Origin of the sequence: Oceanobacillus salinisoli (genome assembly GCF_009733865.1) — a bacterium.
GTDB classification, from domain to species: domain Bacteria; phylum Bacillota; class Bacilli; order Bacillales; family Amphibacillaceae; genus Oceanobacillus; species Oceanobacillus salinisoli.
Genome location: NZ_WOFB01000018.1, coordinates 57672 through 147966, shown reverse-complemented (window position 1 = coordinate 147966; position 90295 = coordinate 57672). Strand labels below are relative to the sequence as shown.

The 90295-nt window shown below is 35.5% G+C and carries 84 protein-coding genes and 3 pseudogenes (1 of these 87 running past the window's edge); 17 read left to right on the top strand and 70 right to left on the bottom strand.

Translation table 11 applies throughout. The annotated features are described in order from the left end of the window. Nucleotides 1-37 precede the first annotated feature (37 nt). Both GMJ66_RS14245 and GMJ66_RS14240 read right to left on the bottom strand, forming a co-directional pair. Nucleotides 38-367, bottom strand: a complete 330-nt coding sequence (locus GMJ66_RS14245) for a hypothetical protein (protein WP_156290981.1) — start codon at nucleotides 365-367, stop codon at nucleotides 38-40. A gap of 123 nt (nucleotides 368-490) precedes the next feature. Then, nucleotides 491-676: a hypothetical protein gene (locus GMJ66_RS14240; RefSeq protein ID WP_231514940.1), complete on the bottom strand. Its 186-nt coding sequence runs from the start codon at nucleotides 674-676 to the stop codon at nucleotides 491-493. A 594-nt stretch (nucleotides 677-1270) separates the two neighbouring features. Between GMJ66_RS14240 and GMJ66_RS14235 the strand changes: the two genes are divergently transcribed. Continuing rightward, a complete protein-coding gene (locus GMJ66_RS14235) occupies nucleotides 1271-1735 on the top strand; it encodes a hypothetical protein (RefSeq protein WP_156290979.1) in 465 nt (154 codons plus the stop codon). A gap of 437 nt (nucleotides 1736-2172) precedes the next feature. Here the strand turns inward: GMJ66_RS14235 and GMJ66_RS14230 are convergent, their stop codons facing one another. The 5 genes and pseudogenes from GMJ66_RS14230 to GMJ66_RS21235 all read right to left on the bottom strand — a co-directional run bounded on the left by GMJ66_RS14230 (nucleotide 2173) and on the right by GMJ66_RS21235 (nucleotide 3936). Continuing rightward, entirely contained in the window at nucleotides 2173-2445 is a 273-nt protein-coding gene (locus GMJ66_RS14230; RefSeq protein ID WP_156290978.1) for an HU family DNA-binding protein, read from the bottom strand. A 475-nt stretch (nucleotides 2446-2920) separates the two neighbouring features. Beyond that, complete coding sequence (locus GMJ66_RS14225; RefSeq protein WP_156290977.1) at nucleotides 2921-3283, bottom strand: DUF779 domain-containing protein; 363 nt, start codon at nucleotides 3281-3283, stop codon at nucleotides 2921-2923. An 18-nt stretch (nucleotides 3284-3301) separates the two neighbouring features. Further along, nucleotides 3302-3451: pseudogene (locus GMJ66_RS14220) on the bottom strand (aldehyde dehydrogenase family protein); the annotation flags it as partial. A 70-nt stretch (nucleotides 3452-3521) separates the two neighbouring features. After that, nucleotides 3522-3734: a sigma factor-like helix-turn-helix DNA-binding protein gene (locus GMJ66_RS14215; RefSeq protein ID WP_156290976.1), complete on the bottom strand. Its 213-nt coding sequence runs from the start codon at nucleotides 3732-3734 to the stop codon at nucleotides 3522-3524. A gap of 34 nt (nucleotides 3735-3768) precedes the next feature. After that, nucleotides 3769-3936 (bottom strand): sigma factor, encoded by a 168-nt coding sequence (locus GMJ66_RS21235; RefSeq protein ID WP_407939235.1) that lies wholly within the window; start codon nucleotides 3934-3936, stop codon nucleotides 3769-3771. A gap of 682 nt (nucleotides 3937-4618) precedes the next feature. Between GMJ66_RS21235 and GMJ66_RS14205 the strand changes: the two genes are divergently transcribed. Together GMJ66_RS14205 and GMJ66_RS21230 are read left to right on the top strand one after the other, a co-directional pair. Continuing rightward, nucleotides 4619-4768 carry a helix-turn-helix domain-containing protein gene (locus GMJ66_RS14205; RefSeq protein WP_156290975.1) on the top strand — a complete coding sequence of 50 codons (150 nt, stop codon included), beginning with the start codon at nucleotides 4619-4621 and terminating at the stop codon, nucleotides 4766-4768. 189 nt (nucleotides 4769-4957) lie between these two features. Further along, nucleotides 4958-5536 (top strand): competence protein ComK, encoded by a 579-nt coding sequence (locus GMJ66_RS21230; RefSeq protein WP_156290974.1) that lies wholly within the window; start codon nucleotides 4958-4960, stop codon nucleotides 5534-5536. Between the two features lie 440 nt (nucleotides 5537-5976). Here the strand turns inward: GMJ66_RS21230 and GMJ66_RS14195 are convergent, their stop codons facing one another. The 9 genes from GMJ66_RS14195 to GMJ66_RS20765 all read right to left on the bottom strand — a co-directional run bounded on the left by GMJ66_RS14195 (nucleotide 5977) and on the right by GMJ66_RS20765 (nucleotide 14087). Beyond that, complete coding sequence (locus GMJ66_RS14195; RefSeq protein ID WP_156290973.1) at nucleotides 5977-6711, bottom strand: NAD(P)H-dependent oxidoreductase; 735 nt, start codon at nucleotides 6709-6711, stop codon at nucleotides 5977-5979. A 28-nt stretch (nucleotides 6712-6739) separates the two neighbouring features. After that, nucleotides 6740-8017 (bottom strand): TRAP transporter large permease, encoded by a 1278-nt coding sequence (locus GMJ66_RS14190; RefSeq protein ID WP_231514939.1) that lies wholly within the window; start codon nucleotides 8015-8017, stop codon nucleotides 6740-6742. Beyond that, complete coding sequence (locus GMJ66_RS14185; protein WP_197046715.1) at nucleotides 8014-8502, bottom strand: TRAP transporter small permease; 489 nt, start codon at nucleotides 8500-8502, stop codon at nucleotides 8014-8016. The genes GMJ66_RS14190 and GMJ66_RS14185 overlap by 4 nt, the downstream gene beginning before the upstream one ends. 67 nt (nucleotides 8503-8569) lie before the next feature. Beyond that, nucleotides 8570-9601, bottom strand: a complete 1032-nt coding sequence (locus tag GMJ66_RS14180; protein WP_156290971.1) for a TRAP transporter substrate-binding protein — start codon at nucleotides 9599-9601, stop codon at nucleotides 8570-8572. Nucleotides 9602-9616: 15 nt separating this feature from the next. Then, the gene (locus GMJ66_RS14175; RefSeq protein WP_156290970.1) at nucleotides 9617-10507 is read right to left on the bottom strand and encodes a DUF6282 family protein; all 891 of its coding nucleotides are present in this window, start codon (nucleotides 10505-10507) and stop codon (nucleotides 9617-9619) included. 39 nt (nucleotides 10508-10546) lie between these two features. Next, nucleotides 10547-11446 (bottom strand): cupin domain-containing protein, encoded by a 900-nt coding sequence (locus GMJ66_RS14170; protein WP_156290969.1) that lies wholly within the window; start codon nucleotides 11444-11446, stop codon nucleotides 10547-10549. 14 nt (nucleotides 11447-11460) lie between these two features. Next, nucleotides 11461-12219, bottom strand: coding sequence for an HpcH/HpaI aldolase family protein (locus GMJ66_RS14165; RefSeq protein WP_156290968.1), 759 nt, complete (start codon nucleotides 12217-12219; stop codon nucleotides 11461-11463). A gap of 143 nt (nucleotides 12220-12362) precedes the next feature. Beyond that, nucleotides 12363-13118, bottom strand: coding sequence for an IclR family transcriptional regulator (locus GMJ66_RS14160; RefSeq protein WP_156290967.1), 756 nt, complete (start codon nucleotides 13116-13118; stop codon nucleotides 12363-12365). 813 nt (nucleotides 13119-13931) lie between these two features. Then, nucleotides 13932-14087 carry a hypothetical protein gene (locus GMJ66_RS20765; RefSeq protein ID WP_231514938.1) on the bottom strand — a complete coding sequence of 52 codons (156 nt, stop codon included), beginning with the start codon at nucleotides 14085-14087 and terminating at the stop codon, nucleotides 13932-13934. 5 nt (nucleotides 14088-14092) lie between these two features. On the opposite strand from GMJ66_RS20765, the gene GMJ66_RS21225 reads away from it, so the two are divergent. The 9 genes from GMJ66_RS21225 (at nucleotide 14093) to GMJ66_RS14115 (ending at nucleotide 21429) form a co-directional block, all read left to right on the top strand. Next, the gene (locus GMJ66_RS21225; protein WP_407939236.1) at nucleotides 14093-14386 is read left to right on the top strand and encodes a competence protein ComK; all 294 of its coding nucleotides are present in this window, start codon (nucleotides 14093-14095) and stop codon (nucleotides 14384-14386) included. Beyond that, nucleotides 14347-14478 (top strand): hypothetical protein, encoded by a 132-nt coding sequence (locus GMJ66_RS21220; RefSeq protein ID WP_156290987.1) that lies wholly within the window; start codon nucleotides 14347-14349, stop codon nucleotides 14476-14478. The genes GMJ66_RS21225 and GMJ66_RS21220 overlap by 40 nt, the downstream gene beginning before the upstream one ends. Nucleotides 14479-14850: 372 nt before the next feature. Beyond that, nucleotides 14851-15840, top strand: a complete 990-nt coding sequence (locus GMJ66_RS14145) for a LacI family DNA-binding transcriptional regulator (RefSeq protein ID WP_197046714.1) — start codon at nucleotides 14851-14853, stop codon at nucleotides 15838-15840. Nucleotides 15841-15850: 10 nt separating this feature from the next. Continuing rightward, nucleotides 15851-16774 (top strand): ribokinase, encoded by a 924-nt coding sequence (rbsK, locus tag GMJ66_RS14140; protein WP_156290964.1) that lies wholly within the window; start codon nucleotides 15851-15853, stop codon nucleotides 16772-16774. 58 nt (nucleotides 16775-16832) lie between these two features. Beyond that, nucleotides 16833-17570 (top strand): glutamine amidotransferase, encoded by a 738-nt coding sequence (locus tag GMJ66_RS14135; protein WP_197046713.1) that lies wholly within the window; start codon nucleotides 16833-16835, stop codon nucleotides 17568-17570. A gap of 38 nt (nucleotides 17571-17608) precedes the next feature. Continuing rightward, entirely contained in the window at nucleotides 17609-18571 is a 963-nt protein-coding gene (locus GMJ66_RS14130; protein ID WP_156290963.1) for a substrate-binding domain-containing protein, read from the top strand. Nucleotides 18572-18621: 50 nt separating this feature from the next. Then, nucleotides 18622-19380: an ATP-binding cassette domain-containing protein gene (locus GMJ66_RS14125; RefSeq protein ID WP_197046712.1), complete on the top strand. Its 759-nt coding sequence runs from the start codon at nucleotides 18622-18624 to the stop codon at nucleotides 19378-19380. Further along, on the top strand, nucleotides 19377-20375 hold the full coding sequence (locus GMJ66_RS14120) for an ABC transporter permease (RefSeq protein ID WP_156290962.1): 999 nt from the start codon (nucleotides 19377-19379) through the stop codon (nucleotides 20373-20375). Before GMJ66_RS14125 ends, GMJ66_RS14120 begins: the two co-directional genes overlap by 4 nt. A 22-nt stretch (nucleotides 20376-20397) precedes the next feature. Beyond that, entirely contained in the window at nucleotides 20398-21429 is a 1032-nt protein-coding gene (locus GMJ66_RS14115) for a phosphotriesterase family protein (RefSeq protein ID WP_156290961.1), read from the top strand. A gap of 158 nt (nucleotides 21430-21587) precedes the next feature. On the opposite strand, the gene GMJ66_RS14110 is transcribed toward GMJ66_RS14115, so the two are convergent. From GMJ66_RS14110 to GMJ66_RS21290, 5 genes and pseudogenes are all read right to left on the bottom strand, one after another. Further along, entirely contained in the window at nucleotides 21588-21905 is a 318-nt protein-coding gene (locus GMJ66_RS14110) for a DUF2442 domain-containing protein (RefSeq protein ID WP_197046711.1), read from the bottom strand. Nucleotides 21906-22018: 113 nt separating this feature from the next. Further along, complete coding sequence (locus tag GMJ66_RS14105; RefSeq protein WP_231514937.1) at nucleotides 22019-22621, bottom strand: transposase; 603 nt, start codon at nucleotides 22619-22621, stop codon at nucleotides 22019-22021. Between the two features lie 192 nt (nucleotides 22622-22813). Then, on the bottom strand, nucleotides 22814-23182 hold the full coding sequence (locus GMJ66_RS21300) for a magnesium chelatase subunit ChlI family protein (protein WP_231514936.1): 369 nt from the start codon (nucleotides 23180-23182) through the stop codon (nucleotides 22814-22816). A 5-nt stretch (nucleotides 23183-23187) separates the two neighbouring features. Next, nucleotides 23188-23513, bottom strand: a pseudogene (locus tag GMJ66_RS21295) (ATP-binding protein). A gap of 94 nt (nucleotides 23514-23607) precedes the next feature. Then, nucleotides 23608-24360 carry a magnesium chelatase domain-containing protein gene (locus tag GMJ66_RS21290; protein WP_331279686.1) on the bottom strand — a complete coding sequence of 251 codons (753 nt, stop codon included), beginning with the start codon at nucleotides 24358-24360 and terminating at the stop codon, nucleotides 23608-23610. Between the two features lie 769 nt (nucleotides 24361-25129). Here GMJ66_RS21290 and GMJ66_RS14095 point away from each other — a divergent pair. After that, a complete protein-coding gene (locus GMJ66_RS14095; protein WP_156290959.1) occupies nucleotides 25130-26059 on the top strand; it encodes a cold shock domain-containing protein in 930 nt (309 codons plus the stop codon). Nucleotides 26060-26421: 362 nt separating this feature from the next. Here GMJ66_RS14095 and GMJ66_RS14090 read toward each other — a convergent pair whose 3' ends face one another. The 3 genes from GMJ66_RS14090 to GMJ66_RS14080 form a co-directional block, all read right to left on the bottom strand. Beyond that, entirely contained in the window at nucleotides 26422-27711 is a 1290-nt protein-coding gene (locus GMJ66_RS14090) for a GntP family permease (RefSeq protein ID WP_156290958.1), read from the bottom strand. 113 nt (nucleotides 27712-27824) lie between these two features. After that, the gene (locus GMJ66_RS14085; protein WP_156290957.1) at nucleotides 27825-29333 is read right to left on the bottom strand and encodes a CoA-acylating methylmalonate-semialdehyde dehydrogenase; all 1509 of its coding nucleotides are present in this window, start codon (nucleotides 29331-29333) and stop codon (nucleotides 27825-27827) included. Nucleotides 29334-29443: 110 nt separating this feature from the next. Next, a complete protein-coding gene (locus GMJ66_RS14080; RefSeq protein ID WP_156290956.1) occupies nucleotides 29444-30340 on the bottom strand; it encodes an NAD(P)-dependent oxidoreductase in 897 nt (298 codons plus the stop codon). Nucleotides 30341-30671: 331 nt separating this feature from the next. Here GMJ66_RS14080 and GMJ66_RS14075 point away from each other — a divergent pair, with 331 nt between their 5' ends. Continuing rightward, nucleotides 30672-31277: a TetR/AcrR family transcriptional regulator gene (locus GMJ66_RS14075; protein WP_156290955.1), complete on the top strand. Its 606-nt coding sequence runs from the start codon at nucleotides 30672-30674 to the stop codon at nucleotides 31275-31277. Here the strand turns inward: GMJ66_RS14075 and GMJ66_RS20755 are convergent. The 33 genes and pseudogenes from GMJ66_RS20755 to wecB all read right to left on the bottom strand — a co-directional run bounded on the left by GMJ66_RS20755 (nucleotide 31266) and on the right by wecB (nucleotide 68554). Next, the gene (locus tag GMJ66_RS20755) at nucleotides 31266-32093 is read right to left on the bottom strand and encodes an ATP-binding protein (RefSeq protein WP_231514935.1); all 828 of its coding nucleotides are present in this window, start codon (nucleotides 32091-32093) and stop codon (nucleotides 31266-31268) included. The two genes, GMJ66_RS14075 and GMJ66_RS20755, sit on opposite strands and share 12 nt — an antisense overlap. Nucleotides 32094-32225: 132 nt before the next feature. Beyond that, nucleotides 32226-32648, bottom strand: coding sequence for a magnesium chelatase domain-containing protein (locus GMJ66_RS20750; protein ID WP_231514934.1), 423 nt, complete (start codon nucleotides 32646-32648; stop codon nucleotides 32226-32228). 218 nt (nucleotides 32649-32866) lie between these two features. Then, complete coding sequence (gene cysQ / locus GMJ66_RS14065; RefSeq protein ID WP_156290954.1) at nucleotides 32867-33670, bottom strand: 3'(2'),5'-bisphosphate nucleotidase CysQ; 804 nt, start codon at nucleotides 33668-33670, stop codon at nucleotides 32867-32869. A 27-nt stretch (nucleotides 33671-33697) separates the two neighbouring features. Then, a complete protein-coding gene (locus GMJ66_RS14060) occupies nucleotides 33698-35476 on the bottom strand; it encodes an SLC13 family permease (protein ID WP_156290953.1) in 1779 nt (592 codons plus the stop codon). A gap of 70 nt (nucleotides 35477-35546) precedes the next feature. Next, nucleotides 35547-37370, bottom strand: a complete 1824-nt coding sequence (gene cysC / locus GMJ66_RS14055; protein ID WP_156290952.1) for an adenylyl-sulfate kinase — start codon at nucleotides 37368-37370, stop codon at nucleotides 35547-35549. A 1-nt stretch (nucleotide 37371) separates the two neighbouring features. Continuing rightward, the gene (gene cysD, locus GMJ66_RS14050) at nucleotides 37372-38271 is read right to left on the bottom strand and encodes a sulfate adenylyltransferase subunit CysD (RefSeq protein WP_156290951.1); all 900 of its coding nucleotides are present in this window, start codon (nucleotides 38269-38271) and stop codon (nucleotides 37372-37374) included. A 615-nt stretch (nucleotides 38272-38886) separates the two neighbouring features. After that, nucleotides 38887-39588, bottom strand: a complete 702-nt coding sequence (locus GMJ66_RS14045) for a hypothetical protein (protein ID WP_156290950.1) — start codon at nucleotides 39586-39588, stop codon at nucleotides 38887-38889. A 121-nt stretch (nucleotides 39589-39709) separates the two neighbouring features. Next, on the bottom strand, nucleotides 39710-40669 hold the full coding sequence (locus tag GMJ66_RS14040; protein ID WP_197046710.1) for a sulfotransferase family protein: 960 nt from the start codon (nucleotides 40667-40669) through the stop codon (nucleotides 39710-39712). Nucleotides 40670-40681: 12 nt separating this feature from the next. Continuing rightward, nucleotides 40682-42169 carry a flippase gene (locus tag GMJ66_RS14035; RefSeq protein WP_156290948.1) on the bottom strand — a complete coding sequence of 496 codons (1488 nt, stop codon included), beginning with the start codon at nucleotides 42167-42169 and terminating at the stop codon, nucleotides 40682-40684. A 329-nt stretch (nucleotides 42170-42498) separates the two neighbouring features. Then, nucleotides 42499-43596: an EpsG family protein gene (locus GMJ66_RS14030; protein ID WP_156290947.1), complete on the bottom strand. Its 1098-nt coding sequence runs from the start codon at nucleotides 43594-43596 to the stop codon at nucleotides 42499-42501. A gap of 39 nt (nucleotides 43597-43635) precedes the next feature. After that, complete coding sequence (locus GMJ66_RS14025; RefSeq protein WP_156290946.1) at nucleotides 43636-44748, bottom strand: glycosyltransferase family 1 protein; 1113 nt, start codon at nucleotides 44746-44748, stop codon at nucleotides 43636-43638. Nucleotides 44749-44799: 51 nt separating this feature from the next. Next, the gene (locus tag GMJ66_RS14020; protein ID WP_156290945.1) at nucleotides 44800-45618 is read right to left on the bottom strand and encodes a glycosyltransferase family 2 protein; all 819 of its coding nucleotides are present in this window, start codon (nucleotides 45616-45618) and stop codon (nucleotides 44800-44802) included. 239 nt (nucleotides 45619-45857) lie between these two features. Beyond that, on the bottom strand, nucleotides 45858-47738 hold the full coding sequence (gene asnB, locus GMJ66_RS14015; RefSeq protein ID WP_156290944.1) for an asparagine synthase (glutamine-hydrolyzing): 1881 nt from the start codon (nucleotides 47736-47738) through the stop codon (nucleotides 45858-45860). Nucleotides 47739-47741: 3 nt separating this feature from the next. Beyond that, nucleotides 47742-48725, bottom strand: coding sequence for an SDR family oxidoreductase (locus GMJ66_RS14010; RefSeq protein WP_156290943.1), 984 nt, complete (start codon nucleotides 48723-48725; stop codon nucleotides 47742-47744). 1 nt (nucleotide 48726) lies between these two features. Next, a complete protein-coding gene (locus GMJ66_RS14005; RefSeq protein ID WP_156290942.1) occupies nucleotides 48727-50109 on the bottom strand; it encodes a nucleotide sugar dehydrogenase in 1383 nt (460 codons plus the stop codon). Between the two features lies 1 nt (nucleotide 50110). Then, the gene (locus tag GMJ66_RS14000; protein WP_156290941.1) at nucleotides 50111-51211 is read right to left on the bottom strand and encodes a glycosyltransferase family 4 protein; all 1101 of its coding nucleotides are present in this window, start codon (nucleotides 51209-51211) and stop codon (nucleotides 50111-50113) included. A 79-nt stretch (nucleotides 51212-51290) separates the two neighbouring features. Further along, a complete protein-coding gene (locus tag GMJ66_RS13995) occupies nucleotides 51291-52055 on the bottom strand; it encodes a methionyl-tRNA formyltransferase (RefSeq protein WP_197046709.1) in 765 nt (254 codons plus the stop codon). Next, nucleotides 52056-52691, bottom strand: a complete 636-nt coding sequence (locus tag GMJ66_RS13990) for a sugar transferase (RefSeq protein WP_269321883.1) — start codon at nucleotides 52689-52691, stop codon at nucleotides 52056-52058. After that, nucleotides 52691-53806, bottom strand: coding sequence for a DegT/DnrJ/EryC1/StrS family aminotransferase (locus GMJ66_RS13985; protein WP_156290983.1), 1116 nt, complete (start codon nucleotides 53804-53806; stop codon nucleotides 52691-52693). The genes GMJ66_RS13990 and GMJ66_RS13985 overlap by 1 nt, the downstream gene beginning before the upstream one ends. An 861-nt stretch (nucleotides 53807-54667) precedes the next feature. After that, nucleotides 54668-55549 carry a UTP--glucose-1-phosphate uridylyltransferase GalU gene (gene galU / locus GMJ66_RS13980; protein WP_156290940.1) on the bottom strand — a complete coding sequence of 294 codons (882 nt, stop codon included), beginning with the start codon at nucleotides 55547-55549 and terminating at the stop codon, nucleotides 54668-54670. Nucleotides 55550-55587: 38 nt separating this feature from the next. Further along, a complete protein-coding gene (locus tag GMJ66_RS13975; protein WP_156290939.1) occupies nucleotides 55588-57414 on the bottom strand; it encodes a polysaccharide biosynthesis protein in 1827 nt (608 codons plus the stop codon). A 139-nt stretch (nucleotides 57415-57553) separates the two neighbouring features. Further along, the gene (locus GMJ66_RS13970) at nucleotides 57554-58243 is read right to left on the bottom strand and encodes a response regulator transcription factor (RefSeq protein WP_156290938.1); all 690 of its coding nucleotides are present in this window, start codon (nucleotides 58241-58243) and stop codon (nucleotides 57554-57556) included. 229 nt (nucleotides 58244-58472) lie between these two features. After that, nucleotides 58473-58976, bottom strand: a complete 504-nt coding sequence (locus GMJ66_RS13965; RefSeq protein WP_156290937.1) for a response regulator transcription factor — start codon at nucleotides 58974-58976, stop codon at nucleotides 58473-58475. A gap of 60 nt (nucleotides 58977-59036) precedes the next feature. After that, on the bottom strand, nucleotides 59037-59804 hold the full coding sequence (locus GMJ66_RS13960; RefSeq protein ID WP_156290936.1) for a tyrosine-protein phosphatase: 768 nt from the start codon (nucleotides 59802-59804) through the stop codon (nucleotides 59037-59039). 71 nt (nucleotides 59805-59875) lie between these two features. Further along, a complete protein-coding gene (locus GMJ66_RS13955) occupies nucleotides 59876-60574 on the bottom strand; it encodes a CpsD/CapB family tyrosine-protein kinase (protein WP_197046708.1) in 699 nt (232 codons plus the stop codon). Continuing rightward, on the bottom strand, nucleotides 60549-61316 hold the full coding sequence (locus tag GMJ66_RS13950; protein WP_156290935.1) for a YveK family protein: 768 nt from the start codon (nucleotides 61314-61316) through the stop codon (nucleotides 60549-60551). Before GMJ66_RS13950 ends, GMJ66_RS13955 begins: the two co-directional genes overlap by 26 nt. A 304-nt stretch (nucleotides 61317-61620) precedes the next feature. Further along, nucleotides 61621-61761 carry a hypothetical protein gene (locus GMJ66_RS20470; protein WP_197046707.1) on the bottom strand — a complete coding sequence of 47 codons (141 nt, stop codon included), beginning with the start codon at nucleotides 61759-61761 and terminating at the stop codon, nucleotides 61621-61623. A gap of 50 nt (nucleotides 61762-61811) precedes the next feature. Beyond that, nucleotides 61812-61964, bottom strand: coding sequence for a hypothetical protein (locus GMJ66_RS20465; RefSeq protein WP_197046706.1), 153 nt, complete (start codon nucleotides 61962-61964; stop codon nucleotides 61812-61814). Between the two features lie 146 nt (nucleotides 61965-62110). Beyond that, nucleotides 62111-62530 (bottom strand): annotated as a pseudogene (locus tag GMJ66_RS13945) (UDP-N-acetylglucosamine 2-epimerase); the annotation flags it as partial. 45 nt (nucleotides 62531-62575) lie between these two features. After that, on the bottom strand, nucleotides 62576-64495 hold the full coding sequence (locus tag GMJ66_RS13940; RefSeq protein ID WP_156290934.1) for a S8 family peptidase: 1920 nt from the start codon (nucleotides 64493-64495) through the stop codon (nucleotides 62576-62578). Continuing rightward, the gene (locus GMJ66_RS13935; protein ID WP_156290933.1) at nucleotides 64470-66104 is read right to left on the bottom strand and encodes a glycosyl hydrolase family 18 protein; all 1635 of its coding nucleotides are present in this window, start codon (nucleotides 66102-66104) and stop codon (nucleotides 64470-64472) included. The genes GMJ66_RS13940 and GMJ66_RS13935 overlap by 26 nt, the downstream gene beginning before the upstream one ends. A gap of 72 nt (nucleotides 66105-66176) precedes the next feature. Continuing rightward, on the bottom strand, nucleotides 66177-67022 hold the full coding sequence (locus tag GMJ66_RS13930) for a hypothetical protein (protein ID WP_156290932.1): 846 nt from the start codon (nucleotides 67020-67022) through the stop codon (nucleotides 66177-66179). Between the two features lie 416 nt (nucleotides 67023-67438). Further along, the gene (wecB, locus tag GMJ66_RS13925; RefSeq protein ID WP_156290931.1) at nucleotides 67439-68554 is read right to left on the bottom strand and encodes a non-hydrolyzing UDP-N-acetylglucosamine 2-epimerase; all 1116 of its coding nucleotides are present in this window, start codon (nucleotides 68552-68554) and stop codon (nucleotides 67439-67441) included. Nucleotides 68555-68809: 255 nt separating this feature from the next. Here wecB and GMJ66_RS13920 point away from each other — a divergent pair, with 255 nt between their 5' ends. The 3 genes from GMJ66_RS13920 (at nucleotide 68810) to GMJ66_RS13910 (ending at nucleotide 71644) form a co-directional block, all read left to right on the top strand. Beyond that, nucleotides 68810-69871: an LCP family protein gene (locus GMJ66_RS13920; protein ID WP_156290930.1), complete on the top strand. Its 1062-nt coding sequence runs from the start codon at nucleotides 68810-68812 to the stop codon at nucleotides 69869-69871. Nucleotides 69872-69978: 107 nt separating this feature from the next. Next, nucleotides 69979-70377, top strand: a complete 399-nt coding sequence (tagD, locus tag GMJ66_RS13915) for a glycerol-3-phosphate cytidylyltransferase (protein WP_156290929.1) — start codon at nucleotides 69979-69981, stop codon at nucleotides 70375-70377. A 280-nt stretch (nucleotides 70378-70657) separates the two neighbouring features. Beyond that, nucleotides 70658-71644 (top strand): LCP family protein, encoded by a 987-nt coding sequence (locus GMJ66_RS13910; RefSeq protein WP_197046704.1) that lies wholly within the window; start codon nucleotides 70658-70660, stop codon nucleotides 71642-71644. A gap of 47 nt (nucleotides 71645-71691) precedes the next feature. Here GMJ66_RS13910 and GMJ66_RS13905 read toward each other — a convergent pair whose 3' ends face one another. The 13 genes from GMJ66_RS13905 to GMJ66_RS13845 all read right to left on the bottom strand — a co-directional run. After that, entirely contained in the window at nucleotides 71692-72771 is a 1080-nt protein-coding gene (locus GMJ66_RS13905) for a glycosyltransferase family 4 protein (protein ID WP_156290927.1), read from the bottom strand. 162 nt (nucleotides 72772-72933) lie between these two features. Further along, nucleotides 72934-75156 carry an SH3 domain-containing protein gene (locus GMJ66_RS13900; protein WP_156290926.1) on the bottom strand — a complete coding sequence of 741 codons (2223 nt, stop codon included), beginning with the start codon at nucleotides 75154-75156 and terminating at the stop codon, nucleotides 72934-72936. A 175-nt stretch (nucleotides 75157-75331) separates the two neighbouring features. Continuing rightward, nucleotides 75332-78319 (bottom strand): polysaccharide pyruvyl transferase family protein, encoded by a 2988-nt coding sequence (locus GMJ66_RS13895; RefSeq protein ID WP_197046703.1) that lies wholly within the window; start codon nucleotides 78317-78319, stop codon nucleotides 75332-75334. 89 nt (nucleotides 78320-78408) lie between these two features. Then, complete coding sequence (locus GMJ66_RS13890) at nucleotides 78409-81117, bottom strand: glycosyltransferase (protein ID WP_156290924.1); 2709 nt, start codon at nucleotides 81115-81117, stop codon at nucleotides 78409-78411. Nucleotides 81118-81122: 5 nt separating this feature from the next. After that, nucleotides 81123-82058, bottom strand: a complete 936-nt coding sequence (locus tag GMJ66_RS13885; RefSeq protein ID WP_197046702.1) for a class I SAM-dependent methyltransferase — start codon at nucleotides 82056-82058, stop codon at nucleotides 81123-81125. Between the two features lie 19 nt (nucleotides 82059-82077). Next, the gene (locus tag GMJ66_RS13880) at nucleotides 82078-82998 is read right to left on the bottom strand and encodes an ABC transporter ATP-binding protein (RefSeq protein ID WP_156290922.1); all 921 of its coding nucleotides are present in this window, start codon (nucleotides 82996-82998) and stop codon (nucleotides 82078-82080) included. Nucleotides 82999-83016: 18 nt separating this feature from the next. Continuing rightward, a complete protein-coding gene (locus GMJ66_RS13875) occupies nucleotides 83017-83829 on the bottom strand; it encodes an ABC transporter permease (protein ID WP_156290921.1) in 813 nt (270 codons plus the stop codon). 20 nt (nucleotides 83830-83849) lie between these two features. Continuing rightward, nucleotides 83850-85106, bottom strand: coding sequence for a nucleotide sugar dehydrogenase (locus GMJ66_RS13870; protein ID WP_156290920.1), 1257 nt, complete (start codon nucleotides 85104-85106; stop codon nucleotides 83850-83852). A 29-nt stretch (nucleotides 85107-85135) separates the two neighbouring features. After that, nucleotides 85136-86416 carry a glycosyltransferase gene (locus tag GMJ66_RS13865; protein ID WP_156290919.1) on the bottom strand — a complete coding sequence of 427 codons (1281 nt, stop codon included), beginning with the start codon at nucleotides 86414-86416 and terminating at the stop codon, nucleotides 85136-85138. Between the two features lie 18 nt (nucleotides 86417-86434). Next, complete coding sequence (locus GMJ66_RS13860; protein ID WP_156290918.1) at nucleotides 86435-87628, bottom strand: glycosyltransferase family 4 protein; 1194 nt, start codon at nucleotides 87626-87628, stop codon at nucleotides 86435-86437. Nucleotides 87629-87799: 171 nt separating this feature from the next. Then, nucleotides 87800-88534, bottom strand: coding sequence for a glycerophosphodiester phosphodiesterase (locus GMJ66_RS13855; RefSeq protein ID WP_156290917.1), 735 nt, complete (start codon nucleotides 88532-88534; stop codon nucleotides 87800-87802). 253 nt (nucleotides 88535-88787) lie between these two features. Further along, the gene (locus tag GMJ66_RS13850; RefSeq protein WP_156290916.1) at nucleotides 88788-88949 is read right to left on the bottom strand and encodes a hypothetical protein; all 162 of its coding nucleotides are present in this window, start codon (nucleotides 88947-88949) and stop codon (nucleotides 88788-88790) included. A 23-nt stretch (nucleotides 88950-88972) separates the two neighbouring features. Then, nucleotides 88973-90295 carry the 3' portion of a choice-of-anchor I family protein gene (locus tag GMJ66_RS13845; protein WP_156290915.1) on the bottom strand. It continues 216 nt past the right edge of the window, so the window shows 1323 of its 1539 coding nt (coding positions 217-1539); its start codon lies off the right edge, out of view; the stop codon is at nucleotides 88973-88975.

Here is a 90295-nt window from a genome sequence, read left to right as displayed (position 1 = left end):
GTGTTTTGGGACTTACACACTTTATTTGACAACCCCTTTAAAGTGCACACTTACTTCGTAGGGCTCTTTCCAATTTATTTATTTCGTCTTTTAAATATTCTATAATATCACCTTGGTTACAACTGTTTAATTCTAATAATTTCTCAAAAACGAATTTTTTCCTCTTTGAGTTGTTGTACATCCATTTATAATTACTATCAATAATAATAGAGGTTGCTTCTCCTGGTGGTACTCCATCTACTTCAACAAGTTCAGACCACTCATCATCTATCCACACTTCAATCTCTTTAAAATCTAACTTTTTAAGTTCTTCATCGGGATCATATTTATTGATATAAGAGAGTAAAGATTCACTCGAATTTTCCATAACAGCGTAACCTCCTTTTTGTCAATGATAATCAAATCGTAACAACTTCACCCTTTGTATCAGATTCAAACATATCTGCTAACTATACCTTTAACAATTTCCATAGCGCCACTAAGACCACACCTAATCCTCACACTTAAAAAACTCATACCTCTTCACCATCTCTTCAAATGTCCCATAATCCTTTAAAGCAAACTCTAGATTAAAACAGGTTTTATGTGTGATTGTATTGATTGTATCCAGGACAACCTTGTCATTCCCTTCTACTTGTTGCTGGCATATTGGACAATATAATTCGATAAGATTCATGCACATCCTCCTGAAAATAGTCGATTATTCTACTTCTTTCGATAAAAGTCAGATTGATTCCTGCAAATGCAAATAAAATTACCGAAATATTTTAATATTCCAGACTTTATTAAAAACCCAAAAATGTTCCAGGTCGAACTTGATTACCCCATATGCAAAATGTATGATTTAAAACGATTCCATCCTTCCATCTTTTTATAAACGATAGAACACGCAACTAGACCCTTCCATCTCCTTAGTGCTTTACCTCAATCACCCGCACGCTGTTTCATTTCTATATTGTTTTAAGGATTTCGTTACAATCAGGTTCCTAAAGTCACAGGAAGAAATAGAATATATGGCTCGTCTAGGAGAAAGACATTTGGGGAAAATTGAGCTGGAGAAAATGCACCAAATTATAATACCTTTCACATCTATAATCGCTTTCATAAACGGTAAATTACTTACATTGGATATTCTAAAATAGGTAAATTTTACCTATTGAGGTATCACTGTTATTGTTTTTAACCAAATAATTCCGACAAAAGCTATGGTATTTTTTGACATAAATGTGTATAATTGGCTATATAATTTATAGGAAGGAGGTATTTAGTCATGGGTATAGTTCTAGGGAACGACGAATCAGTAGTTAAAGAGGATAATTTTACCACGAATTTAGTATTATCTTGGTTGAAAACAAATTTTAGTTTAACTTCAAAAAGAGTAATAGGTTATCAGCCTAATACACTATTAGGGGTATTTCCATTAGGTAAAAAGGAGATTACATATCCTCTAAAAAACTTGGCAAGCGTAAGTGTATCGACGAAATTTCATTTTAAACGCTTAATAATTGGTCTAATTTTATGTTTAATAGGCTTAGGTATGTTTGGGGACTCTTTCTTAGGTGGTCTTATTTTATTAATATTAGGAGCATTACCATTATTAAATTGCTATACAAGTGCAATGGCAATTACAAATAATGCTGGACAATCACATTATATAGAAATGTCGATTTTAGAAAAAGATAAAGTGCAATCATTTGTAAACGATGTAAATATTTCTGTCGCTGACTTAGCTTAAGCTAAGAACATATGATAGAAAAAGGAAAGAACGTCCATTCAGGGCGTTCTTCTTTTTATAACTATTTTATAAATCCATAGTAATTCTCCTCTCATCTACTATTCCAAAGATTTATATAAGTGATCGCTCGATAAACTTTTTGGAAAATCAGCCTCCTTATTAATGAGTTGCCATTTATAATAGTCCAGTTTAAAGTTAAAAAGGCTTTTCAGTTTATTTTATCTATTCTAGACTATAGTACAAGGAGCCGACCTAATGTCCCCAAAATTGGTCGAAACAAAAAAGTGCAGTAGCTATAATTCAACTACTGCACCCCCTATGTTCCATAAAAAACTTTTGGGACCATATTGCCTTCAAAGATTTTGTGTGCAGTTTTAAAATAATAAAACTGCTTAACAACCAAATGACTGAAAGCATTGATATGTATGGATTCCCTGCTATTTCACTGCCTCTTTCAACGCTTTCCCTGGCTTAAAAGCCGGAACTTTAGTAGCAGGAATATCAATTTCTTTACCTGTTTGCGGATTACGCCCTTTACGCGCAGAGCGTTCTCTTGTTTCAAATGTCCCAAATCCAATAAGTTGCACATTGTCTCCAGAAGCTAATGCACCATTTATAGTATCCATTAAAGCATCTACAGCTTTTTGGGCATCCTTCTTAGAAATTTCAGATGTTTCCGCTACTTTTGCAATCAATTCTGTCTTGTTCATTTTTTCACCTCATAAAATTTAAGTAGTATGTATAAACTTCACTATATTATATCGGTATTCTCATTAGGATATTAACATCATTAATAAAATTTCCGACAAATTTTTATGTTTTTCTTTCCATTTCGACATTTTAATACTTTTTCATGTTAAAATATTCTATATAGGAAGGATTTTTCCACTAAACTCCCTTTGAACTTTAAAATTCTTAAATCCTTCCTTTTTCTAACTATATTTTAATATCTTTCATCTCTTAACAATTCATTTTACTCCACATTCATTATGATGGTTGGTGTTGTTTTGCAGGCAGTGTTTGGATAAATTAAATTCTTCCGTTAAAAGCGCGATAGTGGAACAAGAAGTAAAATGGTGACGCATATTCGACATGTTTATTATGTGTCACCATTTATTTTTATAAGGTTTAGTGGTCAGTTGTTACATACTATTACTATATTGAGCAAAGTGATGAACACCAACCCTACATCCCTTTCTCCAATTCCCCATACTCCTCCTCCGTGAACACATGGGAGCGAATGATAAAATGTTGGTCCTCGATACTATCCAATGAAAAGGTTGGTCCTGAGCCTTTCGCAACATCAATGATTAACTGTGTATGCTTCCAGTACTCGTACTGGCTTTCATGCATATAAAATGGCACATCGCCAATCGTACCAAGAAGGAAGTCCGAGTCTCCCAACAGGAAGTCTCCTTCGCGGTAGCACATTGGTACAGATCCATCACAGCAGCCGTCGGATTGATAGAATATAATAGCTCCATGCCTGTTTTTCATTGTTTCTATGAAATGTAGTGCTTCGTCCGTCGCAATGACACGATTCACCATAACGCTCACCCTCTCGATTTAGAAGAATCCTTGAGGCTTTTGATCATAGCTTACTAGTAAGTTTTTGGTTTGTTGATAGTGTTCAAGCATCATCGCATGGTTTTCACGTCCGATACCAGACATCTTGTAACCGCCGAATGCTGCACCGGCTGGATATTGATGATAACACCGCTGCTGAGTGTGTAGACTATCAATCCTATCATATAAAGCATTCAATTCTTTTCAAACTCCCCACACTTCACTCATCAAAATAAACCCGCAACTTCCTCTTCGCCTGCTTCCCCCAGTCCTTCACGGCTTCCACAGATGTATTTTCCAATTTGGCAATTTCCTTTAGCGACATATCACGTATGATATGATAATACACCCATTTCCGCTGTTTCTCTGTTAACAGGGAAAATACCCGCTCCCACGAATTCTGATCCAGCACTTGAATTCCGCTTGTATCCATAATCGGAAATTTGGAGTCCCCATACTTATTTCCGTCATAGGAAGTTGAAATTTCTTTTTCTATGTAGGTTCCTCGTTTTGTTCGTCATTGATTTTCTTACGATCAGGTCGATGAGGCGATTGCGAATCGTATAGTTGAAGTACGTTGTAAGGGTGCCTTTATCAGGCTCATATTTTTGATAGGCTGTCCACATCGCATACAAACCTCCCGAATAAAAATCACCGAATGGATCCCGATGCCGAGCTTTTGCATATGAAAATAAATACGTTTCTCGTTTTGTTTGAATATCTCTTCAAATGTCTCTTTTTCCTTCACTTCAAACCCTCCCTTTTTTCATCGATTTCCATTTAGGAAACATTGATGTTGTATTTAGCATAATCAACCTAATACAAACCGTACAGGAGGCTAACTTCGCAAAAATGCCAAACTCCGAAACATTTCTACTGAATTCCATTCGGATTTTTTGCCAAAATGACGTTTGGGGAGATGTTTTCTAAGTTAATTCCTTTTTCACTCTTCTTTTATTTTGGCATTATCTCATTTTGTCAAAGGAGAAAAAAACCAAACGTTTTCTAAAATTCTCTGCAACATCATCTACAGTGGAATCATTCGTTGTTTTATTTTATATTTATATAATTTGGATCTGGTATGGGTCAGTCCATAAATTGTGTTGGACCACAATCCAGACATCAAAAATCTCTAGAACCCTAAAAGGAGAGCCGATAATAAAAATCGACTCTCCTTTTTAATTTATGTACTTTATCACGCCTCTTCCTTAAAAAGAACCGAATTATACCACCACCTCAAACAAAAATCAACGTGTTATACCACGTTCTATGTTTGTCTGAATCCTTTGATAATGGATTTAAAAAGGTGGTTACTTATTGAAAACGTTTGATCAAATAGTTGGAGAACAATTAAAAAAGAAAAGAAACCAACTAAAAAAGTCACAAGAGCAAATTGAAGAAGCAGCCTCTTTATCTGAAAGGTACTTAGGGAAAATAGAGCGAGGTAAGGTATCCCCTGAATTCTAAACCATTATTAGAATATGTGATGCATTAGACATGGATGTTGGAGAATTAGTGAAAGAAGTGAAACAGGAAATGAAGGATAAAAATTAAAAATAGTTTTCCACTCTTACCTCCTATATTCAACCCGTGTTTAGGCCGACTCTTTCTATATTTCAAGAGTAAATTCTCTAAAAAAAATGGATTTAAATTCCTATGGTACAAAAACGTATTTCCCACGCGAAAGACAGGATGGAAGCACATTCCCTCCCCTGTCCTCCATTCTACTCTAAATCACAAAAAGGAGTGTTTCCCTACATGAAGGAAATCCTATCCCACTATTCCATCCATAAAAACACCATATCACTATTACCCGCAAAACATATTGATTACTATACTATCGTTCTCGAACAAAACCGATACATCTACGTAAAACAAACCCCAATCGAAATCATAAAAAATTCCTGCCTGAACCGATACACCACATATGAAGGTGTCAGAGAAGCTGTCTATCACTATACGGGTTTCAAACGAAAAGTCCCCATCCCGATTAATCCCCACCAAAATATTTACTTCTTTCCCACCCACGCGACCAACGATTATGAATGCTGTTGGATTTCCTGTGATCATGTACTACAAATAAACCAAACGACAAAATCATCTTCTAGCCTTACCTTCAATAACGGTAAAACCATTCAGTTCGATGTATCTACCTATAGTCTAAAAAAACAAATGCAACGAACGTTAGAATGTATGTATTCGTATATGGATTCTCAATTGTACAGTACTGTATGATTTTCATGCAAAGTGCTGCCATTGCCTTAACAAACTTTTTGGCGGATGGCTGACTTGCTATTAATTTTAAATGGTTAGTTTAATCCCTTTATATCCGCTTTTAAAGCTGTAGAAATCTGGTTCCAAACAAAAAAGGACTAAATTTTGGGGAAATGCGCTTAGCCCTTTTTGTAACTACTAGCCGTAAACTGGTACGGCTGACCAAGAATTTTTTCCGTTTCTATTATTGGTCAATGGCTGTATGATGGAAATCTGGGTTATTTAGCGCAATCCCACGCTAATTCTATACTACCTTTCATCATTGATTGAAAGATAGCCAACATCCATCCACTTTCTTGAGTTACTACTTTCTATTATAGCAATGTTTTCTATGTTTTGCGATTTCGTGTAAACAGTCGGTATGCTTTCAACTAAGAAGAAGGGAAAGTCCTCAACATTCTCTACTTTCTTTCCCATCCACGCGGTACATTATTTATTTTCACTTCTTTCTCTTTCCACTCTTTTAGGTTCCGCTCCCACTCTTTATCTCTCGTTATCTCTATCAGTCTCTCTTCCCATTTTTCTAATAGACCTTTTCTTTCTTTTTCCTGTAAACGTGGCGCCGCATAGGCTATATAAGGATTTAATTGTTCCATACCAAAGTATTTAATTATACAATGATTTAGCGGATAAAGAACTCTGTCAATCTCTCCATATGTCCCCCCTTCTGAAATCTCGGAAAAGCGTTGTTTGGTCCCTCCTGTAGAAATACATAATATTCCTCGTCTTCCACGGAATAGCCCGGTATTATAACGATGACCATCGACATAAGCAAATCCATAAGCCAAAACTCTATCAACCCAACCTTTTAAAATGGCCGGCATCCCACCCCACCAAAGTGGAAAACACATAATTAAAAGATCTGCCTTTTGTAGACGTTTTTGTTGATGTTTTATCTCATTGATGAATCCATCCTGTTCACAAGCGTATTCTTGCTCGGCTTGATAATGAAAACGATCCTGATTAAAGACGGTGTGAAAATCATCTCTACCCGCAGTAGGTTTAAAATTATCCTTATATAAATCAGATACTTCTACATGATGCCCTTCCTTCTCTAACACCTCTACGGACTTATCTTTTAAAGCACCAGTAAAAGAATTAGGCTCTGGATGCGCGTAGACAATTAGAATATTCATGAATGCTCCTCCATTTCATTTTTACAAACTAAAAACCAAGTAAACTAGGAAGCCATAGTGACACGGCAGGAACAAAGGTTACAATTAACAATACAATCATCAGACCTACTAAAAATGGTAAAGACGACCGGACAATTGACGGAACACTAACCTTCGTAATATTAGATGTAACATATAAAACGATACCAACTGGTGGAGTAATGAGACCGATTGTCAGATTCAATGAAACTATTAACCCAAAATGAACCGGATCTACTCCCAAAGCTGTGACAACTGGCAAGAATACAGGTACCAAAATAAGAAGTGCAGCAGTTACTTCCATAAACATTCCAATAACCAGTAATATAACATTAATAATCAGTAATATAATGTATTGATTTTCGGTTAAGGATAATAACATCTCAGCCACTGTTTGCGGTATCTTTTCAATCGTAAGCGTCCATCCGAAGATATTAGCCGTTGCAATAATGACAGTAATAGATGAAGTCACTAAACCAGTTTTAAAAAATATTTGAGGAAAGTGCTTGATTTTTAATGTCTTATAATAAAACATGCCTACTAATATAGCTACTAAACACGCCACAGACCCAGCTTCTGTCGGAGTAAATATACCAGAATAAATACCACCCAATATAATCATTGGGATGGATAATGATGGCACCGCTTCCAAGAAGGATTTTAGAATATTTCTTATAGGAGGAACTGGTTTCTTTTCAATGTTATGTTTTTTAGCATAGAAATAAATGATTACTAAGTGGGTAAGAGCTATTAGTAGAGCAGGCACAATCCCCGCAATAAATAATGCTCCAACCGATGAACTAGCAATAACTCCATATAAGATAAGCGTAATGCTTGGCGGAAAAATTGGCCCCATCGTTGAGGAAGTTGCTGTTAAAGCAGTAGCAAAACTTTTGCTATACCCATCTTTTTCCATTTCCGGAACGACCACCGAACTTCTAATTGCAGCATCTGCATTAGATGAACCTAGAATAGATCCTAAAAACAACCCTATGAATACATTAACGTTAGCCAATCCACCACGTAAACTCCCAACTAAATTCCTTGAAAAATTTAAAAGCTTTGTTGTAATTCCTGATGCATTCATTAATTCACCAGCAAGAACAAAAAATGGAATTGCCAGTAGAGTAAAATTATTTATTCCTGAGAACATTCGTTGAGTTACTATATCTGTTAAATTAGAATTAGGAATCGTAAATAAATGAACGACACCTGTTAACCCTAATACAAATGCAATTGGTAACCCTATAAGTAACAAGACAACAAAGGTTATTCCGACTAAAATCATAATCTAACCCCTTTTTTATTCGCTTTCTCCCCTATTAAAAAAGCAGTAGCATGAATCAATATAATTGTCATTCCGATTGGAATAGCCAAGTAAGGGTAAGTCATGGAAATGTTTAAACTAGGAGTAGACTGCATTCTAACAGTCTTCGAAAAACTTTCCAAAAAACCTGAATATGCAATAATAACACTAAACACAATAATAAGGAGGTTAGTGATTTTAAAAATAATGGAACCATTTTTCTTCTCAGATAGTTTAGCTGTTAATAAATCAAAAGCTGGCATTTCTAAACGTTTATAAACTGCACTTGCACCGAAAAATGTAATCCAGATTAACAAAAAGCGTGATAGTTCACCACTCCATGAAAAGGAAAAACCTAATACATTACGTGCAAATACCTCTAACAATGTGACAACTAGCATGGTTCCTAGCATAATAGAAATCACATAAACAGATAGCTTATATAATGTGTTACTTAGCCATTGCATCATTTATCCCCCCTAAGAATCTAATATACTATCAATGGAGAAGGTACTCTCCATTGATAGTATGATCCTATTTAAGACTTTGAACTTCATTAACAAACTCTTCAATTAGAGGATCCTTCGCCATATAGTCATCATAAACTGGTTGAACCTCTTCAAGAAAAATATCGATGTCATCCATTTCTACGACATTGATTCCCTCTGCTTTGATCGTTTCTAATGCCTCATCATCCATTTGCTTAATCTCTTCAAATAAATATTTGCTCGCCTCCACCCCAGCTTCTTTTAAAATCATTTGATCTTCTTCATTTAATGTTTCATAGATTTCTTGATTGATTAGTATGATAGCTGGAAATGGATTTTGCCCAGATAAAGTAACATGCTCAAGTACTTCATAATGCTTCTCAGCAACAATGGTCGATAAATTTACTTCCTCTCCATCTAGCACTCCTGTTTCCAATGAAGTATAAACTTCACCATAAGCCATTGGTGTAGGAGAGGCACCCAACTGATTGAAGACATCCAGTAATAATGGTGTTTCTACTGTTCTTAGTTTCAAACCATTCAAATCAGATGGAACTCTAACTTCATTTTTATTATTAGCTATATGTCTCATCCCACCTTCCATGACGGCGATACCTTGCAAACCAATCGAGTCATTTAGACTTTCTAGCATTTTATCTAACGCTTCCGTTTCAAATGCCGCTTCTTCTATTTCATATGAATTAAGTAAGAATGGCAGCTGAAGAGCATCAAATACAGATGTATAAGAACTAAAAATTGGTGTGGATACAAGTGCCATTTCTGTAGTTCCATTTATAACATTTTCTAGCACTTCCCTTTCATCCCCAAGTTGACGAGACGGATATACATCTATTTCAATTCTTCCTTCTGACTTCTCTTCCACTAGTTCCACAAATTTTAATATACCGATATGAAAAGGGTGAGATTCTGCAGCTGCATGAGGAAGTGTAAAGGTATACGTATTGTCACCATTGTCAGATGAATCACCGCTCACTTCAGTACTAGTATTGCCACCTCCACAGGCAGCAACAACGCTTAGTAATGACATTATTAAAAGTATTTTGATAATTTTATCCATTTCAAGTATCCTCCTTTAGCTTTCCACTAAAAATGTTGTATTTTCTGTCGTCATTGTTTTAATTTCATCTTCTGAAAATCCATTATTTGAAAACCTTTTTACAGCTTCTAGTAACCCTTCATCCGGAAATGGATTTGTAACCTGCCCCATATCCGAAGAGACAATAAAGTTCTTTGGCCCAATATATTTTACTTGATCGTATATTTCATCCCATGTCGCTCCATATTTTGGAGTTATGGTTCCACAGCATATTTCTAAGTATGCTCCCATTTCGGTAAGTTCCTTCTGTTCTTCTTTAGAAAGCGCAATAGAGGAAAACGTTGGGTGTGTGACTACAAATTTTTTAATCCCCTGTTCTTTTGTTGCTCGTGCAAGCGTAAATATTTCTTTTTTCCCTAGGTGTCCCGATGCTAGGACTAGATTATGTTGTGCCACTAACTCAAGGATTTCATAAACAGAAGATTTTATCTTTCCATCCTCTAAAATGGAAATACTAGATTGCTCTTTTCCTTCCTTTTTTCGATCCACTTGTACTTTAGCCCAAGGTGGCAACTCCTCATATCCCATTTGATTATTCATGTATTCGATTTCATTTTCTGAATCAAATGTTGGCATCCAAACAATTTTCGCGCCTTCTTTAGCTGCCATCTCCACCGCTAGAGGATTGAGTCCACCAACAGTGTTATTAAGCACCAATGTACCTATCGCATTTAACCCCGGAACAACTTTGTTTACAACCCTTGCTCTACTAGCAGAAGAAAAGTAATGGGATTTAATACCAAACCCCTTCATCCCTAAATTTATTAATCGCTTACCATAATCTATATCATCTAACTTCCTCTCACTTACATCTGGACCTGTATGGACATGTAAGTCATATCCTCCTTCAAGCAGTTTTTCATACATTGTTTCTAAGCTCCTCTCCGAAATTTAATAAATTTCTTCTTAATCTATCGGATAATCATTTTCATTTAAAACCCATCCAGCCTGTTTAGAAAAATCCATCCTAGGCGGACAAAAGATATCAACCAATATGTTCGTCCCTGTCCCTACCGCTTGAGAAGTATGAATTACTCCAGGCGGGATTACTGTAACAGACGGGCTCCCATATACTTCATGGCTATCTTCCCGCCACTTTCTTTTATCCGATGTCCATGGCCATCTAAAATGATGAATAAACTCTCCTTGTAGGATAAGTGAACATTGTTCAAAATCAGCATGAGAATGTGGAGATAGTTTACTCGGATCACGTGGCCCTTCAAAAGGATCAAGGAAATTCACCATAAAGGTCGAGCAACGGAAAATTCTACCAAACCTTCCTTCTTCTTTCGGAACATCTAAACTGTAAACACGTACTTTTGATCCTTCTGGCGACTCCGGCCAAGGCGTAAAAGACGCAACATTCAAATCTGATTCTTGATAATCTTTTTTATTAATTGGTAGATCTTCTAAATCTATATTTTGGGAGGAGAATAATCGAATCAATCTACCACCCGACGTTATCTTTAAATCACTACTCCCTTTTGGAACCACCGCAAGACTATAACCTTCCACTTCTACTTTCTCATTTCCCCATTGAATAATTGCTGATGAATTATGATCTGGCAGGAAAATAACATATTCATCAACTTGTTCTCTTCTCTCAAATACTTCTCCATCTACTGTTTCTGAATACTCCAGATAAAAGTTTTGTCCACGGGACCACCAAATCCTCGAACCTTTAGGGGTCATAATTGGTGCATCTTCGTAACATTTCACAACCTTTGCTGGAGCGATATCATGAGATACCTCTGTTTTGCTTTTTTCTTTGGCTAAATTAGCTCGCGGATCCGTTTTATCATACATTCTTTACATCCTCCTTAAACATTTAATAATTCTTTGACATTTTTAACTGTAGACTTTGCTGCGCTCATCAAAATTCCAGCATCGCCACCTACCGCTAAGTACCTGTAGCCTCTATCAATATATCTTTTCGCAGCATCAACATTAGGGGCAAATGCTCCAAGTACAGTATCTGTTTGTTTCGCCATATCTTCAATGAGTTGCAACCTTGCCTGCACTTCTGGATGATCAAGATTTCCAGGAACTCCAAAATCCACACACAAATCCGTTGGTCCAATAAAAGCTACATCCAGTTCCTCAAATAAATTCTCGTATGGCTGCTCCATTTCTTTCGTTTCAAATTGTCCGATTGTTATTACACGTTCATTTTCACTATTTAAATAGTCCACTAAATTAATAGAACCATAACCAGCTTGTAAATTTGCATTTCCTACAGAACGAGTTCCTTTAGGAGGATATTTCATTACACTGTACAAGTGCTGTATATCTGCCGATCTTTTTAGTCTAGGGATCTGTATACCTGATGCACCAGCTTCTAACAATCGATTTACTAATCCTTGCGATGCATCTGGTAACCTTACTGTCACATCCATATTCATTGATACTGCAGCTCTTATAACTTCTCTTGCTTCCGATTCACTGATTTGTGCATGCTCCATATCACAAATCACAAAATCAAATCCTGCTAATGCTAACATTTCTACAATTTCTGTCCGAGGGATTTTTAAAAATGTTCCAACACAAGCTTGCAACTCCATTTTTTCCTTTAACCCCATCCAATTACCTCCTAAATTTTAAGATTATGGCACCGCTTACAATTGGGTTATTCTAATTATAGATTATTATAATAATTATTTCAATAATGAAAATTAAAATTTCAGTATGTGAAAAAATGATAAAAAAATATATCCTATAATTTTTAGGATAGCAACTCTTTATTGTTTCTTATATCAACTGTGACCTTTTCTGCTGTCTCTTTTAATTTTAAAATATATTCATCAATCAAATGAGGATCATAGCGTACAGTTGGCATTCCAATCCCTATAGAGGCTACCGCCTTCCCCTCATATAAAATTGGTACTGCAAGCCCAATCACACCAGGATCTACTTCCTCGATACTAATATCGTACCCACGTTCTCGAATCATGCTTAGCCGCCCAGAATACTGCTCATAACTAGTTATCGTATTTTTGGTCAGTTTTTCCCACTTAATATTATTCTGAATTACTTTAAACTCATGTTCTGGAAGATAAGCAGCAATAGTACGAGCAAAAGCCCCAGCATGAATAGACATTTTCTGTCCTACCATAAAAGAGGATCGCAATGATAATGAACTTTCTAGACGATAGATACAAATGATATTATTTAATTCCAATTTACACAGAGCTATTGTTTCATTTATTTCTCCCTGTACTGCTGTTATATGATCTTTTGCAATAGATACAAGGTGCTCATGCTCCCAAAACAAATGTAAATACTTCAATATTTTGGCTGAGATTCTTACCTCACCATTTTTGTAAATCAAAAAATTAGAATCACACAATGTATGAACATATCGATAGGCTGTGATATTAGAAACCCCTATTTTATCAGCGATTTCATCAATATTTAGTACTGGCCTATCGCTAGAAAACAAATCAAGTATTTTTAAACCACGAGCAAATGATTGAGACATACGTTCCCCTCCACTTTTAGAATTTAATGACTACAATATACCAATTATTATCTCTATTTACAATTTTATATAAAATATAATTATAAATCACCTTAACTCTGTAAGATGGTTCAAATTTAAATGTATGATATCTAAATATGTTTAATGTAGAACCCTCTGAGCCTTTGTGCACATTAATGTATTAGAGCTGACCACTAACGATTAATTACTACACCTAAAAAGCACCTCATAACTGGGATGAGGGACTGAGGTGACCCCACTGTTAGGATCCGCGTAACGTCTGGCTCTGTGTTTTAGACGCACCTGTCACCAACAGAAAAAGAAGTAATTACCCTCTGCTTGACCAATGTGTAGAGTAATTACTTCCTTTTTTACAACAACATTTAATTTGGGTCAGCCGTTCTTCAGTGACATGTATGTTGCTTAGACAGGGGAGTGTCGATAACCGCGAAACTTTAATTCATACTGTTGCTAGAAAAATACCAATTAGAAACAACTAATACCTTGTGCACTTTACCACATTAACTTGGTGGGGTTAGTGGGGGCTGACACAATCTCCCTAATAAATTTTGCACAATTCTTGCAAAATTTATTAGGGAGTAGGTGGTGGATCTGTCCAGGTCATAGATGAATCTAGATTATGTCAGAGGTGGGATTATAGTATGTCTTTAATCAAAAACCGCCTAAAACAAGTAGCTGTCAGTAAAAATGGAATGTAAGCCTATTTCCATCTCTTTTTTTTAAGTACAATCATAAGCTTACTCCTGTTATTCTGCTGATCATTACTTCTACTTACTAGTCCATGTGTCCCCATTACCTTGCTCTTAGTCCTTCAATCATCACGTCAAACAAATCCACCTGCTTATCTATTAAAGAAAAATCTGCGTGATGAAGAGCCCAGTCATACAAGATACCTCGCATTACTTTTAGACATATATCCATTATTTTGTCTGGACTATAATGAACCAAATCGAATGCTTCCCATAAAACAACCACCTATCCAACTGATCAAACAAGCCTGCCTGGAGAGGTACACGACATACGAAGGTACAAGGGAAGCAATTAGACTTCAAACTGGATTCCAACGCAAAGTCCCCATCCCGATTAATCCGCACCTAAATATTTACCTCTTCCCCACTCATGCAACCAACCATATCGACTGCTGCTGGATCTCCTATCATCACGTTCTCCGGATTGAAAAAAACCAACCAATCATCTTTCTTCAACTATTCTCTTTAAGAATGGAGAAAGCCTCCATCTTGATATAACTCCTTATATATTAAAAAAGCAGATGGAACGAACATTGGTGTGTGTTGAAGGGTATTTGGATTTGCCAAATAAAATCGCATTACCTTGCTGATGTTATGCAAATACTACACCTTACGGAAGCGTCAAATAATCCCCACCTAAAACTTTTAGATGGGGATTATTTTGACGCTTACCTTTGTGCACTTTAACACATTAACCCAGTGGGTGTCTAACCCATTGGACAATTTTGGGTGTTTTTTATTCGGGAAATTTTTAGAACGACTTTTCAATGGTCTCTACCTGCCTTTATTGTCCTTCCCATCCCTTTTTTTACGAAATTTAGATAATTCCCAATAATCGTATTGACTCAAAAATCAAAATTGTGATATTATACTTGTAACCGATTACATATAATGTTCTAGAAATTACATAAGTTATGTATTATTATAACAATGTAACCGATTACGATAGGGGTTGCCAAGGCATGGTAAATATTAGAGATGTATCTAAAAAAGCGGGGGTATCTGTAGCAACGGTCTCTCGAGTTTTAAATAACAAAGATGTAAAAAAAGAAACCTTTGAGCATGTGATGAGTGTTATGGAAGAGATGAAATATAAGCCTAATTCGGTGGCAAGAAGTTTATCTAAAAAGCAAACGAATACAATAGCTTTAATTTTCCCGGTTGTCAGTAACCCCTTTTTCCCGAAATTGGCTAGTTCTATTGAAAATGAAGCCCATGAAAAAGGGTATAAAGTAATTCTTTGTAATACGGATGATAATCCGGAGAAACTGAGAAATTTCATCGATTCTATAAATGATGGGTTTGCGGATGGGGTCATCTTTAGTTCCCATCTATTAGACGAAGCTGGATTAAACACTTTAAAGAATAGTGGAATTCCAGTTGTGAGTATCGATAGAAATAATTTTAATAACGAATTTAGCTCTATTTCGGTTAATAATAAAATGGGTGGAGGTTTGGCTACAGAACATCTTATAGAGATAGGATGTAAGAAGATTGGTCATCTGAGGGGACCTGAGGATGAAATAACTGCAACTAATAGATATTGGGGTTATCGTTCTGTTCTAAAGGAAAATGGTGGGATGGACCCAAGTTTAGTTGCTCTTGGTTACTATACAGTTGAAGGTGGATATCAGGGAATGAAGGAACTCTTTATAAGACATCCCGATATTGATGGAGTATTTGCAGCTAATGACCTAACAGCTATAGGTGCAATGAAGGCCGCTTATGAATGGAACCGTAAAATTCCAGATGATTTATCAATAGTAGGATTTGATGGGATTGACATGGTACGTTATATGATTCCTTCGATAACAACGATTCAACAACCTATTAATGAGATGGGCAAATTAGCGGTAAACGAATTAATTAGAAAGATAGAGGAAGAGGATGAAGAGATTAATAACTATGAATTAGATGTAAGACTTATTCAAAATGATTCTACTTTAAGATAGGGGGATACATATGTCCATACCAAAGGTTGCGATAATTGGAAGTATAAACATGGACCTTGTTACGGGGGTTTCAAGAATTCCAAGCTTAGGTGAAACCATTATTGGTGATTCATTTACAACAAACCCTGGTGGAAAGGGTGCTAATCAAGCAGTAGCATGCTCAAGACTAGGAGCAGAGGTGACGATATACGGCTGTGTTGGCAATGACGACTATGGAAAGCGTTTGATGCAGAACCTTGAGCGAGAAAATGTTTCCACTTCTTCCATACAAGTTATAGATAATGTTCCTACAGGCATTGCATCCATTACTATAAAGGTAGGTGACAACTCAATTATTGTTGTTCCTGGGGCTAACAGTTATTTGACTCCGGAATTTATTAGGTCTCAAGAATCAAGTTTGAAAAAAGCTGATGTTATTCTAGCATCTTTAGAAATTCCTATAAGTGCTGTTACCATGGCTGCAGAAATCGCACATAACTATGAAATTCCATTTATTCTCAATCCTGCACCAGCAATTAAACTACCTCAAGATTTACAGAAAAAAACAACTCTGATAACACCTAATGAACATGAACTCCCTATTTTGTTAGGGAAAGAAAATTACAAAAATAGTGAAGAACTTATATTTGATTACGAAGGTCCAATTGTTATGACCAAGGGAAGCCATGGTGCTTTTTATAAAGGGAAAGATAGTAAAATAACACATGTTCCTAGTCATAATGTAACTACAGTAGACTCTACTGGAGCTGGTGATGCTTTTAATGCGGGTATTGCATTTATGTTAGGCAAAAGGGAAAGTTTGAAATCAACGGTTGAGTTTGCGGTAGTAGTTGGTGCACTTGCAGTAACTAAATTAGGTGCACAAGAGGGGATGCCTACGATAGAAGAAGTAGAAGCACAGGTTCCGTGTAAGTTTTCGGAGGATGGGGTTTAGCTATTTATTCCTTATCATAATGAGGTTAATAGATAAAAATATAAAGGAGATGTGAAAATTGAAAGTATTGTTTATTGGGGAATCATGGACGATTCATATGATCCATCATAAAGGGTTTGACAGTTTTACAAGTACGAAATATGAAGAAGGTGCCACTTATTTACTAGAGTGCTTACGTAATGGGGGCGTAGATTTAGATTATCTTCCTTCACATGAAGTGCAAATTCGTTTTCCTAAGACTTTAGAAGAATTAAATAAATACGACTCTATTGTTATTAGTGATATTGGTAGCAATACATTCCTACTACAAAATAAAACCTTTTATGAAATGGGGACAGTTCCTAACGCTCTAAGCTTAATTAAAGAGTATGTAGCAAATGGCGGAGGGTTACTGATGATAGGTGGTTATCTGTCTTTCACCGGTATTGAAGCCAAGGCCAACTATAAAAATACAGAAATCGCCGATGTTCTTCCAGTTGTGATGAAGGATATAGACGATCGTGTTGAGAAGCCAGAAGGTGTTTATCCTGAAACAACAGAAACGAAGCATTCCATTACGGAAGGTATTTCAAAATGGCCAAAATTCTTAGGGTATAACCAATTTAGCGTCAAACCTGATGCAGAAGTTTTAGTTACAGTTGACAATGATCCATTCTTAGTTACTGGCAAATACGGTAAGGGGAAAGCAGTCTGTTTTGCAAGTGATTGTGCACCACACTGGGGATCGAATGAATTTATGAATTGGGAAAACTACCAGAAGATATGGGTGAACATACTACAATATTTAGCTGAATAACAGCTGAAATATAAATGAATAACAGGGGGAAAAATATTATGAAAAAGCTTGGATGGGTTTTGATGATTGCGTTTGCTTTAGTATTAAGTGCTTGTAGTTCTGAGTCATCAGGAGATGCTAGTGGTACTGGTGATGATCCGGATAAACCGACAATTGCGATGACCGTTATTAATCAGGAAGCATTATTCTTTACCGAAATGGTTAAGGGTGCAGAGGAAATGGCAGACGAGTTGGGAGTCAATCTTCATGTTTATAATGCAAATAATAAACAGGTAGACCAATATAATGCCATTGAGAATTTTATAAGTGAAGGTGCGGATGCACTCATTATTAATGCAATTGATGCTGGTTCCTTACTTCCCGTAGTTGAAAAAGCAGAGAGTGAAGGCATTCCTGTTATTTCAGTAGACTCGGTTATTCAGCATGATTCTGTTGATGTTCAGATAGGTGTTGATAATAGTGAGGAAAGTATTAAACTTGGTGAATACTTTAATGAATATGCTAATGAAAACTTCTCAGATGGGGCTAAGCTTGGGGTAGTCGGTGCACTAAATGCATTTGTTCAAGTAAATAGACAAGATAGCTTTTTAGAAACAGTGGAAAGTAATGGGATAAATGTTGTAGATATTGTTGATAGTGAAAATGTCCAAGAGAAAGCATTAACTGCGTCTGAAGATCTTCTTATTTCTAATTCTGACATGGATGCTGTATTTGTAACGGGTGAACCAGCATTTATTGGAGCTGTGTCAGCTGTACGTACGCAAAATATGCAAGATAAGGTGAAATTATTTGGCTGGGATTTATCACCGCAAGTAGTTCAAGGAATTGATGAAGGCTTTGTTGAAGCGGTTATTCAACAACATCCAGATCAATATGGTGCAGAATCAGTATCTGCTGCAATAAACATTATTAATGGTGAGGAAGTAGAAAGTCTTATTGATGTACCTGCAACAATCGTCACAAAAGACAATGTTGATGAATTTAGATCACTATTTGAATAACAGAAGAGCTAGCTACTCTTCTGTTATTCAAAATAAGGGAGGAATCATAAGTGGAAGAGCATTTTCAAATTGAGATGAGAAATATTCAAAAATCCTATGGAAATATCCGTTCCTTAAGGGGTGTTGATTTACAGTTAAAACCAGGTGAGGTTTTAGGACTGGTCGGTGATAATGGGGCTGGTAAATCTACTTTAATGAAAGTATTAAGTGGTGTTGTGATTCCTGATGAAGGGGAATTTTATTTCGAAGGGAAAAAAGTTAGTATTGATAGCCCACGTGCAGCAAAGGATTTAAGTATTGAAACCGTTTTCCAAGACTTATCTTTATGTGATACATTAAGTGTTGCTAATAATATGTTTCTTGGTCGTGAGCCGGTGAAATTTTTAGGAAGATTAATAGATCAAAAAACGCTTCACGCCAAGTCAAGAGAACATCTTGATAAGTTGGGAATTGATATTTCTTCTACAAAATTACCAGTACAAAATATGTCTGGAGGACAGAGGCAGGCTGTTGCGATTGCTCGGGCGATGGTTTTTGACCCTAAGGTATTGATTTTAGATGAACCTACTGCAGCACTAGGGGTAAAGGAAGTAAATATGGTTCTAGAATTAATTAATAATGTTAAAAAGAAAGGCGTTAGCGTTGTCCTAATTACTCATAGATTACAGGATTTATTTGAAGTTTGTGACAGAATAATGGTTCTTAATGAAGGAAAATGTATCGATGATAGATTGATTGAGCAATTTACATTGGACTCCCTAATTAAATCGATTATGGGATCACCAGATAAAGGGGTGGGTGTGTCATGAAAATGGAAGAAGATGTCTATGTAAGTGAACGTATAATAAAGGAAAGTCAGTTAAAGAAATTTTTACGAGAAAATCTTTCTACTTTAAGTATATTTGGGGTTTTGCTAGCTGTATCCTTGTTTTTCGGTATTGCAACAGGATCTTTTCTATCAGCCTCTAATGTAACCAATTTAATCATCCAAGTAGCACCTAATGTCATTGTTGCAGTTGCCATGACGTTTGTAATTACTACTGGTGGAATAGACTTATCCGTGGGATCTATACTGGCATTAGCAAGTGCTTTGCTTGCTACGTTATTAGCTTCCGGAACAAGTTTAATAGTAGCCTTTTTAGCAGTAATAGCTGCCGGCTTAGCTATTGGCTTTGTTAACGGTTACGTTGTTGCATATCATAATATTCCTCCTCTTATTTCTACTTTGGCATCATTAATGTATGTTCGTGGCTTAGCATTATTAATTACCGGAGGGTATTCCGTTGCGATTGTAGGTGAGAACTGGATTATCGGAATGGGGCAAGGGAGAGTTTTGGGCGTACCTTTTCCTGTTATTCTAGCTGGTTTTATAGCAATCATAGGAGTTATCGCCTTAAGGTACACGCGTTTTGGTAATTATGTCACAGGTATTGGTGCAAATGAAGAATCTGTGCGACGAACAGGTGTACATACGAAGAAAGTAAAGATTATGACTTACATGTTAAGTGGTGGTGCAGCAGCTTTAGCTGGCCTTATCATTGCAGCAAGATTAGGATCTGGATCGTCTAATATAGGTAATATGTTTGAAATGGACGTTATTGCAGCTGTTGTTCTGGGAGGAACTTCTTTATTTGGTGGAGCTGGTACCATTATAGGATCTATTTTTGGTGTAGCTCTAATCGGCGTTATTAAAAACGGCCTTACACTCATGCATGTTTCACCATATATCATTCAAATAACAGAAGGTCTAGTACTGTTACTTGCAGTTCTAATTAATGTTAAAATTTTTAGTAACAAAAAATAACGGTTATAAGGGGATTTTAAATATGACATACGTAGAAACCGTTCAAGGAAAATTATCAGTGGAAGATCTAGGGATTACACTTATGCATGAACACCTTTTTGTGGATCGTTCAAGATTATGGGAAGATCCGATTGGTCCAAAAAGGCGATTTGCCCAAAGTCCGGTCCAAATGAATATGTTAGGGCAATTAAGACTAGATCCATACGGCAATTATGATAATGCACTAATGGACGATATTGATCTAGCTACCGAAGAAGCAAGTTACTTCTATAATAGAGGTGGAGCAACAATTGTTGATGTAACTAATATTGGGATTGGTAGAGATCCTTGGGCGTTATATAAAGTGTCCCGCAGAACTAATTTAAATATCATTATGGGATCTGGATTTTATCTTGAGCCGACAATGCCTGAAAGAATAAAATCAATGACAGTAGATGAAGTGAGAGAGGAAATTGTACAGGATTTAACAGTAGGTGTAAATGGAACAGGAATCAAAGCAGGTATTATAGGCGAAATCGGTGTTGGGCCAGATATGACTGACCTAGAGATGAAGGTATTAAAAGGTGCTGCTAGGGCGCAGAAGGATACCGGGAAAATATTAACTATTCATACACCAGGCTGGGAAAAACACTGCCATAAGATTCTTGATGTTGTGGAAAAGGAAGGAGCAAACCTGGAAAAGACAATTCTTGATCATATGAATCCTAGCATGGAAGATATGGAATATCAATTAGCACTAGCTAAAAGAGGATGTTATCTAGAATATGACATGATAGGAATTGAGGTTATGTTTCCTGAGGGACAATCTCCTTCCGATGAAGATAATGCAAATGCTATTGTACATCTTTTAGAAAAAGGAATCGGAAATCAGCTTCTGCTTTCTCAGGATATCTTTTTGAAGATGTTTCTTAAAAAATATGGTGGATATGGTTATTCCCATATTCTAGAAAACTTTGTACCACGGTTAAAAAGTAAGGGTGTTAGTGATAGCGAGATTAATCAGATTTTAGTGGAGAATCCGAAGCGTTGTTTTAGCTGGAACTGTGGGACATAGGGTTGGTTCGTTATCCCGGCGTAATCGATAAACTAGAATTAGCAGGAAAGAATTCCTAATTGAGTAGATGTGTTTGAGAGTGATTATGCTCTAATTCCTTTTATGAGTTAGGGCATTCTTTATTATCTATCTGTATCAATACTACATCTATGTGTTTCTTAAAAAATTAAGTTAGTATAAATTACCAAATTACCAATTAGCCATCTGTAAAATGGACCTCGGTGCCTGTCCCTCTGGTCCTCAAACCCTTTTTGGTACAGGTTATCTGGGTCGAGGTCTAGTTCACCTGGCCAGGATACAGTTTTTAACTCTTTATCAACGAATACTTTATCAAAAAAAGTTTGATCTTTTAGTTTTTCTAAAGCACCGTTGATAATAGGATTAATATTTGCCAATTTAATTGCTTTATCGTCAAATTCAATCAACAACCATCCTTTTAAACCAGGTACTACTTTGACTTTATTGATTAACGCCATACATACACCTCCTAGGACTTTTGTGGTACAGAAAAGTAACCTAATCATAGTGACAGGCACTGCGGTCCACTACTATTTTTGGACCGCAGTGCCTGTCCCCGCGGTTCCCCAGTTCACTTAACCCTCCCTGCTCGCTGGATCACTGTCTTAGATATTCCCGTTATACGCGACAATTGCCTTTGGGACACCCCATTTAATGCCTTTAATTCCGCCAATATTGCGTCCCGATTTTCTTTATCCATTTGCTGGAGGGTGTTTTTATTTAGAATTCCTAATTGATATAAGAATTCTCTCACTTCCTCATCAGTTCTCTTTATTTTCACCGTAATCTCTAAGCACTGATCATTATTTGGTTGTTTCATATACTCGATATATAATCTAACCGCTTTGTTTCTATCAGGGTTGAACAAATCCAGACCAAAATCGATATCCACCATTTGTACTTGGTAAATATATTCATTGGCACTTGTCCATCGGCTTTCAAAAACATCCTTTACTAATCCTGCTTTTACCGGGTTTTGATGAATGTAACGGAGAACAGTCAAAAAGTAACGAGTAGTCTCGACATTTTCCGCTTTAAATCTGTCTTGAAATAAATGTCCACTCCGTCCGCATTTCATGTTGTACCAATACACATAGCTTGAACTAATCCGTTGTATGGCAACCGAAAGACTTTCCTCAGTTTCCTTTAGTAATAAATGGATATGATTGTCCATTAGTCAGAAACTGTAGATTCGGTATTTACTAATCGCTTGATACTTTTCCAATGTCTTTAAAAACCTTATCTTATCCTCCTCATCCTCAAAGATTGTTTGTCTATTGACTCCTCTTAGTATAATATGACAGATACCGCTACGGCTTTTCTTTCTTGGTCCTCTTGGCATACCATTCACCTCATAGTGAAAAAATTAGGTGTATCTACTTTTTTCTATCCCCTTTTTGCTATGGGTATTCTGATTACGTCTCATCGTCACCGCTTCCCAAATCGCTTCGTTCGTAATATGATCCTCTCCGGTCAAATCAGATTTCGTCCTCGCAAGTCTTCTTATTTTCATTTGCACCCGTGTGCTCCAGTTATATTTACTTGCCCAGCTGCGCATCATCTTTTCCTGCTCTTCAGTTAAGCCCGTACATTCCAGCAATTTCTCATTTTCTATCGTGGCATTGCAGGTTTCTTTTCCATACCTCTGAAATTGTCTTTTCCTTGCTCGTGTCACTCGTTCACGAATAGCTTCAGAAGTTTCGTTATTTGCCGAAGATTCATTCTCTAAGGACACGTTATCTAGCGGAGCAAAATATCCATCCGATCCTGAATTGGGCCGGAAATCCGGTTGGTATAGGAAGTAATCTGTTTAGGAGTACATGTACAGTAGCGATACTTGGATCCTAAATACCCACAAGGACAGGGGTTCATCGCCCCAATGAGTACAAATCGGCGGGGTATGTCACCATAGATGCAGACCGACTAATCGTCACCATCCCTGTTTCCATGGGCTGCCGTAGCATATCTAAGGTGCGTTTAGGGAATTCAGCCATCTCATCTAGAAAAAGCACCCCATGATGAGCGAGGGACACTTCCCCAGGCTTTGGATTGGTTCCACCACCAATAAGTGATACTGCAGAGGCAGAATGATGTGGTGAACGATAGGGGGGGGAGTAAAAGCATTAGGAGGTCGTAAACCAGCCAATTGATAAATACTCATCACATGAAAGCGACTTTCTTGATTAAGTGGTGGTAAAATGATGGAAAGGTTTCAGAAAGTAAGCTTTTTCCACATCCTGGAGGGCCAACCATTAACACATTATGTCCACCAGCTGCTGCTATTTCTAACGCACGTTTTGTCTGTTTGTGACCTAGCACGTGTTGGAAGTCTTTATCGTAAGTAGGATTAATTATGGAATCTGAAGTGTCTTTCGAGGAACTCGGGGCTATGTTAAAGACAGATAATTGCCCGGAGAAGGATTCAATCACTTCCTGAAGGGTTTGAACAAATCGTAATTCGATTCCTTCTATGGTATCCAGCGGCATATCATCCATTCTCGGCAAATATAAAATCTCAAAACCTTCCTTTCTAGCAGCAATAATAGCAGGTAGCATTCCCGCTACCGACTTAATGGTCCCCTCAAGTGACAGCACACTAAAAGCTGCTTTTTCAGGAATCTCATCCGTTATATCTATCGCCTCCTTCATCACCCCAATCGCCATTGCCAGATCAAAAATGGGGCTATTTTTCTTCTGTTCAGCAGGTGATAGATTAATCACTACCTTTCTATCCCGAATCTCACAATCATTAGCATACAGCGCAGCCATCACCCTGTCTTTGGATTCCTTTACAGATGCATCAGGAAGTCCAACAATACTTACCCCTTCCACCCCCGGAACAAGCTGCACCTCCACTTGCACACGATAACCCTCCATCCCTTTTAAGCCAATACTAGAAATTACAGTCGCCATATTTTCAACCCCTCTCTTTTCTTAGAGTAACTTAGATAGGTATAAGTTAGTTGAAAACTTGTTGATTGTCAAAACTCTAAAATATGAAAATTGGGTGATATGGGTTGAGGAAATTTTAATTTTGTTAAGGGCAAAATGGGGATTTGGGGACTGTTATTGGTCTAAAATGTAATTTTGGTATAAATTTAAACAGAATTAAAGGAAAAATAGGACGAGGTGTCTGTCCTTGATGTCCAAAAAAGACAAACAAAAGTTTAGGTGATTATATACGTCCTAACCCTGACTTGAAAAGGAAAATTCAATCATTAAGACTATCTTATCGAGAGGCGAATAATAATGGAATTCCTTGGTAATTTAGACCTCCCTCTGGTCCTGACACAAATTTCTTGGAGGGATTAAATATTCCCGCACCCCTCTTCTTCTTTTAAATCTTCTAGTATGTGTAGGTCTTACCACAAAGTTTAGGTAAGTTATGGAAACACCAATGAAGCAAGATTTCGCAAATAATTAGACCATACTATTTATACAGTAGGATACAGACCGGGGGAACAGGTTCACCCCTCCCGTATCCCTACTGTAAAATGGACCTCGGTGCCTGTCCCTCTGGTCCACAACTAACGTACAACTTAAGGGGCCATTAAATCCACCCCCTCACTACCTTTAGAGTAGCTCTATCATTTCGAAAAAAGTGCTCACTCTTTCCATTAAGGTGGTTCTCGTTGAAAGAAGAAGATATTATATAATTATATGTTTGATATGGAGGGATTGAATGAAAGGCAGAGTTAAAATGTATAATTCTAAAAAGGGATTTGGATTTATAATCGGAGAAGATTTTAAGGAAAGATTTTTCCATATTTCGAATGTGGAAGTTGTTGACAAGTTATCTAGAGATGCTGCTGTGGAGTTTAAACCTAGTAAAAATTCAAAGGGATTAGAAGCAACAGAAATAAAAGATATGTCAATGTATGAATCATATTATTACCATAACATTTGGAGAAAAATATCTAAGGTAGATGAAAACACAATATATTTTTCTTATTTAGATGAAGAGTTAGATAAAGGCTACATCAATGGGATACCTGAGGTTGGAGATTACGTATTTATTACAGTCCTAAAATATATACCTAAAGAAAAGTGGGGATTCTATCAGGAGAAATATACGAATGTTCGACTAATTAAGCCTAATGAAGTTGGCAATACGATTTATAAGGATATAACAGATCATATTCAACAATATGATGAAAAGACTAACCGAGAAGAGTTTTTAACCATACAAGTGAAAGAGAGTATAAAAGAATTTTCTTATGAGTTAATTGAAAATCCTCGTGAATGGAATTCCTTAGACAAATATAGTGATTTATATGTTATAAAAAAAATAAAGAATAAAAAACATATTCCAAATACTCACCATAGAGATGAGTATATTCACAATTTTTGTTCTAACCATATATTGTATGGGATTCAAGAAACAATATACAGTACATATGGAAAATCGTTACTACCAACCTTTTATGTAAGATGTCTTGCAAATACTATAGTTGAAGTTTCCGGATTTGGAAGTGGTATTATACCTCTTAAAGAAATAAAACCTCCCAGCCGTGGATTTAATTCTATTTATCAACACCATAGAATGAGTAATATTGTTAATAGAGCAAATCAAAAGGGAATTCAGAAGTTACCTGGTTCATATGTATTTTAATGTTTACCAAGGTGGACCGAGGGACAGGTTCACCGATCCAATTGGCCATCCGTAAAATGGACCGCAGTTCCTGTCCCCACGGTTCCATAGCCCATAAGACTCATCTTGTGTACTTTAGCACACTAACGTATGGAGGACCGTGGTGGGGGACTGACACCAAAATACTCTTCTTCTTCTTTTAGATCTTCTAGTATGTACAGGTTTTATCACAAGTTTTAGGTTATGGACACACCAATATAGCAAGTATTTCGCAAATAATTAGGCCATACTATTTATACAGTAGGATACAGACCGGGGGAACAGGTTCACCGGTCCGTACCCCTACTGTAAAATGGACCGCGGTGCCTGTCCCTCTGGTCCCCTTAATAAATACCGATACTAGCAAGTAAAATAGCTGGTACTAGTGACAACATCGGAAAGACTATTGCTACTACTGCTATATCTCTGTATGACTCTTTATGTGTTAAACCTGTTACAATTAGTATCGTTATAACCGCTCCATTATGTGGTAGCGCGTCTAAGCCACCAGAGGAGATAGATGCGATACGGTGAAACGCCTCTGGGGCTATGCCTGATGATGCAGCGATTTCATTATATTTATCACCTAAAGCTTCCATTGTAATACCTAACCCTCCGGATGCTGAACCGGTTGCTCCGGACAATACATTTGATGCAACAGCCATCGAAATAAGCGGATTTGCATCAATACCTAAAACATAGTCACTTAATTTCTGAAATCCTGGAACAACGCGTACTACTGTTCCAAATCCAACCGCTGCAGAAGTATTAATCATAGCCATTACTGAATCGGAAGCACCTTGATTTAGTGCTGGAACCATTCCTCTAAATTTGTTCAAGGAGAATACAATAATCATTAAGATACCTACTAACAAACAAACAACAATATCCCACTCTAGAACATTAAGTGTAATAATTACAGATGCAAGAGGTAGTAAAGATATAAGGATATGTGGTGGCTTTTCAACTAACTTTCCTTTGGCTTCCACATCTTTGTCTAACTCTTTAAAACCTTCCCCGGCTTCTTTTAATTTCATTTCTCTCTTCTTCAGATATAAAATTGCTCCCCCACCCATAACTAATGAAGCAGCCAACCCCATAATTGGTGCTGCTGTAGCTGATGTATTGAAATAATCAGTCGGAATTAAATTCTGAATTTGCGGCGTCCCAGGAATTGCTGTCATTGCGAACGTCATCATCCCCGCTACGATTGTCGCAGGCATAAGTTTTCGTGGAATGTTCGCTTGTCTAAACATCCCTACTGCAAGTGGATAGACAGCAAATACAACTACAAATACACTAATCCCACCATAGGCCAAAACAGCTGAAGCCATAATTACCCCAATAATTGCTTGTTTTTCACCAAATAATTTAATGATACCTTGTGCTACGGTTTGAGCCATACCACTGTACTCCATTAACTTACCGAAAATAGCCCCTAACATAAATACAGGGAACCAGCTTTTCGTAAAGTCAACAAATCCTTGCATATAAGTATTTGTATATGCGTCAAGTAAGTCAAGTCCACCAAACATAGCCACAACCCCGGCACAAATTGGTGCTATCCAAATGATTGACCATCCACGGTATGCTAGAACAATTAGCAAGACTAGACCTAATAGTATCCCTAACATTTGATCACCTCTTATCCCTAACATGTAAAGGCTTACATTTCATCCTTGTGTACTTAATCTATCAATTATAATGCCTATTATTTATAGGGCCACCTAAATGGCCCTATTCTTAATTAGCTACTAGGAAAATCAAAGTTAGTTTCATCGGAATCGGATTTTTCAAACCATCTTTCAGAAACAGTTTTTGTTTTTGTAAAGAATCGAGCGGTATCCGGACCAAACATTTGTCCTTCACCAAATCGGGAATCTTTCCAACCTCCGAAATTATGATAGCCTACAGGAATTGGAATTGGTACATTTACTCCAACCATACCTACTTCAATTTCTTGCGTGAATTTACGAGCATCACGTCCACTGTTGGTGAATACGGTCACACCGTTACCATATTGATGATCATTGATTAACTGTATTGCTTCCTCAATGGAATCTACCGCAGTGATTGTACGTACTGGACCAAATACTTCTTCTTTGTATACATTCATGTCAGTGGTTACATTATCTAATAACGTAGCACCAAGATAAAATCCTTCCTTATTCTCAACATCAGGATTTCTACCGTCTACAACAATATTAGCTCCTTCTTTTACCGCTTCATCAATCGCATGTAAAACGCTTTGTTTTGCTTCCGCACTTATTAAAGCTCCAAAGTCTGCTGTTTCATCATCATAAGAACCAGCTCTTAGGTTTTCCACTTTTTCTTTTAATTTGTCCGTAAATACCTCTGCTGTCCTTTGTCCTACTGGCATTGCTACGGAAATAGCCATACAACGTTGTGATGCTGAACCGTAAGCAGCACCTAGGAAGGAATCAACTGCTTTATCAATATCTGCATCTGGCATAATTACCATGTGGTTTTTTCCACCACCAAAGGCATTAACTCGTTTATGATGCTTTGTTCCTGTTTCATAGATAATTTCTGCTACTTTTGTAGAACCTACAAAGCTTATCGCTTGTATATCTTTATGTGTAATGATGGCATTAACCGTATCTTTATCACCATTCACAACGTTCCAAATGCCAGCAGGTAAACCGGCCTTCTCCCAAAGCTCTGAGATTAATAGAGCAGAATATGGAACTTTTTCAGATGGTTTTAAGATCATTGCATTGCCCACAGCTACCGCCATTGTACTCATCGCAAGCGGTACCATTACTGGGAAATTAAATGGTGATATACATGTCACAACACCAAGTGGTTGTTTCATCGAATAAGCATTTATTTCTCCACCTACATTTATAGAATGTTCCCCTTTAAGTATTTGTGGTGCCCCAATCGCTAAATCAACCGACTCTATCCCCCTACTTATCTCCCCTTTTGCATCAGATATTGTTTTCCCGCTTTCCTTACCAATTAATTCTGCTAATTCTTCTGTATTCTCTACCAATAATTGGCGAAACTTAAAGAGAACTTCAACCCTTTTTCCTACAGAAGTTTTAGCCCATTTGGCAGAAGCTATTTTCGCTAATTGAACGGTTTCTTCGACCTCTTCAGCTGAAGCATAAGGTACTGTCGCTATTTTCTGGCCTGATGATGGACTATATACATAACCAAACTTATCATTCTTTCCTTTTACTTTTTCACCATTAATATAATGTGTTACTGTATCTAACGTTACTGTCGCCATCTGACTCATTCCTCCCATACTTTGGTTATCATAAGATATATAATATACCTAATAATATTTATTATCTGATAATTAATCATAAAAAATCACATGATTTTTTATGTAAACAACTATTCACCTAATTCTACCTTTTGTTCCGTTAACATGAGATATGCTGATGACATATCTTTATCCGCATAACCGTCAATATTAGATTCAATGTAGTTTACTAACGCCTCACCTAATGGTAATTTACCCTTAAATGAATTCGAAACATGTTTTGCTAGTTTTAAGTCTTTTAATAGAAGTGCCGCAGTAAAAGCTCCTTTATAATACTCATCTTGAGCGATAAAGTTTTTGTAGTTTCGTGTAAATACACCACTTTGTCCTGAACTTACATTTACAATTTCATAAACAATATCATGATCCAAACCTGCAGCATCTGCGATAGATAGAGCTTCTGCAACAGCCTGTGTATGAATACCAGCCATTAAATTATTTATCAATTTAACAATGGTTCCTAATTCTTGGTCTTCACCCACATGGAAGATATTTTTCCCGATTGATTTTAGGTATGGTAATGCGAAGTCATATGTTTTTTTGTCCCCACCAACCATCACACTCAAAGTTGCTGCCTCTGCTCCAGATACACTCCCACTTACTGGAGCACCTAAATATTGAATACCCTTTTCCAATGCAGCTTTCGCCACTTTTTTATTTAATTCAGGAGAAATAGTACTTAAGTCAATTAATGTTAATAATCCTTCCCCATTCTCCACAAGGCCCTCGTTTCCTAAATAAACGCTTTCAACAACTGCTGGTGTTGGTAAACTAGTAAAAATGATATTTACTTCATTTGGAAGTGTTGCAGATGTGAACCCAACCTTTCCACCAATTTCGGCAAATCTTATTTCACTCTCTCTGTTTACATCTACTCCATAAACAGTATAGCCTGCTTTTAGTAAATTGCTTGCCATCGGAAACCCCATGTTTCCTAATCCAATAAAACCAACTTTTTTAGTGTCCATCAAAACCCTCCTTTAAATGGTATCCAAATGAATGGAAACGCTGCCATTTCTTGCGATTCAATAGTTACTATCTTGGTAAAAATATTATTCACTCAAGCCTAGAAAAAACTATTATTCCATTATCATATATAACCCCCTTAAAAAAGTGCGTATTGTTAAAATAATTAATCTACTACATTATATTTTTTCGGATACCAAAGTCAAATACCATGGTCACCGAAATTCGTTAACTACATAATAAACGTAAAATTTATAATAGTCAAGTATTTTTGAAAATTGATTCCATACTTCAAAAATAATATGCTATTCTTATAAAAAGGGGGAGTATGTTATGACACGTATGACTACAAGAAAATTAAAAGCGTTAGAGACCAAGAAAGCACTTTTAGAAACTGGCCTAAACCTTTTTCACAAAAAAGGGTTTGATAATGTAACAGTGGATGAAATTGTAAAACAATGTAATGTTTCTAAAGGGGCATTTTATGTACATTTCAACAGTAAATATGATATTTTTAATGAAAAATTTAAGGATATTGATAATTTCTATTCCACATTTGAACAGAGAATCCCCAAAAATATCAAAGCGATTGACAAAATTCTTATGTTTTATGAAGCTCAGATGATCTATTTACGTGATGAATTAGGAAAAGATTTAATAAGAACTGTATATATGAATGCTATGTCACTAACAATTAACAAAAATCATTTTTTAGCTAATCCAGATAGAAAACTTTATCAAGTAATTAGATCTTTTGTTCAAGAAGGCATTGAGAATAAGGAATTTAAGGAAGGATTAACAACGGAAGAAGCATCAGTATTAATTACTAGATGTATGAGAGGCACTATCTATGATTGGATGATTATGGGGGAAAAATTTGATGTTGTACAGGAAATGATAAATTTCACATCTACTGTTTTGAACGGTTTAAAAAAATAAATGGACAGTGAAAAATTGGGGGAATTTTCTTGAATATATTTCAGAAGGGCTAAGAATGCAAGGAGGGGTTATGGGGTCTGACCCATTGGCCCGTAACCCTACCGTAAAATGGACCTCGGTGCCTGTCCCTCTGGTCCCTCGTATACTCTCAGATGTTTCATTTTCTGCAGAAGGCTCGTTCTCCAAGGTTACGGTTTCCAGTTTTAACAAAATATCCATTCGAACCTGAATCGGACCGGAAATACGATTGTTATAAGCCGTTACTTGTTTTGGCGTACATGTACAATAATAATTCCAAGACCCCATATATCCACATGGACAAGGATTCATAGCTCCTATTAGAATAAATTGTGCTGGATACGTGACCGTGGAAGCCGCACGACTAATGGTAACCTTTCCAGTTTCCATTGGTTGACGCAGCATATCTAAAGTTCTTTTTGGAAATTCTGCCATTTCATCTAGAAAAAGAACACCTCGATGTGCAAGGGATACTTCACCTGGCTTCGGATTCGTACCACCCCCAATTAATGAGACGGCAGATGCAGAATGATATGGCGACCTATAAGGGGGATCAGATGCGTTCTCATGGCTTATCCCAGCTAGTTGATAAATACTCATCACTTCAAAATGACTTTCTTGTTTCAATGGTAGCAAGATTGATGAGAAGGTTTCTGACAGTAGACTCTTTCCACAACCAGGTGGACCAACCATCAGCACATTATGTCCACCTGTAGCAGCTATTTCTAATGCTCTTTTCGCTTGTTTGTGGCCTAATACATGTTTAAAATCCTTATTATAAGTAGGTATAAGTGGCAATTGTGTAGGTTGTTGTGAGGATTTAGTAGATAATGAAAAAGCGGATAGTTGACCAGAAAATGAATCGATGGCTTCTTGAAGCGTTTCTACAAATCGTAATTCTATACCATCGATTGTTTCTACCGAAAAGTCTTATAATCTAGGTAAATACAATATCTTAAACCCTTCTTTTCTAGCAGCCATAATCGCTGGTAACATTCCTTCTACGGATTTAATGGTCCCATCAAGAGATAATACTCCTAAAAATGCAGCATGCTCTGGTATCTCATCCTTTATTTCATCCGCTTCCTTCATCACTGCAATTGCCATGGCAAGGTCAAAAATAGGGCTATTTTTCTTTTGTTCAGCAGGAGATAAATTAATAATAATCTTCCTATCTGAAATCTCACAATCATTCGCATAAAGTGCACCCATCACCCTGTCCTTCGACTCCTTCACCGACGCATCTGGCAGCCCAACGATACTTACCCCATCTCCAGGAAGCAGCTGCACTTCCACCTGAACGCGGTAGCCTTCAATACCTTTCAACCCAATACTTGAAACAACCATTGCCATTTACCTTTCTCCTGGCTATAGTGTCTGACCCCAAAACCCACTTTATTTAATTTCAAGTGTGCCTTCACTTTATTCTTGGTACTATTAAACTATAAGATTTTATTCGTATTTCCTCACATCAATAAAGAGAATGTTCACCTTGTTGCCCCATCCTCTATAGAAATTAATATGGAATACAAAGAATAGAGAATTATTTTCTTATCACCATAAAACCAAATCTATTCAAACTGCTTCTCCACCAAAAACCACCCATTCAACAACTCTTCTCGATTATAATAAAACCGTTCTCCATCAACATATCGTGTAACCTTCCCACCAGACGCTTCTACAATTGCTTGTCCAGCACCAGTATCCCATTCCATAGTAGGCGCATATCTCGGATAATAATCTGCCTTCCCTTCTGCAACGAGACAAAACTTCAATGAACTACCAGATGAAACCACTTCTACTTCACCATGTTTCTCTTTTAACTCATTGATGAATGATTCTGTTTCCGGTGACATATGAGAACGGCTTGCTACCGCACGTACTGTATCATCTCCTGTAAATGGTAGCTTAATGCTCTTTTCCTCTAGTTCCTGATCACTTCCAACAACTGCTTCAGAGGCCTTTTCTAATTTATAAGCACCTCTTTCACTTCCGTAATAAAGCACATCCAATGCTGGTGCATAAATGATTCCCAATGATGGATACTTTCCTTCTATCAAAGCAATATTAACGGTAAATTCTCCGTTTTTCTTAATAAATTCCTTCGTCCCATCTAATGGATCAATCAACCAGAATTGACTCCAGTTTTTCCGTTCCTCGAATGGAATGCTCTTTCCTTCTTCACTCAATACAGGAATGGAAGAATCCAGCTCTTTTAACCCTTGTACAATCGTATTATGTGCACGTTGATCTGCCTGTGTTAACGGGGAATCATCTTCCTTATATTCCACATCAAAATCCTGGGCATATACATCTAGAATTTCCTTTCCTGCATCAAGTGCAATCTTCATTAAGCTGCTCATTCTATTTTCCATAACGATACCACCTTCCTTGTTTAAAACTTAAAACCAAATCCATGAAACAATCGTAACTGTTGTTATCATAACAAGAAGACTGAGTGGAATACCAATTTTCATATAATCTTTAAATTTATATCCACCGGGACCATATACAATCAAATTAGTTTGATAACCAATCGGCGTGATAAAGCTTGCTGAGGCAGCGATTGCGATAACAACAGCAAATCCTACATAGGATATTCCTAAAGAGTCTGCCATCTCTATACCTATAGGCAGCATTAGTACGGCAGCTGCACTATTGGTAATTAATTCGGTAAAGATATTCGTTAAGACGTATAAAAACATTAAAATGACAACAACACCTAATGGCTTTCCGATTGATAACAAAGCTTCTGCAATTAATTGTGCTAATCCTGATTTTGTCATTACTGTACCAATTCCAAAGGCACTGGCGATGAGGAGCAAAATATTGAACTGAACGTATTTTTTTGCCTCTTCTACACGTATCACCTTAAACAGAAGCATTAAAAGTACGGATAAAGCCATTGCCTTAAACATACTTAATACTCCGAATGTTACCAGTCCAATCATCAAAATCAGTATGCCTACCGAAAACCAGCCTTTTCGAGGATTCTCTTGTAGCCTACTTGGTGCGTTTAAAGAGGAGACAACGTAAAAATCACTCGATTCCTGGTATTTCTCAATAAAATCTGAGCCGGCCAATAGTAAAAGAGTATCACCTGGTTTTAATACAATATCTCCAATTTTACTCTTAACCCGTTCATTATTTCGGTGTACAGCAAGTACTCCAGCGTCAAACCTCGACCTAAATTTGGATTCTTTAATCGACTTTGCCAACAAAGAGGATTGATGGGAAACAACGGCTTCCACTAGAAGCGTACTCCCATTTTTCAAATCATCCAATTCTAAATCAGAGCCTGTTTCCAATGTTAATCCCTTCATCTTCTGTAAATCAGCAATGGTTGATATAAGTCCCGTAAATATTAGCCGATCTCCTTCTTGAATAATGGTCGTTGATTTAACAGGAGAAATCCTTTCATCCCCACGTATAATCTCAATCAAATATAATCCCTTTAATTCTCTTAAACCTGCATCTTGCACAGATTTATTAATATTCCGAAAACCTGACTCCACTTTCATTTCGGCGATATATTCCCGAGATTCAGCCTGAATCTGATTTCGAAAACCCATTTTATCTGGAAGCAATCGATAACCAATGGTAAATAAATAGATAAAACCGATTATGGTAATGGGAACCCCAACAACTGCTAATTGGAAAAGTGAAAATCCTTCTAATCCAAGGTCAAGCAACATCCCATGTACCACCAAATTGGTCGAGGTACCTAACAAAGTTAGGGTACCACCTAGGATGGTGACATAGGAGAGTGGGATAAGAAATTTCGACGGAGCTAAATTGTTTTCCTCTGCCCACTTTTTAATCATCGGTGTAAATGTAACAACAATCGGTGTATTATTTAAAAATGCAGAAAATGCAGCAGTCGGAATGAAAAACTTTAGCATCGAACCTTTCACTGTTTTACTATCTGCTAACCACTTATATGCAAGTTGATTAATAATGCCATGCTTCTGTACAGCGCCAGCAACGATGAAAAGTAAAGCAATGGTTAGCATTCCTTCATTCGAGAACCCTTTTAGTGCTTCCTCTGTTGTTAACAATCCCGTAAGAAGGAATACAACAAGAACGGAAAATACAATTAGATCCGGCCTTGCCAGTTCCAATAATAAAGCACCAAACATGCCGATAATCATCATTGCAACAAAAATCATTTCCCAAGTCATCCCGACTACCTCCCCCTCCCACTATAAAATGGAGAAAAGCTACTACCTATTAATAGATAGTAGCTTCCCCTTAGTCTAAATATTTCACAATTTCTTTCACTACATAATCTGTCGCTTCTTCAAGCGTATATTTACTTGTATCTATCTCAATTTCCGGATTTTCCGGCACTTCATATGGGCTAGATATACCAGTAAAGTTCGGAATCTCACCAGCTCGGGCCTTTTTATAGAGACCTTTTACATCACGTTTTTCACATTCTTCAAGTGGTGTGCTCACATAGATTTCAATATATTCTTTACCAATGACCTCTCGGGCATTTTTACGATCGCTGTCATATGGTGCAATGAAGGATGTTAGAGTAATTAAGCCTGCATCATTCATCAGCTTTGCCACTTCAGCAATACGACGAATATTTTCCACACGATCACTTTCTTTAAACCCTAAGTTTTTGTTCAAGCCATGACGTACATTGTCACCATCTAGAAGCATTGTATGGTGTCCTAATGAAACTAATCGTTTTTCAACAGCATTCGCAAGTGTTGATTTGCCTGAACCCGAAAGACCTGTGAACCATAGTGTCAATGGCTTCTGTCCTTTTTGTTGGGAACGAATCTCTCTTGTAATATCCGTTTCTTGCCATACAACATTTGTTGAACGACGAAGTGAATGCTCAATTACACCACAAGCTGATGTCATATTCGACACACGGTCGATTAAAATTAATCCACCAAGTGCTTCATTATGTTCAAAGGTATCAAATACCATATTTTCTGATAGAGAAATATCACATTCTACTAGTTCATTTTTAAAGACCTTGTCAGCTGGAATATGATCTCCAGTATTAATATCAATCTTATGCTTGATTGACATCACGGTACCAGGAAGAATTTTCGTTCCTACTTTTACTAGGTAGCTCCGACCTGGCACAAGCTTCGTATCATCCATCCATAAAATCGTGGCCGTAAACATATCGGTTACTTGGATATTGCTTGACGTCGTTAACACATTCCCACGAGACACGTCCACTTCACGGTCTAATTGAATGGTTACAGGCTGTCCTACAATCGCGGAATCTGCTTCTTTATCTGCCACTAATATACTTTTTACCTTTGCTTTTTCATTACTTGGAAGCGTCGTAATCTCATCCCCTACCGATATGGTTCCTGCCTCGATTTGACCTTGGAAACCACGGAATGTGTGGTTTGGACGACTTACACGCTGAACTGGAAGAATAAAACTATCCTGTTGTTCTTTCGTGACATCCACATTTTCCAAGTATGGTAACAATGGTAAACCATCATACCAAAGTGTGTTTTCTGACTTTTTCGTAATATTATCCCCTTCAGTAGCTGAAACAGGAATCACTTGAACACTTTCAAGATTAAAACCATGCGTCATTTGAGTGAAATCCTTTTTGATTTCATCAAAACGTTTCTGATCAAAATCGATTAAATCCATTTTGTTTACTGCTAATACAAGATGCTTAATGCCCATTAAAGCACAAATACGGGCATGTCGTTTTGTCTGAGTGATTACACCTTTTGTAGCATCCACAAGAATAATCGCAAGATCTGCGAATGATGCTCCAACAGCCATGTTTCTTGTATATTCTTCATGTCCTGGTGTATCGGCAACAATAAAGGAACGATTATCAGTGGTAAAATAACGATATGCTACATCAATTGTGATCCCTTGTTCCCTCTCTGCCATTAAACCATCAAGAAGAAGAGAATAATCAATCTCTCCTCCACGACTTCCTACTTTACTATCAAGCTCTAAAGCTTGTTCTTGGTCGGCAAATAATAGTTTTGCATCATAAAGCATATGTCCAATTAATGTTGATTTTCCGTCATCTACACTTCCACACGTTATAAATTTTAATAGACTTTTCATTTTAGAAATACCCCTCTCGCTTACGTCTTTCCATACTGCCGGCAGCTTCTTGGTCAATCACTCGACTAGTTCTTTCAGATGAGGTCGCTCCAAGTGTTTCTTCGATGATTTCATCTAAAGTATCAGCCTCTGACTCAACACCACCAGTAAGAGGGTAACAACCTAATGTACGGAAGCGGACTTTCTTCATTATCACTTCTTCACCAGGTTCTAGCTTCATACGGTCATCATCCACCATCACGATATTACCATCACGATAGACAACAGGTCTTTCTTTTGCAAAGTATAAAGGCACAATCTCAATATTTTCTCTTTTAATGTATTGCCAAATATCTTTTTCTGTCCAGTTGGAAAGTGGGAAAACACGAATACTTTCGCCCTTATTAATTCTTGTGTTATATAACTTCCACATTTCAGGCTTTTGGTTTTTCGGATCCCAAGCATGGTTTTTATTACGGAAAGAGAAAATACGTTCTTTTGCACGAGACTTTTCCTCATCACGTCGACCACCACCGAAAGCAGCCGTAAATCCATGTTTATCCAATCCTTGTTTTAACGTTTGTGTCTTCATAATATCTGTATACGACGAACCATGATCAAATGGATTAATACCTTGTTCTACTGCTTCTTTATTTATTTCTTCTATCATTTCTATCCCAAGTTCTTTTGCTTTACGATCACGGAATTCAATCATTTCCTTAAACTTCCATGTCGTATTTACATGCATAAAAGGAAAAGATGGTTTCTCCGGATAAAAAGCTTTCATAGCTAAGTGCAGCATTACAGAGCTGTCCTTCCCAATTGAATAAAGCATTACAGGGTTTTCGCATTCAGCAGCTACTTCTCGAATAATATATATTGCTTCAGCCTCGAGTTGGTCAAGGTGAGTAAGTTCTTTCATTAACTGGTCCTCCTTAAGATTAAAATAATTGAAGTATGATTTCCATTAAGCTGTTCGTTATCAATCTGATAACCGGCTCTTCATCAACGCTTTTACAGGGAATACGCTTTAGTGCCATAAATTACAGCATTGTAGAGTCAGAAAAGAAGAGTGATAAAATTAAGTTAAAATCATTTAATACTTAACTTTTTATTAAAAAACTACTTAACATAAAAACAGAAACTTTCTTAAACTCTTTAAATCATTAGAATTATAGAACTTTTTGTTTGTAAAGGGTGATTCATACACCACAACTTCAATAAGCTTATCATTAACAAGCTATAACTTCTTGGATAGAAAGAAAGATTACTGAGTCCCTACTCAACGAACAAAAACTCCAACAATATTAGACTTTCTACAAACCATTTCCAACCATTTTGCTCTTACCTTGTCTTTTGGCATCCACTACAGCTGCCATTATATTTCTTGACAAAGTTCCAAACAATAATTCTAGAGTTGTTTCAATAATTAACAATTTTTAATACTTGTTTTATTCTAAATTTCAAGTAAGAACCTTTGAATAAAGAACTTTTTTTTAAAAGCTCTATCAATTTCACATGTAAACAGCATATAATCTTAATCAAAAGAGCTTTTTAATAGTTTTAATAGATCACCATTCTCTTTCATCTTTTTCACAACATTATGACCGCCATCTTCATATTTAAATAAGGTTACACCTTTAAAATTTCTCATTCTTTCAGAATGAGTCCGGTCTAACCTATGGGTAACGTCATAATATATATTATACTTTGTTTTAGTGTTTAATTTATTTTTCCCGAATACTTTTTTAAGGTCAAGGTAATCACTCTTTATTCCATTACAATGGTATATTTTTTTAACTTGTTTTCTCCAACGAAAGTCAAGATTTAACATTCTATTTTTCTTATCAATAAATGTTTGAGGTGCAAATGCGTGAACAATATCAGCTTCAAGTAAGTTCCCAAATAAAAGTGCTGAAAACCCCCCGGCAGAATTTCCAACAATAATTACTTTTTCTGGTTTAGTCTCTTGAACTTTTAACTTTAAAAAAGTGTATAAATCGTTCACATCTTTTAATGTAGTATTCTCCAAACCTCTCTGATACCAAGATTGATTAAAATCTCTAATAAACATTTTTTTCACAGGAAACTGCGAAGCTATATTAAAGAATTCAAAAACAGGTATACCTAATCCCCCTTGTATACCCCCGAATGCGATTAATAATGCTTTGCTATTACTGGTGAAGTCTATAACTACACTATCATTGTTGTCGTTTAACCTTTCATTTATATTATACATAAATTCTCTACTCCCTAATTTATCTATCAATTTTCTTGACTTTTTGCATCATGACTATAGAGTAAAAATTCTTATTACCATTAGAGAAACAAAGGTGATTATATCCCTTGTAATTGTGAAATCATTTATAACCTAGTAATTTGAGATTTTTATGAAGCATATTTTCTATGTTAACTCTTTCCTCTTCATTGAGCTGACCTTTCCACTTACCTATAGATGTAACATTTATTTTATTTTTTAAGTTACCATGATGCGGCAATTTTGTATCTCCTAATTTATTAAAATTCCTTTGAAAGTTTAGCATATTCACATTATATTCAATTTGTAAAAATTCACAAATTGACTTAATCTCATTTTCAGGATTTCTTACTAAATCTTCATACCTTACTTCCATATATCTATCAGGACTTTTGGATTTACCAAAACTCCTTGACAATTCAATACTTTTATTCCACCTACAACTCGCTTCTTCTATGTTATACAAATTAGCTTTTTTATAAGAACAAACTACATCTCGACCGTCTCTAATTATATGAATATATTTAGCTTTACTAAAAACTTTATCTATCCATTTTAAATTTAGTGTATTCAGTGGGGTTTTATCTCCCCAAATTTTAAAACCTGGAAACTTTTGTTCTGAATAAAAACAATATATTAGATCAATTATATTTGCGAGGGTTCTTTTATTACTGTCAAGGCTTAATAACCTCTTATAAATTGGATCTAAAGATATTTCCCATGTTGAAAACTGTGGGTGTGCTTCCAACTCTCCAATAATCACCTTAACTAATTCTTCCCAATTGAGAAAATTTAAACTTTGGTATTTGCGAACCATTGAACCTAAAACATATGACTCTGGTGGTATGGATATATCAGAATGACTTGTTAAAATTGCTCTTAACAATGTGTTCCCAGACCTACCAGATCCAATAATGAAGAAGGGATCACAACTTATCTTGGAGTTAGAGTTTTTTATAGGATATCTTTTAAAAACAAAGTTTTTTAATAGATTATAAGAATCATAAAGCTTATATATATAATTTGGAATTTTACTTGTATTTAATTGATATCTTGCCTTCACAATTTAGCACTCCTATTTTTTGTTAATTTTAATTAATTTCGCAATAAAATTCTTTTCATTTTGTTCTAACCCCATAACTGAGTAGACAATTAGAAAAATTACAGCAAATACAATAGAAAATAAAAATAATTTAACATACCATAAAAAATCACTAAAGTATTGCGCAAAATACACAAAAATAAAAGAAATAGAAGTAGCCAGCACTATCTTTATATAAGCAAAATTATAAGGATGAAATTTATGTTTTTTATAAACTATAACTAATCTGACTAAATTTGCAATTGCTAAAGAAATTAAAGAAGCAAAAGCGGCACCTTCAATACCATAAATCGGTATCAATGTATAATTAAGTAAAACATTTATTATCACAACTAACACATTTATATAGGCTTCATAACTAGGGTTGCCAGTCATACTAATTATATAGCCTGCAGATCCAACTCCAGCATTTACTACTTGACCAATACCTATAAGAATCAATGCTGTAGAACCTATCATATACTCACTACCGAAGGTTCTCATTATCTCCTTACTAAACAACAATATTAAACTAAAGGCTATAAGGTTTACCCCTACTATCCACTTTGTTATAGATTTGTACATATATGCTAATTTATTAAGGTCACCTTTATGATACAAAGTAGAGATAGTAGGAGCAAACACTGTATTAACAGCTATTAGAATAAAGCTACTTATAGTCCCAATTTTTAAAGCTATATCATAAATTCCCACCTGTCGCTCATTAAGAAAATAACCTATCATAAGAATATCAGCCTTCTGCCAGATTATGCTCATAAAATTTATAAATAATAACGGTAGAGAATACCTATATATTTCTTTATATTGAATAATATCCTTTAATCTTATTTTTGAAAAAAAACCCAGTCTATATATCATTAACAGTAAATATATAGTTCCAATAATAATCCCAAAGTAAAAAGATAGAACTAAACTAAATATTTTATATCCAACCAATATAGTTATTACAAATATAATTATCTTAAAAACTGGTACTATAAAATCTTGATTAAAAACAAAATACTTAATTTTCTTTACACCTTGAAAAATTCCTTGTGCAAGTTGGTTTATAGCCAAGAACACTATTAAAGGGGAAAGGAATTTAAGTAATTTTTCTAAATCAGGATTATTCAAAAATTCCCTTGCTATATATCCACTAGTTGTATATAAGAGCATTGCCATTGCTATACTTAAAAGCATTACTAAAAAAATGCTATAAGTTATCAATTTATTTCGTTCATTTTCTTCTTCAATCCTATTAAACTTAGGAATAAAGTAAACCATTCCATGCTGTAAACCCATTAAAGATAAGATTGGAAACAAAGCTATAAAGGTAAAGACATACATAAACTTTCCATAAACCTCTGCTCCTAAAAAACGAGCAGCTAAAAAGTTAAGAAGCAAACCCAAAATAAGTGCACCTATTTTACTAATAAAAACTATACCTGATAGTTTTGTTACATTAGCCAATTCTTTATTCATGCAATAACCTTCCTGTGTTAAATTAGCTTAATTCTTCTTTTTTATAAAATTTTTATTTTCTATAATGCTTATGAAGATTAAACTCAATAATAAATGGTACGTTTGAGAAATTTTTTATTTTTTCTCCGTTAAAGAACTTAATACAAACATAATACCTAGAAAAAGATTATATGAACGAAATACATGCCTAATTTTCAAAATACTAGTATGTTATTATAAGGAATTTATGTTTTAGTTAACTATGGTAATAAAGAGATGTTAAATTTAATAAATGGTTGTTAGAAGTCTATACTATATAAATAACCCTTCCTTATTAATTCAAAGTCTCTTTATTCCCAAAAGAAATAATAAGGAATAATACCTGAACCATCTGTTTCTGAAGCCTTTATATAATACAAGGAAATTAGCACGATAACCAGACCTTTAACAAAACCTCTTATTGACCGAGTTTCAAGTGGAGTCATGTTAATTGGCATTTTGTCTATATTAGTTAATATATGGGGTATATATAATATTAAAAATATTAAGTAATACATATTTAACCTTGTAAAAAGATAAGAAAATGAACTTAGCATTTGAATCAAAAATGATATAATAATTATATTTATTAATACTCTATTTTCCTTATCTTTATATTTCATAGGATTATATACAAATAGGCCCATTAAAATAATTAGTAATAGTAAAATAGCCACCCCACCAATATCACCTACACTGTCGTATTTATTAAGTATTAACGTTGCATTTTCATCATAATAAAATTTTGTCATTAATTCCCCTATAGGAAATCTGAAAATATATACAAGAATATAAAACCCTAATAATGACAGAAAATAATACTTTGAAAAATTCACTTGTGCAACAAAATACATTGGTAAGAATACTATTGCTGATGAATGGAATGACACAGCTAAAATTAGTATAACAAGAAATTTAAATAAATTTTTATTAAGAATATATTTATAAGATAAAAGGACAATAATCATTGCTATAGTCTGTCGTGTTCCTGTGAAAGAAAAAGCATAGTATCCCATTCCTATAAATAATAAATAACTAAAAAAATAACCTGTCGAATTCCTATAAATAAATAAACCTAACGGTATAAATGTGAATAACGCTACAAACAAAAGCCAAATATGAAAATCCTCTGTAAATAGCAAAGTTACCTTTTGAAGTAATTTAAAACCAAAGTCAGTATCTATTAACAAAAAGTCTCTAAAGCTATAACTTTCTTTAATCCTTAAATAGATGCTGTAATATCTATTAGTATCATTTCCAATATTTAAACTTCTTAGTCCATTGAACACTATCAACTGAATTGAAGTTATAAGTATAAAAAGTTTTTTGGATAAATTTGTTCTTATTATTAATAAAAAAAAGAAGCCATTTACTAAAATTAAAATAAGATTTAACTCTAGTACATTCATAATATTCTCCTATACAATAACTTTTTGTTAAAAACACAGTTAATTATTAGTTGGTACATATATGGTTTTCACCTTTTGGATAACACCTTCTATATCATATCCACTTAAACTGATTTCTTTTAAAGTATTCATTCTTCCATAACCATTATTATAATTTAATACTTTTTCTGCCCATTCCGTTGCATTCTTTGATAGTGGAACTCTATTTATTAAATTAGTTATTTCAACTTCTTGAGGTATGGCATCTGATATAATGCACTGCAGACCAGCTGCTTGAGCTTCAATTAAAGCTATCCCTAACCCCTCATATTTGGATGGAAAAAGGAAAACATCCATTCCCTGTAGTAAACGATTAACATCATTTCTAGCTCCCAAAAAAAGTACATCATTTTTCAAGTTATAATTCTTCACTTTTCTTTCTAAGTTGTTTTTTATAGCCCCATCTCCTACTAACAATAATTTGGAGTTTGTGTTCTTTTCTTTTACCTCTTTAAATATATCTAAGATAAAGTCTTGATTTTTAACATCACATAACCGTCCTACATGACCAATCACAAACATCCCACTTATGTTAAGTTCAGATCTAACTTCATTTCTTACTTTTTCACTATAAACATATTTTTTTGAATCTATCGCGTTGTTCCAGATATCCCCTTTTTCACTAAAGCTCTCTTCACCAAACAAGTAATTACCTGCAGCTTTACTACACGCTAGTAAATGAGTTGAATAATTTCGTATATAATATCTCATTAACCCCATATAAAACTTTTTGATTAAAGATGATTTCTCATTAAACCTTGCGCTATGTGCATGAGATATACGCTTTGGTACCTTTTCTATATATGCAGCTTTTAAGATAAAGCCAGAATTAAATAAAGGGTGTGAATGGACTATATCATAAGGTCCATATTCTCTAATTACATTTCTCACATTTCTAGTGAATTTTAAATAACCATTTTTCGGGGCAGGAATTCGTATAATCCTTCCCCCTAACTCCTTAACTTTATTTTCAAGTTCTCCAACTGTATCTCCATAAACTAAATAATCAACTTTTAATTGATCTTGATTATATTTTTGAAAGTTAACTGTAACAACTTCTGCCCCACCTATTCTTAATGAGCCTATAACTTGTAATATTTTTATTTTTTTCATCGATATCTGTTCACCTTCTTTTATGTCTTTCTAACATAAAATTTACTATTTTTAATTAAAATTAAAAAGTTTTATTAACCTCCTTAAACTTATTCTAATATTTTCAGGAAAAAGTCCATAAATGAAACTAACCATTGGCACCAAATAAAATAAAGCATTTTTATTTAATACTCCTACTGCAGTATACTGAACCTTACACGCATTAATTAAGTACCTTATCCTTTTTTTATTCTCAAAAGATTGGTTTTTGTGTATTCTTTTTGAGGTTAATTTTAACGGTATATTACATATATTCATAGAATTACTTGCAAACCTTACCCATAGCTCATAATCAAGCTGACTTTTTCTATCACTATCATATTTACCAATTTTTATCAAATTTCTTTTTCTCATCATTACAGAACTATGAGATATTGGATTATTAAAGATTAAATTACTTGTAACATTTTTTAGAGTCATATTATTTGTATCGTAACATTTCCAATTCGGTTTTTCTTCATCAAAAATCAATAATCCATTCGATGCAACTACCGTGCATTCTGAATTCGAATCTAAAACTGCTACTTGAATTTCAAGCCTCTGTGGATGGCTAGGGTCATCTGCATCAATATTTGCTATATATTCTCCTTTTGCAGAATCTATAGCAAGATTTAGAGCATTACCCCTACCAATACTAGGACTTGATATAATATTAAACCTGCTATCATTACCTACATATATTTTAATTATATTTAAAGTATTATCTGTTGAACCATCATCAACTATGACCATTTCCCAATCTTCAAAAGTTTGTTTTATAATACTTTCTACTGTTTCTATTATAAATAATCCTCCGTTTTTCACAGTGCAAATTACTGAAACCTTTGGCATAAATACCCTCCTTTCTTTTTGGTAACATACTGCCTATTATAGTCCTGGAAGCTTAACTACCTTTGATAATAAATTATTTCTAATAAATTCTGAAAGTTTATTATTGATTCACTTACCATTTAGATTGAATAAAATGAAAAAAGGGACAAATACTTATCTTAGCTTTTCTTTAAATTTTTAGTTCTCTTGAACTTTTCTAGCCCTTATCAAAAAACTTTCTTAATTAAAATTATTTAAATTTAATTAAAATACTTCATATACCAACTTTGGAAAACATATAAAACCCATAATTCACTTGATCTATTTTTAGATAAAGAAAAATGCTCATTTAATATTTTTTGAATATAATCATAATCAAAAATACCTTGAGCTTCAATGAAATCTTTATTTAAACAAGAAAGGAGCTCTTCTTTTAACTCATTTTGAAACCATTTACCAATGGGTACACCAAATCCGCTTTTTGAGGCGTATAATAATTCTTTTGGTATAAGATCTTTAAAGGTCTCTTTTAGAATAATTTTAGTATTTTTAGAATTTATTTTGTACATACTTGGTATTTTTGCAGCCAATTCTATTACATCTTTGTGCAACATTGGAACCCGTGTTTCAAGAGATGATAACATACTAGCTCTGTCTACTTTTGGAAGCATGTCCCCTTCAAGTACTACTTTAAAATCTGTATACAATGCACGTGACAATTCATCATCTGTCTCATTTTGCATATAATAATCTTGAATAAAATTAAGGTGATCTGATTTATGAATGTAATCCTTTAAAACGTGAGTAAGCTCTCCTTTTTTAAACCCTAAACACATAAGGTTTTTTCGTTGTTCAAAAATACTATTATCAGCATTATCTATAACCTTTCTTGCCTTTCTAATAATGGATGTATTGTCAGGTAAAGCATAAACAGCTTTTTTTATAATGTTCTTTTGTACCCATTTTGGAATTTTATTGTATTTTTCTGAGTAATATCCAATTAAATATTTGCTATAACCTCCAAATAATTCATCGCCAGAGTCACCAGTTAAAACGGTTTTAACATACTTGCTAGCATATTTTGAAACCATATATGTGGGTATATATGAAGAATCAGCAAAAGGTTCATCAATGTTATTAAGAATTTTATCAAGTTCCGGGAGAGCATCTTCATATTTCAAGTAAAAGACATGATGCTTCGTCTTATGAAGGTCCGATGATAGTTTTGCTCTGTTGCTTTCATCAAATTGTTTATCTTTGTAACCAATAGTAAAAGTATCAATAGGTTTATCTGAAATTTGAGAGACAATACCTGTAATAATTGTAGAATCAATACCACCACTAAGAAAAGTTCCAACCGGAACGTCTGAAACCATACATTGTTCTACAGCATTAAATAATGTATTTCTAAGCTCCTTTTTACACTCTTCGTAGTCAGTTATTAATTTATCATCATTATATTTAACATCCCAGTATTGCTTAATTTCTATGGTTTCTCTGCAATCAATAACCATATAATGGCCAGGCATCAATTTGTATACATTCTCAAAAATAGTAAGTGGTGCTGGAATATAAGTAAGCTGTAAATATTGCTCAAGCGCTGCTCTATCTATTTTTTTATTAATAATTCCTGTGTCAACTAAACTTTTTAACTCAGATGCAAAGAGAAACATTTCTGAATTTTTATAATAATATAACGGCTTTTCACCAGCCCTATCCCTTACAATGGTCACCTTCTCATTCTCTAAGTCATATATGGCAAAGGCAAACATGCCTTTCAACTTATTGAAACTTTCAACTCCGTATTCCTCATAGCAATGTAGAGCGACCTCTGTGTCGCTTGTTGTATAAAATTTATGACCTTTTGACAACAAGTCTTGCTTTAATGATTTATAATTATATATCTCACCATTAAAAACAATAACTAAAGATTTAGATTCGTTAAAAATTGGTTGTTTTCCATTTTCTAAATCTATAATTGATAATCTTCTCATTCCTAATCCAATATTTTCACGAACAAATACTCCATTGTCATCAGGACCACGGTGTATTATTCTATTATTCATTTTAGAAATAATAGTACTAATCTGCTCAGTTTTATACGTTCCTGTATATTGAAACAATCCGTTTATTCCACACATATTTTAAGCACTCCTCAAGCTCTCCTGATACCAATTAATTGCTTCAGTAATACCTCTCTCAAAGTTCCATTCTGGATCATATCCAAGTAATGCTTTTGCTTTTCCTATGTCTGCATTACTATGTTTTATATCACCTTTACGCTCAGGTCCAAATATAGGCTTTATACCTTTTCCTAATGCATTACATAATCCATTATAGATATCAACCAAGTATTCTCTGCCTCCATAAGCAATATTATAAACTTCTCCTGCTGCTTCACTAGATGCCTTGCAAGCTTTCAAGTTAGCCTCAATAACATTTTCAATATAAGTAAAATCACGACTTTGCTTACCATCACCGTTTATAGTTGGTATTTCATCATTTAACAATTGTTTTATGAACTTAGGAATTACTGCAGCATATGCACCATCCGGATTTTGTCTTCTCCCAAAGACATTAAAATATCTTAAACCATAGGTATCAAGGTTGTACAATTTTGTATAAAGTTTTCCATACCCTTCATCCACTTTTTTGGTAAGTGCATATGGCGATAATACATTCCCCTCTCTCCCTTCTTGTTTTGGAAGATTTGGTTCATCACCATATACAGATGAGCTTGAAGCATACACAAACTTTTTAACCCCATTTTGCCTTGCAGCCTCCATCATATTTAAGGTTCCTCTAATATTAACCTCTTCATAAAATAATGGCATTTCAATACTTCTAGGTACGCTCCCCCATGCGGCTTGATGCAAAACATAATCTACACCCTCACAAGCTCCTACACATGTATCATGGTCAATTATGGTTCCCTCAATAAATTCATAATTTGGATGCCTCGAAAATTCTTCTACATTCTCTTGCTTACCGGTTGAGAAGTCATCAAGACCTCTTACTTTATATCCTAATTGAAGTATTGCCTCAACCAAATTAGATCCAATAAAACCAGCTGCTCCAGTTACTAAGAATCTAGAACCCTCTGGAAATGTTAAATTTTCATATCCCATTTTATAGCCTCCAATATTTAAATCCTGTCTGCTCAGCTTCTTTTCTATTAAACATTCCTTTTATATCTATTAATATAAAATCACTTTCTTCTGTATTCTCTTCAGTTTCAGATGTTGCAGCGACTTCCTTCATGGCTTCTAAATTTAATAACCCTGTTGGTCCATAAATCACCTTTAAATCATTTAAGCTTAGTGATTTAAACTCTTCATGTGGCACTGCAAATATAACAGCATCCATTTCTTTTAGTTCTTCAATACTGCATAACCTTATTCTGTATTCATGCCATAATTCTTCTTTATCAGCTACCGGATCTACAACCTTCACTTCTACACCATATTCTTCTAGCTCTTTAATTACATCAACCACTTTTGTATTTCTAACATCAGGACAATTTTCTTTAAATGTTACACCAAAGATAACTACTTTTGCCCCATTAATCTGTTTATTAGCCTTAATCATTTGTTTTACAGTACTCTCTGCAACATATTTACCCATATCATCATTTATTTTCCTTCCAGAGAGTATAATCTGAGAGTAGTATCCCATTTGTTCAGCTTTATATGTTAGGTAATATGGATCTACACCTATACAATGACCACCTACTAGTCCTGGGTCGAATTTCAGAAAATTCCATTTTGTACCCGCTGCTTCAAGTACAGCTTTAGTATCAATGTCCATTTTATTAAAAATTATTGAGAGCTCATTCATAAATGCAATGTTTATATCACGTTGAGCATTCTCGATAACTTTGGCAGCCTCAGCTACTTTTATACTCTCTGCTTTATATACTCCAACATCTACAACTAACTCATAAACTTTTGCAATAATATCTAATGTTTCACTATCCATACCTGAAACCACTTTAATAATAGTTTCTAATCTATGTTCTTTATCTCCTGGATTAATTCTTTCTGGAGAATAGCCCACTTTAAAATCTATTCCACACTTTAATCCTGATTCTCTTTCTAAAATTGGCACACAAATTTCTTCTGTAACACCTGGATAAACTGTAGATTCAAAGACAACAATAGAACCCTTAGTCAAATTTCCACCTAATGTTCGGCTAGCTGTTTTTACCGGGGTTAAATCTGGAGTACGATCTTCTCTAACTGGTGTTGGTACTGCTACAATATGGAACTTCGCTTCTCTAAGTCTTGATTCATCTGAAGTAAAATCTACAGTAGTATTCTTTATTACTTCATTACCAACTTCTTTAGTTGGATCTATACCACTCTTATATAGTTCTATTTTTTCTTTATGAATATCAAAACCCATTACATTAATTTTTTTTGCAAAGGCAACTGCTATTGGCATTCCAACATATCCCAGACCTACTATTGAGATTTTTTCTACGCGTTTGACAATCCTTTCATATAAGTTCATTCTAGTTCTCCTTATCTTTTACTTTATGAATTTCATCCATATAAGCATTGATTACAATCTTTCTATCGAATTCATTTTCCATCTTTCTACGTCCAGCAATCCCCATTGCTTTTTTTTGTTCGTAAGGTAATCTAATAAAATTTAAAATTGCATTAGTTAAACTTTCAACATTTCTAGCTTTAAAGCCAAGACCACTTTGTCCATCCTCATATGTTTCCAAGCACCCTGGTACTTTTGAGGCTAATACAGGACGACCTGTTGCTGCTGACTCTAGCAATACATTTGCTGTACCTTCATGATAAGAAGGGAGGATCGTTGCGTGAGAATCCTTAATGTATGAGTGTACATCTTCCTGTTGTCCAAGTTGCTTAATAACGCCTTTTTTCTCAAACTCCTCTAACTTCTGTTTATAATTTTCTTCAGAAAAGCCAATTAGATTAAAATTAACATTAGGGTGTTTTTCTTTTACGATTTTCGCCGCTTGGAGCAGCTCATCTATTCCTTTAGCTTTCATTATCCGCCCTATGAACAGAAATCTAATGTTCCCATCATTTATAGGATATTCCTCAAACTTATGCTGTTTAAGGTTCACACCTGATCCAGGTATTAACTTCGTTTTATTCTTACACAAATTATTATCAGTAAAAAATTTCATATTTGATTCATTTTGAAAAAAAACACAAGACGCTTTTCCTAATCCTATTTTATATAGTAGTTTTGTCAGCCTTTGAATCAACCCTTTATTTTCAACAGAAGTACCTAGTCCTGTAATATTTACTATATAAGGAGCCTTAGTAATTCCACATGCAATTCCACCATATACATTTGGTTTAATAGTATACGTGAGCACTATATCAGGTTTAATTCCCTTAATAACTTTTATATAATGAAACAAAAGCTTAAGGTCTTTTAATGGATTAGTTCCTCGTCTATCTAAATGGGTATCTATAAATTTACATCCTAGCTTTTGTAACTTTGGCACATATTGATCTTTGGGCAAAGAAATATAAACCTCATTTTTATTATTTATTAGTTCTTCTAAGAGTTCTTTTCTAAAGTTATATAAACCCATACCAAAATTAGCTAAAACTAAAATTTTCATTTAAGACTCTCCTCGTTGAAACTCTTCTTCTGTAACAAAACAATTTCAATTTGATAAATAAAGTGAATTCTCTCTTTTACTAAGCATTTGAAGTACTATCCTTATCTTTTAACTGTTTAAGGATAAATTCATTTATTAAGGTGTATTTCTCTCCTTTAACCTCAATATACGCTCCGTTATAAGGCGGAAACCAAAATGCCCTAATCTTTAAATCAATGTCATCTTCTTCCATATTAATTTTCTTCATTTCTTCCATTTCAGATCTGGATATATATACACCTTGATTATTTTCTTGTTTTATAGATTCAAGTCTACCATTGGACATTACATCTAAAATAACACTTTTAAATAGTTCAACTTGAATTTCTTGAGTCTTCTTTTCTAGAGTTGCTGCAGTTTCAATCCGATAGTCAAAATTAAACTTAAAAGTACGGATAATATTTCCGGTGTCGATTTCACTATCCACATAATGAGCAGTAGCTCCCCATTCATTAAGCTTATTTAAGATAGCTATATTATACCCAGCTGTACCTCTCCAATCAGGTAGAATAGCTGGATGGAAATTAATACAGCCATATTTCGGGCCGCTAATTAATGGCTCTTTAATCTTTCTCCAAAATAAATAAGAAACTACTAAATCGATATTATGGTTCGATTCATTAAGAATTTCTTCAGCTTCTTCCATAGAAATCACAGGTATCTTTAGTTCAGATGCTTTTTGGGCTGTTGGAGAATTTGAAAAGTGTGAATCCGTTACAACAGCCACTATTTCAATCCCCTGAGACATTGTCCATTCTAATAATTCTGCAGAATATTTCTTTCTTCCCATAAAAATAATTCTCATTTACATATCCTCCGAGTTCCTTGTAAAGTATTGGACTGTTGCTTGTTCTTCTTGATTAATACCTTCTCTAACAAAAACTTTTTTTATAGTTAGGAATATAATCTTCCAATCGCTAGTAAAGCTAACACTATCCACATATTCCACATCTAGATTAAACTTCTCTTCCCAACTAATAGCATTCCTACCGTTTACCTGAGCTAAACCAGATAAACCTGGTCTAACATCATGGCGTCGTTTTTGATGCTCATTATAGAGAGGTAGATACTGAACCAACAATGGTCTAGGACCAATAATTGACATATCTCCTTTAAGAATATTAAAAAGTTCTGGGAGTTCATCAAGCGACGTGGAACGCAAAAATCTTCCAAACTTCGTTAACCGAACACTGTCAGGAAGCAACTCCCCATTCTCATCCCTTTCATCAGTCATTGATCTAAATTTATACATCATAAAAGTCTTCTCATTAAGCCCAGGTCTTTTTTGTTTAAACAGTACCGGACTACCTAACTTAACTCTGACGAGAAAAGCTACTGTTATAAAAACTGGACTAAGCACAATAATTGCTATCAAAGAAAGTATGAAATCCATTAGCCTTTTTATATAACTTTTATAAATACCGCCTTTAGAATTATTCATTACTTCAACCACAACCCTTTAATAATCGTTACAACTCTTCCCAAATCTTCATCTGTCATTTTCGTATCAGATGGCAAACACACACCATTCTCAAATAACTTTTCAGAAATATCTGTACCAACAAAGTCATATTTCTCAAAGTACGGCTGCAAATGCATTGGCTTCCAGATTGGCCTTGATTCAATATTCTCTTTTTCAAGAGCTCCCATAACGTCAATTGGTCTAACCTTCCCTCTTAGTGTCAAAGAACTCAACCAATAGTTTGGTTCATCCCAATCATTAACAGGCATGAAGTCAACTCCATCAAGGTTACCAAGTTCTCTCTTATAAAATTCAAAGATATATCTTTTCTTCTCTACTCTTTGATTCAAAACCTTGAGCTGACCTCTTCCAATCCCAGCTACAACATTACTCATACGATAGTTAAAACCTAATTCGCTATGCTGATAGTACCTAGCTTGATCTCTGGACTGAGTTGCCCAGAATCTTACCTTAGCAACTTTTTCTTCATTATTAGAAACTAGCATTCCACCACCAGAAGTAGTGATAATCTTATTTCCATTAAAAGAGAAGATGCCGTAATCTCCAAAAGTCCCTGTATGCTTACCTTTATAGTAAGTACCTAAAGACTCAGCAGCATCTTCTATAACCGCAACATTATGTTTCTTACAGACCTCCATTATCTTATCCATATCTGCGGATAAGCCATATAAATGTACAACAATGACTGCCTTTACTTCTGGGTACTTTTCAAATGCTTCTTCTAATGCTTTTGGGCTCATATTCCACGTTTCATAATCGCTATCTATAAAAACCGGAATAGCATTTTGATAAATAATTGGGTTGGCGGTTGCTGAGAATGTTAGTGTTGGACAAAACACGATATCACCTTCTCCAACTCCTGCAGCTCTCAATGCTAAGTGAATAGCTGCGGTACCAGAAGAAAGTGCTGCTGCAGCTTTAGAGCCAACTTTTTCTGCTAGTTCTCTTTCAAATCCATTTACGTTTTCTCCAAGAGGTGCGATCCAGTTTGTATCAAATGCTTCCTTTACATATTCCATTTCATAACCTTCATCACTCATATGGGGTGATGAAAGAAAAACTCTTTCGTTCATTTTTGTTGTCTCCATCCTATAGACTTCCTTCCATCGTTAAGTTAATATTTTAGTAGATTAGGACTTCCTTGGAATCTTCAAAATAACTATTACTCCAACCAACTACTAAACCACTAAAATTGTTATCTACTACTAATAGCCACCTCGTAATATCTATTCAATCTACCAAGTAAATACGAAATAGATGTTCTTGCATTTATCATCCTAAACCATGTTTCTTCCTATCATATATACCATTCAATCAATCTATATTTCTCACTAAAAACGCCTCAAACCCTTATCCCGAAAGGTTTCCAATTTTCTACCTAACTACGATAGTCAGTTACCCAACACCATTCAATCACAATTCAAAATGGGAAACCGATGTATAACACGATTCATAACCATTCTCATCTAACCTACAAAAATGATAAAAACGGAACCTCTTCTTCCTCCTCGTGCTCATCACCAACAGAATGCTTACTACAACGAACAGATCCATCCACATAACTTACAGCACCCCTCGCCTCAACACTAAAAATAGAATTGCACATAACCTTTTAATCATACAGCTACCAATATTAAAGAGATAATTAATAAAACAGGGCATCCAACCCCACCTCACGCCACACTACTGACAACAAGTGTCTAAGGTCTATTTCAACCCACAGCACAGCCGAGTACCTCCATTGATAAAGGTAAGGAGACATCACCTATAAATTTTAAATCCATAAGCTCGAAGAGAGAAATTACTCTCATACGAACCTAAAAACAGAAGTTCGAAGAACGTCAAAACGAATCTCCAATAATAGTATTTTTACATGAAGCCAAAATTCGACACCCCTCTACAACCACCCACAACAATACTAACACAACTTCCAACTACACATTCAGCCTAATTTCTTCCAATTTCCCCTCTAAATACTTATAAAGCTCATCCCTAATCTCCTCATTCTCCAAAGCCAAATCCACCGTCGTCTTCACAAACCCAAGCTTCTCCCCAACGTCATATCGCTTACCCTCAAAATCATATGCATACACATCCTGAACCTCATTCAACATCTGTATCGCATCCGTCAACTGAATCTCCCCACCAGCACCAATTTGCTGCTTATCTAGGAAGCTAAAAATTTCCGGAGTAAACACATAACGCCCCATAATAGCCAGGTCCGAAGGAGCTGTTCCTTTTGCCGGTTTCTCAACAAACTTGCTGACCTTATACCTTCTGCCCTCCGAACGAACAGGATCCACAATCCCATACCGATGCGTCTCATCCATAGGAACTTTTTGTACACCAACAATCGAAGATTGTGTAGCTTCAAACTCATCAATCAACTGTCTTAATCCTGGTTTTTCCGCCTTTACAATATCATCACCCAAAAGAACCGCAAACGGCTCATCCCCAATAAACTTCCGTGCACACCAAACTGCATGCCCCAATCCTTTAGGTTCTTTCTGACGGATATAATGAATATCCACATTGGAAGCCTGATTCACTTTTTCCAGCATCTCAAACTTCTCTTTTTTCACAAGATTATCTTCCAATTCAAAATTATGATCGAAGTGATCCTCAATCGCACGCTTCCCTTTACCAGTTACAATAATAATATCTTCAATACCAGACTCCATCGCTTCTTCCACAATATATTCAATCGTTGGTCGATCCACAATCGGCAACATTTCCTTAGGCATTGCCTTCGTTGCCGGTAAAAACCTTGTCCCTAATCCTGCTGCTGGAATGATTGCTTTTTTTATAGTTTTCATCACGTATACCCCCATTTTTAAAACAACAAAAAGATCAACTACGCCTTAAGCAAAAGCTCTTCCCGCTCTTTGTATACAATATTCATTAGTGCTTCCTTCAATCCGACCTTATCATACGAATCTAGTTTACCAATCAATTCCATAATCATCGTAGAATCAACGGCCACAGTTCGTCCAACATAAATCTTCTCATATACCTCTCCGGGCAGAACCTCATCTTCATTAAGGATTTCCTCAAACATTTTCTCCCCAGGACGAATACCCGAGAAGGCAATCGGAATCTCTTCTTCCGTATACCCCGATAGTTTAATAAGGTTTCTTGCTAAATCGACAATTTTCACCGGCTCACCCATATCCAACACAAAGATTTCCCCACCTTTTGCAAGGGTCCCTGCCTGAATCACAAGGCGTGACGCTTCTGGAATTGTCATAAAATAACGTGTCATGTCTGGATGAGTAACCGTAACTGGCCCACCATTTTCAATTTGCTTTTTAAACAATGGTATCACACTGCCACGGCTGCCAAGCACATTTCCGAATCGTACCGCAACAAATTTCGTCTTGCTGCGCTGTGCCATATCCTGGACCACCATCTCTGCCAGACGTTTGGTTGCACCCATGACATTCGTCGGGTTGACGGCTTTATCCGTCGATACCATAACGAAGGTTTGTACACAAAACGAATCGGCAGCTTCTGCGACATTTCTCGTACCAATCACATTGTTTTTCACAGCTTCATGGGGATTGTATTCCATGAGAGGAACATGTTTATGTGCAGCAGCATGATAAATAATTCTTGGCTTATGTTCTTCTACGATATCAAAGATCCGCTCCCGGTCCTGTACATCCCCGATAATCGGAACTATTTCCATATTTGCATCCTTGTATTTCCCTTTTAATTCCATATCAATATTATAAATGCTGTATTCTCCATGACCAACCAAGAGAATTTTCGAAGGTGCAAATTTCATCAATTGCCGGCAAATCTCAGAACCAATCGAACCACCTGCTCCCGTAACCATGACGGTGCTTCCAGTTACATATTCACTAATCGCATGGATATCCAATTTAACAGGCTCACGACCAAGTAAATCTTCCACTTCAACATTTTTTAAATGCTGTACATTCACCCTTCCAGTCATTAAGTCCTCGATTTTCGGAATCATCTTCACCTGGGCATTCGTCTTATTGCATTCCTCGACAATTTTAGTCAGCTCCCCATTTCTTAGGGAAGGAATCGCAATCACGATATGTTCAATCCGATACTTTTTCACAACATCGGGAATATCCTTGACCGTACCTTCTACCGGAAGATTGTATAATTGCATTTTCTGCTTATTGTCATCATCGTCCACAAAAGCAACCGGAGATAACTCAGCATTGCCATGTTCATTTTGCAACTGACGGGCGATCATCGCACCTGCTGCACCAGCGCCAACAATTAACGTACGCTTGCGATTGGAAGCCGCTTTGATATAACGATCTCGGAAAACCCGCCACATAAAGCGGGAACCACCGATTAAGATGATATGAAGCAGCCAGGTTACAATTAAAGCACGGCGATAAATCGAGAAGTCATTAAATAGAAATTGCACAACCGCTGTCGCTGCAACCGTAAGTGTCACTGCCTTAACAATCGCTTTTAATTCTCCAACACTGGCATAGGACCACACTTTGTTGTACAGCTTATAGTATAAAGCAAAAATATGATGAAAAAGTAAAAGTGCAATCGCGCTAATAACAACAGGAGCCATAGTAACAACTTCTATTGTTGGATACACAATCCACGAGGCGATAAATATTGCTGTACTTACAATTAATGAGTCCAGTACGATTAGTAATGCAACTCTTTTCCGGTAAGACATAAGCCACATTCCTTCCATTTTATTTTTACATAAATGTTTGAATTGCTTATTTTCCAAATAAACGATTCTATTATCCTATTGTTACAATCACATAACAAAATATCGTCCTTTTGCACTATATAATTTTTAAAAAAATAGTTTAGTTATGTAGCTGTGATTGTGGGTTTAACAATAAATCTCCCGACATCAATTTATTTAAATAGTTTATCACATTTTGCCGGCCATTCATGTTAAGTTTCTTATAAATTTTACTTACGTGGATCTTTATCGTACCAGTGGATAACTGTAAGATTTCTCCTATCTCCCCATTTTTCAGTCCCTTTTTCACATAGTAGGCAACATCAATTTCACGCCTTGTAAATTGCTTGGACAATAACGATTGATAGAAAAGGTCATAATTCATAGAGCCTTCAGCCAAAAGCTTTTCAATAAATTCCGTTGTGTCTTCACTCGTTAAGGCGATCTGTTTTGATTCTAGCAGTCGAATCGTATCAACTAATTCATCGTTTAATTCCCGCCCTTTCACAAGTAAATAATCCATTCCAAATTTCAGTAACTGAGTCATGTTGTACTTCGTTGACGAAAGAAGAATAATAGACACCCTCTCCAAAATCATTCGAAGGTTTGCCAATGCCTCTGAAGTTTCCTGAAGGGATAGCTCATCTATATCCATCATGATTACATCCGGTCTTAAACCCGCAATAATCGTTAACATATCTCCCTTAAAACAGATTGATGCGAGTAATCTCATATCAGCTTCCTGATCAAACAATTCGTTCAAATCTTCTTCCAAGGAATATTCATTACACACATAAATTATACTAGTCATACCCCTATAGCCCCATCTACTTATATCTTTTTATAGTTTACTTTCATATAGTATAAAAAAATTAGTAATGGTTCATAGTGACTTGGGGTAAAATAAGTCATATTATGTAACCTTTTTGTAATATTTCTTACATTTTTTCCATAATTTCTCTTAGGTGTTTCATAGCATCAGGGCGACTTCGTATTTTTAGCTTATTATAAATCTCACTAATATAATTTTTTACCGTTCCTTAACTAATATATAGTTTATTGGAAATTTGCTGATTCGTATATTTTTGCAGCAACAGATAGGCAATATCAATTTCCCGTTTCGTCAATTGATAACCATGCATTTCCAAACGCCTGGCAACATCACCAGAAAAAAACGTCTCACCAAAAATAATTTCACGAATCCTTGGGGCTAATTTCCCAGCAAACTGACTGCTTATTAAATAGCCATCCACCCCATTACATAACGCTCTTAGTACTTGCTCTTCATACATAACAGCTGTTAGGACAAGAATTTTCATATGGGGAAAGTTCTTTTTTATAAAAGTAATCGTTTTAAAGCCATCATCGACAGGCATATCCGTATCAACGACCACGACATCAACATGTTTTTCTTGAATTTGTTGGACAGCCTGTTCATAATTCATCGCTTTACCAACAACTTGTATATCATCTTCCTTCTCCAGTAGCGCAATCGTCCCGTCCAAAAATAACTGACGATTCTCTACTACGACAACATCAATCATATTTCTGCGTTACCTCCTGATTCATACATATCTTTAATAGAGATGTCCTTCGTGAGGTATCTAAAATAATCCTAGGAATTTTTTCTTCTTGATTGGCACCGGTTCAAAACGGTTTACCGAATCACCTTGTATCAACAGCTCTGTATTTTCCATAAACATATACCTTACTTCCATACCATGCTGCTTTTCAATCTCCTCGTAAGCTTCAACCATACAAAAACCTCTAGTTGTCGTATTATGAGCGTCCGAAGCTATAAAGTGTACCTGATTCGACTCTATCAATTGATGGGAGAATTTTTGAATATTTTTCCCAAACTTCCCAATGACACTTGCTGCCGTCACCTGAGTCAATACACCCTTTTCCGTAAATTGATAAAGCAAGGATGGATGTTCGATGATTTCTTTATTGCGCTCCGGATGAACGATAATCGGCTGATATCCCTCAAGTTGTAATTCAAACAACATCTGCTTGGCATACCTTGGTACATGTCCTGAAGGGAGCTCCACAAACAGGTAATTGGTATTATTTGTTAGTGTTAACGAAAGCTCATGGTTTAATTCATCTATCATATCACCGTGAAGCCTTGTTTCCTGCCCAGGAAGTACCGTAAGCGGGATATCATGCTCCACTAAACTGGCATTCAACTCTTCTGTTTGCCGCAAAATATCTAATTTGTAATTTTCATACTTGCCATTACGATGATGTGGGGTAGCGATTATCGTGCGAATCCCCTGATCCACAGCTGCTTTTGCCATGGAAATCGAGTCTTCCATCGTTTTGGCACCATCATCGATTCCTGGTAAAATATGGGAATGAATATCAATCATTGTTCACAACTCACCTTTTTATATAGTGTCAAAAAGGCCCTAAATCACAGGAATTTAGGGCCTCTTCTTTTTTAGTTTCCATAATAGTAGTAATAATTTGCTTCTTTTCGATCCTTACCGTTCAATACGGTACCTAGAATTTTCGCATTTACCGAACGTAACGCTTCAATCGACTTTTGTGCCGCCTCTATTTCCGTCTGCTTACTGCGCACGACAAGAATCGCACCATCACATATATTCGACAAAATTTGCGCATCTGTTACTGCTAATACGGGTGGTGTATCAAATAAAATAATGTCATAAGCCTGGCGAGCCTCTTCAACCATCTGTAGCATTTTCTTTGAAGCCAAAAGTTCAGAAGGATTCGGCGGAATCGGTCCACACGAAATCACATCCAAATTTTCTACATCTGTTGGCACAACGGTGTCCGTTAAGGAAGATTCACCGAAAAGCACATTACTCATTCCCCTTAGGTTATCTAAACGAAACGTGTAATGAACAGTTGGTTTACGTAAATCTCCATCTACGAGCAACACCTTTTTCCCTTGTTGCGCATATACAATGGCTAAGTTCGCAGTCGTCATCGATTTTCCTTCAGATGGCCCTGATGAGGTCACCATAATGGTTTGCAGTTCTTCATCAACAGAAGAAAATTGCAAATTTGTTCGAATCGTACGATACTGCTCAGAAACAACCGAGCGCGGGTTTAATTTGGTGATTAAATGCCGCATTTTATTGTTTATATTAGATTGTTTTTTTCGGCGCACCATCTAATCCACCCCTTCTGCTTCGTTTTGCTTTCCCCTGTGTCGCTTCTGTTTGTCTAAGCTCCCCATCGGTTACAAAAGTAATCACACCTAATAATGGTACCTCTAGCTGTTTCTCAATATCGCTTTCCGATTTAATCGTATTATCCAAATACTCCAGTAAGAAAGCAATCCCCACACCAGCCATCAGACCTACTACAATCGCTATTGCAATATTCAAAAGTGGATTCGGCGCTACTGGTACCGGATTGGAAGCAAGCTCAGCTTCAGATAAGATATTAACATTATCCACATTCATCAATTCAGGAATTTCCTCTTGGAACACTTCTACCGTCGTATTTGCCAATTCCGTTGCAAGCGCCGGATTCTCATCCCTTACTGTTACAGTCACCACTTGGGAATTCTCCGCACTGGATACCTGAATTTTCTCAGCAAGCTGCCCGCTCGTCATATTCAAATTCATTTCTTCTATAACTAAATCTAGAATTCTCGGACTCTTAATAATGATATTATAAGTATTAATAAGCTCCACATTTGTCCGCAATTCCGTCTGCGTCAACTGCTGCTCCGGATTCGGATTACTCTGATTCACCAAAAACTGCGAACTATTCTCATACTCCGGCGTTAAAACCAAATAACTAATTACCGCCGCAATAATAGCAGCCCCCAGCGTTAATCCTATAATCATAATTATTCGCTTCTTGATGACCTCAAAGATCTCCTTGAGGGATATCGTTTCTTCCATGCATGTACCTCCATGTATATATTAATTACATACTTTATGTGAAATATGACCTAATTTAAGGTTACAAAAAAGATTATATCATAACTTAAAAGATTAGTAGGGAAAATTTACAAAAATTTATTGGTAGATTTTGTTGGAAATGGGTTAGGAAGAGTGGGGAGTGTTTAAATTTGTTGGGGTGTGGCGATTTTGGGTGGATGCCGCGCGATTTGATTTGGGGCTCGCTTGGTTTTGGATGAGTGCCACGCGATTTGATTTGGCGCTCGCTCGATAAACAAAAAAACCTCCTTTATAAGGAGAGGTTTTATACTGTCGCATGTTTAGACGTATTGGATAATTCTATAATTAGTTTTTGAATTAATTGCTCTGCTGTTTGAATTTTGTTTTCTTCTGTATCGTCTATTACTTTCTTTAACAATAATTTATACTGTTCTTGTTCCCCCATTGTAATCCTCCCTGCATACTATACTTACTCTATGACTATGGCCCAATTTTTTAATAATACTTGTTATCCTTACTACTTGTCCGTAATTGAAAAGCCTGATCCAATACTTTTTTTAATATTATCAGCTTCTCTTCCGGTGCATCCTGCTTAATATACCTTATTGTCTTTTTAACAGATTTCGGTAATTGGTCGAATTCACTCAAAGGTGAGTCACCTCATAATGGATATTTTGTTACTTTCCTAACATAGGAAAAATTATACTAGAAAACACAGAAAAATCAACAACAGTTTCTCTTTCTAGACAAAAAGCCCAAGCAACATTATAACTTGGGCAGTTTCTATAAATTTATTACTTAAAATAGCTGACAATCGCATCCGCAATTCTACGTAACGCTTCTCCGTCACCATACGGATTCGATGCTTTTGCCATTTTATCATGTGCTTCTTTATCACTTAATAATTCATTAGCAAGATTAAAAATCGTATCTTCATCGGTTCCCGCTAGTTTTAATGTTCCAGCATCGATTCCCTCTGGGCGTTCTGTCGTATCACGCAATACAAGTACAGGAACACCGAGAGAAGGTGCCTCCTCTTGAACACCACCTGAATCGGTTAAAATCAAGTGGGCACGTGATGCAAAATTATGAAAATCTACTACGCCAAGCGGCTCGATTAATTTAATCCGATCATCATTTCCAAGAATTTCATTTGCTGTATTTTGCACAACTGGATTTAAATGTACTGGATAAATGACTTGCACATCATCATGCGCTAGGGTATTGTTTTAATAAATCTTAGGTTTTAAAAGATTTATTTACTCGCCTAAATAAGGGGATATTCTTTTGAGAAATGCCGCCATTTCCCCTCTGGAAATTGGCCTTTTCGGACCAAACGTTGAAGCTTCTGCTACAATCCCCAATTCTTTCAAAGTCACAATGGATTTATACGACCAGTCTGTGAGGGTTACATCCGTGAATGGATTTCTTAACTCATCCACTTCTGGCTTTCCAAGCACTCGATAAAGTACTACGACCATCTGCTCTCGAGTCAAGTAAGCTCCCGGCGAAAATCTATCACGGGAGGTTCCAACCATAATGCCGTTATCTGCAGCAGTATTAATATTTTGAACGGCCCAATGTTTTTGGGGAACATCGATAAATGAATTCGTCTTTCGTTCTGATTTTAGTTCAAGTACTCGTACAAAAATAGCAGCTCCCTCTGCCCTGGTTAAGGGCCTTGACGGATAAAAATTTTGGTAGGAACCGACCATCCATCTTTTTTCATAAGCAGTTAAAATGCTTTCTCGCGCCCAATGTCCATAAATATCCCGGAAATAATACGGGGCTTGAACCAAACCGAATCCATACCACGGATCCCTTCCAGCAGTTCCTAAGTCGGTACTTTCCTTCTGTAATTTATTTCTCAGCTGTGCAGCCGTAAGATTTGGTTCAATTTCTTTCATAAGTGCCGCAACACCGGAAACAAATGGAGTCGCAAAACTGGTCCCCTTCACCCGATTATAGGAACCATTATTGTCTGTGCTTAGTATATTTTCTCCTGGGGCTGCTAATTCCACTGCTTCACCTGTTGAAGAAAAGGTCGCTCTTTGCCTATTTTGATTAATGGCACCTACCGCAATCACATATTCGTAGCGAGCTGGATAGCTGACATTGTTTTCACCACCTGTTGCCGTCCCGTCATTTCCTGCTGCTGCAACGACTAAAATGTTTTGATTGACCGCTTTATTAATCATTGATTCTAGTAAAGGAGAGGATTTGCCCCCTCCTAAACTTAAATTAATTATATCCATTTCATTCTGGATTGCCCAATCAACCCCCGCCATCACATCGGACAAGTACCCTTCCCCATTTGAATCGAGTACCTTTACGGCATAAAGCTTGCTATCCGTAGCAACCCCAACAATCCCGATGTTATTATTTTTTGCACCAATAATCCCTGCAACATAGGTGCCATGTCCATTATCATCCGCATAGCTGTCCGTATAATCCACCATCGATACTCCATTTTCTATGGTGAGATCTTCATGTTCGGAAATCCCTGAATCAATAACTGCAACCTTTACATTTTTACCGGTAAAATTACTGGATAAGGATTGTGGAACCAGAACAGTTTGATTACCCCATTCCATTATTTGTGAGGACTTTGTCTCTAAAACCTTGTCATATTCTAAATGAATAATTCGATTATCCGTTATTATTTTTTCAATTTGACTTTCATCTACGTAACCTGCAGCCATATTCATCTCTTCATAAGACTGCTCCACAATTCCGCCATATTCTTTGATGATTGCCTCTGGTTTTACACTTTTTTCTGCCAGAATCACTATTCGTATTCCTTTAATTGGGTCCTCTATACTTTTCCCGATTTCCTCCTCCGCTCCTTCAAGTCCCTCCATTTCCTTCGTTTCTTCTAATTTCTCTGTATCATCTATATCCCCGTTTTCTTGCTTTTCCTGCTGATTTTCTGTCTCACCTGCTTGTTCTGTTTCCTGTGTCTCTTGATTTTCTTCGGTTTGGTTATATTCGATCCGTTCATTGGAGCTCATATGTTGAAACGGGCTAGGATCACTTGCCTGCCCGTCCATTGATTGTTCTTGATTACATGCCGATAATAATAAGATCAATATTATAAAAATGATTCGAATCGTAATCACCCCTGTTTCTATTCCTAACACTTTCCCCATAATATCATTGATTACCTGCTTTGTGGTCAAATTCTTTTTCCATACGAGACATTAATGCTGCCATTTCCGCCCTTATTGATGTTCTTGTTGGGCGAAACGTACCATCCGTGAATCCGCCAATAAATCCCTTTTGAGTAAGTGCTATGATGGAATTATAGGACCACTTATCTGAGGGCACATCAGGGAAGCGACGGATTGATCCCTGATCAATAGGGTAGTCAAATATATTGTAAAGTATTTGCGCCAGTTGTTCTCGAGTCAATGGAGCATTTGGATCGAATCTGGTAGGTGATTTACCACCCAAGTATCCTTTTTCTCTTGCAACTTCAATATGTTTACGGGCCCAATGCCCAACCGTATCCCTAAACTGATAATTTATAGGAACTGCATTAGTTTGCCCAAGGGCTCGCACAATAATGACCGCTCCTTCAGCCCGTGTTAAATGCTTAGTAGGAGAAAAAGTGGTTGTTGATGTTCCTGTTATCCAACCTTTTCTAGCCACTTTACTGATGCTATTCTTAGCCCAATAGTCTAAGGCGACATCCGTAAAGTAGATATCATTCAACCAGGCTGAATAATAGTTCCATGTATCTGGAGTCTCATGATACAATGCCCACGACCCTGTTCCTTTAATTCCATATTTATTAGGCAATTGTAGCTTTGCTTTGATAGCAGGCTCGTTGTCATACCATATTATATAATCCCCTGCTGTTAATGTCGTACTTCCAATATAGGCTTCTTGATTCTCTGGAATTGTAAAAGTAGCATAAGAAGATTGGGTGTTTTTATCAAAATTAATTTTTCCATTGAACTTATCTACCAGTGGCTGCACCCTTGTACTTGATACACCCATACCAGTTATACTTTTTCCTAATGACGTAGGACCATCTAATTTCCACATTCGTCCATAAAATGGGAGTCCCACAACAATCTTATTTTTGGGTACCCCTTGATTAATAGCATATTGAATTGACCGTTCAAAAAACTGAATACTTGATACCGGTCCAATCGGACTATCGGGAGATTCCCACGATTCATCATATGCCATAATCATTAAGTAGTCCGTATAATTAGAAAGCGCTTTGTAATCATAAAATCCATGCCAGCCGGTTTTCCATCCATTTGGATTGGCAGCAACCGCAACTGATACTTCTTTATGCTTTGGTATATAACTGCGGAGTAGCCGAACAAAATCAGTGTGCTCATCCCTATACATATGATTTACACCTTCAATATCTACATTTACCCCGTCCAAGTTGTACTTCTCGACCTCATCTGCAATTCTTCTTGCTAATTGATCACGCTTATTTAAACCGTTTATACCCGCAGTCGCATCCCAATGGTTTGCCACAAACGGAACCACTTTTATCCCCCTCCGATGCATTTCATTAATAAAGGAGGTTTGTAGTTTCCATGTTACTTCTAATTCTCCATCTTTATTAATATCAAAGTAATTTGGGGATACAACATGTAAGCTTCCCTTTGTTTTATCTACTTGATTGACATAACTATTTGGAGAGCCAAAAAATATATAAGACATATTAAATAGCTGAGTCTGCGAACTTGCCGGAGTACTTTGTTGCAGTAATACAAGGGTAAAGGCTATACTAAGCATCATTGTGAACTTAAGCTTCTTCATATTGCGACCTCCCTTTCTCTGTTAAAATTCTATCTGGATGTATGGAGAAGTCTAAAGAACAGTGCCATATAACTATTCCCTATATGTTGCCCGGAATAGAAAACTATTTGATTCTGGAATAACTTCATAATTTAGACGGCCATAGGAGAATTCCTTTCTTACCACATTACTTAAATCTCCGTTTGGACCAACACCTAAATCGTGAAATAATGAATCCACATCATGAACCACTACTTCCGGATGAAGGATCATGACGATTTGCATCCAACCTGTTAACATGGTAGCAACATCAGCTTTATTATTGCTGTCTTTTCTAATTAATTCTAAAGTCTGAATATATTCCTCTTCCACATAAATGTTTAACTCCAGTTGCTCACTAAGTTTAGTTGAATAAACATCGCCGCCTTCACTTTCATTCTTTTGCAAATTTTCAATATATAAATTCGACAATTGTTGATCTGCCACAGCATTCCATCTTTTCTTAAAATCCTGAAAAGGAAGTTCTTTTACCGGATTAATGGCTGCTTCTGTTTCCTCTTGTTCCTCTATTACTCCTTCCCCCTGAAACTTTTCTTCAGTTGGTGTCTCTGTTTGGTCTGACCGTTCTTCTACTGATGGTTGGTCATTAATTGGTGGTTCCTCTTGCTGATTATCTTGCGTCGTATCCATTTCAGGCCCAGCTTCCTCTGGAACTGTTTTTTGGAGAGCTCTCAGTTCAACATCAGATACATCCGATTTTGAATGTAAATCCGACTCTTCTTCCAAAGGAGCCTCAGATTGATATTCCTGCTCCCTATTAGAAAGTTTTTCAAATGGGTTTGTTTTTTCAAGAGGACTTACTGGTTCCGTCTGATTAGTAGTGCACGCAGTTAAAAATATAATAAGTATAAAAAAACCACTTCTCCAAAGTTTCAACACGAGTATCATTCCCTCCATTTCCTATTTAGCTAAAACCAAGTCACTGTTATACGCTTATTATGAAGAATTCTGGAAAGATTATTCTTACGTATGAAACTTTCCTAAATGTTAAAGTTTGGGGGAAATAATAAGTTGAGCTGGAGACTGATTGTTGTGGAGGCAAGGGGCAAGGAGGTTGATTAATGCTTGATAAAGTCTAAAAGTCGATGCGGTGCGGTGCGAATTAACGAAACGTCTATACTGATAGAACCTCTATCAATCGTGTGGAACGTACCACGAATTCCGTCATCTTTCCGCGACTTTTGGCACCCTTCCCGTGGTTCTCAATATGCCTCCTACACCCTATAACAAATAGAACAACCAAACATAAAAAAAGCACAAGTCCCAAATAGGAACTTGCACTTATCCCACATCGTTTATTTATCAAAATAATAGACAATGGCATCTGCAATCCTGCGCGACGCTTCTCCATCACCATAAGGATTTGATGCTTTTGCCATCTTTTCATGTGCTTTCTGGTCACTCAATAATTCATTAGCAAGATTAAATATAGTATCTTCATCTGTTCCCGCTAGTTTTAATGTTCCAGCATCGATTCCCTCTGGGCGCTCTGTCGTATCACGCAATACAAGTACAGGAACTCCAAGGGATGGCGCCTCCTCTTGAACACCACCTGAATCGGTTAAGATCAAATGGGCACGTGATGCAAAATTATGGAAATCCACTACGCCAAGCGGCTCAATTAACTTAATACGATCATCATTTCCAAGAATTTCATTTGCTGTATTTTGTACAACTGGATTTAAATGAACTGGATAAATCACTTGCACATCATCATGTGCTTCCACTAAACGTTTAATCGCACGGAACATTTGCTCCATATTGTTCCCCAAGTTCTCTCTGCGATGGGCAGTCATCAGGACAAGTCTGTCATCACCTAGACTATCCAAAATAGGACTTGAATAGTTTTCATCCACTGTCGTCTTCAATGCATCAATTGCTGTATTACCTGTTACAACAATAGACTCATTCGCTTTATTTTCGTTAAGTAAATTTTGTTTGGATTTCTCTGTTGGTGCAAAATGTAGGTCTGCTATGACGCCCGTTAATTGACGATTCATTTCTTCTGGGTATGGAGAATATTTATTCCAAGTACGCAACCCAGCTTCCACATGACCTACTGCAATTTGATTGTAATATGCTGCTATAGAAGCAGCGAATGTTGTACTAGTGTCCCCATGTACCAAAACGATATCGGGTTTCGTTTTTTTCATCACTTCATCCAAGCCTTCTAAAGCCCTGGTTGTAATTTGTGTTAGAGATTGCTGTTTTTTCATGATATTTAAATCATAATCTGGTGTTATATCAAAAATCTCTAAAACTTGATCCAGCATTTCACGATGCTGTGCCGTTACCGTAACTATCGATTCAAATTCATTCGAACGTTTGTTTAATTCGAGTACAAGTGGTGCCATCTTAATCGCTTCAGGTCGTGTACCGAAAATGGTCATTACTTTTATACGTTTATTCAATGTCAATTCACTCCAAAATTTTCTATTATATGACATTATTGTACACAGAATACAAGTAAATAATCAATTATATTATTTAAGATATAACAAAATTATATCCAAAAGGTAATTCCATTTACTTGTTAAGCGAATATAAATGATTCAAATACACAAAATGAGAAGTACCAATGTAACATAAAGTAAAATACACATTTACGGATGAACCATGGAGTAGTAAAATAAAATTTAGTATAGTCTTTATAAGGTGGATAATTTATGACTAAATCAAACAAAAAGGACTCTCGATTAGACAAGAGAAAAGTAGGTAAGAATAAAAGGAAATTGTTCTTCTTTATCGGAATACCTCTGTTCGTATTACTTCTTACAGCATTATTTTACGGGAACCATTTATATAAAACTGCAGAAAAATTGGTAGAAAGCTCCTTTGAAGAAATTGAACGAGAAAATGGCTCTGATGTTTCTGAATTAAGGGAGGAACCAATCAATCCGGTTGCCGATAATGTATCTATTCTCATTATTGGTGTGGATGATAGTGAAGAACGGAATTATAATGAACATAGCCGCTCCGATGCATTAATTCTTGCTACCTTCAACAAAGAAGAAGGAGATGTAAAATTACTTTCGATACCGCGGGACTCTTATGTTTTTGTACCAGAAGTTGGTGATTATACAAAAATTAACCATGCACATTTCTTCGGTGGAGCAAAGGCAACTGTTGAAACGGTTGAAAACTTCCTTAACGTTCCCGTTGACTATTACGTTAAACTGAACTTTGACGCTTTTATCGAAGTGGTTGATTCATTAGGCGGAATTATGTATAACGTACCATTCGAAATGTATGAACTGGATTCAGACGATAATAGAAATGCCATCCATTTAACCCCTGGTTACAAAAATTTAAGTGGTGAAGAAGCATTAGCAGTTGCTCGTTCTCGTAAATATGATAGTGATATCGAACGGGGAAAAAGACAGCAGGAAATTATTAAAGCCGTTGTTAAACAATCTGCTTCCGTTTCCTCTATTACGAAATTGGATAATGTCATAACAGCAGTCGGGGATAATATGACCACCAATTTAACGTTCGACGAGATGAAAAGCTTTCTCTCTTATGGTTTAAAAAAAGACATAAATATTACATCCTTACATCTTGAAGGAGAAGGCGGAAAACTGGAGGACGGATTGTGGTATTATCAAGTTAATGAGGAAAGCAGAGCTACAGTAGAGGATGAACTGAGACAACATTTGGATTTATCAATTCAAAATTCAAATCATTCCAAACTAAGTCAAGCAGATGACAAGTCAGTTAATATGTATTAGAAGGAGTAATCAAATCGATTTCCCCTTTCTTATACAAGATAAAATTCATAATTGTAATGACAATTATGAAGACCAATTCCATTTTCCTGTTTGGGGGAATATGAGAGATGAAAAAAGTGATCACATATGGAACTTTTGACTTAATTCACAACGGCCACATTAACATACTTCGAAGAGCTAAAGCAATGGGGCACTACCTAGTTGTTGGTCTTTCTACCGATGACTTTAATGAGTTAAAAGGAAAAAAGGCATATCATTCATATGAAATCCGAAAGGATATCTTAGAAGCCATTCGTTATGTAGACGAAGTAATTCCTGAAAAAAGCTGGGACCAAAAAGTTGAAGATGTCAAACATCATAACATTGATTTATTTGTCATGGGTGATGACTGGGAAGGTAAGTTTGATTTCCTAAAAAAATATTGTGAAGTTGTATATTTACCAAGAACAGTTGGAATTTCAACAACTAAAATTAGAAATGATCTATATAACGTTGATAATGGTTAGAGCGCTTTCAATTTTCAACCTAGTCCATTCGAATTCTAATGCAGAAATATGAATAAAAGTAATTATATTAAATACAAATGAAATAAGGCTCTATTTTTGTATATGGTAGGAAGCTTTCCGTATCTTTAAGAGGATTATTTAATCTGCAAATATTTGTAACTTTTACTAGCCTTATATCGACATATCTAGTGAATTTCCAACAAAATACAGATTGCATTATAGGTTCATGGCATATATAATTATAAAGATAACTATTTTACTAGTTTAAAGGAGAAATATAATGGGACGTGTTCTGATAAAAAAGCGTAGAAGAAAGAAACGCCTCAAGCAGCTCCTTTTTGTTGTAATCATGTTATTTCTAGGCCTACTTGGATTTGGTGGTTACATGGCAATGCAAACATTAGAAGCTGCTAGTAATACTTATGATGATTTAGGAAGAGAAAAGTCTGATTTACGAGCAAATGCTGTTTCTATAAGTGATGATCCTGTTTCTGTTTTATTAATGGGCGTCGAGGACTATTCAACAAACGGAGAAAATGGTAGAACAGATACATTAATGGTAGCAACGTTCAACCCTAATGACGAAAGACTAAAATTATTAAGCATACCTAGAGATACGTTGGTAGAGATATCTGGACGTGAAACGGAAGATAAAATAAATCATGCGCATGTTTTTGGTGGAAAGAAAGCGACGATTGAAACAGTCGAGAATTTCTTGGATATACCCATAGATTATTATGCAACTGTAAATTTCGAGGCCTTTAAAAATGTTATTGATATTCTAGGTGGTATTACGGTTAATGTACCATTTGACTTCGAACAAAATAGTGACGATCGAGTGGCAGAAAAACTACAATTCTATGAAGGCGAGATGGAGCTAGATGGTAGATATGCTTTAGCATATGCCAGAATGAGAAAAGAAGACCCTCGCGGAGATATTGGTAGAAACGAAAGACAGCAACAAGTTATTGAAGCCATTATCAATAAAGCTTTATCAGTCTCAACCGTAACTAAAATTGATGACCTAGCTCGGGAATTTGGAAATAACGTAGAAACAAATATGAAAATTAAAGAAGGTTTAGCATTTTTCAAGGAATACTCTGATTTCAGCACAAGTAAAATTGATAAACTTACACTAAAATCATATCCGGATAGAATTAATGGTGTAAGTTATCAAATTGTTGACGAGGAATCATTGGCAGAAGTTCAAGCAGAGTTAAAGACACATTTAGAAATAGATAACGATACGCTTACTGTATCAAATTAATAGCTTGATATTAAAGACACTTCCAATTTTGTTGGAAGTGTCTTTAATTACCTATTCGTTTTTTTAATTCCTAGTATTTTTCTGCAGCCATCTAAAACGGGTTGTTGCCCTTTTAGATAAAGACCAGTAACTTCTACCATTAATTGAATACCAATGATTATCATGATTAGTGTGATCAAAGAACTTAGCATGGTTCCACTATTAAAAGTAATTGCTAAAATCCCAAAGAGAGTACTAAAACCGTATAATATTAATACCGATGTTCGATGACTATATCCCATCTTAATCAGTTGATAATGAATATGTCTCTTATCCGCAGTTGCAATCCCCTGCTTATTAATTATTCTTCGTATGATGGCCAGTAATGTATCAAAAACAGGAATCGCTATGACAATAATTGGAATAATAAAACTAAATAACGCTACGTTTTTAAAGAGTCCTAGCATAGACACTACCGCAATAGCATATCCAAGAAACAGTGCTCCTGTATCCCCCATAAAGATCTTTGCCGGATAAAAGTTATGGTAAAGAAATCCAATACAACTTCCAATCAATATTATACATAAATAGGCTACTACCATTCGATAATCCATCATTGCCATTACTAGAATACTAGATAATGCAATCGTTGATACTCCTGCCGCCAGTCCATCTAATCCATCAATTAAATTAATAGCATTGGAAGCCCCAACAATCCAAAAAATGGTAATAACATAGCCTAGTCCCTCTAAGTATACTGTACCGAAGAAGGGCATAGTTAATTTGTCAATAGTTAATCCAGATGAAACTACTACTATTGCAGCGGCTATTTGCCCAGCAAACTTATATATTGGTTTTAAATCAAATATATCGTCTAACATTCCAGTTATAATCATAATAAAGGCCCCAATAATTATAGCTGTCATTTGTGGACTTTCGGGCTGTAGATATAGAAAACCTGCTATGGCACCTATAAAAATTGCTAATCCTCCGAGGCTGGCCTTTTCACTGTTGTGAGTTTTCCTATGATTATCTGGTTTGTCTGTTGCATTTATTTTAAAAGCTAATTTTTTTGTAAAAGGTGTTATAAGAAATACGGTTACAGCTGAAATGACGAATGTTGTGATTAATTCAGATTGGTTTATCATTGGAAACACCTACTTAGTCATTTTGTTATTAAACATTCTCACTTATTCTACCATAATTCTGCACATTACCAAATAATTAGAATAAAATTTAATATTACATTTTAAGTGTTTAATTTATAAAAAAATCACCATATGCACTTAAGCATATGGTGATCGATGAACCTATTTCACTTTAATATACTCTGTTCCATTCGTGCCGCCACTTACCCACGCTTCCTCATTATTGAAAATAATTTGGTACCAAATATGATTATTGGCAGCTTTTGTATTGATTTCGCCATCAACCATGATAGCAGCTAACAGCTCTCCTGTGTTCACTTTTCCAATGGAGTCATACGATGTACCAGCTCCAGTACGGATATTTAAGTCAGTAGCAGTAACTTCTAGCAAATTCTGTACATTTACAAAATCACTATGTACCCAGCCTGACTTATCATCATAATTTATCTGATACCACGTACCATTCGTTCCTGTAATTTCTATTTTTGTACCGCTTGAAATACTTCCAATAATATTATCTTCATCCGTATTAGGAGTACTTCTAAAGTTTAAATTACCAGAAACGGTTTCAGTAATCCCATAAACACCCTCTGGATAATTAACAACTAAATCCTGACTAGGACTAGATTCTGTAGAAGTTGTGCCAGATTCTGAAATTGAATTAATTTCAACCGAACCACTTGTGGAAGGCTGATTTAAAAATTGTGGTACGTCAAATACTAAATCATAGCTATTTATTAAACTGTATATTTCATTCATTTTAGGTGTTTGTAAGACTGCCCACATAATATGTGTGGCATATTGTGGATAACCAGGGCTTTCGGGATTCCACTTCATCTTATAAAGTGTGTCTTGTCCCCTATTAATATAACTATATATCGAACTTGCTCCTCCTATGATAGAGGCAGTCTTTGAAAACCACTTTTTATCAAAAGCATACTTAGCCCCACAATCAATTGGGCAGGAGTCATTTGCACCATAACCATACATATTGTAGACAATATGTTTTGTATTTGAATTCTCTACTATTCTACCGTTTGCATCTCTAGTAACTTTCCCATTTGCATCAACTGGTACACCGTTAGCTAGAGTAGAATCTCCATTCCCTGTTTCATGCAAGGCATGTGCAATGAGATAAATTTCATTTATATCATACTCTCTCCCGGCATCAATAAACGCTTGGGCCTGTCCTGCAAGTATACCAGCATTAGAATTAAGTATTTTATCATTGATTATTTTAGCATCATTTGAAGTAAGACCAGCGCTCTTTGATAATACTAAAAACTGAAAAAAGCCAACATCACCTTTAGTAAAGTTAGAGGGATTAGCATAATACTCGACTTCTTCCCTCTTAGCCAGTTTAGTTCCTGAACCATTAGCAGTAGCTCTTCCGCCTGTCATTTGAGCATCTACCATTTTTTCAAATGAATAATTATAGTTTGTATATTTAATAGTTTCTTGCTTTGTACTTGATTTTTTTATAAGTCCAAATCTTCCACCAACGTTAATACCCCACCAGTTACTTTGCTCAAGGACTATATTAAACTGCACATCACTGTTAATCTGTGCAAAAGGAACATAGTTACCGGAACTAATATCATAGATTTGTGTATCTTTTGCAATTGCTATCAAACTAGTGGATTCTGGTCTTTTAGGGTCTTTTTTCACAATTTCCCCATCTGATGGCTCGGTAACACTCTTTTTAACGTGAGCCTTTCTACTACCAAATTCTATTAGATGCCAATCTGTTCGTCCACCTGCTCTACGATATTCTTGTCCATATTCTAATTCCCCAACTTTTTCCATTTTTCCACCAATATTATAATAAACATCCGCAATATCGGCATTTACTTTAAAATAGACATCAGAGGGTTCGAAAATAACTGTTGCTGACGATTTATTAATAAAACCAAATCTTCCACCAACGTTAATGCCCCACCAATTTTTCTGGGAAACAACTACTTCAAACGTAGTTCCTTTATCTACTTGTGCAAAAGGAACATAACCGTCTGTACTAGTCTCATAGACTGTTGCATTCTTTAATAGTTTGATTTCCCTATTAGTAGTTTCTCTTTCTTTATTTCTAATAGAGCCACCATCGGTTATAGTTGATTCACTTCGTTTCACATAACCTTTTTGACTACCAAAATCAATTAATTGCCAGTATTTTTGATAACCAACTCTTTCAAATTCTTGTCCCTGAGGCAGTTCACCAACTCTTGTCAGTTTTCCATTAATATTGTGATAAACCTCGGTTCTTTCTGTATCAACCTCAAAATAAACACCAGCAGCCTCCACCTTAGACTCGTTTATATTGCTTACTAAGACAAAGGCAAATATTAATAGAAAGTAAATTATTACTTTCGGCGACGAACGGTTCTCCATAATTTAACATCCCTCAACTCCCTTTGACATTTTTCTCTAAAAAGCTACTTAATTATAACATATTTTAATAATATAATGGATAAAGTTTGTAAAATAAAAGAGTAAAAAAAACCTTTCCAACACAATGGCAATATATTGGAAAGGTATAATTCTTACATTAAATTCTTTTTTTAAATTAGTGTTTTCTGATGGTTCGTTTAAATACATTTTTACTACGTTTAATGTTTTCCATTTTCACGACACTTAAATTGCTGAAGTATGTTTTGGAAACTCTTCCCCAGCTCCAGTTTTCACAATTCTTCAGCGCTTCTAATTTAAACTCAATCACTACATTTTGCTTTTTAGGATATACTTTAAAAGCCAATTGCTTCTGTTTCTCTTCTACAGCAATATCTTTACTGTATACTTTTTTGCCATCGATAAGGATAAAATATTTAATTCTTCCTGTATTTTTTGGATTGTAATATGGTGATTGTACATCAACATTTAAGATATACTCATTTCCAGGTTCTAAATCGAGATTTACTTTAGCACTTGAAAAGTCACCTTTTTTAGGTGCGTCCAAATCAGATAAACGAATCCCCAGTTTATTTTTAGTTAGTGCTACAACTATTTCTTCGGATGACTTTCCTATTTCAGACTCAAATTTTGCATTTGATAAATCTAACGTTTGAATATGATCTAAATTTAAACCATTTAAGGACTTTTTCATGTTTCTCAAATTACCAACAGTGTTGTTCAGTGTTCTTAGTCTTAAAAATAAATCTCTTTTTTGCTCTTTTAATTCCCTTAATTCCTTATTAAGGGTTTTTACTCTCATTTCACGTAAAGATTCTTCCCTTGGATAATGTCTGTAGATATTTTTTTCTTTACGGATCCCGTCTTTTAATAGCTCTACTGCATAATTAAATGTCTTAGAAGATTCTTCTCTTTCCCTAAAGACATATTCCGTAATTTCTTTAGAAATGTAATCTCTATTTAGTTTCAATTCCGCGAATAAATTAACTGCATAATCAGTATCAAAATCAAGATCTAATAAATATTTAGTCATGTTCATGTTTTGATAATGTGCAAGTACCTTGTTATCATAATTAAATCCTATTGAAGGGACACCAAAACGGTTTGCTAAAATTGAGCCATGAAGTCTCATGGAAATAACGAGCTCTGCTTTTCCAATAAGACTTAAGAACTCCTCGTAATCCCCTTCATGCTCATAAATATACGTCTTATCTTTTTTAGTCATACTATCTAGAACTTTTCTATGGATTCGATTATCATCGGAATTTCCTGTACCAAACTGGTAAGGAAGGAATAAAACAGAATAACCACTCTGGGAAATAATGGCATCCAAATACTTAGCCATCTTTTCTTCAAAGTCAATTGGATTCCCTTTCCATTCTCTAAGTGTCACTAATACCAGCTTTTCATTTGGATTAATATTGTTTTTCTCCAAATACTTATCAGCAAGGTCTGTTCCAGGATAATCAAGCATATATGTTGGGTCAGAAGTTTTGATAACCTCATTATTAATGCCATCAATAGATTCAAGTAAATCCTTGGAGTATTGGTCCCTGACAGTAACAACACTCATTTGATTGACTAAGAATTTAGCGAATTTTCTTGCCTCAGGGTTCCTTAACGGTCCAACACCTAATGCAAAATACATTCTAGGAACTTCATGTATATTTGCCATAGTAGGAATAATTCCCATACCTGTTAAGCCAACCGGAAAGCTATCAAAGAAGTCGGCAACCCCTGCTGAATTATTAAATGAATAATCATTTAATAATCCACCACCACCGTATATTAATAAATCAGCTTCTTTTATAAACTTTTCCATTCTGTATACATCTGTTCGTGGAAGACTGTAATAACCTTGCCTTAAAGTAATATTTCTACGATTAAAGCCGGCAACCATTACAACTGTATTTGGATGATTTTTTTTAATATTATTACTTATAGATTCTAAAATTAAATCATCACCAGTATTAAGTGCCCCATAGTAACCTTGAACGATTACTTTTGCAGCTCTTTCTTTTGTTCCATGTAATTCTCCAATTTCTTCATATCTTTTTTTGGTAAGTTTTTTACGATCAACATTAATATCTTGCTTAATTTGTGCAAACAAATCTTCCCATCTAGATTCCCACATATGATGATGGACTAACTTATAGAACGCTCTTCTTCTCATTTGCTCTGCTTCTTCAGGGTGTTCAAGGTAGTACTCAAGTTTCTCTTTTAGATCTTCTGCGTCTTTATATCCGATGATTTCTTTACCATACTCAAAGAATAACTCCATTTCATCGAAATATTCCGTACAAAGTATCCCACCGTTAGCTATAGATTCAAATACACCTATTTTTAAATTCGTGTAACCGGCTCTCGTACCTGGGAAATTAATGTGAAATTTACCGGCTCTAGCTGCAGAGTAAAAATCTTCTCCACTTACTGGAAAGGAGTCCGGAAAGTCCCAGCCTGTACCGTATACTTTTACGTCAAAGTATTGATCCAAATATTTCATCATTTTATTTCTATCTTCACGATTTGTTGCATTCCCTATACAGATTACATCAGCATTCCAATCTTTTCTCTCGATTGCTTCTGTTTCAATAAACGTTCTATCAATCGCAAAAGGAAAATGCATAGTATTAGTAATACCTACATCCTCATACATTTTAATTGCTTCTATTGCATTTGTTACATGATAGTCAAAACGATGAGCAAATTTCTTTGTACTAACAAAGACATCAGGGTCAGATAACGTAATACCGACCAAAATAAAACCTCTATCCTTTAGCCATTGACTATCTTCTTCCGAAAATGTATACCCCCCTGCATTACATAAAATGATTTGTGGATCAAATTGTTCCAACACAGGTTTTATATACTCTAACTTTATTTCTATAGGACCAAATCCGCCTGTATGTCCATCAGGATTATGGATTACTTCTCTAAAATCATCAGTATTAAAGTCAAATACTGTATGCCCTAAGTTTTCTAATGCATGCTTCATTCTGCTTACAATGTCTGTCTTTCCAAAAGCATATCTTCCAATATGCAATACTCTGTAATATTCATTCGCTAATATTTTCTTTTGTCTTAATGTTTGTCTTTGTTCTTCAATTGGTGGTAAACTATCTATATTATTAATTGTATTTACCATACTAATTAACACTTCCCTCATATGCTAGTTCTTGTTTTTTCTAAAAGTTTTATAAATTAACCGTTTTTCAGTTTAACGGTATAATGTAATTAAGTCAATAGTTCTGGGTGTTTTTCACCAGTTACAAATTTTGTTATTGTCGAATTACCTATACCGTTCTTGCCAAATTCAAGAACTTCCTCATCTAAATCATCTTCATTCATATAATCACTATAAAGTAGATATATTTCCTTTAAAATATTAGCGGCCTTTTCCTCTTCTGTTGGAACGACTTTGTTCAGCTTCTTTAAATACCAGTTTTTAAAATAATAATTAAATCTTAACGACATATAAGCACGTAATAAGTTATTTTTCTTTAGGAACTTTATCTTCTCCATTTCAAGTTTTTTATACTTATCAAAAGTAGCTGCTGTAATATTATTAACGGCAGAACCTTCTACTCCAGCATAATACACATGAATTGGCTCATCTATTATTGAAAAGGACTTAGCATTTATTAGGGCTTCATAAAAGAAAAGTGTGTCCTCTCCTACCGCTCCGACTAACATGGTTAAATTATTATCCATTAGTAATTCCTTTTTAAACATCATCGCCTGAATGCTTTGTACCTTAAAGGTAGTTTCAATTAAATATTCATGCACTTCTTCTTTTACAAAGCTTCTTCTGTTTCCATATTTTTTTCTTACATCCTCAAAATAATTTACATTTCGAATTTGGTCATCAGCTTTAATGATATTTCCAATAACAATGTCTTCTTCAAATTCCTTCATATACTGTAACAATTTCGCATATCCATCATTAATAGCTTCATTATCAGGATCTAAGAAGGTAACATAATCTGTACTGGAAAGTTCTACCCCTTTATTTCTTGGTCTAGAAGCACTACCACTGCCTCCATCCTTATAGAAGAATGGTTTCACATTTGGATATAATCTCGCTAGTCTATTGATGATCTTCACAGTATAATCATCTGTTGAACCGTCATCAACGATAATAATTTCCATTTCAGTAAACATACTTGACCTTCTTAAACTCATAAAACATTTAGAGTATAAATGATCTCCATTGTTATATGCAGCAATGATGACGGAGAATTTAGGGTTGTAATGAAAAGAAAAAGGTTCTTCCATGAGATTAAGTTCCAAACTGTCAATACTATAACCATTATCCAATTCTTTGGAGTTTAAGGCATCCATTAATTGAATATAATTGAATGCTGTTGTAGAAAAAATGGTTCTTGCTGGGTCGCTAACCCTGTTAATATAGTTATTCTCAATTCCCGAGATTTTATGAGCCCCGTTAAAATAGGAATCCTTCGTAATATAAGAAGAATTTGTATATTTAAAACCATTAACCATATCTTCTAAGTAGTATTCTCCGTACTCATATTTTTCATTAAAAAAAGTTATATAGTCATAGTTAGAATAATTTTGTTCCAATTCATTTACTGATATTAAATCTTTATTTTTTAGGGTTTGTCTCTTAAAGTTTTTTAAAATATGCTTCGTTTTTTCCTTATAAACAACAGCAACTTTTTTATTATCTATCTCTTCCATTTCATAACCAATTATGGAGAGTAGGCGACCCATTCTGTGGAAAGTTGTATGGTTTCTTAGCACCGTTCTTACTCCTACCATTTGATGCTGATATATTTCCTTGTCAGTATAGGTTTTAATGATACCCTTCACTTCATTTTCACTAAATACAGTGAACACATTGGGGAATAAATTATTAACACCGGCACTATAGTTTGACAATATTAAATTCCCCATGCATTGAAGTTCAAACACTCTGCTTGCGAACATTGTCTGGCTAAATTGAATAGAATTTAAATTGATGCACCACCTGTTTATTTTGGATAGTGATTGTAATGTACTATGGTCAATTGCAGGAGAAATGTATTTTAAGTACTTTACGGGGAACAGAAAACTTTTTGAATCTCGGTAGAAGTTTCTATCCAGTACTTTTAACTCTTTTCCCGAGTTTAGGACCCCATCAAAAAGCATTCTGGTGTCTTTTTGTCTCTTTGGATATTTTTTGTACCACGAGCCAGCAAACAACACGTTATCTTTATCTTTTTTTAGGTTTATCCCGATTGGATTATTAAATATCGGATTCACCCCAAACTCCAATAAGTGTACATTATCATTATTACAATCAATCTTATATTGTGGAATCTTTTCAATCGCAGTTGTAAAAATATAATCACATTGTTTAGCAATGTCTACAAAGTACTCATAATTGGTTGGGTCCTCTTTTGAATAAAATATCGTCTTTTTGTTTTTTAATCTGAAATACTCAATGATATTAGATAACTCTTTTCTTATCTGAACTCTTTTCGGATTTCCCAATCCTTCCCACTCATTGGACAATCCCTTCCAGGCTGAAACAACTAACAGAAAATCTACATTAGCTTCAATGGTTTTATAGTTATCCTTTGTCACATAGAAAAAATTAGCTGTACTTTCATAGGAATGGTAGAGAAATTCATCGGCAATAATACCAATATTTACTTCGAACTTCTTATAATAGTTAGAACCATTGCTGGTAGGCAGGTCTTCAATGATTCTTTGTATTCTTCTTTCATAATCCTTATCGGCATATGTATTTCTTAATTCATTATATGTGTTCATATCATACTGATCTGAATCTAATATTTCGTTATTTCCCTTGGGTAAATCGACAGTAAGACCATTTTCGTACTTGAGGTTTTTTAGATCAGAGGATATAGCACTTTCCAGATCTTTTATTTTTTCGTCTAATATCAATAATCTTTCTGTAAGTTCTTTTGTATCCATACCAATCACCCTCTTCTACGCAATTTCCAGTATAGTAATGTCAACTTGCCCAATTTGGATTTACTTAGGTTCCTGTATTTCTTTTCCAGATTTTTATATTTCTTTAATAAACTTTCGTATTCCTTTTGTATCCGTTTAAACTCTTTCAAAGTAGCTTTTTCTTTTTTGTATTGAACGTATAATTCGTTTTGAGTTTTGACTTTTTCAATTTTTTCATTTAAGAATTTTTGTTTATAATTATAATTTTCACCCGTACGGGAACCGTAACCGTCTTGAGTCCTTTTGTTTAATTTATCCAGAAGTTTCCGTTCTTTTTCATAAAATGCCATCTCCAGGTCGTCTAATACTCCCTGGCTAACATCAAGAAGAGGAATCTCATTTGTCTTCTCAAAGATAATACCAATCCAGCCATCAAGATATTCCACATTTGATATCCTTAGGTCATCCTGCTGTAATTTGATAAAGTCAGATATATAAAAGGTTTTCTTATGATCAACAAAATCATTGATTCCAAAAGGAGTAGTTACAATAACTTTTCCTTTTTCTTTTACTATAGATTTGGCTTTCTGAATGAAACCAGCTTCATCCGTTATGTGTTCTAGTACTTCCCCTAATATTACAGTATCAAAGCTATGGTCAGAGTTAAATGAAAAGAAATTCTGTTCTCGGAACTCCACATTTTTTTGCGTTTCTACATCCTCATTCGATAAGTTTCGTTTTGCATCTTCTATCGCAGAATGGGACGAATCAATTCCTAGGACCTTTTTCCCTTCTCTTCCTAAGAGAATCGGAGTTATACCCTGGGAACAACCTACATCCAATATTTCCTCACCAGAAATATTGGATGTAATCCAGTGAATTCTTCTTCTTACCTTTCTGCCGAATTCCTGTCCTTTTTTATAATAGTAAGCATCAAAAATGTAATCTTTTAATTCTTCCATCATTTAACTCTCCTTAACTTTAATAACCTGTTCCTATTAAAATACCCAATAAAATTAATGGGATAAACAATAGTAAATTTATGACTTTTTCTGTTTTCGTCGCTCCATTTACTTTTTCGTTATACAGCTCACCTGGTGGTTCCACGAATTGATTTCTTTGCTCTGTATTTTTTAATTGTGACTTTTCTTCAGCGGAAAGCTTATTAACTTCCTTTGTAAAGGTAGTATAATTTTTAATGACATCTTCAGTTTCGCCAATTTCTTTAACTCTTCCATAATGCATCCATATAACTCGATCACAGAAGGATTTCATTTGGCTCGCAGAATGACTGACAAAAAATATCGTTTTCCCTTGTTCTTTAAATTCTTGCATCTTTTCCAAGCACTTATTAGCAAAGGTAGTATCACCCACGGATAATGCTTCGTCTATGATTAAAATGTCCGGGTCTGTATGAACCGAAATCGCAAACCCTAATCTAGATCTCATTCCGCTTGAATAATTTTTAACTGGCTGGTTAATATAATCACCTAACTCAGCAAACTCAATAATATCTGGGCGGACTTCATCAATTTTTTCTGAAGAAAGCCCGTGCATCATACACTTTAATTTAATGTTATCCATACCAGACAGGTTATTATTCAGACCGGCAGATATAGCGATCAATGATGGTGTACCATTTACCTCGATGCTACCTTTTGTTGGTTGAATTACCTGGGCCAATAAATTAGATAAGGTTGATTTTCCGGAACCATTTAAACCAAGTATGCCAATTGTTTCACCTTCGTTAGCTTCAAATGAAACATCGCTAACAGCAGAAAATACTTTTCTTGGAGCACCTTTTTTCCTAATAGAAAAAAACTCCAAAAGCTTATCTGACTGTTTAGATTGTGTCGGAAATAATTTGGAAACATTTTTCACTAATACTTTACTATTATTCATTAAAATAACCTCGCTATATTATAAATAGTCGACAAAGTTTTCTCTGAAACGTATATGCAGCTTTGCACCAAAATATAAAAGAATAAACGTAAACAACCAGAAATATAAAGTATACGTTATATCCTCATAGAACCAACCGACACTTAGAAACGAGCTGCGAAAACCATCAATAATATAATAAAGTGGATTTAATTTCAGCAGGTTTCCTAATATTTCAGGAACCATTTCACCTTCTGGGTTCCACAGGATTGGAGATAAATATAGCAGCATTCGCATTGAAGCTGAAAGCAGGGTTTGATAATCTCTAACTAAAGTCGAGATGGTTGAACTAAAAATAGAAAATGCGAATACCAAGGCAATCATACAAATAAAATAGTATATAAGCTGAAACCAATAGATACTAACAGGTATACCGTTCATTAATAACAATAAAATTAAAATAGCGAATAAAACAAAAAACTGAATACTGTTACTCACAATTTTAATAGTTGGTAATACACTTACAGGAAAATTCATTTTAGAAACCAACGAAACTTTTTGATGAATGCTATTAGAACCTTGAATCATGGACGGACTAATAAAAAACCAGGGGATTAAACCCATTAAAAGCCATACAATATAAGGGATTTCTCCTATCGGCTGCCCGCCCCGAATTCCAATACCAAAAACAATCCAATAAATTAAAATTTGGATTGACGGATATATAAACTGCCATAAGGTTCCAAGATAATGCTGCTGATAACTGCCTTTAACTTCGAACCTTGACATTCTAATGATTAAATTCCAATACTTGATTTGTTCTGATATCACTTTACTTAATGGATTGAACATATATTTGCTTCCCTTTTTGTTTATTTAAATAAATATAAATTACCGTAATTAATATAAGTAACTTCTTCATCATAACGTTTTACAATATTTTTCGTATCAAAAATGATCGGATTTATCATCTTATTTGAACCCATGTTTCTTAAATCATTGAATTCTCTATGGTCAGACAGGATTAACACTAAACTGGAACCTTCAAGTGCCTGTTCCATATCTTTTTCTACGAAGTTAAGTTTTACGTGTGGATCATAAGCAACCACCTCATATTCAGGATGGCTATTTAGCTTTTCATAAATATCCAAAGCGGGACTTTCTCTTATATCGTCTACATTTCCTTTGTATGTTAATCCAAATACTGTAATTTTCTTTCCGTTTGTCTTAGCTAAAATCTTTTCAACAGCTTGAATGACATAATCTGGCATCGAATTATTTATTTCACGGGATAGGCTAATTAATTTTGCCTGTTCGGGGGCTTTTGCAATAATGAAGTATGGGTCCACCGCTAGGCAATGTCCGCCAACTCCGGGTCCCGGTGTATGCAAATTAACACGTGGATGTTTATTCGCCATATTGATTACTTCAAGTGCGTTAATATTTAATTCATTACATACTTTTGCCAGTTCATTTGCCAAAGCAATATTTACATCACGGTACGTATTCTCCATTAACTTAGACATTTCAGCAGTACGGGCATCTGTTTTTATCAACTCACCTTTGACAAATACCGTATAAATTTCTGCACCTTTTTCGGTACACATAGGTGTAACACCACCAACGATGCGGTTATTATGAATTAACTCATGCATGATTTGTCCAGGAAGAACACGTTCTGGACAATGTACTAAATAAATATCTTCACCAATTGTAAATCCAGCCTGCTCTAATCTAGGTTTCACATAATCATCCATTGTTCTTGGAGCAATCGTTGACTCCACGATAACAATATTCCCCTTCTCTAAAAACGGAATAATGTTTTCTGTTGCCTGCATAACATAGGATAAATCACATGACATATATTGATCATCTTTATTCGGTGTAGGCACTGCAATGATAAATGCATCTGCAGGTTCAGGTTCTATAGAAGCTCGAAAGTTTCCTTTCTCCATCGCTTGCTCCAATGCTTCTTGTAATCCAGGCTCTTCAATATGAATCTGCCTACTATTCAGCATATCAACTGCTTCTTTTTTAATATCTACACCTATTACATCTACACCGTAATTAGCAAACATGATTGATGTTGGTAATCCAATATAACCTAATCCTATTGTACAAAGTTTCATTATAAATCCTTCTTTCCTTAATTTAACTATTAATATTTTTGATAAACTTTAAGCAAGTTATTCTGTTCTAATTCCCAATTATACTGCAAACGTGCTTCTTTGCAATTTTTGCTATATAAATCACGTTTATCAGGGTTTCTTAATATATAATTTACACCTTTAGCAATTTCTTTAGGATTGTGTGGGTCAACCGTAACACCCACTTCACTCTCTTCTATTACTTTTTTTATTTCAGGAAAGTCACAGGCAACAACCGGAACTTCATTCATCATATATTCAAACAACTTATTGGAAGATGCAGACCAGTGATTAAAATTAATGTTGTTTAGTACTTGAAAACCTAAATATGCATTTTTAGTATATTTAGGCAAGTCTCGAACTGGTACCTTTGGAATAAACCGAATTTTATCCTCCAAGTTTCTTTCCTTAACCATTTGTTGTAGCTTTTCTTTTATTTTCCCATCCCCAATATATACTAATGTACCTTCATTGAATAGGGGATAAGCTTCAATTAGTTTTTCCAAACCACGTCCGGCTTGAATACCACCTTGATAAAGCAATATTTTTTCATCAGATGGTAATCCAAGCATTGCATGTAAGTTCACTTTCTCTTCTGTTTGCTGTATTTCTAAAGATGGATAATTATGAAGAACATGTGGATAAAAACCATATAAATCTTCATTATACTTCGCGCGAGTATCATTCTCGACAATCATACTATCCATTCGATTAATAAAAAATAATTCAAAACGCTTATACCAAGGGCTATCATACCCTGTTCTACTAGTTTGCACCTCATGTGAATCATATATTAAAGGTTTTTTCTTCAATCTCCACTTTGCACTGACCCATCCTTGTGGCATGGTGTTCAAATCATTGGAATGATAAATATCATAGTTCCCTCGATGTCCTTTTATGGCCATTCTTAATATAAGCGCTGCACGAACCCAAATCACTCTAACCTTTGTTTTTAGTAACAGAGCAACGATAACAGTTAAAGCAATAGTTAGCCATGGGATCAGAAGGACAAATAATCCCCAGACAGCCAATGCTGGTAATATTGGCCATTTTTTCCCAACAATAAATCGATACATTTTTTGTAGTAACAATAATGTTGTCGGATATCTTTTCATTCGAAAAACCCGAAAATGCTCGTTCACTTCCTCATATTGGGAAATAGAAGGATCATTCGGGTCATCAATACATATTAATTCTACGTCGTAACCATTTTGCGATAAAGTGGTACATTCTCTTAGTACCCTAGCATCGTTTGTAAAATGATTCCAAACAAACATACCAACACGTTTCATTTCATATTCCCTCTTTGTTTAGTTAATTATTTCTACCAGTTTCTTTATATTTTCTTCCCAAAGGAACCCGTTTGTAACTGTCTTTTCACAGTTATCTCTCAATTGTTCCAGCAGTGACGAATTCTCTCTTAATTCAACAATTTTCGCAACCATCCCATGAACATCTTCTTGATCATAAACAAAACCTGTATTATTTTCAGTTATAGTTTGAGCTGCTGTTCCTTTAATGCCAGCGATAATTGGCGTCCTGCATGTCATATAGTCAATTATTTTACCCGGTAGAACAGTTGAAAAAACTTCTTCATTATTTAAAAATGCAATAGCAATATTGCTGTTTTGAATTAACTCCAAACTTTTCCTGCGAGTAGTTGGCATATGCATGTGTACATAACTTAATTCATGTTTTTTTATATAATCTGTAAATTCCTCTGTTTTCATTCCATATCCAATTACATCAAAACGAATATTGTTTTCGTGTAATAATTTAGCGATTGATTTCAAATGGTCAATATCTTGGGCCAGGCCTAAATTACCTGTATAAACAACTCGAAATTCACCTTTATAGGATTTATATTTTACAATCTCGTACTCCCTAGGACCATTTGGTAAGTAAATAGTATTTTTATCTTGTTTTAATTTTGATTGAATATGGTCCTCAAACCCTTTACTGTTTATTATGATCTCATCCGCAATACGGTACATTTTCTTTTCTAGGAGACGAAATAATTTAATAATCCAGTTATGATCAAATGCTCGTACACCGATTAAACTATCTGGCCATAAATCCCTTACCTCGAGAATAAGTTTGGATTTCAAAAAAAACTTTCCAATAAATGCGGAAAACACGATAAATATAGGAGGTGTACTTACCAATAGATAATCATAGCCCTCTTTTCGCAATTTCCAAAGCATGATTAGGAAACAGTACATAATCTCAATATAAAAAAACAGCCTACTCACAATATGGTTCGAAAATGTTTTGTTTTTTATTGGTACCCTAATTATTTTATCAGTGGCTTTATTAACTGATTCATCATCCCAAAACGTTTTATCTCTATACAAGTTCTTATTAGGATAAGCAGGTTCTGTCGTTAAAACGTCTGCTTGAATCCCATGTTGATTTAACAATTGAAAAATATTTTTCATCCGATTTCCTGCACTACCTATAACCGGATAAAAGTTTTGTGTCATAATTAATACTTTCTTTGCCATGGAATACGCTCCTATGATTTATACATACTTTAATATTTTATCATAAAAGGTAAGTTTATGATAAATATAAGTTCTTTTCAATTATGTTACTTATAAAATTAAAACCCCTTGTTACACATAACAAGGGGTTTTATGATGTTTACGTACGTTTTTGAGGAGAATATCTTTCATTTACATTCCTGCCAAATTTACATTTCCATTTTCGCTTAAATCATCATAAATCCATTTATACTTCTCCAACTCATCTGTAGTGATTAGGATGGATGGAATTTGGCTCACCTTTCTCATCTGTTCCACCGAATTAACCGTCCATACAATCAGCTTCAATCCCAGCTCTTCACATGCTCGAATATGCTTTTCCTTCAGTGCTGCGTATCTCACTGCAAAATACTCCGCACCGATTTCTTGGATAAGTCGGAAGTGTGATCGAAACACTTTATTTACTAATAGACCTATTTTGATATCCTTTGAAATCCTCCTCATTTTTGCCAGTGCTTTATGATGGAAGGAGATAATATACACTTGCTCTAACATATTGACTTTCTGTATTACTTCATAAACTTGTTCTTCCAGCCCGTTATAAAGGTTCGTATTTTTCAATTCAATGGAGACGATGATCTTATCTTTCGCGAGTAGCAATGCCTCTTCTAACGTCGGGATTTTTTCATAGTTATGGATGGTCATCTGCTTCAATTCATCGACGGTATAGTCGCGTATTTCCCCCTTGCCATCGGTCATTCGGTCCACCGTATGATCATGCATGACAACTGGAACGCCATCTTTACTTAAGTGAACATCCATTTCCATATGGGTAAAACCTAAGTCAATCGCAGCCTGAAACGCGGACATCGTATTCTCCGGATACTTGGCAGAATACCCGCGATGTGCAATCCCTCTTGTTTTCATGAAATACCCCTTTCCGGACTGTCATCGTTGCCTTACTATTCAGTATAGATGAAGTTTATTAAATTCTGGTTACCTTAGGTTGAAGTATATGTAAAAAAACAGGCTGACTGTTGAAAGATATTAAATCCTTTCACCGAGCCAGCTTGTCCGCTTTTAAGCAATTCGGATATATGTCGTTTTTCTTTTGGATAGAAATGCTGCTAATACGATTGGGAATGAGATTAAATAAATGTATTTTCTGTTCATGATCTTATCACCTATTCTTATTAAAGCTTTGATTATCATTCTGCTCTTTTACCGGGCCTGTAATATCTTTTCCGTTAAACTCATACACCGCAACGGTTCCGGAAACTTCATGGGTTGCTGCAAGCATGGCTTTTTTCGTAGGGCTTTCCTCAGCTGGAATAAATTGCAATCCTTCTGGTGAAACATCCCCAACTACATCTTCGGTAAAGTCCCGGCTCGAGATGAGTGAGGCGAATTCTGGTTCTGTTGGATTGGAAAGGTCATAAACCAAGATCCCGCTGAACCGCTCGAGTGCAATGAATGCATATGGAGTTCCCTCCACTTTTCCATAAACAACGGTTTCTGGTTCCGGTCCTTTCGAATCGCTTCGGCCGTCAAATTTGAGTTCATCATTATCCGTGTTAAAATGCTCTGGCAGTGCTTCTGCAACAATTTGCTCGAAGTCACTTCCACTATCAAAAACGAGTTCCATCGTTTCCGCATCGAAAAGCTCCGTGCGCCGTATGTGTGGAGAGATTTATAGACACCATCCTCGTTTTGCCCGTTTTCAAGGGTGATGTTCGTTCCTCCTAAACGCTCCAGCAAACCGTTTTCTACCGCTTCATCCAACTCTTCCTGGGTATAGCCTGCATAATGGTCAGCATTTAATTGGATTTGATCGATGATATCTCTAACTTTCGCTTCCTCTGAATACCCATCATAGTCCCGGGCATCTCCTTCATTCGGTGTCAGGATATACATTCTTCCATCCGCTCCTTGGAACGTATCAACCGCATCTGGCATGTAGTATCCGAGAAGTGGCTGTTTTTCAATTTTCATTTCATTGTTGTCGATGGCATCCAGTTCATTTCCCGTGAGTGAGTGATCTTTTACGCCAAGCCCTTTAACATGTAGAATTTCTTCATTTTCCAGGTCCACTGTTGCAATGGCATTGTTTTCCTGAAGGGCAACATACGCCGTTTTACTGTCTTCGGAAACAGCAACGTATTCAGGTTCTAATTGCTGTTGGGTCGTCCCTTTTGAGCTGATACGAACATTCTCATCAAGTGGCACTCCATCAAAGTTCAAGGTTTTCACTTCATATTCTGCTGGATTTCCGGTTATATCAATAATCGAGATGGTTCCCTCTGGGTCAACAGAATAATCCTCACTCGGCTCGCCTTCATTAGCCACGATTGCTTTCGTTCCGTCCGGTGTAAATGTGACCATATCCGGCAGGGCTCCTACTTGATTATGTGTGAGATATTCCCCGTCTTTCGTTGCGAAAACGATATACCCAGGATCTGTTTTTGGATCACTGACAGCTGATATGGCAATGACGTCTTTCGTCGGGTGGGATGCAATGCTTGTAATGTCGTCTACTTCCTCTATTCCAAAATCAGCTAGATACACACGCTGTTTCGAGTCCACTTGTGTATATTTTCCGGATTTGAGATCACGAAATGATAGAATATCAACAGCTGCCTCTTCCCCGTTCGTGATAAATGCCCTTTGGAGTTCAGCATCATAGGCCAT

Bases quoted from the DNA above. Each gene is read 5' to 3' on its own strand.
- GMJ66_RS14245 (WP_156290981.1), bottom strand. From the start codon at position 367: ATGGAAAATTCGAGTGAATCTTTACTCTCTTATATCAATAAATATGAT.
- GMJ66_RS14240 (WP_231514940.1), bottom strand. From the start codon at position 676: ATGAATCTTATCGAATTATATTGTCCAATATGCCAGCAACAAGTAGAA.
- GMJ66_RS14235 (WP_156290979.1), top strand. From the start codon at position 1,271: ATGGGTATAGTTCTAGGGAACGACGAATCAGTAGTTAAAGAGGATAAT.
- GMJ66_RS14230 (WP_156290978.1), bottom strand. From the start codon at position 2,445: ATGAACAAGACAGAATTGATTGCAAAAGTAGCGGAAACATCTGAAATT.
- GMJ66_RS14225 (WP_156290977.1), bottom strand. From the start codon at position 3,283: ATGGTGAATCGTGTCATTGCGACGGACGAAGCACTACATTTCATAGAA.
- GMJ66_RS14215 (WP_156290976.1), bottom strand. From the start codon at position 3,734: ATGGATACAAGCGGAATTCAAGTGCTGGATCAGAATTCGTGGGAGCGG.
- GMJ66_RS21230 (WP_156290974.1), top strand. From the start codon at position 4,958: ATGGTACAAAAACGTATTTCCCACGCGAAAGACAGGATGGAAGCACAT.
- GMJ66_RS14195 (WP_156290973.1), bottom strand. From the start codon at position 6,711: ATGAATATTCTAATTGTCTACGCGCATCCAGAGCCTAATTCTTTTACT.
- GMJ66_RS14190 (WP_231514939.1), bottom strand. From the start codon at position 8,017: ATGATTTTAGTCGGAATAACCTTTGTTGTCTTGTTACTTATAGGGTTA.
- GMJ66_RS14185 (WP_197046715.1), bottom strand. From the start codon at position 8,502: ATGCAATGGCTAAGTAACACATTATATAAGCTATCTGTTTATGTGATT.
- GMJ66_RS14180 (WP_156290971.1), bottom strand. From the start codon at position 9,601: ATGGATAAAATTATCAAAATACTTTTAATAATGTCATTACTAAGCGTT.
- GMJ66_RS14175 (WP_156290970.1), bottom strand. From the start codon at position 10,507: ATGTATGAAAAACTGCTTGAAGGAGGATATGACTTACATGTCCATACA.
- GMJ66_RS14170 (WP_156290969.1), bottom strand. From the start codon at position 11,446: ATGTATGATAAAACGGATCCGCGAGCTAATTTAGCCAAAGAAAAAAGC.
- GMJ66_RS14165 (WP_156290968.1), bottom strand. From the start codon at position 12,219: ATGGGGTTAAAGGAAAAAATGGAGTTGCAAGCTTGTGTTGGAACATTT.
- GMJ66_RS14160 (WP_156290967.1), bottom strand. From the start codon at position 13,118: ATGTCTCAATCATTTGCTCGTGGTTTAAAAATACTTGATTTGTTTTCT.
- GMJ66_RS21225 (WP_407939236.1), top strand. From the start codon at position 14,093: ATGCTTCCCATAAAACAACCACCTATCCAACTGATCAAACAAGCCTGC.
- GMJ66_RS14145 (WP_197046714.1), top strand. From the start codon at position 14,851: ATGGTAAATATTAGAGATGTATCTAAAAAAGCGGGGGTATCTGTAGCA.
- rbsK (WP_156290964.1), top strand. From the start codon at position 15,851: ATGTCCATACCAAAGGTTGCGATAATTGGAAGTATAAACATGGACCTT.
- GMJ66_RS14130 (WP_156290963.1), top strand. From the start codon at position 17,609: ATGAAAAAGCTTGGATGGGTTTTGATGATTGCGTTTGCTTTAGTATTA.
- GMJ66_RS14120 (WP_156290962.1), top strand. From the start codon at position 19,377: ATGAAAATGGAAGAAGATGTCTATGTAAGTGAACGTATAATAAAGGAA.
- GMJ66_RS14115 (WP_156290961.1), top strand. From the start codon at position 20,398: ATGACATACGTAGAAACCGTTCAAGGAAAATTATCAGTGGAAGATCTA.
- GMJ66_RS14110 (WP_197046711.1), bottom strand. From the start codon at position 21,905: ATGGCGTTAATCAATAAAGTCAAAGTAGTACCTGGTTTAAAAGGATGG.
- GMJ66_RS14105 (WP_231514937.1), bottom strand. From the start codon at position 22,621: ATGGACAATCATATCCATTTATTACTAAAGGAAACTGAGGAAAGTCTT.
- GMJ66_RS21290 (WP_331279686.1), bottom strand. From the start codon at position 24,360: ATGGCGACTGTAATTTCTAGTATTGGCTTAAAAGGGATGGAGGGTTAT.
- GMJ66_RS14095 (WP_156290959.1), top strand. From the start codon at position 25,130: ATGAAAGGCAGAGTTAAAATGTATAATTCTAAAAAGGGATTTGGATTT.
- GMJ66_RS14090 (WP_156290958.1), bottom strand. From the start codon at position 27,711: ATGTTAGGGATACTATTAGGTCTAGTCTTGCTAATTGTTCTAGCATAC.
- GMJ66_RS14085 (WP_156290957.1), bottom strand. From the start codon at position 29,333: ATGGCGACAGTAACGTTAGATACAGTAACACATTATATTAATGGTGAA.
- GMJ66_RS14080 (WP_156290956.1), bottom strand. From the start codon at position 30,340: ATGGACACTAAAAAAGTTGGTTTTATTGGATTAGGAAACATGGGGTTT.
- GMJ66_RS14075 (WP_156290955.1), top strand. From the start codon at position 30,672: ATGACACGTATGACTACAAGAAAATTAAAAGCGTTAGAGACCAAGAAA.
- GMJ66_RS20750 (WP_231514934.1), bottom strand. From the start codon at position 32,648: ATGGCAATGGTTGTTTCAAGTATTGGGTTGAAAGGTATTGAAGGCTAC.
- cysQ (WP_156290954.1), bottom strand. From the start codon at position 33,670: ATGGAAAATAGAATGAGCAGCTTAATGAAGATTGCACTTGATGCAGGA.
- GMJ66_RS14060 (WP_156290953.1), bottom strand. From the start codon at position 35,476: ATGACTTGGGAAATGATTTTTGTTGCAATGATGATTATCGGCATGTTT.
- cysC (WP_156290952.1), bottom strand. From the start codon at position 37,370: ATGAAAAGTCTATTAAAATTTATAACGTGTGGAAGTGTAGATGACGGA.
- cysD (WP_156290951.1), bottom strand. From the start codon at position 38,271: ATGAAAGAACTTACTCACCTTGACCAACTCGAGGCTGAAGCAATATAT.
- GMJ66_RS14045 (WP_156290950.1), bottom strand. From the start codon at position 39,588: ATGTATAATATAAATGAAAGGTTAAACGACAACAATGATAGTGTAGTT.
- GMJ66_RS14035 (WP_156290948.1), bottom strand. From the start codon at position 42,169: ATGAATAAAGAATTGGCTAATGTAACAAAACTATCAGGTATAGTTTTT.
- GMJ66_RS14030 (WP_156290947.1), bottom strand. From the start codon at position 43,596: ATGAATGTACTAGAGTTAAATCTTATTTTAATTTTAGTAAATGGCTTC.
- GMJ66_RS14025 (WP_156290946.1), bottom strand. From the start codon at position 44,748: ATGAAAAAAATAAAAATATTACAAGTTATAGGCTCATTAAGAATAGGT.
- GMJ66_RS14020 (WP_156290945.1), bottom strand. From the start codon at position 45,618: ATGCCAAAGGTTTCAGTAATTTGCACTGTGAAAAACGGAGGATTATTT.
- asnB (WP_156290944.1), bottom strand. From the start codon at position 47,738: ATGTGTGGAATAAACGGATTGTTTCAATATACAGGAACGTATAAAACT.
- GMJ66_RS14010 (WP_156290943.1), bottom strand. From the start codon at position 48,725: ATGGGATATGAAAATTTAACATTTCCAGAGGGTTCTAGATTCTTAGTA.
- GMJ66_RS14005 (WP_156290942.1), bottom strand. From the start codon at position 50,109: ATGAACTTATATGAAAGGATTGTCAAACGCGTAGAAAAAATCTCAATA.
- GMJ66_RS14000 (WP_156290941.1), bottom strand. From the start codon at position 51,211: ATGAAAATTTTAGTTTTAGCTAATTTTGGTATGGGTTTATATAACTTT.
- GMJ66_RS13995 (WP_197046709.1), bottom strand. From the start codon at position 52,055: ATGAGAATTATTTTTATGGGAAGAAAGAAATATTCTGCAGAATTATTA.
- GMJ66_RS13990 (WP_269321883.1), bottom strand. From the start codon at position 52,691: ATGAATAATTCTAAAGGCGGTATTTATAAAAGTTATATAAAAAGGCTA.
- GMJ66_RS13985 (WP_156290983.1), bottom strand. From the start codon at position 53,806: ATGAACGAAAGAGTTTTTCTTTCATCACCCCATATGAGTGATGAAGGT.
- galU (WP_156290940.1), bottom strand. From the start codon at position 55,549: ATGAAAACTATAAAAAAAGCAATCATTCCAGCAGCAGGATTAGGGACA.
- GMJ66_RS13975 (WP_156290939.1), bottom strand. From the start codon at position 57,414: ATGTCTTACCGGAAAAGAGTTGCATTACTAATCGTACTGGACTCATTA.
- GMJ66_RS13970 (WP_156290938.1), bottom strand. From the start codon at position 58,243: ATGACTAGTATAATTTATGTGTGTAATGAATATTCCTTGGAAGAAGAT.
- GMJ66_RS13965 (WP_156290937.1), bottom strand. From the start codon at position 58,976: ATGATTGATGTTGTCGTAGTAGAGAATCGTCAGTTATTTTTGGACGGG.
- GMJ66_RS13960 (WP_156290936.1), bottom strand. From the start codon at position 59,804: ATGATTGATATTCATTCCCATATTTTACCAGGAATCGATGATGGTGCC.
- GMJ66_RS13955 (WP_197046708.1), bottom strand. From the start codon at position 60,574: ATGGTGCGCCGAAAAAAACAATCTAATATAAACAATAAAATGCGGCAT.
- GMJ66_RS13950 (WP_156290935.1), bottom strand. From the start codon at position 61,316: ATGGAAGAAACGATATCCCTCAAGGAGATCTTTGAGGTCATCAAGAAG.
- GMJ66_RS20470 (WP_197046707.1), bottom strand. From the start codon at position 61,761: ATGGGGGAACAAGAACAGTATAAATTATTGTTAAAGAAAGTAATAGAC.
- GMJ66_RS13935 (WP_156290933.1), bottom strand. From the start codon at position 66,104: ATGAAGAAGCTTAAGTTCACAATGATGCTTAGTATAGCCTTTACCCTT.
- GMJ66_RS13920 (WP_156290930.1), top strand. From the start codon at position 68,810: ATGACTAAATCAAACAAAAAGGACTCTCGATTAGACAAGAGAAAAGTA.
- tagD (WP_156290929.1), top strand. From the start codon at position 69,979: ATGAAAAAAGTGATCACATATGGAACTTTTGACTTAATTCACAACGGC.
- GMJ66_RS13910 (WP_197046704.1), top strand. From the start codon at position 70,658: ATGGGACGTGTTCTGATAAAAAAGCGTAGAAGAAAGAAACGCCTCAAG.
- GMJ66_RS13905 (WP_156290927.1), bottom strand. From the start codon at position 72,771: ATGATAAACCAATCTGAATTAATCACAACATTCGTCATTTCAGCTGTA.
- GMJ66_RS13900 (WP_156290926.1), bottom strand. From the start codon at position 75,156: ATGGAGAACCGTTCGTCGCCGAAAGTAATAATTTACTTTCTATTAATA.
- GMJ66_RS13895 (WP_197046703.1), bottom strand. From the start codon at position 78,319: ATGGTAAATACAATTAATAATATAGATAGTTTACCACCAATTGAAGAA.
- GMJ66_RS13890 (WP_156290924.1), bottom strand. From the start codon at position 81,117: ATGGATACAAAAGAACTTACAGAAAGATTATTGATATTAGACGAAAAA.
- GMJ66_RS13885 (WP_197046702.1), bottom strand. From the start codon at position 82,058: ATGGAAGAATTAAAAGATTACATTTTTGATGCTTACTATTATAAAAAA.
- GMJ66_RS13880 (WP_156290922.1), bottom strand. From the start codon at position 82,998: ATGAATAATAGTAAAGTATTAGTGAAAAATGTTTCCAAATTATTTCCG.
- GMJ66_RS13875 (WP_156290921.1), bottom strand. From the start codon at position 83,829: ATGTTCAATCCATTAAGTAAAGTGATATCAGAACAAATCAAGTATTGG.
- GMJ66_RS13870 (WP_156290920.1), bottom strand. From the start codon at position 85,106: ATGAAACTTTGTACAATAGGATTAGGTTATATTGGATTACCAACATCA.
- GMJ66_RS13865 (WP_156290919.1), bottom strand. From the start codon at position 86,416: ATGAAACGTGTTGGTATGTTTGTTTGGAATCATTTTACAAACGATGCT.
- GMJ66_RS13860 (WP_156290918.1), bottom strand. From the start codon at position 87,628: ATGGCAAAGAAAGTATTAATTATGACACAAAACTTTTATCCGGTTATA.
- GMJ66_RS13855 (WP_156290917.1), bottom strand. From the start codon at position 88,534: ATGAAAACAAGAGGGATTGCACATCGCGGGTATTCTGCCAAGTATCCG.